This window comes from Rhodopseudomonas infernalis (assembly GCF_022271405.1).
Classification (GTDB): Bacteria; Pseudomonadota; Alphaproteobacteria; order Rhizobiales; family Xanthobacteraceae; genus Rhodopseudomonas; species Rhodopseudomonas infernalis.
In genome coordinates this window covers 55,988-171,330 of record NZ_JAJNAL010000005.1, presented here as the reverse complement: position 1 = coordinate 171,330, position 115,343 = coordinate 55,988, and the positions used below count along the sequence as shown (strand labels likewise).

General features: G+C 64.0%; 96 protein-coding genes, 1 tRNA gene and 2 riboswitches (2 of these 99 running past the window's edge). Of the genes, 41 read left to right on the top strand and 56 right to left on the bottom strand.

All coding sequences use genetic code 11. The annotated features are described in order from the left end of the window. From lon to LPW26_RS05900, 5 genes are all read right to left on the bottom strand, one after another. On the bottom strand, window positions 1-1,565 hold the 5' portion of the coding sequence (lon, locus tag LPW26_RS05920) for an endopeptidase La (protein ID WP_238733353.1). It extends 871 nt beyond the left edge of the window; 1,565 of the gene's 2,436 nt are visible here — the first part of the coding sequence; the start codon lies at window positions 1,563-1,565; the stop codon falls past the left edge of the window. 328 nt (window positions 1,566-1,893) lie between these two features. Further along, window positions 1,894-3,168, bottom strand: coding sequence for an ATP-dependent Clp protease ATP-binding subunit ClpX (gene clpX / locus LPW26_RS05915; protein ID WP_238733352.1), 1,275 nt, complete (start codon window positions 3,166-3,168; stop codon window positions 1,894-1,896). 382 nt (window positions 3,169-3,550) lie between these two features. Beyond that, window positions 3,551-4,189, bottom strand: a complete 639-nt coding sequence (locus LPW26_RS05910; protein ID WP_238733351.1) for an ATP-dependent Clp protease proteolytic subunit — start codon at window positions 4,187-4,189, stop codon at window positions 3,551-3,553. Between the two features lie 317 nt (window positions 4,190-4,506). Next, window positions 4,507-5,865, bottom strand: coding sequence for a trigger factor (gene tig / locus LPW26_RS05905; protein ID WP_238733350.1), 1,359 nt, complete (start codon window positions 5,863-5,865; stop codon window positions 4,507-4,509). A 152-nt stretch (window positions 5,866-6,017) separates the two neighbouring features. Further along, a tRNA-Leu gene (locus LPW26_RS05900) sits at window positions 6,018-6,102 on the bottom strand. Between the two features lie 148 nt (window positions 6,103-6,250). On the opposite strand from LPW26_RS05900, the gene LPW26_RS05895 reads away from it, so the two are divergent. Beyond that, the gene (locus tag LPW26_RS05895) at window positions 6,251-7,567 is read left to right on the top strand and encodes a multicopper oxidase family protein (protein WP_238733349.1); all 1,317 of its coding nucleotides are present in this window, start codon (window positions 6,251-6,253) and stop codon (window positions 7,565-7,567) included. A 217-nt stretch (window positions 7,568-7,784) separates the two neighbouring features. Here LPW26_RS05895 and LPW26_RS05890 read toward each other — a convergent pair whose 3' ends face one another. Continuing rightward, window positions 7,785-9,284 carry an NAD(P)H-hydrate dehydratase gene (locus LPW26_RS05890; RefSeq protein WP_238733348.1) on the bottom strand — a complete coding sequence of 500 codons (1,500 nt, stop codon included), beginning with the start codon at window positions 9,282-9,284 and terminating at the stop codon, window positions 7,785-7,787. Between the two features lie 462 nt (window positions 9,285-9,746). On the opposite strand from LPW26_RS05890, the gene LPW26_RS05885 reads away from it, so the two are divergent. The 3 genes from LPW26_RS05885 (at window position 9,747) to LPW26_RS05875 (ending at window position 12,630) form a co-directional block, all read left to right on the top strand. After that, complete coding sequence (locus LPW26_RS05885; protein WP_022723564.1) at window positions 9,747-10,085, top strand: P-II family nitrogen regulator; 339 nt, start codon at window positions 9,747-9,749, stop codon at window positions 10,083-10,085. A gap of 90 nt (window positions 10,086-10,175) precedes the next feature. Further along, window positions 10,176-11,585, top strand: coding sequence for a type I glutamate--ammonia ligase (gene glnA, locus LPW26_RS05880; RefSeq protein ID WP_238733347.1), 1,410 nt, complete (start codon window positions 10,176-10,178; stop codon window positions 11,583-11,585). Between the two features lie 247 nt (window positions 11,586-11,832). After that, on the top strand, window positions 11,833-12,630 hold the full coding sequence (locus LPW26_RS05875) for a CerR family C-terminal domain-containing protein (protein WP_238733346.1): 798 nt from the start codon (window positions 11,833-11,835) through the stop codon (window positions 12,628-12,630). Between the two features lie 238 nt (window positions 12,631-12,868). On the opposite strand, the gene LPW26_RS05870 is transcribed toward LPW26_RS05875, so the two are convergent. The 9 genes from LPW26_RS05870 to LPW26_RS05830 all read right to left on the bottom strand — a co-directional run bounded on the left by LPW26_RS05870 (window position 12,869) and on the right by LPW26_RS05830 (window position 23,786). Continuing rightward, window positions 12,869-13,525, bottom strand: coding sequence for a hypothetical protein (locus LPW26_RS05870; protein ID WP_238733345.1), 657 nt, complete (start codon window positions 13,523-13,525; stop codon window positions 12,869-12,871). A 237-nt stretch (window positions 13,526-13,762) separates the two neighbouring features. Next, window positions 13,763-15,187 carry an amidase gene (locus tag LPW26_RS05865; protein WP_238733344.1) on the bottom strand — a complete coding sequence of 475 codons (1,425 nt, stop codon included), beginning with the start codon at window positions 15,185-15,187 and terminating at the stop codon, window positions 13,763-13,765. 118 nt (window positions 15,188-15,305) lie between these two features. Then, the gene (locus LPW26_RS05860) at window positions 15,306-16,295 is read right to left on the bottom strand and encodes a hydroxyacid dehydrogenase (protein ID WP_238733343.1); all 990 of its coding nucleotides are present in this window, start codon (window positions 16,293-16,295) and stop codon (window positions 15,306-15,308) included. 72 nt (window positions 16,296-16,367) lie between these two features. After that, window positions 16,368-17,468: an ABC transporter ATP-binding protein gene (locus LPW26_RS05855; protein ID WP_238733342.1), complete on the bottom strand. Its 1,101-nt coding sequence runs from the start codon at window positions 17,466-17,468 to the stop codon at window positions 16,368-16,370. 4 nt (window positions 17,469-17,472) lie between these two features. After that, window positions 17,473-18,384, bottom strand: a complete 912-nt coding sequence (locus LPW26_RS05850) for a carbohydrate ABC transporter permease (protein WP_238733341.1) — start codon at window positions 18,382-18,384, stop codon at window positions 17,473-17,475. Further along, on the bottom strand, window positions 18,384-19,322 hold the full coding sequence (locus LPW26_RS05845; RefSeq protein WP_238733340.1) for a carbohydrate ABC transporter permease: 939 nt from the start codon (window positions 19,320-19,322) through the stop codon (window positions 18,384-18,386). The genes LPW26_RS05850 and LPW26_RS05845 overlap by 1 nt, the downstream gene beginning before the upstream one ends. A 170-nt stretch (window positions 19,323-19,492) precedes the next feature. Continuing rightward, window positions 19,493-20,863: an ABC transporter substrate-binding protein gene (locus LPW26_RS05840; protein WP_238733339.1), complete on the bottom strand. Its 1,371-nt coding sequence runs from the start codon at window positions 20,861-20,863 to the stop codon at window positions 19,493-19,495. Between the two features lie 384 nt (window positions 20,864-21,247). After that, window positions 21,248-22,441 (bottom strand): hypothetical protein, encoded by a 1,194-nt coding sequence (locus tag LPW26_RS05835; protein ID WP_238733338.1) that lies wholly within the window; start codon window positions 22,439-22,441, stop codon window positions 21,248-21,250. 445 nt (window positions 22,442-22,886) lie between these two features. Then, window positions 22,887-23,786, bottom strand: a complete 900-nt coding sequence (locus LPW26_RS05830; RefSeq protein ID WP_238733337.1) for a DMT family transporter — start codon at window positions 23,784-23,786, stop codon at window positions 22,887-22,889. A 649-nt stretch (window positions 23,787-24,435) separates the two neighbouring features. Here LPW26_RS05830 and LPW26_RS05825 point away from each other — a divergent pair. Next, the gene (locus LPW26_RS05825; RefSeq protein WP_238733336.1) at window positions 24,436-28,203 is read left to right on the top strand and encodes a vitamin B12-dependent ribonucleotide reductase; all 3,768 of its coding nucleotides are present in this window, start codon (window positions 24,436-24,438) and stop codon (window positions 28,201-28,203) included. Between the two features lie 11 nt (window positions 28,204-28,214). After that, window positions 28,215-28,958, top strand: coding sequence for an ImmA/IrrE family metallo-endopeptidase (locus tag LPW26_RS05820; protein WP_238733335.1), 744 nt, complete (start codon window positions 28,215-28,217; stop codon window positions 28,956-28,958). A 680-nt stretch (window positions 28,959-29,638) separates the two neighbouring features. Here the strand turns inward: LPW26_RS05820 and LPW26_RS05815 are convergent. The 5 genes from LPW26_RS05815 to LPW26_RS05795 all read right to left on the bottom strand — a co-directional run bounded on the left by LPW26_RS05815 (window position 29,639) and on the right by LPW26_RS05795 (window position 36,871). Further along, the gene (locus LPW26_RS05815) at window positions 29,639-29,851 is read right to left on the bottom strand and encodes a hypothetical protein (protein ID WP_238733334.1); all 213 of its coding nucleotides are present in this window, start codon (window positions 29,849-29,851) and stop codon (window positions 29,639-29,641) included. Window positions 29,852-30,019: 168 nt separating this feature from the next. After that, complete coding sequence (locus LPW26_RS05810; RefSeq protein ID WP_238733333.1) at window positions 30,020-30,355, bottom strand: DUF2149 domain-containing protein; 336 nt, start codon at window positions 30,353-30,355, stop codon at window positions 30,020-30,022. Then, window positions 30,355-30,831 carry a MotA/TolQ/ExbB proton channel family protein gene (locus tag LPW26_RS05805; RefSeq protein WP_238733332.1) on the bottom strand — a complete coding sequence of 159 codons (477 nt, stop codon included), beginning with the start codon at window positions 30,829-30,831 and terminating at the stop codon, window positions 30,355-30,357. The genes LPW26_RS05810 and LPW26_RS05805 overlap by 1 nt, the downstream gene beginning before the upstream one ends. After that, the gene (gene cobN / locus LPW26_RS05800) at window positions 30,828-34,730 is read right to left on the bottom strand and encodes a cobaltochelatase subunit CobN (RefSeq protein ID WP_238733331.1); all 3,903 of its coding nucleotides are present in this window, start codon (window positions 34,728-34,730) and stop codon (window positions 30,828-30,830) included. Before cobN ends, LPW26_RS05805 begins: the two co-directional genes overlap by 4 nt. Window positions 34,731-34,738: 8 nt before the next feature. After that, window positions 34,739-36,871, bottom strand: coding sequence for a TonB-dependent receptor family protein (locus LPW26_RS05795; protein ID WP_238733330.1), 2,133 nt, complete (start codon window positions 36,869-36,871; stop codon window positions 34,739-34,741). Window positions 36,872-37,756: 885 nt separating this feature from the next. Next, window positions 37,757-37,973: riboswitch (cobalamin riboswitch) on the top strand. 309 nt (window positions 37,974-38,282) lie between these two features. On the opposite strand from LPW26_RS05795, the gene LPW26_RS05790 reads away from it, so the two are divergent. From LPW26_RS05790 to LPW26_RS05775, 4 genes are all read left to right on the top strand, one after another. Next, window positions 38,283-39,047, top strand: coding sequence for a photosynthesis regulator (locus tag LPW26_RS05790; RefSeq protein ID WP_238733329.1), 765 nt, complete (start codon window positions 38,283-38,285; stop codon window positions 39,045-39,047). A gap of 174 nt (window positions 39,048-39,221) precedes the next feature. Continuing rightward, window positions 39,222-39,421, top strand: a riboswitch (cobalamin riboswitch). Window positions 39,422-39,651: 230 nt separating this feature from the next. Further along, on the top strand, window positions 39,652-41,985 hold the full coding sequence (locus LPW26_RS05785; protein ID WP_238733328.1) for a TonB-dependent siderophore receptor: 2,334 nt from the start codon (window positions 39,652-39,654) through the stop codon (window positions 41,983-41,985). Between the two features lie 23 nt (window positions 41,986-42,008). Next, window positions 42,009-42,770 carry a siderophore-iron reductase FhuF gene (gene fhuF, locus LPW26_RS05780; RefSeq protein WP_238733327.1) on the top strand — a complete coding sequence of 254 codons (762 nt, stop codon included), beginning with the start codon at window positions 42,009-42,011 and terminating at the stop codon, window positions 42,768-42,770. Between the two features lie 50 nt (window positions 42,771-42,820). Then, complete coding sequence (locus tag LPW26_RS05775) at window positions 42,821-44,458, top strand: ABC transporter ATP-binding protein/permease (RefSeq protein WP_238733326.1); 1,638 nt, start codon at window positions 42,821-42,823, stop codon at window positions 44,456-44,458. Between the two features lie 554 nt (window positions 44,459-45,012). On the opposite strand, the gene LPW26_RS05770 is transcribed toward LPW26_RS05775, so the two are convergent. Then, window positions 45,013-45,309 carry a type II toxin-antitoxin system HicB family antitoxin gene (locus LPW26_RS05770; RefSeq protein WP_238733325.1) on the bottom strand — a complete coding sequence of 99 codons (297 nt, stop codon included), beginning with the start codon at window positions 45,307-45,309 and terminating at the stop codon, window positions 45,013-45,015. A 277-nt stretch (window positions 45,310-45,586) separates the two neighbouring features. Between LPW26_RS05770 and LPW26_RS05765 the strand changes: the two genes are divergently transcribed. Both LPW26_RS05765 and LPW26_RS05760 read left to right on the top strand, forming a co-directional pair. Next, on the top strand, window positions 45,587-46,120 hold the full coding sequence (locus LPW26_RS05765) for a GNAT family N-acetyltransferase (protein ID WP_406677069.1): 534 nt from the start codon (window positions 45,587-45,589) through the stop codon (window positions 46,118-46,120). Between the two features lie 113 nt (window positions 46,121-46,233). Next, window positions 46,234-46,659 (top strand): DOPA 4,5-dioxygenase family protein, encoded by a 426-nt coding sequence (locus LPW26_RS05760; RefSeq protein ID WP_238733323.1) that lies wholly within the window; start codon window positions 46,234-46,236, stop codon window positions 46,657-46,659. Window positions 46,660-46,864: 205 nt separating this feature from the next. Here the strand turns inward: LPW26_RS05760 and LPW26_RS05755 are convergent, their stop codons facing one another. Continuing rightward, window positions 46,865-48,082, bottom strand: a complete 1,218-nt coding sequence (locus LPW26_RS05755; protein ID WP_238733322.1) for a GGDEF domain-containing protein — start codon at window positions 48,080-48,082, stop codon at window positions 46,865-46,867. Window positions 48,083-48,932: 850 nt separating this feature from the next. Between LPW26_RS05755 and LPW26_RS05750 the strand changes: the two genes are divergently transcribed. Further along, complete coding sequence (locus tag LPW26_RS05750) at window positions 48,933-50,012, top strand: hypothetical protein (RefSeq protein WP_238733321.1); 1,080 nt, start codon at window positions 48,933-48,935, stop codon at window positions 50,010-50,012. 56 nt (window positions 50,013-50,068) lie between these two features. Here the strand turns inward: LPW26_RS05750 and glyA are convergent, their stop codons facing one another. From glyA to LPW26_RS05725, 5 genes are read right to left on the bottom strand one after another with little or no spacing between them, the layout of a single operon-like run. Continuing rightward, the gene (gene glyA, locus LPW26_RS05745) at window positions 50,069-51,346 is read right to left on the bottom strand and encodes a serine hydroxymethyltransferase (RefSeq protein ID WP_319942162.1); all 1,278 of its coding nucleotides are present in this window, start codon (window positions 51,344-51,346) and stop codon (window positions 50,069-50,071) included. Between the two features lie 14 nt (window positions 51,347-51,360). After that, window positions 51,361-52,494: an alanine racemase gene (gene alr, locus LPW26_RS05740; protein ID WP_238733320.1), complete on the bottom strand. Its 1,134-nt coding sequence runs from the start codon at window positions 52,492-52,494 to the stop codon at window positions 51,361-51,363. A gap of 42 nt (window positions 52,495-52,536) precedes the next feature. Then, window positions 52,537-52,977 carry a Rid family detoxifying hydrolase gene (locus LPW26_RS05735; protein ID WP_238733319.1) on the bottom strand — a complete coding sequence of 147 codons (441 nt, stop codon included), beginning with the start codon at window positions 52,975-52,977 and terminating at the stop codon, window positions 52,537-52,539. Window positions 52,978-53,011: 34 nt separating this feature from the next. Continuing rightward, complete coding sequence (locus LPW26_RS05730) at window positions 53,012-54,184, bottom strand: NAD(P)/FAD-dependent oxidoreductase (protein WP_238733318.1); 1,173 nt, start codon at window positions 54,182-54,184, stop codon at window positions 53,012-53,014. 29 nt (window positions 54,185-54,213) lie between these two features. Next, window positions 54,214-55,407 carry a benzoate/H(+) symporter BenE family transporter gene (locus LPW26_RS05725; RefSeq protein WP_238733317.1) on the bottom strand — a complete coding sequence of 398 codons (1,194 nt, stop codon included), beginning with the start codon at window positions 55,405-55,407 and terminating at the stop codon, window positions 54,214-54,216. 126 nt (window positions 55,408-55,533) lie between these two features. Between LPW26_RS05725 and LPW26_RS05720 the strand changes: the two genes are divergently transcribed. The 3 genes from LPW26_RS05720 to LPW26_RS05710 all read left to right on the top strand — a co-directional run bounded on the left by LPW26_RS05720 (window position 55,534) and on the right by LPW26_RS05710 (window position 58,453). Beyond that, complete coding sequence (locus LPW26_RS05720) at window positions 55,534-57,021, top strand: aminotransferase-like domain-containing protein (protein WP_319942161.1); 1,488 nt, start codon at window positions 55,534-55,536, stop codon at window positions 57,019-57,021. Between the two features lie 219 nt (window positions 57,022-57,240). Continuing rightward, complete coding sequence (locus tag LPW26_RS05715) at window positions 57,241-57,900, top strand: NAD-dependent epimerase/dehydratase family protein (protein ID WP_238733315.1); 660 nt, start codon at window positions 57,241-57,243, stop codon at window positions 57,898-57,900. 46 nt (window positions 57,901-57,946) lie between these two features. After that, window positions 57,947-58,453 (top strand): 2'-5' RNA ligase family protein, encoded by a 507-nt coding sequence (locus LPW26_RS05710; RefSeq protein ID WP_238733314.1) that lies wholly within the window; start codon window positions 57,947-57,949, stop codon window positions 58,451-58,453. Window positions 58,454-58,565: 112 nt separating this feature from the next. Here the strand turns inward: LPW26_RS05710 and LPW26_RS05705 are convergent, their stop codons facing one another. Further along, window positions 58,566-58,910 (bottom strand): 5-carboxymethyl-2-hydroxymuconate Delta-isomerase, encoded by a 345-nt coding sequence (locus LPW26_RS05705; protein ID WP_238733313.1) that lies wholly within the window; start codon window positions 58,908-58,910, stop codon window positions 58,566-58,568. A 192-nt stretch (window positions 58,911-59,102) separates the two neighbouring features. Between LPW26_RS05705 and LPW26_RS05700 the strand changes: the two genes are divergently transcribed. Then, window positions 59,103-59,846: a class I SAM-dependent methyltransferase gene (locus LPW26_RS05700; protein WP_238733312.1), complete on the top strand. Its 744-nt coding sequence runs from the start codon at window positions 59,103-59,105 to the stop codon at window positions 59,844-59,846. 120 nt (window positions 59,847-59,966) lie between these two features. On the opposite strand, the gene LPW26_RS05695 is transcribed toward LPW26_RS05700, so the two are convergent. The 4 genes from LPW26_RS05695 to LPW26_RS05680 all read right to left on the bottom strand — a co-directional run bounded on the left by LPW26_RS05695 (window position 59,967) and on the right by LPW26_RS05680 (window position 63,314). Next, window positions 59,967-60,428: a metallophosphoesterase family protein gene (locus tag LPW26_RS05695; RefSeq protein WP_238733311.1), complete on the bottom strand. Its 462-nt coding sequence runs from the start codon at window positions 60,426-60,428 to the stop codon at window positions 59,967-59,969. A gap of 292 nt (window positions 60,429-60,720) precedes the next feature. Further along, the gene (locus tag LPW26_RS05690; protein WP_249785071.1) at window positions 60,721-61,254 is read right to left on the bottom strand and encodes a hypothetical protein; all 534 of its coding nucleotides are present in this window, start codon (window positions 61,252-61,254) and stop codon (window positions 60,721-60,723) included. A 93-nt stretch (window positions 61,255-61,347) separates the two neighbouring features. Continuing rightward, complete coding sequence (locus tag LPW26_RS05685) at window positions 61,348-61,800, bottom strand: DNA polymerase III subunit chi (protein ID WP_238733309.1); 453 nt, start codon at window positions 61,798-61,800, stop codon at window positions 61,348-61,350. 11 nt (window positions 61,801-61,811) lie between these two features. Continuing rightward, window positions 61,812-63,314, bottom strand: coding sequence for a leucyl aminopeptidase (locus tag LPW26_RS05680; protein ID WP_238733308.1), 1,503 nt, complete (start codon window positions 63,312-63,314; stop codon window positions 61,812-61,814). A 418-nt stretch (window positions 63,315-63,732) separates the two neighbouring features. Between LPW26_RS05680 and lptF the strand changes: the two genes are divergently transcribed. From lptF to LPW26_RS05640, 8 genes are all read left to right on the top strand, one after another. Beyond that, window positions 63,733-64,899, top strand: a complete 1,167-nt coding sequence (lptF, locus tag LPW26_RS05675) for an LPS export ABC transporter permease LptF (RefSeq protein ID WP_238733357.1) — start codon at window positions 63,733-63,735, stop codon at window positions 64,897-64,899. A 10-nt stretch (window positions 64,900-64,909) separates the two neighbouring features. Further along, window positions 64,910-65,995, top strand: coding sequence for an LPS export ABC transporter permease LptG (lptG, locus tag LPW26_RS05670; RefSeq protein ID WP_238733307.1), 1,086 nt, complete (start codon window positions 64,910-64,912; stop codon window positions 65,993-65,995). A 5-nt stretch (window positions 65,996-66,000) separates the two neighbouring features. Beyond that, window positions 66,001-68,499, top strand: a complete 2,499-nt coding sequence (locus LPW26_RS05665; RefSeq protein ID WP_406677083.1) for an LPS-assembly protein LptD — start codon at window positions 66,001-66,003, stop codon at window positions 68,497-68,499. A 62-nt stretch (window positions 68,500-68,561) separates the two neighbouring features. Continuing rightward, window positions 68,562-69,518, top strand: a complete 957-nt coding sequence (locus LPW26_RS05660) for a peptidylprolyl isomerase (RefSeq protein ID WP_238733305.1) — start codon at window positions 68,562-68,564, stop codon at window positions 69,516-69,518. A gap of 34 nt (window positions 69,519-69,552) precedes the next feature. Then, window positions 69,553-70,557 (top strand): 4-hydroxythreonine-4-phosphate dehydrogenase PdxA, encoded by a 1,005-nt coding sequence (pdxA, locus tag LPW26_RS05655; RefSeq protein WP_238733304.1) that lies wholly within the window; start codon window positions 69,553-69,555, stop codon window positions 70,555-70,557. Then, the gene (gene rsmA / locus LPW26_RS05650; RefSeq protein WP_238733303.1) at window positions 70,554-71,417 is read left to right on the top strand and encodes a 16S rRNA (adenine(1518)-N(6)/adenine(1519)-N(6))-dimethyltransferase RsmA; all 864 of its coding nucleotides are present in this window, start codon (window positions 70,554-70,556) and stop codon (window positions 71,415-71,417) included. Before pdxA ends, rsmA begins: the two co-directional genes overlap by 4 nt. 15 nt (window positions 71,418-71,432) lie before the next feature. Continuing rightward, window positions 71,433-72,491: an alcohol dehydrogenase gene (locus LPW26_RS05645; RefSeq protein WP_238733302.1), complete on the top strand. Its 1,059-nt coding sequence runs from the start codon at window positions 71,433-71,435 to the stop codon at window positions 72,489-72,491. A 156-nt stretch (window positions 72,492-72,647) separates the two neighbouring features. Beyond that, window positions 72,648-73,661 carry a hypothetical protein gene (locus LPW26_RS05640; protein WP_238733301.1) on the top strand — a complete coding sequence of 338 codons (1,014 nt, stop codon included), beginning with the start codon at window positions 72,648-72,650 and terminating at the stop codon, window positions 73,659-73,661. 59 nt (window positions 73,662-73,720) lie between these two features. Here the strand turns inward: LPW26_RS05640 and gmk are convergent, their stop codons facing one another. From gmk to fabD, 7 genes are all read right to left on the bottom strand, one after another. Beyond that, window positions 73,721-74,383, bottom strand: a complete 663-nt coding sequence (gmk, locus tag LPW26_RS05635) for a guanylate kinase (RefSeq protein ID WP_238733356.1) — start codon at window positions 74,381-74,383, stop codon at window positions 73,721-73,723. A gap of 2 nt (window positions 74,384-74,385) precedes the next feature. Beyond that, window positions 74,386-75,273, bottom strand: coding sequence for a YicC/YloC family endoribonuclease (locus LPW26_RS05630; RefSeq protein ID WP_238733300.1), 888 nt, complete (start codon window positions 75,271-75,273; stop codon window positions 74,386-74,388). 94 nt (window positions 75,274-75,367) lie between these two features. Continuing rightward, on the bottom strand, window positions 75,368-76,636 hold the full coding sequence (gene mltG, locus LPW26_RS05625; protein ID WP_238733299.1) for an endolytic transglycosylase MltG: 1,269 nt from the start codon (window positions 76,634-76,636) through the stop codon (window positions 75,368-75,370). Window positions 76,637-76,838: 202 nt separating this feature from the next. Next, entirely contained in the window at window positions 76,839-78,104 is a 1,266-nt protein-coding gene (fabF, locus tag LPW26_RS05620; RefSeq protein ID WP_238733298.1) for a beta-ketoacyl-ACP synthase II, read from the bottom strand. A 96-nt stretch (window positions 78,105-78,200) separates the two neighbouring features. Further along, window positions 78,201-78,440, bottom strand: a complete 240-nt coding sequence (locus LPW26_RS05615) for an acyl carrier protein (protein WP_002716125.1) — start codon at window positions 78,438-78,440, stop codon at window positions 78,201-78,203. A gap of 293 nt (window positions 78,441-78,733) precedes the next feature. Further along, entirely contained in the window at window positions 78,734-79,471 is a 738-nt protein-coding gene (gene fabG / locus LPW26_RS05610; RefSeq protein ID WP_238733297.1) for a 3-oxoacyl-[acyl-carrier-protein] reductase, read from the bottom strand. Window positions 79,472-79,490: 19 nt separating this feature from the next. Continuing rightward, on the bottom strand, window positions 79,491-80,450 hold the full coding sequence (gene fabD / locus LPW26_RS05605) for an ACP S-malonyltransferase (protein ID WP_238733296.1): 960 nt from the start codon (window positions 80,448-80,450) through the stop codon (window positions 79,491-79,493). A gap of 294 nt (window positions 80,451-80,744) precedes the next feature. Here fabD and LPW26_RS05600 point away from each other — a divergent pair, with 294 nt between their 5' ends. The 5 genes from LPW26_RS05600 to rplI all read left to right on the top strand — a co-directional run bounded on the left by LPW26_RS05600 (window position 80,745) and on the right by rplI (window position 84,678). Further along, window positions 80,745-82,007 (top strand): GGDEF domain-containing protein, encoded by a 1,263-nt coding sequence (locus tag LPW26_RS05600; RefSeq protein WP_238733295.1) that lies wholly within the window; start codon window positions 80,745-80,747, stop codon window positions 82,005-82,007. 263 nt (window positions 82,008-82,270) lie between these two features. Then, window positions 82,271-82,747 carry a 30S ribosomal protein S6 gene (rpsF, locus tag LPW26_RS05595; RefSeq protein WP_238733294.1) on the top strand — a complete coding sequence of 159 codons (477 nt, stop codon included), beginning with the start codon at window positions 82,271-82,273 and terminating at the stop codon, window positions 82,745-82,747. 5 nt (window positions 82,748-82,752) lie between these two features. Further along, window positions 82,753-82,992 carry a 30S ribosomal protein S18 gene (gene rpsR / locus LPW26_RS05590; protein ID WP_054163395.1) on the top strand — a complete coding sequence of 80 codons (240 nt, stop codon included), beginning with the start codon at window positions 82,753-82,755 and terminating at the stop codon, window positions 82,990-82,992. Between the two features lie 122 nt (window positions 82,993-83,114). After that, the gene (locus tag LPW26_RS05585; protein ID WP_238733293.1) at window positions 83,115-84,059 is read left to right on the top strand and encodes a hypothetical protein; all 945 of its coding nucleotides are present in this window, start codon (window positions 83,115-83,117) and stop codon (window positions 84,057-84,059) included. 34 nt (window positions 84,060-84,093) lie between these two features. Then, a complete protein-coding gene (rplI, locus tag LPW26_RS05580; RefSeq protein WP_238733292.1) occupies window positions 84,094-84,678 on the top strand; it encodes a 50S ribosomal protein L9 in 585 nt (194 codons plus the stop codon). A gap of 105 nt (window positions 84,679-84,783) precedes the next feature. Here rplI and LPW26_RS05575 read toward each other — a convergent pair whose 3' ends face one another. Next, on the bottom strand, window positions 84,784-85,467 hold the full coding sequence (locus LPW26_RS05575; RefSeq protein WP_238733291.1) for a hypothetical protein: 684 nt from the start codon (window positions 85,465-85,467) through the stop codon (window positions 84,784-84,786). Window positions 85,468-86,780: 1,313 nt separating this feature from the next. On the opposite strand from LPW26_RS05575, the gene LPW26_RS05570 reads away from it, so the two are divergent. Beyond that, window positions 86,781-88,274, top strand: a complete 1,494-nt coding sequence (locus LPW26_RS05570) for a replicative DNA helicase (RefSeq protein ID WP_238733290.1) — start codon at window positions 86,781-86,783, stop codon at window positions 88,272-88,274. Between the two features lie 142 nt (window positions 88,275-88,416). Continuing rightward, complete coding sequence (gene alr, locus LPW26_RS05565) at window positions 88,417-89,664, top strand: alanine racemase (protein WP_238733289.1); 1,248 nt, start codon at window positions 88,417-88,419, stop codon at window positions 89,662-89,664. Window positions 89,665-89,771: 107 nt separating this feature from the next. Here the strand turns inward: alr (LPW26_RS05565) and LPW26_RS05560 are convergent, their stop codons facing one another. Further along, on the bottom strand, window positions 89,772-90,026 hold the full coding sequence (locus LPW26_RS05560; protein WP_238733288.1) for a hypothetical protein: 255 nt from the start codon (window positions 90,024-90,026) through the stop codon (window positions 89,772-89,774). Window positions 90,027-90,169: 143 nt separating this feature from the next. On the opposite strand from LPW26_RS05560, the gene radA reads away from it, so the two are divergent. From radA to LPW26_RS05535, 5 genes are all read left to right on the top strand, one after another. Further along, window positions 90,170-91,624: a DNA repair protein RadA gene (radA, locus tag LPW26_RS05555; protein ID WP_238733287.1), complete on the top strand. Its 1,455-nt coding sequence runs from the start codon at window positions 90,170-90,172 to the stop codon at window positions 91,622-91,624. A gap of 208 nt (window positions 91,625-91,832) precedes the next feature. Beyond that, window positions 91,833-92,462, top strand: coding sequence for a CvpA family protein (locus LPW26_RS05550; RefSeq protein WP_238733286.1), 630 nt, complete (start codon window positions 91,833-91,835; stop codon window positions 92,460-92,462). Window positions 92,463-92,486: 24 nt separating this feature from the next. After that, entirely contained in the window at window positions 92,487-94,025 is a 1,539-nt protein-coding gene (gene purF / locus LPW26_RS05545) for an amidophosphoribosyltransferase (RefSeq protein ID WP_238733285.1), read from the top strand. Between the two features lie 126 nt (window positions 94,026-94,151). Then, window positions 94,152-94,895 carry an SDR family NAD(P)-dependent oxidoreductase gene (locus LPW26_RS05540; protein WP_238733284.1) on the top strand — a complete coding sequence of 248 codons (744 nt, stop codon included), beginning with the start codon at window positions 94,152-94,154 and terminating at the stop codon, window positions 94,893-94,895. Window positions 94,896-94,976: 81 nt separating this feature from the next. Next, window positions 94,977-96,203 (top strand): ABC transporter substrate-binding protein, encoded by a 1,227-nt coding sequence (locus tag LPW26_RS05535; RefSeq protein WP_238733283.1) that lies wholly within the window; start codon window positions 94,977-94,979, stop codon window positions 96,201-96,203. Window positions 96,204-96,256: 53 nt separating this feature from the next. Here LPW26_RS05535 and LPW26_RS05530 read toward each other — a convergent pair whose 3' ends face one another. After that, entirely contained in the window at window positions 96,257-96,862 is a 606-nt protein-coding gene (locus LPW26_RS05530; RefSeq protein WP_238733282.1) for a GNAT family N-acetyltransferase, read from the bottom strand. A gap of 170 nt (window positions 96,863-97,032) precedes the next feature. On the opposite strand from LPW26_RS05530, the gene LPW26_RS05525 reads away from it, so the two are divergent. Then, window positions 97,033-97,311: a DUF6916 family protein gene (locus LPW26_RS05525; RefSeq protein ID WP_238733281.1), complete on the top strand. Its 279-nt coding sequence runs from the start codon at window positions 97,033-97,035 to the stop codon at window positions 97,309-97,311. A 75-nt stretch (window positions 97,312-97,386) separates the two neighbouring features. Here the strand turns inward: LPW26_RS05525 and LPW26_RS05520 are convergent, their stop codons facing one another. After that, window positions 97,387-98,025, bottom strand: coding sequence for a phage tail protein (locus LPW26_RS05520; RefSeq protein ID WP_238733280.1), 639 nt, complete (start codon window positions 98,023-98,025; stop codon window positions 97,387-97,389). A gap of 422 nt (window positions 98,026-98,447) precedes the next feature. Between LPW26_RS05520 and LPW26_RS05515 the strand changes: the two genes are divergently transcribed. Then, the gene (locus LPW26_RS05515) at window positions 98,448-103,037 is read left to right on the top strand and encodes a putative Ig domain-containing protein (RefSeq protein ID WP_238733279.1); all 4,590 of its coding nucleotides are present in this window, start codon (window positions 98,448-98,450) and stop codon (window positions 103,035-103,037) included. A 38-nt stretch (window positions 103,038-103,075) separates the two neighbouring features. Here the strand turns inward: LPW26_RS05515 and LPW26_RS05510 are convergent, their stop codons facing one another. From LPW26_RS05510 to LPW26_RS05485, 6 genes are all read right to left on the bottom strand, one after another. After that, complete coding sequence (locus tag LPW26_RS05510; protein ID WP_238733278.1) at window positions 103,076-104,338, bottom strand: TCR/Tet family MFS transporter; 1,263 nt, start codon at window positions 104,336-104,338, stop codon at window positions 103,076-103,078. Beyond that, a complete protein-coding gene (der, locus tag LPW26_RS05505) occupies window positions 104,335-105,720 on the bottom strand; it encodes a ribosome biogenesis GTPase Der (RefSeq protein ID WP_238733277.1) in 1,386 nt (461 codons plus the stop codon). The genes LPW26_RS05510 and der overlap by 4 nt, the downstream gene beginning before the upstream one ends. Window positions 105,721-105,792: 72 nt before the next feature. Next, window positions 105,793-106,323, bottom strand: coding sequence for a hypothetical protein (locus LPW26_RS05500; RefSeq protein WP_238733276.1), 531 nt, complete (start codon window positions 106,321-106,323; stop codon window positions 105,793-105,795). Between the two features lie 54 nt (window positions 106,324-106,377). Further along, complete coding sequence (locus LPW26_RS05495) at window positions 106,378-107,031, bottom strand: tetratricopeptide repeat protein (protein WP_238733275.1); 654 nt, start codon at window positions 107,029-107,031, stop codon at window positions 106,378-106,380. Between the two features lie 238 nt (window positions 107,032-107,269). Next, a complete protein-coding gene (gene panB / locus LPW26_RS05490) occupies window positions 107,270-108,091 on the bottom strand; it encodes a 3-methyl-2-oxobutanoate hydroxymethyltransferase (protein ID WP_238733274.1) in 822 nt (273 codons plus the stop codon). 2 nt (window positions 108,092-108,093) lie between these two features. Next, the gene (locus tag LPW26_RS05485; protein WP_238733273.1) at window positions 108,094-108,678 is read right to left on the bottom strand and encodes an NnrU family protein; all 585 of its coding nucleotides are present in this window, start codon (window positions 108,676-108,678) and stop codon (window positions 108,094-108,096) included. 143 nt (window positions 108,679-108,821) lie between these two features. On the opposite strand from LPW26_RS05485, the gene LPW26_RS05480 reads away from it, so the two are divergent. Beyond that, window positions 108,822-109,820, top strand: coding sequence for a Bug family tripartite tricarboxylate transporter substrate binding protein (locus LPW26_RS05480; protein ID WP_238733272.1), 999 nt, complete (start codon window positions 108,822-108,824; stop codon window positions 109,818-109,820). A 214-nt stretch (window positions 109,821-110,034) separates the two neighbouring features. Here LPW26_RS05480 and LPW26_RS05475 read toward each other — a convergent pair whose 3' ends face one another. The 7 genes from LPW26_RS05475 to LPW26_RS05445 all read right to left on the bottom strand — a co-directional run bounded on the left by LPW26_RS05475 (window position 110,035) and on the right by LPW26_RS05445 (window position 115,142). Continuing rightward, the gene (locus LPW26_RS05475; RefSeq protein WP_238733271.1) at window positions 110,035-110,475 is read right to left on the bottom strand and encodes a cache domain-containing protein; all 441 of its coding nucleotides are present in this window, start codon (window positions 110,473-110,475) and stop codon (window positions 110,035-110,037) included. Between the two features lie 131 nt (window positions 110,476-110,606). Continuing rightward, window positions 110,607-110,873: a hypothetical protein gene (locus LPW26_RS05470; protein ID WP_238733270.1), complete on the bottom strand. Its 267-nt coding sequence runs from the start codon at window positions 110,871-110,873 to the stop codon at window positions 110,607-110,609. 660 nt (window positions 110,874-111,533) lie between these two features. After that, entirely contained in the window at window positions 111,534-111,677 is a 144-nt protein-coding gene (locus LPW26_RS05465) for a histone H1 (RefSeq protein ID WP_119854730.1), read from the bottom strand. A 508-nt stretch (window positions 111,678-112,185) separates the two neighbouring features. Beyond that, window positions 112,186-113,670 (bottom strand): Asp-tRNA(Asn)/Glu-tRNA(Gln) amidotransferase subunit GatB, encoded by a 1,485-nt coding sequence (gene gatB, locus LPW26_RS05460; protein ID WP_238733269.1) that lies wholly within the window; start codon window positions 113,668-113,670, stop codon window positions 112,186-112,188. Window positions 113,671-113,695: 25 nt separating this feature from the next. Further along, entirely contained in the window at window positions 113,696-114,109 is a 414-nt protein-coding gene (locus LPW26_RS05455) for a type II toxin-antitoxin system VapC family toxin (protein WP_238733268.1), read from the bottom strand. Between the two features lies 1 nt (window position 114,110). Next, window positions 114,111-114,521 (bottom strand): DUF7662 domain-containing protein, encoded by a 411-nt coding sequence (locus tag LPW26_RS05450; protein ID WP_238733267.1) that lies wholly within the window; start codon window positions 114,519-114,521, stop codon window positions 114,111-114,113. A 117-nt stretch (window positions 114,522-114,638) separates the two neighbouring features. Continuing rightward, window positions 114,639-115,142, bottom strand: coding sequence for a cysteine hydrolase family protein (locus LPW26_RS05445; RefSeq protein WP_238733266.1), 504 nt, complete (start codon window positions 115,140-115,142; stop codon window positions 114,639-114,641). A gap of 101 nt (window positions 115,143-115,243) precedes the next feature. On the opposite strand from LPW26_RS05445, the gene LPW26_RS05440 reads away from it, so the two are divergent. After that, window positions 115,244-115,343, top strand: partial view of a GlxA family transcriptional regulator gene (locus tag LPW26_RS05440; protein WP_238733265.1) — the start only. The gene runs 836 nt beyond the window's last position; only the first 100 of its 936 coding nucleotides appear in the window; its start codon is at window positions 115,244-115,246; the stop codon falls past the right edge of the window.

Below are 115,343 nucleotides of genomic sequence, written 5' to 3'. Positions count from 1 at the left end.
AGCCCGTGCTTGGTCAGCGCGAGCGGGATCAGATGCTTGCGCGCGATCTCGACCTTCTCGTTCTCGGTGTAGCCCGCGATCCGGATGATCTCCATACGATCCATCAGCGGCCCCGGGATGTTCAGGGTGTTCGCCGTGGTGATGAACATCACGTTGGACAGATCGTAGTCCACCTCGAGATAGTGGTCGCTGAAGGTCGCGTTCTGTTCGGGGTCGAGCACCTCGAGCAGAGCCGAGGACGGATCGCCGCGGAAGTCGGCGCCCATCTTGTCGATCTCGTCCAGCAGGAACAGCGGGTTCGAGGTCTTGGCCTTTCTCATCGACTGGATGATCTTGCCGGGCATCGAACCGATATAGGTCCTGCGATGACCGCGGATCTCGGCCTCGTCACGCACGCCGCCGAGCGACACGCGCACGAACTCGCGTCCGGTCGCCTTGGCGATCGACTTGCCGAGCGAGGTCTTGCCGACGCCGGGCGGGCCGACGAGGCACAGGATCGGCCCCGACAGCTTGTTGGCGCGCGACTGCACGGCGAGATACTCGACGATGCGCTCCTTGACCTTCTCCAGCCCGTAGTGATCGTTGTCGAGCACGGCCTGCGCCGCCTCGAGGTCCTTCTTCACCTTGGACTTCTTGTTCCACGGGATCGACAGCAGCCAATCGAGATAGTTGCGCACCACCGTCGCTTCGGCGGACATCGGCGACATCTGGCGCAGCTTCTTCAGCTCGTGCTGCGCCTTGTCACGCGCTTCCTTGGTCAGCTTGGTCTTGGCGATCTTCTCTTCGAGTTCGGCGAGTTCGTCCCGGCCCTCGTCGTCGCCGAGTTCCTTCTGAATCGCCTTCATCTGCTCGTTGAGATAGTACTCGCGCTGGGTCTTCTCCATCTGGCGCTTGACGCGCGAGCGGATGCGCTTCTCGACCTGCAGCACCGAGATCTCGCTCTCCATCAGGCCGAGCACCTTTTCCAGGCGCGCGGTGACCGACAGCGTCTCCAGGATGCCCTGGCGATCGGCGATCTTGACGGCGAGATGCGACGCGACGGTGTCGCCCAGCTTGGCGAAGTCGGTGATCGACTGCACCACGCCGACGACTTCGGCCGAGATCTTCTTGTTGAGCTTCACGTAGCTCTCGAAGTCGGACACGACCGAGCGCGCCAACGCTTCCGCCTCGACGCTGGTGGCGTCGGTGTCGGCGAGCGACGTCGCGGTGGCTTCGTAGTACTCGGTGCGATCGGTGTAGTTGTCGACCTTTGCGCGCGCGAGGCCCTCGACCAGCACCTTCACGGTGCCGTCGGGCAGCTTCAGCAACTGCAGCACGCTGGCCAGCGTCCCGATCTCGTAGATCGAGCCCGGCGCCGGATCATCATCGGACGCATTCTTCTGCGTCGCCAGCATGATCAGCGCGTCGTTCTTCATCACCTCTTCGAGCGCGCGGATCGACTTCTCGCGGCCGACGAACAGCGGCACGATCATATGCGGGAAGACGACGATGTCGCGCAGCGGAAGAACCGGATAGGAGTGGCTTTCGCCGAAAACGATGGTTGGCCTTGGTTTCGTGGCGGTCATGGCCCGTTCCTTTTCTTTGTGCCCCCTTGCCCGTGACCCGCCACCGGCGCGGTCACCACAAGGTGCCGAGTGTACCGGCGCGTTTCGGCCGGCTTAGGCCCCACTCGTCCGGATTTGAAGGCGAATCCTGATAACGCGTGTCATCGCCGTGAACATTAGGTGGCTATCACCCCGGGGGGTGTCAAGTCGCGGAGAGAGCGCCGTTTTGTCAGGCTTACGCGCAGGTTACGCGCGGCCTCACCTCGGACGAAAACGGGCTGCCGAGAGGTCCCGGCAGCCCGATTGTCTTGGCCGTGTCGCGCGGAAAATTCCGTGCGCAGGCCGGCCATTATGCGCTGGCGCTGCTCTCGGCCGCGCGATCGGCGCGGTCGGCGTAGATGTAGAGCGGCCGTGCCGTACCATCGACGACTTCGCGGGAGATCACGACCTCCTCGACGCCTTCGAGACCCGGCAGATCGAACATCGTCTCGAGCAGAATGCTCTCGAGGATCGACCGCAGGCCGCGGGCGCCGGTCTTGCGCTCGATCGCCTTGCGGGCCACCGCGCCCAGCGCCTCGTCGGCGAAGGTGAGCTCGATGTTCTCCATCTCGAACAGGCGCTGATACTGCTTCACCAGCGCGTTCTTCGGGTCGGTCAGGATCTTCTTCAGCGAGGCCTCGTCCAGATCCTCGAGCGTCGCCACGACGGGCAGACGACCGACGAATTCCGGGATCAGGCCGTACTTCAACAGATCCTCGGGCTCGACGTGACGGAAGATCTCACCGGTGCGGCGGTCTTCCGGCGCGAGCACCTGCGCGGCGAAGCCGATCGAGGTGGTCCGGCCGCGCGACGAGATGATCTTCTCAAGGCCCGCGAAGGCGCCACCGCAGATGAACAGGATGTTCGTGGTGTCGACCTGCAGAAATTCCTGCTGCGGATGCTTGCGGCCGCCCTGCGGCGGCACCGAAGCGACCGTGCCTTCCATGATCTTCAGCAGCGCCTGCTGGACGCCCTCGCCCGACACATCGCGGGTGATCGAGGGATTGTCCGACTTGCGGCTGATCTTGTCGATTTCGTCGATGTACACGATGCCGCGCTGCGCCCGCTCGACATTGTAGTCGGCAGCCTGCAGCAGCTTCAGGATGATGTTCTCGACGTCCTCGCCGACATAGCCGGCTTCGGTCAGCGTCGTCGCATCCGCCATCGTGAACGGCACGTCGAGAATCCGCGCCAGCGTTTGCGCCAGCAGCGTCTTGCCCGAGCCGGTCGGACCGATCAGCAGGATGTTCGACTTCGCCAGTTCGACGTCGTTGTGCTTGGTCTGGTGGTTCAGCCGCTTGTAGTGATTGTGGACCGCGACCGAGAGCACCTTCTTCGCATGATTCTGACCGATGACGTAGTCATCGAGAACCTTGCAGATTTCCTTCGGGGTCGGAATGCCGTCGCGCGACTTCACCAGCGAGGATTTGTTCTCTTCGCGGATGATGTCCATGCACAGTTCCACGCACTCATCACAGATGAATACCGTGGGGCCGGCGATCAGCTTGCGGACCTCGTGCTGGCTCTTTCCGCAGAACGAGCAGTACAGGGTGTTCTTGGAGTCGCTCGTACCGACCTTACTCATTTCGTTCTCCGTCCGCGGTTCGGTCTTCTCTGGCAGCTGCGTCTCCCGGTTGGACCCGACAGACCCAGTGTAAATGGAGCAAATTCCGTACCAGAAAAGCCCCCGCACCTTTGTGGCCGCACCAATCGCGGCCGCTTCGAATCCCCCAAACACTTTCGTCGATCAGGTTCAGCCAACCATGCTGTCACCCGTCTATCAAGATTTCACTAACCGCGCCCCGAGCCGGGACCCGTGACAATAGCGTGATTTGCTGCGGTTAAGCGACCCTGCATCGGCGAAAACAGGGCAGAGTTGCGGGATTGACACGAGCATAGGCACGAAAGCGGAACATCCGTACCCTGCCCCTGAGGCTTTCACCAGGTTCAACCCCGCGCAGCCCTGCTTAGGTCGCTTTCGCGACCGCAGCGGCTTCCTCGGCGCGCTTGTCGATCACCTTGTCGACAATGCCGAAGTCGCGAGCCATCTCGGCGGTGAGGAATTTGTCGCGCTCCAGCGCGTCCTCGATCGCCTTGTAGGTCTGGCCGGTGTGGTGGACGTAGATCTCGTTCAGCCGCTTCTTCAGGTTCAGGATCTCCTGGGCATGCAGCATAATGTCGGTGGCCTGGCCCTGGAACCCGCCGGAGGGCTGGTGGACCATGATCCGGGCGTTCGGCAGCGAGAACCGCATATCCTTGTGGCCGGCGGCCAGCAGCAGCGAGCCCATCGAAGCAGCCTGGCCGGTGCATAGCGTCGATACCGGCGGGCGGATGAACTGCATGGTGTCGTAGATCGCCAGGCCCGACGTCACCACGCCGCCCGGCGAGTTGATGTACATCGAGATTTCCTTCTTCGGGTTCTCGGCTTCGAGGAACAGCAGCTGGGCGACCACCAGCGTCGACATGCCGTCCTCGACCGGTCCGGTCAGGAAGATGATCCGCTCTTTCAGGAGGCGCGAGAAGATGTCGTAGGCTCGTTCGCCGCGGTTGGTCTGCTCGACCACCATCGGCACGAGGTTCATGTAGGTTTCGACCGGATCGCGCATAGATTCACCTGAGGGTTGTCGAAGACGATGGCGCGAGGGGTGCAAGACCGGTCTGGCGACCGGCTCCGCCGCGGCGATCGTCCCGTGATGCAGGACGTGAAATCGATTGCTCAGATATGGGCCGATTGCCCGGCCACAAGGGTGAGCCCCGTTTCTGAGCCGAGTTGATACCGATTCGGTGGCTCACCGCAAAACCAGCGGCCGGCTTTCCAGCCGAGCCGGGCGGCTTTCGAGCGGCATCGTTAACAGTGCCTATGACGCAGAACGGCCGCCGCGACGGATGCCGCGGCGGCCGTTTGGAATAGCTACAGATCGGCTCAGGCTGCGGTCTTGTCGTCGTCGTCCTTGTAGAGCTCCTCGCGGGAGACCGGCTTGTCGGTCACGTTGGCGAGCTCGAGGATGTAATCGACCACCTTGTCTTCGTAGATCGGGGCGCGAAGCTGGGCCAGCGCCTCGGGATTGCTGCGGTAGAAGTCCCAGACTTCCTTCTCGCGGCCGGGCATCTGCCGAGCGCGCTCGATCACCGCACGGCTGACCTCGTCGTCGGTAACCTGAATCTTGTTCTTCTCGCCGATCTCGGACAGCACCAGTCCGAGCCGGACGCGGCGGTCCGCGATCTTGCGGTATTCCTCGCGCGCCGCCTCTTCGGTGGTGTTCTCGTCGGCGAAGGTCTTGCCGTTCTGCTGCATCTCGGCGTTGATCGACTGCCACATCACGGCGAATTCCTGCTCCACCAGCGACGGCGGCGCATCGAACTTATGGGTCTCGTCGAGGCGGTCGAGCAGCTGGCGCTTGACGCGCAGCCGCGAGGCGCCGGCGTATTCGGCGGCGAGCCGGGCCTTGGCGGCCTCCTTCAGCTTGTCGAGCGATTCCATGCCGAGCGTCTTGGCGAACTCGTCGTCGATCGTGGTCTCCTGCGGAGCCTCGACCTTGGTGGCGGTGGTCTCGAATTCGGCCGGCTTGCCGGCCAGCGTGTCGCTGGCATAGTTCTCCGGGAACGACACCTTGATGGTCCGGGTCTCGCCCTGGGCGATACCGACCAGTTGGTCCTCGAAGCCCGGAATGAAGCTGGCCGAGCCGATCACCACCGGAATGTCCGAGCCGGTGCCGCCGTCGAAGGCGACGCCGTCGATCTTGCCGACGAACGACACGGTGACGCGATCGCCATTCTCGGCCTTGGCGCCCTCGCCCTTGTCGCTGTAGGCGCGGTTGCTGTCGGCGATCCGCTTGATTGCTTCATCGACGTCGGACTCGCCGACCTCGACCACCGGCTTCTCGACCGCGAAGCTCTTGAAATCGGCCAGTTCGATGGTCGGCACGACCTCAATGGCGACGGTGTAATTGAGGTCCGACTTGCCTTCGAGGATCTGCTCGATTTCCTTCTGATCCTGCGGCATCGTGATCTTCGGCTCGGTGGCGAGGCGGAAGCCGCGCTCGGCGAAGATGCCGTCATTGGTCTCGCGGACCAGCTTGTCGATGGTCTCCGCGGCGACCGAACGGCCATAGACGCGCTTGAGATGGGCCACCGGCACCTTGCCGGGGCGGAAGCCGTTGAGTTTGACCTTGTCTTTCAGATCGACCAGCCGCGCATCGATCTGCGCGTCGATATCCGCAGCCGGGACACTGACTTGGAATTCGCGCTTCAACCCGTCGGCGATGGTTTCCTTGACCTGCATGGCGTCGATCTTCTTCTTCCGTGTGATCCAGCCGCTCGGCTGGAGGTGTCGAGTATGGCGATGCGCGGCGGAAGCCTGCACCTGTGGTTTGGCGAACGCGTGCCCTGAAGGACCCGGCCCGCCGGAAATTCGTCATGAGCAAAGCACTTGCGTGGTGCGGGCGGAGGGACTCGAACCCCCACGACTTTCGTCACTGGAACCTAAATCCAGCGCGTCTACCAGTTCCGCCACGCCCGCGAGAGCATCATGTCCGACCGCGATGCCGCGGGCGGCGGGCTTATAACATGACAAATAGGTCGCGCATCAAGAAAAACCCGCAGTTGCATCGCACCGCGTCGGGCTGCCGCAGTGGACAGCGCCACCCGAACGTGGTCCGCATCGCATGATGACGCACCCACGCGCTGCGGTCACGCGCCGCACTCTGCTCGCCGGCCTCGGCGGCCTCACTTTCTCCGGCACCCTGCCCCTGCCATCGAACGCGGCCGGCAAGTCGCTGACGCTGCGCGCGGCGGCCGAGCCGGTCGTACTCAAGGCAGGCACCGAGCCCGTGTCGCGGCCGGCGCTGCTGTGGACAGATAAGGCTCCTCTCCAACGCGGCGATGAGCTCACGGTTCGCTTCGAGAACACCCTGCAACAGCCTGTATTGCTGACGTTTCGCGGCCTCGACGGTGCCGCAGCAGCGGAGCCGCTGGTGGCGCGCCGACCGGTGCCCCCCGGCGGCAAGGACGAGTTCAAAGTATCATTGCGCTCCGCCGGCACGCTGCTGGCCGACCTCCGGCTCGGCGCCGACGGCAGCGCGCCGATGCCGGTGCTGCCGTTAGTGGTCCAGGACGACAAACCGCTGCAGGTCGACGGCGACGAGGTGGTGCTGATCGAAGACGCCAGGCTCAGCCCGACCGGCCAACCGCTCGCTGCCGGCGTCGATGCCGGTGACGCGCCGTGGCTCTACACCATCAACGGCAAGCCGAGCGCCGACATTACGCTGCGTCCGAACGGCCGCTTCAGGCTGCGCTTCATCAATGGCTGCCAGCGCGGTGTGATCGCTGTGCGAATCGACAGTTACGACGTCCGGGTGATCGGCCTCGACGGTCAGCCGGCCGAGCCATTTCTGGCACGCGGCGGCACACTGGTGCTGACGCCCGGTGGCCGGGTCGATGTGCTGATCGATGCCACGCAGCCACCCGGCTCTTCCGCCGCGCTCACCTTGCTCGATGGCGGAAAGCCGACGCCGCTCGGCCGGCTGGTAACCTCATCCGAGCCGCCGCTGCGCGCCACACCGCTGCCGCCGCCATCGCCGCTGCCCGTCTACGGCCTGCCGGCGCAGCTACCGCTCGGCTCGGCGCTGCGCGTCGAACTGCCGCTCGGCGCGCTCGCGCCGGCCCAGTTCGACTGGTTCGCGCCCGATAAATTCGTCCCCGCCTCCGGCCCTGCATTTCAAGCCAAGCGCGGTCGCACCGTGGTGCTGACGCTGACCAACCGCGCGACCCAGCCGATGGTCTTCCATCTTCACGGACATCACTTCCGGCTGCTCGACCGGCTCGACGATGGCTGGAAGCCATTCTGGCTCGACACGCTGGCAATCGACGCCGGCCAAACCCACCGCATCGCCTTCGCGGCCGAGTATCCCGGCCTCTGGCTGATGGAAGCGTTTGCCGCCAAATGGTCTGCGCCGCGGCTGGTGAGGAGCTATCTCGTCAGTTGAAGGTCAGGTTTTAAACCCTCAACGCAGCAACGATTTCGGTCAAGCACATGTCTCTCAGCTCGTCATGGCCGGGCCCGTCCCGGCCATCCACGTCTTTCTTGCATTGCCGTCAGCAAGGCGTGGATGCCCGGCACAAGGCCGGGCATGACGCGTGGAGAGCTAAGCGCCTGAACTTTTTGGTCGATGCCCGTGGCCAATGCTGCGGATGCGGACCCGCTCAATACTCCACCCCAAGTTCGTCATAGACCCGCCGGGTCACCGCCGGCAGCGTCTCGGTGAGATCCTCGGCGATCAGGCCTGGTCCGGCCTCGCACGCCGCCTCGCCATGCATCCACACGCCGATGCAGGCGGCTTCGAAAGCCGGCACTCGCTGCGCCAGCAGGCCGGTGATGATGCCGGTCAGCACGTCGCCGGCGCCGGCGGTCGCAAGCCACGGCGGTGCATTGAAGGCGATTGCGGCCCGGCCATCCGGCGACGCGACCACCGTATCGGCTCCCTTGAGCAACACCACGGCCCCCGACCGCTGAGCGGCTACGCGGACTCGTTCGAGTTTCGATCGAAGTGGATTTTTGTTGCTCATGTCGCTGAACAGGCGTGGAAATTCGCCCTCGTGCGGGGTCAGGACCACCTGTGGATTGGACCCGGATTTGATCGCCTCGAACAGCGTCTCCGGGCTACCCGCAAACGCGGTGAGCGCGTCGGCATCGAGCACGGTGCCAGCGCCAGCGGCGAGCGAAGCCAGCACGTTTCCACGGGTTCGCTCGTCGACGCCCGCCCCCGGCCCGATTCCGACCGCGTTGAAGCGGCGATCGGTCAACATCCCGGCCAGCTCCTCAGGCGTGTCGATCGCCCGCAGCATCACGGCCGTGAGCGCAGCGGCATTGACCGCCAGCGCGTCCCGTGGCGACGCCAGCGTCACAAGCCCGGCCCCGGCGCGCAGCGCGCCGCGCGCCGCCAGCCGCGCCGCACCGGTCTGGGAAAGCTCGCCGGAAATCACCACGGCGTGGCCGCGGCCGTATTTGTGCCCATCGGCGCGCGGCACCGGGAAGTGCGCGAGCCAAAGATCCGAATCGTTCTCGAACGCCTGCGGCCGGATCTCGTCCAGCACCGCCGGATCGATCCCGATATCGACCACCCTTACCTTGCCGCAATACAGCCGGCCCGGCACCAGGAGGTGCCCCGGCTTGCGGCGGAAGAAAGTGACGGTCTCGCGCGCCTTGATGGCGGCGCCGAGTACAGCGCCGGTGGCGCCGTTGATGCCGCTCGGCAGATCGACCGCCAGCACCGGCACGCCGCTGGCGTTGACCGCATCGATCATCTCCAGCGCCTGATCCTTGACCGGCCGGTTGAGGCCGGCGCCGAACAGCGCATCGATGATCAGCGCCGGGGCGCCGATCGACTGCGGCAGGAACGGCAGCAGCGGCCCCTTCCACTCCCGCGCCGCCAGCGCGGCGTCACCCTTCAATGCGTCGCGATCACCAAGCAGCATGACGTGCACGGTGCGGCCGAGTGCCACAAGCTCGGTCGCGGCGATCAGACCGTCGCCGCCATTGTTGCCTGGACCCGCGATCACCAGAATCGGGCCACTCTCGGCCATCTCGATCGCCGCCTGAGCAACATGCCGACCGGCGTGCAGCATCAACGCAAAGCCAGACGACCCGCCGGATATGGTCAGCAGGTCCGCACGGTTCATTTCAACGGGAGTCAGTAACTCCATGCCCAATTCCCGATACTCTCGCCTTACACGAAGGCAGTCGAAGCTCATTACAAGGCAATAACAGCCCCTGATCTGCCAATAAATTAGGCTGACCGCCTTCATATTGATCAGACAGGGCTCATCCGCGCCTCGAAAGTCTACGCGGACGCGGGCTTAGTAATTTGATAATGCTCCATAATCAGCCATCCCGGCAACTTGGCATGGACCCTGCTTTTACGGAAGCCATGTTTCGATCCCTCGCGCTCGCCGATCCTGGCGGGGTCAGCGCGCGACCGTCTCCGGCTTCGGGCTCCACCCCGACCGCGAACGGAGCTGCTTGCCCGATCGGCCCGCGGTGTTATCGATCCACTGCGCAGCGCCGCGCAATCTGGCATACAGTAGCCGTCTCAAGACGTGCGGTCTCAAGACGTTTAGTCTCCAGACATGCAGTCTCGAGACTTGGGAAGTCCGGGGAGAGTCTAAGTGAAGAAGATCGAAGCCATCATCAAGCCGTTCAAGCTCGACGAGGTCAAGGAAGCGCTTCAGGAAGTCGGTCTACAGGGTATCACCGTCACCGAGGCCAAGGGCTTCGGCCGGCAGAAGGGCCATGCGGAACTCTATCGCGGCGCCGAATACATCGTCGATTTTCTGCCCAAGGTGAAGATCGAGATCGTGATCGCCGATGACCTGGTCGAAAAAGCCATCGACGCGATCCGCCGCGCCGCCCAGACTGGCCGCATCGGCGACGGCAAGATTTTCGTGTCCAACATCGAAGAAGCTGTTCGCATCCGAACGGGCGAATCCGGACTGGACGCCATCTAAGCACCCGGCCTATCACCTGCATCGACCGCATCACCTGGCGGCCCCGTCCGGGCCGCCGTTTCACGACGACCCGTAGCACAAGGGGTACTCATGACGACCGCCAAAGAAGTCCTGAAATCCATCAAGGACAACGACGTGAAATACGTCGACCTGCGTTTCACCGATCCGCGCGGCAAGTGGCAGCACGTCACGTTCGACGTCTCGATGATCGACGAGGAGATCTTCTCCGAAGGCACCATGTTCGACGGTTCCTCGATCGCCGGCTGGAAGGCGATCAACGAGTCGGACATGACGCTGATGCCCGATCCGGCCACGGCCACGATCGATCCGTTCTTCGCAGAGACCACCATGGTCATCACCTGCGACATTCTCGAGCCGTCGACCGGCGAGCCCTACAACCGTGACCCGCGCGGCATCGCCAAGAAGGCCGAGGCCCAGGTCAAGGCGATGGGCGTGGGTGACACCGTGTTCGTCGGCCCCGAAGCCGAGTTCTTCGTGTTCGACGACGTCCGCTATTCGGCGAACCCGTACAACACCGGCTTCAAGCTCGACTCCTCGGAACTGCCGACCAACTCCGACACCGAGTATGAAGGCGGCAACCTCGGCCACCGCATCCGCACCAAGGCCGGCTACTTCCCGGTTCCGCCGCAGGACTCGGTGCAGGACATGCGCTCGGAGATGCTCGGCGCGATGGCCCGCATGGGCGTCAAGGTCGAGAAGCACCACCATGAAGTCGCTTCGGCCCAGCATGAGCTCGGCATGAAGTTCGACACCCTGACCCACATGGCCGACCAGATGCAGATCTACAAGTACTGCATCCATCAGGTCGCCCACATCTACGGCAAGACCGCCACCTTCATGCCAAAGCCGGTGTTCGGCGACAACGGCTCGGGCATGCATGTGCATCAGTCGATCTGGAAGGACGGCAAGCCGACCTTCGCCGGCAACAAGTACGCCGACCTGTCGGAAACCTGCCTGCACTACATCGGCGGCATCATCACCCACGCCAAGGCGATCAACGCCTTCACCAACCCGTCGACCAACTCCTACAAGCGTCTGGTCCCGGGCTATGAAGCGCCGGTGCTGCTGGCCTACTCGGCCCGCAACCGCTCGGCCTCCTGCCGCATCCCCTACACCACCTCGCCGAAGGCCAAGCGCGTCGAAGTCCGCTTCCCGGACCCGATGGCCAACCCCTACCTCGCCTTCGCAGCGATGCTGATGGCCGGCCTCGACGGCATCAAGAACAAGATCGATCCGGGTCCGGCGATGGACAAGGACCTCTACGACCTGCCGAAGGAAGAGCTGAAGCAGATCCCGACCGTGTGCGGCTCGCTGCGCGAAGCGCTTGAGAGCCTCGACAAGGACCGCGCCTTCCTCAAGGCCGGCGGCGTGTTCGACGACGACTTCATCGACAGCTTCATCGAGCTGAAGATGACCGAGGTCGCACGCTTCGAAATGACCCCGCACCCGGTCGAATTCGAGATGTACTACTCGTACTGAGCGTCGCGCCGGCTGCAAGGCTGGCCCACGCCAACACAACGAAGGCGTCCCTCACGGGGCGCCTTTTTTGTTGGCTGGACGAGGACTTCACGCGTCAAGCCCCTCATCCAGCTTCCGCCAGATCCGCTGCCTGCAACGCCGCAATCGCACGCGGCCCCGTCACGAGGCTTCAACCCGGATCAATCCCAACTCAACGGATTATTCATACGAATGAATTAGCAGGGATGTTCAGGTTCAGGAGGACACGATGAAATCCAACGTCCAAGCAGTTCGAGTCCAGGATGCGCCACCCCTCGCAGGCCACGGCCATAGCCCCCGCGCAGGCACCGGTGCCGGCACCCGCGCCAAGATGATCCAAGCCGCGATCGAGGTGTTCGGATCGATCGGTTTCGACGGCGCCACCACTCGCCAATTGGCAGAGCGAGCCGGCGTGAACCAGGCTGCGATCCCCTATCATTTCGGTGGCAAACGGGAACTCTACCTCGCCGCAGCGCAGACAATCGCCGATTCCATGCGATGCCGGATCGAGCCGCTGATCGATGAACTCCGCACGCCCAGCGCCGATCCGGTCGGCCACATCGGCGCGGTAGTGATGCGCTTCTTTGAGTTGATCGCCGGCAACGATCAGCCGGAAGCCTGGACTGCGTTCTTCGCGCGCTGCGAGCGCGACACCGATGATGCCTTCCGCATCCTCCATGATCAATCGGTCGCGCGGTTTCAGGCCGCATTGATCACGCAAGTCGCCGCCGCGACCGGGCGTTCGCCCAATGATGAAGATCTGAAGATCCGGGTCGCAATCGTGCTCGGCGCGATCTCCAATTTCCGCACGCTGCGCGACGGCATGCTGAGGTCACTCGGCTGGGACACATTCGATGCCGGGCGTAAGCGGACCATGGAGACCATTGTCCGGCGGTTGGTGCTGGCCGAACTGCTGGGCATCCGATCCGGCGCCACCTCCGCGCCCCGCTCTGCCAACGACATCCAAACCATCACGTTCGGTCCCGCGACAACGCGCAGAGAAGATTGCCTTGAGCCGATGGGTTGAGATGATGGGGTCGTGAGCCGCTGACAGGATGATGACGTCGCGAGCCGCAACAGCGTTAGTTGCACGGCATCGCACTTCAACAGCCGTCAAACTCCGGGAAAGCGGAGGGGCCAGCTTCCCAGAGCATTCGCGGTCTTCGAGGCGCTCTGGGATACTGGGGCGCCCGGCCCAGCCCTGCGATGGCTCGTGCGTCACTGATCGCGCCTCAACTCGGTTGATGGACGCGACGCGGCGGGTCCTACAACGTCTCGTCGTCGTCTTCGACGCCGCGTTCGGACGGGCCGGAGATAATCTCGTTACGCAGGCGTTCGAAGCGGCGGCGGGCGCGACGGTCGCGGCCACCGATGAAGGCGATTGCCTCGGCGCGCGAGAACGGACCCGACGTGATCGGCTGCGAGCTGGTGCCGATGGTCTCGTCGACGTAGTAACCGTCCTGGCTGCGCCGAGCGCTCCATTTGAATCGTAATGCGTCGAGCGGACCGGGACCGTAGCGCGTCAGCGCATCGAGGTCTTCAGAGCCATCGTCGCGCAACGCAATCGGCGCGTCCGGCTCGGGCGTGGCGCTGAAGGTGATCTCGACAATCTCCGTAGTGGCGATCTGCACGGTGGCGACGTTGCCGGTGGCGAGCGGCGGCAGCATCTCGCCATGCTGCACGGCCACCTCCGGCGCAGCGTCATCCGACTCCGCTTCGCTCGACTCCGCTTCTTCGCCGGACATATCGTCCTGATCGAAATCGGCTTCCGCAGCCGGGTCGAGCTCGACCGCCGCGGTCACCTCGCGATCGGTGTCGTTGCTCTCGTGGGGCGCCGGCCCGTCCGCCGAGTCCGCCGGAGCGTTTCCACCTGAGCGCTTGGCCTCAGGCTTCGCCGGCGTCTCGAAGATGCTCGCAATCATTGCGAGCGCCTGATCAGTCGGATCGTTGCCAGTCACGTCGATAGTCCCCCTACGGTCGGCGAGTACGAAAAGGCGGCCAAGCCGGCTCGTCAACGCCGACATTGGTCTTTTGTTGCCGCTCTGGCCGATGAAAAATGATCTGCACGGAACGAATCGTCCGCAGCGTTAACGCCCCGCATCGGCAAACGGCGCGTGCTCAGGCCGAAGCACTCGCATTGCAGGCCCAGTCACAGCCGCTTACACACACAGTGGTGGGCGGCGAGGCTTCCACGGCCGCTCCTGCTCGAGCTGGGCCGCGAGCCGCAGCAGCGTCGCCTCATCGCCGAACCGGCCCGCGAACATCATGCCGAGCGGCAGTCCGCCGGCCGTCCACGCCAGCGGCACCGACATCGCCGGCTGGCCCGACATGTTGAACAGGCTGGTGCCGGGGATGTAGCGGCGCAGCAGCGGACTGATGCCGGAGAGATCGCGCGCCATGGTGTCGAGTTCGCCGATCTTCAGCGGCGGCAGACACAGCGTCGGTGACAGGAAGACATCGACGTCGGCGAAGAACTCCGCCAGCGCACGTGAGATCTGATAGGCTTGCAGCTGCGCCGCGCAGTAATCGACACCGCTGGCGCGGCTCGCATTGGCGGCGCTCGCCAGCGTCAGCACTTCGAAGTCGCGATCGGTCATCTTGCGGCCGAGCGCCTGCTCGGCGAGCCGCACGCTCAGCCCGGTGTTGCAGGCGACGATCGCGGCGATCACTTCGGCCGGATCGGCCGGCAGTTTTGGCGCGCGCTGCTCGACATGATGGCCGAGGCCTTCAAGCAGTTTCGCGGTGTCGCGCACCGCCGCCGCGATCTCCGGATCGATCGCGTCGCCATAGGTCGACGCATCGGTGAAGGCGATCCGCAGCCGCCCAGGATCGCGGCCGACCTCCTGCGCAAAAGGCCGCTCCGGCGCCGGCGCCACGTAGGGACTGGTCGGCTCCGGCCCGTGCAGCGCGTCGAGCATCACGGCGCTGTCGCGCACGCTGATACTTACCACGTGGCCGCAGGCGAAGCCGCCCCAGCCTTCACCGCGATCAGGCCCCAGAGGATTGCGCGCCCGCGTCGGCTTCAGCCCGAACACGCCGCAGGCCGAGGCCGGAATCCGGATCGAACCGCCGCCATCGCTGGCATGCGCCACCGGCAGAATCCGCGCCGCCACCGCAGCGGCTGCGCCGCCCGAGGAGCCGCCGGAGGAGTGATCGAGATTCCACGGATTGCGGGTCGGCCCGTGCAGCCGCGACTCCGTAGTCGGCATCAGGCCGAATTCCGGGCTGGCGCTCTTGCCGAAGATGGTCAGCCCGGCGGCGAGAAAGCGCGCCGCCAGCGTGCCGGTGTGCGGCGCGACGAAATCCTTGTACACGCTGGCGCCGAACGTGGTGCGCGTGCCGGCGAGCAGGTCGAGGTCCTTGAGCAGAAACGGCACGCCGGTGAACGGCCCGTCCGGCAGCCCCTTGTCGATCTGCTGCCGCGCATGGTCGTCGTGACGCACGACGACAGCGTTGAGTTTCGGATCGAGCTCATCGGTCCGCGCGATCGCCTCGTCCAGCAGCTCACTCGCGCTGACCTGCTTGCTACGCACCAACTCGGCGAGGCCGACGCCGTCGTAGTCGGAGTAATCGTTGATCGCCATGCGGTGTCCTCACTGCTGGAAACAGATGGTGGGATAGCGTGCCCCTGACGCTGCGCAATGCGCCGCAAAGCGGCGTAGTGCGCTGCGCCCCGTGCCTTGTCCGGGAACACGGGAGAGGTTACGACAGCACGTCCTGATTGACGACGTTCGCGGCGATCGGGGCGCCGTCGAGGGCGCTCAGCATGTTGCGGGCGGTTTGCTCGCCCATGCGGTCGAGCGCCTCGCGGGTGACGCCGGCGACGTGCGGCGCGATGATGACGTTGGGCAGGTCGAACAGCTTGTGGCCGAGCGGCGGCGGCTCGACCTCGAACACGTCGAGACCGGCGCCGGCGAGCCGGCCGGCGACCAGCGCGTCATACAGCGCCTGCTCGACCACGATGCCGCCGCGCGCGGTGTTGATCAGATACGCGGTCGGCTTCATGCGCGACAGCCGATCGGCATTGATCAGCCCCGCAGTCTCCGCCGTCTTCGGGCAATGCAGGCTGACGAAATCGGCTCGCGGCAGAGCGGCGTCGAGATCGCTCACCGCCTCGCAGCCGGCCGCTTCGATCGCGGCGGCGGGTACGTAGGGATCATAGACCAGCACGGTCATTTCCATCGCCAGGCAGCGCTTGGCGGTGCGGGTGCCGATGCGGCCGAAGCCGACGATCAGCACGGTCTTGCCGAACAGGTCGAACGGCAGCAGGCCGAGCCGTGTCGCCCAGGCGCCGGTCTTCACCAGCGCATGCAACTCGGCGCCGCGCTTGGCGAGCGTCAGCATCATGAATAGCGCCTGCTCGGCGACCGACGGCGAATTCGCGGTGCCCGCGGTCATCAGCGGCACCTTGCGCCCGCTCAGCGCCGGCACGTCGATGGCGTCGTAACCGACGCCGATGCGCGCCACCACCTGCATCTCCTGCGCGGCATCGAGCTCGCGCTCGCCGAACCGCGTCGGCCCCAGCGCCACGCCATGCACCGGCGCCTGCGCCCGCAGCAGCGCCTCGAAATCCGCCGCCGAAATCATGTTGGGGAATTCGACCATATCGATGTCGCCGCGTTCGGCAAACAGCGCCCTTCCCCGTTGCGACAGCGATTCCGTGATCAGAAGTTTCTTCTTGTTGGTCGACATTCCGGTCCCTGGAAATTCCGCCGCGCGCAATCGCCAGCATCGGCTTCACGCGGCGCGAGTTCTGGCCGGCCCTCAGATCACGAGGCCGCTGCCCTCGTCTATCAGGTGCATATTGTTGAGGTCCATCGCCAAACGCAACATCGCGCCGTCGCGCGCGCCGGCGTTCGGGCTGACGCGGCCGCACACTTCGCTGCCGTTGAGGTTGAAGTAGACCAACGTCTCCATGCCCATCGGCTCGGTGATGTCGAGCAACGCATCGAACGCCGCCACGCCCGGCGGAAGTTCGGCACGGGCGTCGGTGATGTGCTCGGGCCGGATGCCGAGTTGCAGCTTCTTGTCCTGCGCGAGGCCGCGATAATGCGCGGCCCGCTGCGCCGGCACCGGCATCGCCAGCGTATCCGACAGCCGGATCTGCAGCCGGCCGGCATCATCCTCGAGCGTGCACGGAATGAAGTTCATCGCCGGCGAGCCGATGAAGCCGGCAACGAAGCGGGTCGCCGGGCGGTGATACAGCTCGGTCGGCGTGCCGACCTGCTCGATGCGGCCCTTGTTCATCACCACCACACGGTCCGCCAGCGTCATCGCCTCGACCTGGTCGTGGGTGACGTAGACCGTGGTGGTGCGCACCTTCTGGTGCACGCGCTTGATCTCGAACCGCATCTGCACGCGCAGCTGCGCGTCGAGATTGGACAGCGGCTCATCGAATAGGAACACTTTGGGATTGCGGACGATCGCCCGGCCCATCGCGACGCGCTGGCGCTGGCCGCCGGACAGTTGCTTCGGCTTGCGGTTGATCAGGTCGGTGATATCCAGCATCCGCGCCGCCTCGTCGACGCGCTTCTTGATCTCGGCCTTGGGATATTTCTTCAGCCGCAGCCCGAACGACATGTTCTCCGCCACGGTCATGTGCGGATACAGCGCGTAGTTCTGGAACACCATGGCGATGTCGCGGTCCTTCGGCGGCACGTCGTTGACGACGTCGCCGCCGATCACGATGTCGCCGTCGGAGATGTCCTCGAGCCCTGCAATCATCCGCAGCGTCGTCGACTTGCCGCAGCCCGACGGGCCGACGAACACCACGAACTCCTTGTCGGGAATATCGAGATCGATGCCGCGGACGGCCTCGACATCGTCGTAACGCTTCACCACCTTGCGCAGATTGACTTCGGCCATCGTGTCACCCTTTCGTTGCGCCGGCGGTGAGCCCCGCGATGTAATAGTCCATCAGGAACGCGTAGATGATCAGCGGCGGGGCCGCGCCGAGCAGCGCGCCGGTCATGATCTGCCCCCAGTTGAACACGTCGCCCTTGATCAGCGTGGTGATGATGCCGACCGGCAGTACCAGTTGGTCGGTCGAGGTGGTGAACACCAGCGGATACAGGAACTGCGCCCACGACACCGTGAAGGCGAAGATCGTCGCCGCGATGATGCCGGGCAGCGCCACCGGGATGAAGATCCGCGTCAGCGTCTGGAACCACGACGCGCCGTCGATCAGCGCCGCCTCGTCGAGCTCCTTCGGAATCGAGGCGAAATAGCCGATCATGATCCAGGTGCAGAACGGCACCGTCAGGGTCGGATAGATGATCAACAGCACGTACCAGCGGTTGATCAGCGGAATGCCGGTCCAGTCGCCGAAGCTCGCGAACATCTTGAACAGCGGGATGAACAGCAAGGTGTCTGGCACCAGATAAGTCAGGAACACGCCGGTGGCGAGCGTCGCCGAGCCCCAGAACCGCATCCGCGCCAGCGCGAACGCCGCCGGCACGCTGATCAGCATGGTGATGATGACGACGAAGATCGACACCATCGCCGAGTTGAAGAAGAACCCCAGGAACTGGTTCGAGGTCAGGAGCCCGATATAGTTGTCCAGCGTCGGGTGAAACACCCACCACGGATTGGTCGCCGCCGAGATCTCCTGGCTGCTCTTGAGCGAGGTGATCAGCATGTAGAGCGGCGGCACCAGCGAGAAGACGGCGAAGATCGTCAGGAAGACGTACGACCATTTAAGCGCCCAGGCGCGGTCCCGGCTCATGCTGCCGTAGCCGGGATTGCGCCGCGGCGCGGCCTTGTCGATCGCGAGCGTGGTCATCAGGCTTCGTTCCCGCGCTTGTGGACGTCCCGGAGGATGAAGATCGCCGCCACGCCGAGGATCGGCAGCATGAACAGCGACACCGCGGCGCCGAGCGGAATGTCGCTGCCCTCGATGCCGATCCGGAACGCCCAGGTGGCGAAGATGTGGGTGTGGTCGAGCGGCCCGCCGGCGGTGAGGATGCGGACGATGTCGAAATTGGCGAAGGTGACGATCAGCGAGAACAGCGTGGTGATGGCGATGATGTTACGCATCATCGGCAGCGTCACGTACCACAGCTTCTGCCACCAATTGGCGCCGTCGATCGACGCGGCCTCGTAGAGCTGGTCCGGCACCGACTTCAGCGCAGCCAGATACATGATCATGAAGAACGGCGCGCCGTACCAGATGTTGACCAGGATGACCGAGAACCGCGCCCACATCGCATCGCCGGTCCACGGGATCGGGCCGAGCCCGAACAGCCCGAGCGTGTAGTTGAACGCGCTGTAGGACGGATCGAACAGCCACAGCCAGGCCAGCGTCGACATCGCCGGCGGGATCACCCACGGCACCAGCAACATGCCGCGCCATTTGCGCTGGCCCTTGGCCGGCACATTGTGGACGAAATGCGCCACGATGAAACCGAGCAGCGCCTTGAAGACGACCGCGGTGATGGCGAAGATACAGCTCTGCTGCACCACCAGCCAGAACGTGTCGCGCTTGAACAAAAACTGGAAATTGCCGAGCCCGACGAAGCGCTGCATCGACTTGTTCAGCGTGGCGAGATGCACCGCGTAGAACGCCGGATACACCACCAGCACCCCGATCAGTACGATGAGCGGCAGCGTCATCAGAAACGCAATGGTGGACTTGCGCTTCATCATCGTCCGCAACCCGCCGCGCTTGCGAGCCGAGGACGACGCAGCGACGCGGCCGGGCTGGTAGGGAATGTCGACCATTGATAACTCCTGGTCCTGCGTCGCCCGCGGCGAACGACAACCGCCCTCTCCCCGTCATTGCGAGGAGCGAAGCGACGAAGCAATCCAGCTCAGTGCACCGGGCTGGATTGCTTCGCTCCGCTCGCAATGACGAACTCGACGGTCAGTGCGAGTTCGGCGCGACGCCGCCCTCAGCTCCGCATAAACCCTTCGCACTCGCCTTCGGCCCAGGCGAGCGTGTCGTTCAGGCTGGCGCCTTGGGCGTATTTCAGGCACATCTTGGTCAGGGTGCCCTGCGCGTAGATCTGCTGCGCGATCTTCGGCGGCGCCGGCGACGCGGCGATCGACAGCGTCTGGTGGTTGTTCGGGTTGGGGTAGTGATACAGCGTGCCCTTCGGCGGCCCGGCGTCGGCCCAGACCTTGAAGGTCGTCAGCTTCTCGAACGCCGGCAGATCATAGCCGCCCGACGCATTGACCATCTTCTCCACTGAGTCCGGCTGCGACAGGAACACCAGCAGGCTCTTGGCCGCCTCCTTGTTCTTGGAGAACGCCCAGATGTTCCAGAAATACGGCAGGAACGGCGCGTAGCGGCCCTTTGGTCCCTTCGGGAAAACATGCGTCCAGAGCTGCTCGGCGATCTGCGGCGCGTCGCGCTTGGCGACCGCCCACGAGCTCGGCGGATTCATGATCATCGCGCCGCGCCCCGACACCAGCCATTTGTTGTTGGAGGCATCGTCCCAGGCGCCGACGTCGGGCGGCAGGAACGCGATCAGCTTCTTGTAGAATTCGAGCGCCTGCTTGACCTCGTCGGTCTTCACCTTGATGTCGCCCTTGGCGTCGACGAGCTGCGCGCCGAACGCGAGGAAGAACGCGCCCGCGGTATCGACGCTGTCGGTGGTCTCGCCGAGCCCGATGCCGAACGGTGCCCCGCCCTTGTGGCAGGCTTCGGCGGCCTTGAGGAACACGTCGGTGGTCCAGTCGTCGGCCTTGGCGGCCTCGCCCGGCGGATAGAATGCCTGCACGTCGATATTGGCGTGCTTCTTCAACAGGTCGATGCGCGAGCACGGGCCCTTGATCTGGCTGCCGACGCAGGACGGCACGCCGAGCCATTTGCCGCCGGCCTGGCCGAGATACTTCACGGTGCCGTTGACCTCGCCGTTCTGCTTGATCAGCGGCTCCATGATGTCGTTGACCGGCTCGAGCAAATCGGCATTGGCGTGCGGCCACCAGGTCGGCATCGCCAGAATGTCGTGGCCCGACTTCGCCTGCGCCTCAGCCGCAATGGTCAGGATGTTCTTGTTGCCCTGGCTCGGAATGTAGTCGATCGAGACCTCGACCTTTTCCTTGGCGGCCCACTCCTTGACGAGGTCTTCGGACGCCTTGTTGGCGCCGGGCACCCAGTGATCCCAGAACCCCATCGTCAATTTGCCGGCGGCGTAGGCGCCACGGACATAAGGCGCGGTGATCAGGACGGCAGAGGTGGCGGCTGTGGTGGCGATGAATTGGCGGCGGGTCAGCGTGCGGCGACGCGTCCCTGCGGGACGCTTGGCATCGAACGACATGGCGTTCCTCCCTGGATGGCCAATGCGATGATGGGTCTTTGCAGCGTTGTCGTTTTTGGTGGCGCGGCTCTTCGGCCGCTGGACGCCACGGGCGCTTTGCGCTTCGATTGCGATGATCTGATCAGAATTAGTTGCGGCTGTCGAGAATTCTCATGGCAACCGCCATCGGTTCAACGATTAGTTGCCATTTCGCAAAGCAGCATCGAAATCCGAGACTGAACAACCTCACGACACCGCGAGATTGCTCGCAACCGCACATGCTGCGGTGCCACCAACCGGAGCATCGCAATGCCGCATCGGCGGCGGCAGAAACTCGCCAGCCGACAACGAACGCTAGTATTTCGACGTCGTCACGCCTCAGGCGGCCGCCGTGCCAGACGCCGGCTACAACGATCCGAACAAGCTTCGCTCGACCATTTTCGAGCAGTCGTCGCCCTTCAACTGTAAGACCCACGGGGCGCTGGTGCCGTCGAAATGAACCGGCAGGCCGTAAATTTTTGAAGCCGCGCAGCTTCTGACTTGCTGCTCCCAATTGATGTGGGTGTGATATCTCGACAGGTGGGTCAGCCCGACTGCTATAGCGCATCCGACGATTGCGGCGGCTCCGATCCTCAAAGAGATCCACGTTGACGATGCGGCGACAGATATGAGCAGCCAGGACAGCAGAACGTAGGGGTAAAAGAAATACCGAGGCCCGGCTGAGTAAGGGTTCAGGATTGATGCGGGATTGCGTTGGATCGTCGTCGCAACGATGAGCAAAAGCGAGAGCAGCAACAGTTTATAGGTCAACGGCATCCGGATCGACGCGCCCACGATCAGCGTCAGCACCACGGCCCCCATGACGACGCGGGTCCGACCGCTCATCTCGCACGATCCGCAGATGAACGATCCGAAGAAGCGTTCAATAACTGCACGAAGTTCTTGCCAACTCACGACGTTGAGCGATGCGACGCGATCTGTTGTCGAAAGCATGACCGAGGCCTGAATAGCCACCACAGCCAGAACGACCGCAAGAGTGACGAGTTCTTCGCGCCGACCGCGCAAGCGCCAGGCACGCAAGACGAACAGTACTGATAGCGGGAGGATAATCGGAGAGCTCAATCCGCCGAATCCGATCGCAAACCATCGCGCCCAATTGGCGCCGCCGCCCGGCGTCCACACGAGAGCAAGAAGTATCAGCAGCCCGGCCCACCAGAAAATATACTCACCGACTGCGAACACCTCGGGATCGGTGGGAATGAGCAGGACAACGGCCGCACAGAGCGGCTTGAGCTTGAGGTCGGTCGGGGCCGCCGCGATGAATACGACGACTGCCGCAGTGGAGATTACGGTGATTGCAAGCGACACCGTCGCAAAATGCAGAAACGAGATGCTGAACGACGACAGCGTCAGAAGCTTCGTTGCGAGGATCAGATAGCCTTGGACCGGCATGAAGAAGCTCGACCAGCCGTAAGTGAGAAAGTCCGGCAGCAGCTTCGCTCCGTCCTCAACCCAGATGTACGGCGCCAGGAATTGATCAGGTCGGCGCACGAAGAGAACCAACACCGTCAGACCAGCGAGAAGCCCGTAGAGAAGCAAGGGCCGCACTCGCGGTCCCACGACTGAGCTTGATTGTTTCACGGGGGCCTCGAGCTGATTGTCTCTCGGCTTTCGTACGAGCGGAGTCAGGGGTGAGACAATCCCGACCTATTGGGGGTGTCGTCGGCCGAGGCTCTCGAGATCGCAAAATCGAAGAATGACCATGACTATTCCCGCGCTCGTGACCAGCGGTCCCTGCGTAGAGGCGCGAGCGGGCGTGACGCGAAAAGAATACCAGATCACCTTCAAATGAAACGATGGGCGATGGCGACAAGGCCGGGCATGACGGGTGGAAACGAAAGGGCCCGATTTCAAAGAGCGCGTTTCCGGTCAGGTGCTGAGGACGTTGAGGTTGAGTGAGTGGTGGCGGGCGGCCGGCGCGTGACTGTTTTAGGTACCCGGCGCCCCAGTCGTGCAGATCGAACGATCGGATCGCTTTTGTTACTTACGACCTTGTCGCCAGCGCGACGCCAGCGAGGACCATCACCAGCGCGGCGATCTGGCCGGGGCCGAGTGGTTCGTGCAGCGCGATCGCGGCGACGACGACGCCGATGACCGGCACCGCCATGGTGCCGATCGCCGCGACCGACGCCGGCAGCCGCTGCAGCGCTGCGAACCAGCACAGGTAAGCGAGGCAGAACTGGATCAGCGTCAGATAAGCGAGCCCGGCCCAGCCATAGACCGTCAGCGTCTCGATCTGCGGAGGCGTGAGCACGAAGCCGGCCAGCGCGACCGGGATGCAGCCGATGCCGATCTGCCAGGCCGCCGAGGTCGCGCCCGGCAGCGCGATCGGATAGCGCTTCAGGAAGATGGTGCCGAGCGCGAAGCCGACCGCGCCGGTCAGCGCCAGCGCGATGCCCGGCAGCTTGGCGGCGCTGGCCGCAAAGCCGTCCGCCCCCATCAGCGCCGCTATGCCGCCGAAGCCGAGCACCAGCGCCAGCGTGCGCTTGGCGGTCAGCCGTTCGCCGAGCAGCGGCCAGGCCAGCAGCGCCGTCCACACCGGCATCGAGTAGCCGATCACCGCGGTCTCGCCGGCCGGCATCCACAACAGCGCCAGCCCCATCACCACCATCCACAGCGTGACGTTGAAGAAGGTCGACACCAGCAGGCGGGGCCATATCGCCGCCGGCACCCGCAGATCGTCGCCGCGCGCCTTCGCATAGGCGAACAGCAGCAGCGAGCCGACCAGCCCCGGCACGCCCCGCGCCGGCAGCGGCGGCCATTCGGAGATGACGTATTTGGACACCGGCCAGCTCAGGCCCCAGGCCAGCGAGGTGACGGCGAGCAGGACGAGACCGCTGGTCGCGACGCGAGGGCGCGCGGCGGCGGGAGGAGCATTGGACATGGAACACCCGGCAGGAAGGACGGGCGCACCATGCCGGTATTGGCCTCCCGTCACCACCCGAAAAACACCGCCGGCCCCCGCCCCGCCTGAGTCGGTCTTGGCAACCCCCTCGGGCGAAAAAATACCTGCCCTGTGAACAGCGGGTGCAGCGCCGTTACGCACCGCAGCGCACGATTTTTCCGCTTCGGAATCCCTGAGGACTCACCGATACTTGGCGGCATCAGGACGCGGCTAGGCCCCCTGTTGTCCACCCCTTTCCACCATATTTAGTATTTGATTCAGGAACCCGCACTATTGCTTGACGGGTCGGACGGAGTCGCTCTACTTTTGGGCCAGTCGCGAGCGGGTAGTTTCGTGTCCCGCCGGACCTTCCCAGAAGGGTACCGAACCAGCCACCTCCGACCGCCTAGCGGCATCGGGGTGTGGGCTCATCTGTGCCCGAAACCGGCTGTACGGGCGCAGAAAAGACGGGCCGAGACACGGCTCGCATTGAAGCGTGGGGCGTTATTGGGACGGGCCCGGATCGGCTAGGATCCAGGCCGCGGCCCTTGAAAACAGAGTGAGCCGGACCACGGCTCGCATTGGCGGACGCATGTCCGCGACCAACAACTTCGGGCCCAGCGGGGTCCGGCATCGAACGGGGCATCAGATGAAGATCGAGCGGCGCTACACCACGGACGGCCAATCACCCTATGCGGCGATCCAGTTTCGGCTGACGACGAGCGAGATCCGCAATCCGGACGGCTCGGTGGTGTTCCGCCTCGAGAATGTCGAAGTGCCCGATGGCTGGTCGCAGGTCGCCTCCGACGTGCTGGCCCAGAAGTATTTCCGCAAGGCCGGCGTCGCCGCGCGCCTCAAGAAGGTCGAGGAAGAGACCGTGCCGTCCTGGCTGTGGCGCTCGGTGCCCGACACCGATGCGCTTACCGCCCTGCCCGAGGCCGAGCGCTTCACTTCCGAGCATTCCTCCAAGCAGGTGTTCGACCGCCTCGCCGGCTGCTGGACCTATTGGGGCTGGAAGGGCGATTACTTCTCGTCCGAGGACGACGCCCGCGCGTTCTATGACGAGCTGCGCTACATGCTGGCCTCGCAGATGGTCGCGCCGAATTCGCCGCAATGGTTCAACACCGGCCTGCACTGGGCCTACGGCGTCGACGGCCCCGGCCAGGGCCACTACTACGTCGACTACAAGACCGGCAAGCTGACCAAGTCGAAGTCGGCCTACGAGCACCCGCAGCCGCACGCCTGCTTCATCCAGGGCATCGAGGACGATCTCGTCAACGACGGCGGCATCATGGACCTGTGGGTGCGTGAAGCCCGCCTGTTCAAATACGGCTCCGGCACCGGCTCCAACTTCTCGCGGCTGCGCGGCGAAGGCGAGCGCCTGTCGGGCGGCGGTCGCTCGAGCGGCCTGATGAGCTTCCTGAAGATCGGCGACCGCGCCGCCGGCGCCATCAAGTCGGGCGGCACCACCCGCCGTGCCGCCAAGATGGTGGTGGTCGACGCCGACCATCCGGATATCGAGGCCTATATCGACTGGAAGGTGAAGGAGGAGCAGAAGGTTGCCGCCCTCGTCACCGGCTCCAAGCTCAACCAGAAGCACCTCAAGGCGATCCTGAAGGCCTGCGTCAACTGCCAGGGCTCGGGCGACGATTGCTTCGACCCGGAGAAGAACCCGGCCCTGCGCCGCGAGGTCAAGCTGGCGCGCCGCGCGCTGGTCGCCGACGCGATGATCAAGCGCGTCATCCAGTACGCCAAGCAGGGCTACAAGGAGATCGACTTCCCGATCTACGACACCGATTGGGATAGCGAGGCCTACCTCACCGTCTCCGGCCAGAACTCCAACAACTCGGTGTCGCTGAAGGACGACTTCCTTCGCGCAGTCGAGACCGACGGTGACTGGAATCTGACCTCGCGTACCACCAAGAAGGTGATGAAGACGCTGAAGGCCCGCGACCTGTGGGAGAAGATCGGCACCGCGGCCTGGGCCAGCGCCGATCCGGGCCTGCACTTCAACACCACGATGAACGACTGGCACACCTGCAAGGCGTCCGGCGACATCCGCGCCAGCAATCCGTGCTCGGAATACATGTTCCTCGACGACACCGCCTGCAATCTCGCCTCAGCCAATCTGCTGACCTTCTACGACACCACCACGGCGAAGTTCGATCTCGACGCCTATGAACATCTGTGCCGGCTGTGGACCGTCGTGCTGGAAATCTCGGTGCTGATGGCGCAGTTCCCGTCCAAGCAGATCGCCGAGCTCTCTTACGAATTCCGCACGCTGGGCCTCGGCTTCGCCAATATCGGCGGCCTGCTGATGACCATGGGCCTGTCCTACGACTCCAAGGAAGGCCGCGCGCTGTGCGGCGCGCTGACCGCGATCATGACCGGCGTGTCGTATGCGACCTCGGCCGAGATGGCCAAGAAGCTCGGCCCGTTCCCCGGCTACAAGAAGAACGCCGCGCATATGCTGCGCGTGATCCGCAACCATCGCCGCGCCGCGCATGGCGAGAGCCGCGGCTATGAGGCGCTGTCGGTGGCCCCGGTGCCGCTCGACCACGCCGGCTGCCCGATCCCCGACGCCGTGGCGCATGCCAAGCGCGCCTGGGACCAGGCGCTCGAACTCGGCGAGCTGCACGGCTATCGCAACGCCCAGACCACCGTGGTCGCCCCGACCGGCACCATCGGCCTCGTCATGGATTGCGACACCACGGGCATCGAGCCCGACTTCGCGCTGGTGAAGTTCAAGAAGCTCGCCGGCGGCGGCTACTGGAAGATCATCAACCGCGCCGTGCCGGCCGCGCTGCGCGTGCTCGGCTATCCGGAAAGCCAGATCGCCGAGATCGAGGCTTACGCCGTCGGCCACGGCTCGCTCAGCAACGCCCCGGCCATCAACGTCTCGACGCTGAAGGCCAAGGGCTTCACCGATGAAGCGCTGAAGAAGGTCGAGGCCGCGCTGCCGACCGCCTTCGACATCAAGTTCGCCTTCAACAAGTGGACGTTCGGCGAGGACTTCCTCAAGGACACGCTGAAGCTCGACGCCGACAAGATCGCCGAGCCGAACTTCGACCTCCTGGCCGCGATCGGCTTCACCAAGCGCGAAATCGAGGCCGCCAACATCCACATCTGCGGCGCCATGACGGTCGAAGGCGCGCCGCATCTGAAGCCCGAGCACTACAGCGTGTTCGATTGCGCCAATCCCTGCGGCAAGATCGGCAAGCGCTATCTGTCGGTCGAGAGCCACATCCGGATGATGGCCGCGGCGCAGCCGTTCATCTCGGGTGCGATCAGCAAGACCATCAACATGCCGAACGACGCCACGGTGGAGGACTGCAAGTCCGCCTACATGCTGTCGTGGAAGCTGGCGCTGAAAGCCAACGCCTTGTACCGCGATGGCTCAAAGCTGTCGCAGCCGCTGAACTCGCAGCTGATCGCCGACGATGACGACGACGACGACATCGACGCCTTCCTGGAGAAGCCGATGGCGGCCCGCACCGCCCAGATCTCCGAGAAGGTGGTGGAGCGCCTGGTCGAGCGCATCGTAGTGATGCGCGAACGCGAGAAGATGCCGGACCGCCGCAAGGGCTACACCCAGAAGGCGGTCGTCGGCGGCCACAAGGTCTATCTGCGCACCGGCGAATACGACGACGGCCGCATCGGCGAGATCTTCATCGACATGCACAAGGAGGGTGCCGCCCTCCGGTCGTTCATCAACAATTTTGCCATCGCCGTTTCACTGGGTCTCCAGTACGGCGTGCCGCTCGAGGAATATGTCGACGCCTTCACCTTCACCCGGTTCGAACCCGCCGGTCCGGTGCAGGGCAACGACTCGATCAAGTACGCGACCTCGATCCTCGACTACGTGTTCCGCGAGCTGGCGGTGAGCTACATGGGCCGCTTCGACCTCGCCCATGTCGACCCGACCGAGACCGCCTTCGACGCCATCGGCAAGGGCGTCGAAGAAGGCAAGGCCCCGGAAGGCATCGTCGCCCCCGCCTCGGCCACCAAGTATCTGTCGAAGGGCCTCACCCGCTCGCGCACCGACAACCTGGTGGTGATGCGCAGCACCGCCGCCGCGTCGGATGCCGGCTCATCGCCGGTGAAGATGGCCTACTCCCACCCAGAGGCACACGCTAAGTCCGCATCGCGCATCGGCGATGTTCTCGAAGGCGCGACCGCACTGAAGCAAGAAGCCGAACAGGACCTGTCGCCGACCGAGAAGCTCGAAGCATTGCAATGGAGCAAGGCCAACACCGCCCAAGCCCAACCCGTCGCCACCAAAGCCGAACGCCGCGCGGAGGCCAAAGCCCGCGGCTACGAAGGCGACAGCTGCAGCGAATGCGGGAATTTCACGCTGGTCCGTAACGGGACGTGCATGAAGTGCGATACGTGCGGAAGCACGACCGGTTGTTCCTAATGGAGAGATAGATGACAGCCGGGGCCGCGTTCACGGACTACAAAGTCGCCTTTCGAAGTGAAGCATTTATCGCCGAAGCAGCGAGTAAGTGCCGAGCAATCGGAACGCGGCCCGGGCTACGATACGTAGATTTGAAAGTCGTGTTGAGCGAGCTTGAAGCTCACGGCGTAGAGAGCATCTTCAGAATCAAGGGCACCAAGAGCAAAGGACGCCTAAAGATCGAGTTAATTGAGAACGATCAATCTCAGCCCGAAGCCTACGTTGTCTTCAGCCCTCGCCTGACACTTCGAGTCCAGGAGGACGTATGGACCCGCTTCCAAGCCGGGCACAGCAAAGAGCAGGAGATCATCGCGCACGAGATCGGACACATCATGCTACACGACGATAATGCCAAGCCGTACTCCCAAGACGGATCGCGGCAGATAGCATTTGCCGATCAGGAAGATTCTGCCGAATGGCAGGCGCATCGTTTCGCGGATCATGTTCTGGTTCCGACCGAGCTGGCTCAGCAGATTAACGACGTGGATCGGATAGCAGTCATCTGCAACGTGACCGATGCATTCGCTGCTGAACGATTGGAGGCAGTTAGAGCGATCAAGAAACCTCTAAACAAACTCTCGACAGACCCGTGTCCAGACTGCGGAAGCGATTTGATATTCATCGATGGACAAGCAAAGATCTGCAGTTGGTGCGGAAGTTCACAATTGATGGGGAAAAGAGCGGCGGCAGCCGGAAGTTGCAAGCCGAGAAGATAAAATATCTGCATTCCAACTGATTCGTTGGGCAGAAACACCAATGCCGCGGCGGAAACCTCGGCATTGGGACCCGTGAAGCTTGGTCGTTGTACTTACGGGGGCTTCGAGAAAAGCATCGCTCTCTCGGTCGCACGGGCAGTTAAGCGATTCTTTCAATCGGCGTCCAGCGGAGCTTTGACATTTTCCAGCACGTAATTGCGCTTAAGGAGTAAAGCGATGCCAAAATATACGAGGAACTCCGGAACTGAATGGACTCCCACCGAAGTGAAACAACTTCGTCAAGAAGCGCGACAGAATACACCAACACGCGTGATCGGCCTACACCTCGGAAGAACCGAAAACGCAATACGAAACCGCGCTTCACAGGAGGGCATCTCGTTGAAGCCCACCAATCAGTCTCCATACAATCGTCAGAAGTAACATTAAAGGGAGCGCTTCGGCGCTCCCTTTGCCCCACGCTCGCGCGGAAGGCGAGCGGAGCCTGTAGCCCGTAGGACGGATTAGAGAGCGTAGCCCGGATGAAGCGAAGCGAAATCCGGGTTCTTGAGCTGATCGAGACGCCGCACCCGGATTGCGCTGCGCTTCATCCGGGCTACTGATCATCACTCCGCCGCCGCCCTCTCCGTCTGCGGCCTGACGAACGCCACCACCGCGTCGGCGGCCTCAGCTCGTAGGGCGGATTAGCGCAGCGTAATCCGCCGATCTCGCCGGGCGGAAGCGGTTGCAACTTTGGAGACATCCATGCCGGTCGTTTTCCGCCGCGATGGGTTGAGATACGACTTCTTCTCCAATGAGCGGCTGCCGCCTGAGCGAGCGTAGCCCGGATGCAGCGAAGCGAAATCCGGGGTCTTGAGCTGATCGAGACGCCGCACCCGGATTGCGCTGCGCTTCATCCGGGCACCTGATCATCACTCCGCCGCCGCCCTCTCCGCCTGCGGCCTGACGAACGCCACCACCGCATCGGCGGCGTCCGCGATGAACTCCCGATCCGCCCGCAACTGCTCGATGCTGCGCTGCTTCGGGATCGGACGATTGGATCCGCCTCACCTCGCCCTGACGCATCAATCGTTTTGAGGCACCGGCTTATTTTCTTTTTCCGGCACATAGATCATACGGCCGTCATTGAGCCGATACGTGATCCCGGCGCGCGTGCCCTGTCCCGCGCCGATCTCACTGCTGGCCTGGTATTTCTTCAATTCCTGCCCGTCCTTGATCGTCATCTTCATATCCGGCTGCCCCGGGTTCTCGATCAGGACGGCGCTCTTAGCCGTCGTCAACCGAAGCGGGTTCTGGACGACGATGATCAGCAGGACCGCGATCACGACCAGGAAGACGTCGGTCAGATTGACCACCGACAGTAACGGATCGTCATTGTCATGCTCGTCGAGAAATCGCATCAGTGGGCCTCGTTCGCTCGCTCGAAGTCGCGCAATTCGACGAGGTACCAGCGTCGCCGCACGGTCAGAACGAAGAAGGTGATCGATGCGCTGACGAGTGCGAGGATCACAGCGGAAAACGCCACCACCAGATTCTCCCCAACGGCTTTCGCATCGCTTGTAGTCAAGGCCAGCAGTGCCGGCCCCATCGGGATCATGGTGGCCACCAGACCCAGCATCGGTGCGGTACGCGACACGATCCGCAACCACTCCAGCCTATGCAGAATCCAGAGTTCGAGATCGTCGTTGGTCGCCCCACTCGCCCTTTGATAGGCCGCAAGCTGCGAGCAATGTCTCCCGCGCGCGCGTTGCAACGCTTCCATAGCGAACATCCCGAGCGCCACGAATGCATAAGCGAGTGCGAGCAGGATCAATCCGAGCACCGGCATCAGAAACAGTTTCGTCAACTCGAATAGCGACGACTCGATCACGTTCACGTCGATGGCCTTTCTTCGCGCAGTCTCACATCCGACCGGCCCTGCATGAAGACGCCGATCACAAAGCACAGCAGGAGCGAGGCCAGGCCCGCCCATAGTTGCCATTTTGGCCGGTCACCTGCTGGAGACGCCTGGACCTGCTGCATCACAACTCCCTGGACGGATTCGCCGCCGGCCTCGCTTACGGGAGCCGGGGCGGACGCAGGCTCCGACGCCGTCTGCGCGACCGCAGACAGATCAAAACCGGCCCGGAGTTTGGCAATGAAGGCTTGCGTCGCCGCAGCGGTGATTTGACCGTTCGACCCGTCCTCGATCTCGCGGAGACGCTCGACGAGCTCGCGCTTGGTCTGTTCGGAGGCCTTCCAGTAGCCCTTGCGAACGGCCTCGACCATACGCTCGATCATCTGGGCTTCCGCCACCGGATTGCTCTGCTTGAACCACGCCGCCAGCCCGAGTTCGTGCTTATCAAGCACAAACGTGTCATGCACGGCCTGCCACTGATCCGCTCGGACGGACGTCGGATCGGTCACCTGCCATCCCCATAGATTGTTGACGGCGTTCAGGATCTCCAGCGTTCCGGCGTATCCCTCCTTCTGCATGCCGGCGATCCAATGGGGATTGAGATAGCGGGAGCGCATCTCGTCCGCGAGGAAGCGCGCGACCGATCCCGTTCGCGAGGTCTGCTCGCGCAGATCGGTGACGTAGAGCGACGGCGATGCGCCGCTTAGATGCCGGATCGCCAGAGACAGCCCGCCGAGATATTCGAATGGATGGTCGGTGGACAGCAGGCCGTGAAGCTTGGACGAGCGCGACAGCACGGCCGCCTGCACACCCTTCAGCTGCTCGGAAAACAGGTTGTTTCCGTCGATGCTGACGCCCCAATCACGGCTGCCATAGGCATATTGCAGACGATCAAGATAGGCGTCCGCCAGCGACGCCTCGTTGTCCCACGACGCCGACTTGAGCACGCTGCCGGGCAGGCTCGTACCATAGTCACCGACAGCGTTGCTGAACATGCGCAGCGAAGCGAAACGACGGGCCGTCGCCGCATCCTGATTGCGCGCGACCAACCTGGCTTCCAACGCCCGCGCATTGGACGCGACTGCATTGTCGGGCTCATCCAGCGCGGCCACGCGTTCGATGGCATCCGCCAGCATCCGCATGAAGCTATCGAACTGATCGCGGTAGACGCTCGTCACCTGGATGACGGTGTCGATCCGTGCACGTCCGAGTTCGGCGCGCGGGATGATGTCGAGGCGGATGAGGCGCCCCCCTCCGTCCCAGACAGGCCTCAAGCCGAGCGCGTGGAGGATCTGGCTCTCCTGAATCCCGAGATGCCGCATCGTTTCCGAGCCCCACAGGCTGAACGCGAGCTTCTGCGGCATCGCTCCGGCATGCTCGGTGCGATATGCGTCCAGCAACTGGCTCAGCGCTGCACCGCCGGCATCATAGGCCGCACGTGTCGGCACCTTGTCGGACTCGAAGGGATAGATGTTGCGGCCGCTTGGCACGTCGGAATTGCGGATTGGATCGCCGCCGGCGCCCGGCTGCACGAAACGGCCCGCCAGACCTGCCAACAGCGCTTCAACCTCTTGCGTATCGGTCAGATGCCGCTCCAGCACGATCGCACGATCGAGCATCGCCTTCAGCTCATGGGAGGCATCGCTCGGAACGATCCCGCCTTTCTCAAACAAGTCGCGGAGCGTCCGGTAGGGCGCGGTCGCCTGGAGTGACGTAAAATCCGTCGCGAACAACTCGTCGGGCTGACCGCCGACCTGACGATAGAACGGCTCTCCGAGTTGCTGCATGACCGTGGCAATGCGGTTATCACTGGTGGCCGGTTCGCCGAATGTGTGTAGGCCCAGCGGCATGGATTGCCGGCCCAGTTCGTGGATGTGATCGTGCAGCGCCGAGAGAAAGCCCGGAAAATCGCGGGCCATGCGTTGCTCGTCCCAGCTCATGTCGCGATTGATGTTGCTCTTGATCGCGATGGCTCGGATCTCGGCGGCGGTCTGATCGCGCACGCTGCCGTCGTCGAGCTGAATGTACTCGTGGATCTTCGCATGCAGATCCCGCAACTCGTCGTAGAGCCCCGCCGGCGCGAAGGGCGGCGTCTGGTGGCTGACGATGACGGCTCGTCCGCGCCGCTTCGCCTGGACGGCTTCGGCGATGTTGTCCTGGATGTAAGGATAGAGCACAGGCAGATCGCCGACCGCTAGAAATGGGTAGTCGGTGATCGCAAGACCGCGGTCCTTACCCGGCGTCCATTCCTGCGTACCGTGGGTCCCGAAATGGATCAACGCGTCCGCACCGCGATCTGCCAGCAACAGATAAGCAGCGAGGTAAGCATGCGACGGCGGCTCCTTGGTGTCGTGATAGCCCGCGCCGACACTTGCGCCGCGCTGCGGCTGCGGCATCAGAGCGAGATGACCGGCCTCATAGCGCGGAACGACGAACTGCTTCTGTCCGTCGATCTCGAACACCGTCGGCGCCACTTCCGGCTGTCCCCAGCGCGCAATGAGTTCGTCGCGGCGAGCGGCCGGCAGCCGATCCAGCCAAGCCCGATAGGTCCGCACCGGGAACGTCGCGGCGTAGCCCTGGTTGTGCAAATCTGGAAGCGTTTCCGGATGATAGATGCCGCCGAGCAAAGCCTGGCCAATCTCGATGAGATGGTCTTCTCCAAGCGGCGGCACAGCGTAGCCAGCCTCCGCAAGCGCGGAGGTCAACCGCTGCAGGCTACGCGGCACGTTCAGATTTGATGCGGAGAAATTCTTATCCCCCGGTGGATAGTTCCAGAACATCAGGGCGAGTTGTTTCTCGGTAGCCGGCTTGTGGCGCAGCATGGAAAGCCGTCGTGCTTTTGCGATCAAGGCCTCGACCTGCTCGGGCATCGGCGTCGGCCGGCCGTCCTCTAACGCATCGGTCACGATCGCATCGCTGACGCCCAAGCTCTCCGGCACAGCCAGGAATGGCGCAATCAGTTGCTGCGCGATGCCGCTCTGCGCAGCCGCCCATTGCTCCGGCGAGCCGGCGCGGGAACTGATCGCCTGCAGCACCGGCACATCGAGTTTGCGAAACTCGGCGCTGCGAGCGCTGCCATTCTGGAGATGTGTCGCGATCACGATCACATCGGCCTTGCCCGGCCCCAGCATTTGCTGGAGCGCTTCGGGGTCGCGCGCCTCGAACCAAAGCGCCACGGGCAACAGCCCGGCTGCTTCCGCTCGCGTGATCATCATGTCGATAGCGGCGGTCTCGAAGCCCGCCAACAGGCCAGGATGAATGATGAACGCGACCTTGGGAGCCTCCGGCTTCCAGCGCTGCGCGCCCCACGCCAGATAGGCATCGATGTGGTCGAACGGATGCGGAGCGGCCGGGTGATAGAACCCCTTGCTCGCAAGGGGCACAGGCGCAGCAATCGTCGACGTGTCGGTACCAGCCTTCAATGCGGCCATAAAGGCGAACATGGCCGTGAGATTTGCCTCCCCGCCACCCGCGTAATAGCCGGACAGCCGACGGGCTTGCAGCGGCGACATATTGGCAAATGCCGGCTGTCCGCCACCCACCCGCAACCATGGCCGCCCCGACGCGACCAGATCGGCACCGACGCGCTCCTGCACTTTTGCAGCGTCCCCGGGGCGCGGCGTATCGAGGATGACCAGATCGACGCCGGAGAGCCACGCTTTTGGATCGCCAGGCGCGTCGACATAGACATGATCGAGCGCGACGCCCTGACGCCGGGCAATATCGGTGATCCTGTCCAGCTTGCCTTTCAGGACGAAGTCGGTCGTGATGATCCGCACACGCGGCGGATCGTCGGCAGCCTGTGCATCATCGACCAATGCACACAGAACGAGCAGCAGCGCGATCAACGCGCTGCGTAGGTTAATCGGAATCTGCATCGTGGTTCTCAATCGAACCGCTTGGAGAATCCGGCGTAAAATGCGCGGCCCGTCCCCGGCATCACAGTCACGCCGCCAGAAGCGTCGGCCGCCGTGCGCAGCGCCGTGAAGTCGCCGGCATAAGCGACGTTCGTGATATTGCGGGCCTCGAACCAGAGTGACGCGGAATCATCGGGAGCACGCCAACCGAACTTCGCTCCAAGCAAGTTGTAGGACGGGATCTTGAAGTTCTCGCCGCCCGATCCGTCAAAGGTCGTCGCACGCTCGCCGATGTAACGGAGATTGGCAGATACGTAGAAACCGTTGGCGTGACGATAGCCGAGTTCACCGTAGAGATTGTGGCGCGGAATGACCGGCAAACGGCTGTCCCCGTAAAGGCGATCGCCGTCAAAAGAGAAGTCGTTGTAAGTCCAAGCGGCGTTGAGGAAAATGTTGTCTCCGCGGGAGAACACGTCAACCAACGGCTTGGTCCGAAACGCCGTCTCGATGCCGCGATGAACGGTGCGGTCGGCGTTGAACGGAACGAGGCTGCCGACCAGGTTGCAGGCGAACTGGCCACGAATGGCTGGCGTCTGCTGAGCTTTCGGAATGAGGCCAAGCGCGCACTGCGACAAAATCTCGTTGCGCAAATTCATATGATACAGCGTGAGGTCGTACTGAAAGCGATCCCATGATCCACGCACTCCGCCTTCGTAGGTCCATGCCTGCTGCATCTGCAGATTCTGTATCACCTTCAGATTGGTCGCTGTCTCCACGGACAGCAGCGCGAATATATCGCCGCTGTTCGGGACCTCGGTGCTACGCGAAATGTTACCGAAGAGAAAATGACGCGCCGCATATTCCCAGTTCATGCCGAACTTAGGATTGAGCGCCTCGAATGTGCGGTCGTAATTGCGTAGGCCCCTGGACGATCCAGGCCCCATGACGCCAGCCGACGGAATCACCGGACCGGCATATTCGTCCTTGTAAACACGGCTAGTCTGGAACGCCTGAAGCCCGACGAAGGCACGCATGTGCGGCCACACTTCGACTGCCGCCTCGCCGTAGGCTTCGTGCAGCCAGGATTTGAATTGATCGTTTTGTACCAGTCTGTTCTTGACCGTTCCCCCCGACCCCGCCGCCCACTGCCAGCTGCGATAATTCGCCGTCTCGTAAGTGGGCCGATAGCCGGCGACCAGTTCGGTCGGCAGTCCCCACAGGTCGGTGCGATGCTCCAGGCGGGTCGAAATGCCGACATCCTGCCATTTCACATCGACGATGCCGGCGCGCGGCGACGGCAGATGATCGAACGACGTGGCGAGGAAGTACGGCGCAATCTCGAACGACGTAGTATCGTTACGGAAAATGGTCTTGTTGACGACACGCTGATAATCGAAATTCGCACGCGTGTCGTAGGGGAACGACGCATTCGTAGGATCGTATCCGCTTCGTCGATAGGTCGCGATCTGATCGAGCGGCACCTGTGTGGCGAGTTCCTGCCGGGTCGATCCGACGGCAACCGACGTTCGGTTCTCGATATTGTCGGTCGGCCGCCAGCCGACATTGCCGCTGAACCTAAGACTGTCGTTGGCGGAGTGATACTCGTAGCCGTCGTTCCGGAAGCCATTGATCTGTGCGTAATAGTCGACGTCGCCCTTGGCGCCGCCATACTCCATCTGGCTCTGACGGACACCGTAGCTGCCGACATAGCCGGATAGCCGAGCCCCCGAAGCGGTCAGCCCCGTCTTCGACACGAGGTTCAGCGCACCACCGGTCGCGAGCGCTCCGTAACGCAGGCTCGCCGCACCGCGATAGATCTCGAGATAGTCTGCCGCACTGAGATCGAGGATCGGCAGCGAGATTCCGCTCTCGATGCGGCCCAGGGGAATGCCGTCGATATAGCCACGGACGCCACGCCCGCTGCGAGGGCCCGTTTGCGAGATGTCGCTGCCGCGGATCGAGATCGTGCCTTGGCTGTTCTCGCCACGATCGGACATGTAGACGCCGGGGGTGAGTTGCAGGACGTCCCTCAGATTCGATTTCTTGCCGGGATCCTGACGGACGACGGAAACCGCGCTCTCGGCTCCCGGTCTGCGCAAGAGGCGCTGCTCCTGAGCCTCGAAACTCGCGGGATTGGGGACACTCGCAATGCCGCTGCGCACGGCTGTCACCGGCTGCGCCGCGACTTCAGAACGCGCTCGTCGTCTGGATTGTTTGGCTCGGCCGCTTGGCGCCGTTCGGGCGACCGTCGCTGCCCGAGGCGGTGGTGATGTGACAGTCACGGCTTCCAGCAAGGCCGATTCCGACTGCGCCCAGCCTGGAGAGGCCGCCAATTCAGTCGCGAGGACGGTGGCCCCAAACAGCAATATTGACGAGTGGAGACTGTTAAAGTGCCGTCCCTCGCCTCTCCCCCAACCAGCCAACTTTCCCGATCTCCGAATGTTATGTTATAACATCCATATCGACCGAACGAGTCCGTTGTCAATTGCTTCTGGGTCGAACCGTCTCAGATGGCGAGAGGTCAGGGCTTTCAGCTTCGCGAAACGAGATCTCCGAATTCAGCCCAACCGGATATGACCGCTTGATGGGAGCCTCATCTGTTGGTGGAGGCCTTTCCGGATTGACCCACAACTGCCCGTCGGAGAGCCGCTGACGCGCGAGTTTCAGGAGCACCGTCATTTCATCGACCGACGGCACCGGCGCGCGTGAATGTCGTAGACACGAGGCCCGATCTCGTTCGGGTATTTTGTCTGAAGTGAACCGTGGCAGCCGCCGGACTACGCCATCGAAACAACCCGTGGGCACGTCGGTCGCATCGAACTCCAACACAGCACAATTGACCGCGCCCCGCTCATCCCGCTCGCTTCAAGCGAGCGAAGCGCGGCATGGCAGCGCCGACAACAAGCGGATTGATTTGCCTGTTCACGTACATCCATTCTCGATCTGCAATATCGCGCAATGTGCACGCGCAGCTTCCAGGCCGACCGTGGCCTGCCGACGATGCGGAACGGTGTTGACAAACATCTTGACGAGGCACTCCAAAAACGAGACGATTATACCGCTACGGTTCTTCGAGCTGATTAGCTCGAAGCTAAGAGGGAATTCGGTGAATCGGTCGTTGACCGCCTAAGCCGAGGCTGCCCCCGCAACTGTGAGCGGTGAGCTTGCTGTCGATTGACGCCACTGGCGCGGATGCGCGCTGGGAAGGATGGACAGCGGCGGTGACCCGCAAGCCAGGAGACCTGCCGTAGCACGGATTGTGGAGTCCTCGGGCGGGGTGTTTCTGAGGATGCGATCGCGGCGGAGCAACTGCGCGTGCTTCGTATGCGCCGCATCATCTTGCTCGACCAACAAACGTCGGGAGGCCGCGATGATGTCGAGTAGCTCCTTTTCTTTCCTGAATTCGGTCGCGCTTAGCACGCGACTGCAGACTGCGGATCCCTTCCGCCATCCGCAATTGATCCTGCTTCCGGAAGGAGCAACTGATCATTTTCAATCGAGATGAATTGCGACGGCTGCATGAACACCCTCCTGCCTCCCCAAATACTGCATTGAAATGAGCGGAGAACGGCTATGTCTGCGTCGATGCCGACAGCTGAATCCCTGATGATCGAATCGATTGCTTCGCCGCCGGACAGCTCGGAGGGAGTATCGACCGACGATGCACCGTCGAAATTAGCGACACTATTGATCGGATCCTTCGTCTTCGACGCAAAGCGTCTCATCGATGACGCCATTGCAGAAACGGATTCAGTAAGGCGCATTTTCGTGGAGCTGTTCGAGCCCACGGCACGAAGACTCGGCGAGTTCTTCGATGCAGACACCTGCACAGAATTCGACGTGGCGATCGGTCTGTGCGTTCTTCATACCGAAATGCGCCGGGTGTGCGCGATTTTCGACCGGAGGAAACCTGAACCTCCTGGACTTGGGCTAGTGATGATTGCGCCTCAGCCCGGAGAACCTCATATGCTGTGCTCGGCGATGAATTTCGAGATCTTGGATCGCGCGGGATGGAATACGCGGTGCGAGTTTCCATCGACCGATCGCGCTTTGCAGAATCTGCTCGCGAATGACTGGTTTGACGCGATCGACCTTGCTCTCAGCCCGTCCTTCAAAAGAGATCACTGGATGCCTCGCATCGCCGAGACGATTTCCGGCCTCCGACAGGCGTCGCGCAATCCATCACTTCTCGTTGTGACGAGCGGCCGACTATTCGCCGAGCGAGGCGAGGCGAGATTCGCCGTAGGTGCCGATGAGTGCATCGCGTCGTCCGCTAACGCCGACCGCGTATTGGCGCGAGGTCTTCGCCGCTTTCGCCGGCTTCGGTCGGCAGCCTAAGTCCATTCACGAGCAGCGAGTTAGCAATGCTTCGACGCGACCTCCGATCGCAAGATGCGCGTACTAGGCAATCGAATCTGGTCGACGCCACCGAGCGATGGCGGCACTTCCTGCGCCGGCTCTCTCCATTGATCACAGTTCGGCCATTATCCATTGACTTGGCCTGATCGACCTCTTAGTCAATTCCTTGACGGTTCTTCCTTCGGGAGGATCAAAAGGGAATGCGGTGCGGAGGCCTCCTCCAATGCCGCGGCTGCCCCCGCAACTGTAAGCGACGAGCCTCGAGTCAATCGGCCACTGGATCCTCGATCCGGGAAGGCGACCTGAGGCCACGACCCGCGAGCCAGGAGACCTGCCGTCAGCAGTGGTCATGTGCGAACGCGCCGGTCGGGGTGAACCGGAGCGAAGCTTCCCGAGCATGAATTGCAAGGGCCGAGCTTGTCGCGGTGACGTGTCACCTTGTCGCGAGGCGAAGCCTCGTCGTCAGTTCATCTGTCTCAACCTGAACGACTCGACGTCGACCAGCGACAATCGAGAGCCGATTTGCGTCAGCGGTCCACTCGCGAACGTCGCAGCAGACAGATGCTTGGAATTTGGAGGAACTATGTCTGTCGGTTCGGATCGTTCGGGCACGCGCACCGTGGCGCGGCGTCAATATCTCGCCGCTTGCGCGACCGGCGCGCTACTCATCGGCGGCGCCACGCTGGACACCTCGCATGCCCAACAGTCGCGATCCAGCAATCCCGATCTGCCGCCGGTTGTGGTGCAGCCGGAAGGCAGCGCCCGCCGCGCTCCCGCCCCCCAAGAGTCGCGTTCTGCTGCCACACGCCGCAGCCCGAGGGTGGCGCGCCGCGCTGCTGCGCCGGCTCCCGCTGCCCCAGCTCCGCAGACCGATCCTGGCGTCAGCGTGCCCGGCCTGAACGGCTACATCGCGACCGCAACCAGCGTCGGCTCGAAGACGAACACGCCGGTCCTGGCCCTGCCCCGCAGCACATCGACGGTCACCGCCCAGGAAATCTTCGACCGCGATGCCGCATCCGTGCAGGAAGCTCTGCAGTACACCGCCGGAGTCGGCGCCTTCTTCCGGCAGGGCAACCTGACGCGCGAATACAATCGCGTGCGCGGCTTCGAGGCGTTCCAGTATCTCGACGGCCTCAAACTGCACGACAGCAACTGGGGGTTCGAACGCTACGGACTGGAGCGGATCGACGTGCTCAAAGGTCCTGCATCAACCCTTTATGGTCAGGGCAGCCCGGGCGGCATCATCGATCTCACCAGCAAGCGTCCGACCGAAACTCCGTTTGGCGAAGCCCTGCTCCGCATGGGCCTGCGTGGCTATCTCGAAGGCGCGTTCGACGTCAGCGGTCCGGCCAACGAAAACAAAAGCGTGCTGTATCGCTTCGTCGGCGTCGGCAAGATGGGCAATGGCGAGATCGACTTCACCAAGAACGAGCGGATCTTCTTCGCACCCTCGGTGACGATCCGGCCGAATGAGAATACCAGCCTGACGCTGCTCGCCAGCTATCAATACGACCCGCATTTGACGGTGCTGCAGCCCCTACCCTATGTCGGCACGGTTGTGCCCGGAGCCAACGGCCAGTTCATTTCGCGCAAGACGTTTCTCGGCGAGCCGAATTATCACGACACCTCGAAAGAGAGCTACCGGATCGGCTACGAGTTCAAACATCAATTCAACGACGTCTTCTCGTTCCAGCAGAATTTCGCCTACCAGAACATCGACATCGCGCTGCGTGAAGTGCAGAGCCGCTCGACCGGCAACGTGACCACACAACGGCAGATGGCCCATCAAAAATACAACATCGACATCTTTCAGATCGACAATCGCGTGAAGGCCGACTTCGAGACCGGCCCCCTTCGTCATCACGTGATGTTCGGTGTCGACTATGCCTCGATCCCGAATTATCAGGGCACGGGCACCAATCGCGGCACCAGCAACTTCCTGCTGAATTATTACACGCCGCTCTACGGCGCGGCGCTGCCGAACAATCCGCTGACGACCAAACGCTATCAGGAGGTCGAGCAGATCGGCGTCTATCTGCAGGACCGCATCGAGCTCGGCCGCCTGTCCGTGCTGTTCGGCGTCCGCAACGATACCGCCCATTTCGCTCAGCAGAGCCAGACTCTCGTGGCGGCGACCGGCAGTTTCACGCAGCCGCCGTGGACGCGTCAGAACGACAACGCCACCACGTATCAGGCTGGGGCGATCTACGCGTTCGACAGCGGCGTTGCCCCGTACGTCAACTATTCCCAGTCGTTTGCGCCGACGATCGGCACCGACTTCTCCGGACGCCCGTTCATTCCGGTGACCGGCGATCAGATCGAAGGCGGTGTGAAGTACCTGCCGCCAGGCATGAACCTCGCGCTCTCGACCGCGGGCTTCAACATCAAGCAGAATAACGTGCTGACGGCCGACCTCGTCAATCCCGGCTACGCCGTGCAGACCAGTTCGGTGGAAGCCACCGGCGCCGAAATCGAAGTGAAGACCACTCGCCTCTACGGCTTCAATTCGTCAGCCGCCTACACCTATATCGTCCCCACGGTAACGGCGACCAATACGATCGGCGGCATTGGCAAGGATCCCGTCAGCATGGCCCGCCATGCCGCGTCGCTGTGGGCGACCTACAGCTTCGAAGACACCAGCGTCCTCGCCGGCCTGACCCTTGGCGGCGGCGTGCGCTACGTCGGGTCGTCCTTCGCCGATACGCTCAACACCACGGAGATCCCGTCTTTCACACTGCTGGATCTGTCGATGCGCTATCGGCTGGGGGCAATCTCCGCCAACCTGCAGAACTGGGACATCGCACTGAACGTCAAGAACCTCGCCGACAAGCGCTACGTCGGATCCTGCGATGCGGTCAGCCAATGCTATTACGGGCTCGGTCGTACCGTCGACGGCACGATCCGGGTTCGGTTCTGAGCGAAGGCGGGATGGCCACGTCCGTGACCGCGATCCCTCCCGCTGCCATCTGTCGCGCGATCGACGATCTCGCGACTGGCCATGAAGGCACCGCCTCGTTCGCCGGCGGCCTGGTCGGCCCGGACGACGCTCGCCTTACGGTGCCGGCAACCGCCTTGCTCGACGCTCGTCACCTGGCGCTCGTCAACGCGCGTTTCGCGAGACGCTTCGACCAATTCGACGCGCGCGCCACGCATTCGATCTGGATGAAGTGGTATCTCAACGTCATGCTGCCGCCGGTCCTTTTGGCCGACGTCTGTCTGCGACGCTCGGTGGCGGTCGGACTCGACGAGGTCCGCTTCATTGTTGCGGAAGACGGGCGTGTAGACGCAAATCAGATCCGGGGCGAAAGCCTCGACACGGAAGGGCTGGACCCGTTCGCGCGGTTTCAGTCCCTGGTCTTCGATCATCTTACTCCCTTGATCGATCTTCTGGCCGTCCGGACCGACGTGACTCGCCGCGTTTACTGGAGCAATGTCGGCAACACCTACGAGGCGATGCTTCGCCGGATCGAAGCGGTGGCGGGACCATCCCGGCGGCTCGCGGAAGCACAAGAGCTACTTGCGACGCCCCGTTGGCCGGACGGCCGGACCAATCCGCTGGCTGACGCTGTCGGATATCCAGGCGGCCTCCGACTTCGCCGAATCTGCTGCCTGCAATATCTGCTGCCCGACCGCCGTTTCTGCAGCGCCTGCCCGGTCCCCGAGGCGCGGGTCCATCCTCATCCGGCGGGGCGGTGCAATTGACCTCCCCTCCGTCTCTACGCTCAGGTCTGCGTCGTGCCTGGCATATCGCAGTGCCGTATTTCCGCTCGGACCAGCGCTGGGTCGGTCTGGGCCTGCTTGCCAGCCTGATCGGCGCACAGCTCGTCGTGGTCGGTGCCGCGGTCGCCGAGAACTACTGGCGCAACGCCTTCTTTCAGACGCTGCAGGATAAGAACTGGCCCGGCTTTGTCGCGCAGTTCTGGGTCTATGCAGTGATCGCCGTTTTCCAGATCGGCGGCGCAGTCTATCAACGCTATCTGACTCAGTGGCTCACCATCCGTTGGCGCGGCTGGATGACCGCGCGCTGTCTCGACGGCTGGCTGGAGGGGTCGACCCACTACCGGGCGATGATGTCGCCCGGCGCCGTCGACAATCCGGATCAGCGGATTGCTGAAGACGTTCGCTCCTATATCAGCCTGACCCTTGACCTCTTGGTCGGCTTGATCGGCGCCATCGCGCGCCTGACCTCATTCGTCGCCGTTTTGTGGACGCTGTCGAGCAGCATTCCGCTCGTCGTCTTCGGCTTCGCCGTTCCGGGCTATCTGGTCTGGGCAGCGTTGATCTACGCCATTGCGGGAAGTCTCGTCACCCACTGGATCGGAAACAGCCTGATCGGCCTTGATTTCGAACAGGAACGCCGCGAGGCCGACTTCCGCTTCGCGCTGGTGCGCCTTCGCGAGAACAGCGAGGCAATCGCCCTGCTATCCGGCGAAGACTTCGAGAAGCACAGCCTCGCCATGCGATTTCGGGCCATCGTCGACAACTGGTTTCGACTGATGAACCGCCAGCAATGGGTCGGCCTGTTCTCCGAATCCTACAAACGCTACTCGGTCTATTTTCCATACTTCGTCATGGCGCCGCTGTTCTTCGGCGGCAACATGCAGCTCGGAGCATTCATGCAGTCCGGATCCGCGTTCAACGAGGTTCGGAACGCCTTCTCTTACTTCATCAACGCTTATCTCAAGCTCGCGGAACTCGCAGCCGTCACGCACCGGCTGTCGCAATTCGCCGACATCGTGCAGCAATCCAAAGCCGCAAAGATGGAGCCGGCAAGCCCGCCTCACGGCGCCGCGCTGGAGGCTTCAGAGGTCGTCGTGAAGGCGGCATCCGGCTCGACCATCATCGCGGTCGGCGCGTTTCGGGTCGAATCGGGCACCTCGCTGCTGATCACCGGACCGTCCGGGGCCGGAAAAACCAGCCTTGTTCGCGCGCTCGCAGGCATTTGGCCCTTCGTCGACGGAAGAGTCCTGACTGCTGCGCGCCGAACGCTGGTGCTGCCTCAGCGCCCCTATCTGCCGCTCGGCACCCTGCGCGCCGCTGTGTCCTATCCGGAAGCCCCCGATCCTTCGAACGCCGCTCGACTCGTCGAGGCAATGAAGGATGTCGGCCTCGATGACTTGGTTGCACAGCTCGACCAGGTCGATCGCTGGGACGTCCGGCTATCCGAAGGCGAAAAGCAGCGTCTGTCGATTGCGCGCACCCTGCTCTATCGGCCGGATCTATTGCTCCTCGACGAAGCGACATCCGCTTTGGACAAAGCGTCGGAGATCTCTCTGCACCGACTTCTGAGGAGCCGCCTCTCTGCGGCAACCATCATCGCCGTGAGTCACCAGGAAGCACTCCGTCCAGAGTATGATCACATCACCGTTCTCGGGCGATCGACGAGCTGACGAATTGCGCATCAGGCGCTCTAAGCGAATCCCCTTCGACTCATCTTGGTAACTCGACCGGGACGCACTCGACATCCGCCGCCGCAATCATCCGCCAGGATCGCGCCAATCTCCATCACTTCGGCAATCAGGGACCGGTTTGATCAGGATGACCTGCTCTTTGCGGATCAGGCCAACCGCGAGGTTCTCGAACGGCTCATCGAACGCGGCACCAGCGCCCCCGAGGCATTGACGCGCATCCTTCACGGGATGCCCAAGGTCAGAGTGGATACGTTTCGCGGGCCGTACGGCCCCTACGTCAACGTCACGATCTTGGATTAGAGATCGAAGCCCATCGATGAAATACGCCTTCTTTCGTAGGGTGGCAAAGAGGGCGCAGCGCGCCGTGCCCACGCCGAACCTAACCGCCTCCGGAAGAGCTGCCCCCGGATGACGCTTCGCTTATCCGGGTTACAGCAAGCGTAGCCCGGATGCAGCGAAGCGAAATCCGGGTTCTTGAGCTGATCGAGACGCCGCACCCGGATTGCGCTGCGCTTCATCCGGGCTACTGATCATCACTCGGCCGCCACTCTCTCCGCCTGAGGCCTGACGAACGCCACCACGGCGTCGGCGGCATCCGCGATGAAGTCCGAATCGGCGCGGAGTTGCTCAATGCTGCGCAGTTGCGGGATCGGGTCACCGTCAGCGCGCAGCAGAGCGAGGTGGCCGCGGAGCGCTTCGGCGGCGTTGTCGATCGCTTGTTCAAACGTGTCGCCCGCCGAGATGCAGCCGGGCACGTCGGGGAAGGCAACGCCGTAGGAAGTGGCCTTGTCCTCGTAGACCAGCGCGAGATAGCCGGATGTGGCGCTCACCGGACCTCCTTCAGACCTGCCTGCCGAACCACTGATCGGACGATTTCCGGGTGCAGATCTTTCTTCGGATGCGGGAACGTCACCTTACCAGCCCTGGCCGGTGCCTAAAGTGGTGGTGACTGGCCTCGCTACCGATGTCGCTTCGCTCGTCCGCGCTAAACCGCCGCCCACTTTGTCGCACCCCGCGCGCCTTATCGGCGCCACCATCACCGCCGAAGGCAGCGCCCCCGGCTGCAATGCGCATTGAGCGGCGCCGGCATGGCATCGACAGGAGCGGATGGTGGACGACCAGAGCGTGACACTCGAATTGGCCGCTGAGCACGACTGGCCGGAGTTTGGACGGCAGTTGCAGGAGGCATTCGCTGTCGCGGTGATCGAGCAGTTCGGCGCGCTGTCGGACGGGCCGATCCCGTCGGACGACGACGTGCGGCGGTCGCTCGCAGCGCCGGGCGCGGTGGTGTATCACGTCGTGGCGGGCGGCACGCGGGTCGGCGGCGCGGTGGTGACGATCGATCCCGTCACCCAGTGCAATTCACTCGACTTCTTCTTCATCGCCGTCGGCGCGCACGGCCGCGGTCTTGGTCTCGCGGCATGGCGGGCGATCGAGCGGCAGTATCCGCAGACGCGCGTCTGGCAGACCCACACGCCGTATTTCGAGCGGCGCAACATCCACTTCTACGTCAACAAATGCGGCTTCAAGATCGTCGAATACTACAGCGACCGTCATCCGGACCCGCACCAGCCGGACGGTGACGGCGGTTCGCCGGATGGCGGCTTCTTCAAATTCGAGAAGCAGGCGATGCCCGTGTGAGCGGGGCAATAGTAGCGGTCTGTCGTGTTGCTGAAAAGCCGCCCCAGATCTCGCCGCACTCCTGCGCCACCCTGCCGCTCTCCCCGAACGCAACGCCGCCAAGGACGCCACCGATGACCGACTCCTCCGCTCCCGACGGCCCTCGCCCGCTCGCCGAGATCGCCAGCTATCATGCGCACATCTATTACGACCCGGTGGCGACGCGCCCGGCAGCTGAACGGCTCGTCCGATGGATCGGCGAGCGGTTTGCGGTGCAGGTCGGCCGTTGGCACGACGTCCGGGTCGGCCCGCATGACGGCGCGATGATCCAGATCGCGTTTGCGACGGACGTGTTCGCAAGCCTGGTGCCATGGCTGATGCTCAATCACGGCGGGCTGAGTATTCTGGTTCATCCCAATACGACCGACCCGCGGCGGGACCATACGGCCGATCCGTTCTGGATCGGACGCGCCCTGGCGATCCATGACGACAAGCTGCCGACCGCGGCGACGGCCGAGGCCTCGCCGGTGGTGAACACCACGCCGCATCTGGCGCCCTAGGGCGCAGCCGTAGGGTGGGTAAGGCGCGGAGCGCCGTGACCACGCGGTGTGACGGCCGGAAACGGCGCGCGTGGGCACGCTTCGCTTTGCCCATTCTACGAGACTATCACTCGCTCCGACGTGTAGGGCGGATGAGCTCGGCGTCATCTGAGGCTCACCATGTGGTGGCGCAATATGCTTCGCTTCGCTATTGCGCCCTACATCACTACACGCCGCGATCGACCGTGCGGTCTCGGCCCGCTGCCTTGGCCTGGTACAGCCGGCTGTCCGCCATTTTGTAGAGCGACGCCCAATCGCCGGCTTCGCGGATCGTCGCCACGCCGAAGCTCGCTGTCACAGACCTGGTGCCGAGACCCGGAAGTCGGCCCTTCGCGATCGTCTGCCGAAGGCGCTCGGCGCACTCGGTGGCGTCGGATGGCGATGCGTCCGGCAGGAACACGGCGAACTCCTCACCGCCCAGACGGCCCACGAGATCGCCCTTACGGGCAGTTCTGCGCAGGATCGCACCGATCTCTTTCAGCACGACGTCGCCGACATCATGACCGAAGGTGTCATTGATCGATTTGAAATGGTCGACGTCGCACAGGATCAGCGCCGCCCCTTCGGGAGCGTGACGCATCGGCGCCTCGATCTCGGCTTCAAAGCCGCGGCGGTTGAGGAGCCCCGTCAGATGGTCGAGATCGCGTTCGCGACGCAGATCGTCCATGATGTCGGACACCGCCGCGGCCAGAATGGCCATCGCCAAGGCTGCGCCCAGCACGGCGAGCGACAGCTGCAGGGTCTGCCAGAACACGGAGTCGGCGAAGGCGAGTGGCCCCCCCGCCAGCGGCGACACGCCGACCGTGAAGACGGTGCGGGGAAAGAAATGAAGTCCGAACAGAAACAGCGTCCAGAACAGGATCCGGTCCACCAGCCGGCCGCGTCGAAGCTGCGACAATCTCAGCGCGGCGACGCAGAGCAGAAGTCCGTATCCGAAATTCTGCACGTAGATGCGCGCGAGCAGACTGCGATCCACGTAGAAGAAATAATACAGTGCCAGAGAAAATGCGGCGAAGATCACAACGTCGGTCCACAGTCCGAACGCCCTGCCCGACCGGATCAACACGCCTTCGACGGCCGCGATGACGGCGCAGCTGTAGAGAGCCCCCGACACCATCGCGTTCAAGCCCGTATCACGCGGCCAGTAGAGGATCTGACTGGAGGCACCGAGCGCGAACAGCGCACACGCGACGGCCAGAAGGCCGAGATAGGGCCGCCGCCGGTCGTAGCTCCAGGCCGCCAGAAACGCCAAGCCGAACACGCCGATGATGCCTGGCCCGATCAGGGACAGCGTGACTCTGACAACCGAACCCTGCATCTCGAACGTCGCGACCCCACAGGTTGAAGCCCGCGTGTTTTGCCCCGATCGGCTGTCTAAATCCACCACACACTCGGTGCAATTTGATTCAAGTCGAGCGCGCGTCTGACGCCGCACGAACACAGCTTAGTCCTTGTAGGGTGGGCAAAGGCGCGAAGCGACGTGCCCACGCGTTGTCGCGGGCTTGGAAAAGCTGCACGTGGGCACGCTGCGCTTTGCCCACCCTACGGGACACTTGACAAAATTCCCATTGTGACTATAATCCGACCCATCCTGTCCGTGAGGGGCGCTTCGCGAGGCGTCGTTGAGTGGGACAGATCGGCGGGCCGGGCAACCGGTTCGGAACGGTGGTTCGGGTGGAGCTGGCGCTGGTCAGCAAAACCTGAACGGATGCGGCGTCCTGCGCGTTGCGGTTCGCACCCGCACGTCCGGGAGGCTTCGGGGACCCGTCCGGGCCTACTACGAGGCTCTGCGACTTGATAGTTCGCTGGACGCGGGACAGGTGAAGGCGGCGAAATCCGCCGGATCAGCGGGGTTTCATGACCCTGGCCTGTCCCCGGAAGCACGGGCCTGAAGTCGACAAAGCGCCGCGGTGGGCGCGCCGAGCCGGCGTTGCGCGATGGTCCGCAAAGCCATCGCGAAACTCACCACCTTTGCGCCTATCGGCGCGCCCCCGCCCCTCGCTGTGAAGCGACGGGTGCACAGCTCGGGCTCGATCGAGCCGCGAGATGAATCGGCCGTGGCTGTTTTGACACTTGGATCGGACAAGCGACACGCAACGACACGCACGGTGAATTCGTTCGAATTGTCACGTCGCCGCCGAGGATCTCGTAAAGCTCTGACTTGTAAGCTCGTCCTCCACCGCACAACTATCAAATGATAGTTGCGACCTTGCAGCGAGGGAGTGATTGATCTGATGGACGTCGCGAAAACCATCTCCAGATTCGGCATCGCCATCACGCTGGCATGCGTCACGCAGCCCGGCTTTGCCCAGCGCACCGAAGCCCGCGAGGGCGGAACTTATCTGCGCTACCTCAACGACAGCGAAACCGGCGAGCCGCGTCGCGCGCCGCCGACGCTGCTGATGAGTTTTGGCGGAGAGCCGGTGCGTGCGGTGATGGACACCGGTTCGACCGGCATCGTGGTCGCGGCCTCGAGCATTCCGAACATCGACAACTTGCGCCAGATCGGACCCGGCACGCTGACCTATTCGAGTTCCGGCCGGATCATGCGCGGCCGCTGGGTCGAAACCATCGTCACGATCGGCGGCAGCAACGATCAGAGCGTCACGACGAAGCCGATTGCCGTGCTGGCGGTCGAGCGGATCGACTGCGTGCCGAATGCGCGCAATTGCGAGCCGAGCGATGCGCCGCGCCACGTCGCCATGATGGGCATCGGCTTCGCGCGCGAGGGTGACCATCAGAGCCAGAGCACCCCGGACAAGAACCCGTTCCTCAATCTGCCCGGCATGGGCACCATGGCGGCGCCCGGCCCGCTGCGGCGCGGCTATGTGGTGACCCGCGCCGGCGTCCATGTCGGACTGACCGCCGCCAACACCCGCGGCAACTATCACGTCGTACAGCTGCAGCGCGCAGCGGATGGCCGCGACTGGGGCCCGCTGCCGGCCTGCATCTCGGTCGACGACGGCACGCCGGCCTGCGGCACGGCGCTGATCGATACGGGCGTCTCGGTCATGTATCTGACGCTGCCGGCTGACCGCGAGGCGGAGCGGACGGAGGGCGCGCGCGGCGGCGAGACGCTGGCACCGGGTGCGCGGCTGTCGATCCGCTTCGGCGACGCCGCAGCGGCCCGCCCGCCGGGTTACGGCTTCGCCGCCGGCGACACCGCCAATGCCGCCGCGCCCGAGCGGATCGTGATGGTCGGCGGCGCCAAGCGCCCGACCTTCGTCAACACCAGCGTCCATGCGCTGAACGCTTTCGACTATCTGTACGATGCCGATGCCGGCACGGTCGGCTTCCACATGATCGATCGCTGAAGCCCATGAACCCGCAGCTCGTCGCGCCGCCAGGACGCCGCGCCGAGCCCTCCGCGCTACGACGAGCAGCGCGCGATCAGTCCCCTCACCTCGTGTTTGATGCCGTCGTCCCAGCCGGCATCACCCCACGGGCGCCCGTCAGCCACGACGTCACTCGTTCGAGCGATGATCGAGGCCAACTGTCGGAACTCGTCCGCCCCGAAGCCGCGTGTCGTCATGGCGGGCGTGCCGAACCGGATTCCGGACGTGACCGTGGGACTACGCGGATCGTTGGGGATACTGTTCTTGTTGCTGATAATGCCCAGCCGCTCCAGCGCCGTGGCAAGGTCAGCGCCGGTGACGCCTCGCGAGCGCAGATCGACGAGCACCAGATGATTGTCGGTCCCGCCGGAGACGAGGTCGAGGCCTTCGGCCTGAAGCGCGTCGGCGAACGCGCTGGCATTTTCGACGACCGTTTGCCCGTAGCGCCGGAACTCATCGCTGAGCGCTTCGTCGAACGCCACCGCCTTGGCGGCGATGACATGCATCAACGGCCCTCCCTGCATGCCGGGGAAGATGGCGGCATCGAGCTTCTTCGCAACCAGCGCATCGTTCGATAGCAGCAACCCACCGCGCGGCCCGCGCAAGGTCTTGTGCGTCGTCGACGTCACCACATGGGCGTGCGGCAGCGGCGAGCCATGAACGCCGGCCGCCACGAGGCCGGCGATATGCGCCATGTCGACCATCAGGAAGGCGCCGACTTCATCGGCGATGCTACGGAAGCAACCGAAGTCGATCACGCGTGGATAGGCCGACCCGCCAACGATGATCAGCTTCGGGCGATGCTGCTTGGCCAGACGCCGCACCTCATCGAGGTCGATCCTTTGGCTAGTGTCGTCGACGCCATAATGCACGACGTTGAACCATTTCCCCGAAACGTTGACGGTGGCGCCATGTGTCAGGTGTCCGCCAGCGTCCAGCTTCATGGCCAGGATCGTATCACCGGGCGAGAGCAGCGCCAGAAACACCGCGGCGTTCGCCTGGCTTCCGGAATGCGGCTGCACGTTGGCATGACTGCATTGAAACAGCTGCCTGGCCAGATCGATAGCAAGCCGCTCGACTTCGTCGACGACATCGCAGCCGCCGTAATAGCGCCTTCCGGGATAGCCCTCCGCGTACTTGTTGGTGAGTACCGAGCCCTGTGCCCGCAACACATCGTCCGAGACGATGTTCTCGGACGCGATCAGTTCGATGCAGTTCGCCTGCCGCTTTTCTTCCTCGTCGATCAAGGCAAAAATCGCCTGCGAATGACGACGCCGGACGACCTTCTCCTGGCTCTTGGGTGAGAGTTGCATGCTGATCTTCCTCTTCAAGACGCTTGCGCGACCGGCACGGCCGGATTGTTGTCATGGATCGGACAGGACAGCGGATGCTCGTAAACGCGGCGAGCCCGCCGGCCCAACGAGGTCAGGACTTCGTTTGCGATCGTGCCGATCGAACCTGCGAAGTGATTGAGATCGCGGCTGGAGCCGAAGATCTCCACCTGCGTCCCGACACGCGGCTCCAGGTGGCGGACGCTGGTGAGGTCGACGAGGGTCATATCCATGGAGATCCGGCCCATGGCCCTGATCGGCAGTCCGCCGTAGTAAAGCGTCACCGGTGCCGACGAGGCCGACCGCGGCAGACCGTCCGCGTAGCCGAGCGAGACCGCTCCGATCAGCGTGTCCCGGTCGAGGCGACAATCACAGCCGTAACCCACGAAGTCACCGGCGGCGTGCCGCTTGACCTGCAGCAGCGGCGCGGACGCCCTGAGCACCGGTTGGAGCGGATTTCTGCGCGTCGCGAACGGATTGCCGCCGAACAGCCCGATGCCCGGCCGCACCAGATCGAAGTGAGCCTGGACTCCGAGATAACACCCGGCGGAAGCGGCGAGCGAGGCCCGCGGCACGCAAGACAGCAGTCGCCGCGCCCAGGTGAAGCGCGCCAGCTGCTCTGCGTTTCTCGGATTCTCCGGCTCGTCGCCGCACGCAAGATGGCTCAGGACCAGATCGAAACAGGCAAGGTCCGATACCGAGAGCTCGGCAATGCCGGCGACTTCCTCGAGACGGAAGCCGAGCCTGTTCATCCCGGTATCGATATGAAGCGCCGCTCCGCCCCTCCAGCCGTTCTTGCGACAGCAGCGGCTCCACGCATAAAGCTGATGTTGCGACGTGATGACGGGCCGAAGGTGATACGTGCTGTAGACGGCCTCGGTGCCGGGCAGCAACCCATTGAGAACGTAGATCGCGCCGTGACGGACATGCTGGCGAAGCGCGATCCCTTCATCGAGATGCGCGACGAAGAACGTGCGGCACCCCATGTTGGTGAGCGTCGGCACGGTGCCAGCCACACCGCACCCGTATGCATCCGCCTTGACGACCCCCGCAACCTCGGCCCCGCAGGCGACCGACTGGAAGGTGCGATAGTTCGCCGCCAGCGCATCCAGCCCGACCGTCAATGTCACGCCGTGTCCAACGGGCATGGCGACGCTCACCAGCCGGAGACGTCAGGACGGACGCGGTGTGCTGATCGCCAACGCCATGATCGCATCGATCGCGACCAGGGTGCCGCGCGCGAGGCCGTTCGCGCCCGCGGTCGTCCGGGCGGGATACGGCTTCTGGAAGTACTCCTCCATGATGCCGTTCATCTTCGCGAAATCGCCGATCTCGGCGATGAAGACCGTGACCTTGACGACATCCTGCAGCGTTCCGCCGCTGGCTTCCGCCATCGCCTTCAGATTGTCCATGGTCTGGCGCATCTGCCCGTCGAAATCCGCCGCTTCCACCTGCCCGGTGATCGGCGACACGGGTGTCTGCGCCGACAGATAGACGGTCTCTCCCACCCTGATCGCCTGGGAGTATGTGCCGAGCGGCAGCGGCGCCTTCTCAGTGAAGATAATCTCTTTGTCGAAGGACAGGCTGTTATCAGACGCGGTGATGGAATCCATGATAGTATCTCCTTTTTGAAATCGGCTCAGGGCATCAGGTCAGCTCGGCGACCGCGCCGAGACTGTGTTCGGCGCCTGCCATCGCTCGGCACCGCTGCGGTGAAAGATCGGACGGGCGGATGGCCGCGCCGCAGACGTCTTCAGGAAACGGCACGCCAAGCGCAGCGGCCGCAGCGAGCTTTGCGATCGCCGGCGCCGCCTGGATGCCGTAGCCTCCGACCGCCGCAGACCAGACAAAGCCGGCGTCCTGACCCTCGCGTCCGACGATCGGCGTGCGATCGGCGACGAAAGTTCGCAGCCCCGCCCATTTCCGGCGGATCGTGGATCGCCCGAATGTCGTCATGCTCTCGAACCGGTCCATGGCGATTGCGATGTCCAATTCGTCAGGCGCGGCGTCGCATGGCGCACTAAGCGTCTCGTCGCACGGCGACACCATCAGGCCGGTGGCCTCCGGCTTGATGAAAATCCTCTCGTCCACGGTCCCGATATAGGGCGTGTGCGGGTGACGCTCCGCCGTGTCCACGAGCACGACCGTCCGTCTCAGCGGCTTGATCCCGCACGGATCGATACCCGACCTTTGTGCGACTTCGTCGGCCCAGGCACCGGCGGCGTTGACGATCACACCGGCGCCGAGCCGACTGCCGTCGGACAGGCTGACCGTCCACCCCGCGCCCTGGCGCACGGCGCCGGTAAACGCGAGGTCGCGGAGAACGGTCCCTCCCCGCCGGCGCAAGCTCTTGAGATAGGCGAAGTGGATCGCATGCACGTCGAGATCGAATGCGTGCGGCTCGTACAGCGCTGTTGTCCAGCGTCCCGGCGCGAGATAGGGAGCGAGCTCCCTCACGGTGTGCTCATCGACCTGCTGAACGGTCGAAACCAATTGCCGGATAGAATCGATCCGGCGGATCAGATGATCCTGGTTGGCGGCGTCCGACAGGATCAACGCGCCGCGGCTGCTCCACGCCGGATGTTCGAAGAAGTCATGGTCGGCGTCCTTGTAGAAGGCCGTCGACCACGTCGTCAGCTTTCTGATGACGGCGTTGCCGTAGCTTTCCATCGAGATCGCGGCGGACCTGCCCGTTGTGTGGTAGGCGAGCTGCTGTTCGCGTTCGACCAGGACGACACGCCCGTACACGGCCAGTTCGCAGGCTGCCGCGACGCCGCAGATCCCGCCGCCGACCACAGCGAAGTCATAACTCTCGGACATCATTGGATCGTTTCCGGCTGTGCGAGGGATTAGTCCTTGGCCGGCGCGAGCTGCGCCCGAGTTGTCGAGATCAGCCAGACGCTCCAGACCAGGTAAGCGATCAGCCCGACGATCAGCCCCCAGAATGCAGACCCCAGCCCGAGGAACGAGGTGCCGGATGCGGTCACGAGGAACGTGATCAAGGCGCTTTCCCGCACCTTCTCCTCGGCCATCGCCGCGGTCAGCCCGCTTGCGATGGCTCCGAGCAAAGCGAGCCCGGCAAGTGTGGCGATCATCGTCTTCGGAAGCGCCGCGAAGATCGTGACCAGCGTCGCGCCGAAGATCCCTGCGATGATGTAGAATACGCCCAGTGCGACGCCCGCGACGTAGCGCTTGCGGGGGTCCGGATGCGCTTCGGGACCGGAACAGATCGCGGCGGTGATCGCAGCGAGGTTGATGCCGTGCGAGCCGAACGGCGCAATCACCAGCGAGATCGCGGACGTGATCCAGACCAGCGGATTGGCGGGCGTCTTATAGCCGAACGTCCGCAGCACCGCGATGCCGGGAACGAACTGCCCCGTCAAGGTCACCAGCGCGAGCGGCACGCCGAGACTGAGGATCGACTGCCAGGAAAATTCAGGGGCCGTGAAGACCGGCTTCGCAAACTCGAGGGACAGCTCGGCCGTGTGAATCTCACCTGCGGCGAACGCAATCGCCAGGCCTGTGCAGAGCACCGCCGTGATCGCGTACCGGGGGATTGTACGCTTGGCGATGAGATACACGGACACCATCAGCCCCACGCCGATGGGATCGGCGCTGAACGCTCCGAAGATATCCGCCCCGAAGCGAAACAGGATGCCGGCCAGCATCGCTGCGGCAATCCCCTTCGGGATGCGGGAGACCACCGTATCGAACAAGCCGGACAAGCCGAGGAAGGTGCAGACGGCCGCAGCAAAGACGAACGCCCCGATCGCTTGGGCGTAGGGTATCGACGGCAGCGCCAGCACCAGCAGCGCCGCGCCCGGCGTCGACCATGCCGTGATGCACGGCGCCCGATAGATCAGGCTCATGACGATCGCGGCGACGCCCGATCCGATTGAAATCGCACCGATCCACGACGACACAACTTCTGGTGGCAATTGCGCCGCATTGGCGGCCTGGAAAACAATGACCAACGGCCCGGCATAAGATATGATAACGGCGATTAGTCCGGCGACAACGGCCGAGACCGAAAAGTCACGCATACTATAATCCTTTGATAACAATACATATTCACGCCGTGCGCGTTGCCTCCAGTAAGACGTGAGTGACGCGTCGTTTGTAGACACAGATTCAATCTAAGATTCGAACACAGATGACATCGGTTTGTCGTGAAGCATCGATCCTACCGGTATGAGAAAATCCTCGAGCGCCTCATCGGGGCGGTCGAGATGGACATCTACCGACACGGAGATCGGCTCCCGTCGGTCCGCCAGTTGATGGCGACAGAGGGCGCGTCGCAATCGACGGCGGTCCGGGTGCTGGTCGAGCTTGAAGCGCGCGGGCTTGCGTATTCCCGCGAACGCTCGGGATTTTTTGTCAGACGGCCCGCAGGGTCCAAGAAGCGCAGCCTCGAGCCGGCCATGCTGGACATTCCCCGTCCGACCGAGTCGTCGCAGGGTCCGCACCCCGTCGACGTTCACCACCTCATCCAGGATCTGTTCAAAGCGTTCCGCACATCGGACCTGCTGGCCTTCGGCGCGGCGGAGGTTGCCAAGAACTTGCTGCCGACTGCCGAACTGACTGAGGCGATGAAGCGGGCTGTCAGGGTTCATGGCCCGTCGATCTACAAAACATCCGATCCTCACGGCGTGCCCGAACTGCGCCGAGCCGTGGCGGCCTTCCTGCAACGCCGCGGACTATTGGTCTCCGAGACGGACGTCCTGATTACCGCGGGAGAAACGGATGCAATGGCGATCGCGCTTCGGGCCCTGACGAGACCCGGCGATGCCGTCGCTGTCGAGTCTCCGACCTTCTTCGGCATTCTTCAGGAGATTCAGGAAGCGGGTCTACACGTGATCGAGATCGCCACTCACCCGACGACGGGCATCGATGTCGATGAACTGATCAGGGCCGCGGACGACAACAAGGTTCAGGCCGTCGTCCTGAACCCGACGTTCGAAAATCCATTCGGCTGCTGCATGGAGCCCTACGCGCTGCGGGCGATCACGGATGCCATGAACCAGCGCTCAATCCCCGTCATCGAAGACGACGTCTACAGCGACCTCAATTTCCGCAACAAGCCGGTGAAGGCGCTGGCGAGCTTCGACTTCTACGGAAATACGGTCTACTGCGGCTCCTTCTCCAAGATCCTGTCACCAGGCCTGCGGGTCGGATGGTGCGTTCCCGGCAAACACGCCGACGTCGTCAAGGACATTCAGTTGCGCCGTCCGACTGCCGTCTCGACCCTGTCGCAGTACACACTGGTCGAGTATTTGAATGGACGTCGATACGCGAAACATTGCAGTCGGCTGTCGGATTTGTTTCTGAGGCAGCGTGATCAGGTCCGAAAATTGATCAAGGACACGTTCCCGATCGGAAGCACGGCCACGAACCCGGAGGGCGGGTTTTTGTTTTGGATCGAAATTCCCCCTCCGTTCGATGCGATGGAATTCTATCGACGCGCTCTCAAGCTGGGGATCTCGATCGCGCCGGGGCCGATCTTTTCTGTCAGCAACCGCTTCGACCACTGCTTTCGCTTATCGGTTGGCGCAAAGCTGACGCCGGAAATCAGGAATGCGATCAGGAAGCTCGGCAAGCTCGCCGAGGAGATCGTCAGGGAAATGGCCACCTCTCCCTGCCGAGACGCAAAAGGATAGCGTCGGCACCGACTACTCGTCTCCCGTCACGAAAACGATCGCAGCTCGAGCGACAATCCATCTCGTGCGTCGCCAGATGCTGCCGATCGGCGATGGTTGGAAAGAGCAGATAGAGCCTGCGGCTCGGCCGGTGACGCCGTTTAACTCACCGACAGCGTTGCGCTCTCCTGTGCCGCATGCGATCCTACCCGGCATGACCGCATGCCGCGACGCCTTGCCATGACAATCGCGCTCGTCTTCGGCGCCACCGGGTTCATCGGCTCGCAGCTGCTGCGCGGCTTGCTCAGCAGCCCCGACTACACGCGGGTGATCGCAGTAACACGGCGGCCGCTGGCGCTGAGCGATCCCAAGCTGACGGTACTGATCGGCGATCTCGGCACTCTGCCGGCATTGGCCACGCAGCTCGAGGCAGACGAGGTGTTTGTCGCACTCGGCACCACCCGCAAGCAGACGCCAGACGAGGCGGCGTACTACCGGATTGATCACGACTATCCGGTCGAGGCGACGCGCATCGCTCGGCGCAACGGCGCGCATGCGGCGTTCCTGGTCACTGCGGTGGGCGCCGACGCATCGTCGCGGTCGTTCTATCTCCGCACCAAGGGCGAGACCGAACGCGACGTCATCGCGCTGGGCTTTCCGCAGACCCACATCTTCCGCCCATCAATGCTGATGGGCGAGCGCGGTGAGCATCGCCCGCTGGAGCAGCTGTATATCGGCTTGGCGCGCCTGCTCAACCCGTTGCTGGCCGGCCCCGCCGATCGCTTTCGCGGCATCGACGGCGGCGACGTCGCGCGGGCAATGGTCGCGGCGGCGCGGACCGACGCGCCGAGCCCGCAGATCTATCACTGGCGGGAGATGATGGCGCTGCTGCCGAACTGAGCCGGCACCACGCGGGCCGACCGGCACTCATCGCCTTCAAATTCCCATGCACCCAACGACGTTCATCCTCACCGCCGAACTCGACGCCGACAGCTTCGGCTGGCTCGACGCCTTGCGGCGCCGGCATTTCCCGGCGGAACGAAACTGGCTGCCGGCGCATCTGACGCTGTTTCACACGCTGACCGCCGCGCAGGTCGATCGGCTGCGGACAATCGCGTTGCCGCAGCAGCCGCTCGCGCTGACATTCGACCGGGTCCGCTTCCTCGGCAGCGGCGTCGCCGTCGCCGCCGAGGCGCCCGAACTCGCCCAGCTCCGCACGCGCATCGTCGCCGCGCTGGACGGCACGCTGACGCGCCAGGACGCGCAGAGCTGGCAGCCGCACGTCACCATCCAGAACAAGGTGCCGCCGGAGTTGGCGCGCGCGCTGTACGACACGCTCGGCGCCGGCTTCGTCGCGCGCCGGGGCGAAGCCTCCGGACTGCTGGTGTGGGAATATCTCGGCGGCCCATGGCGACCGCACGCACGGCTGCCGTTCGCGACAGCCCCCGCGTGACCCAAACGTAGGATGAGTTGAGCGCAGCGAAACCCATCGCTCCACGCGGGCACCCACTGCGCCCGACCCACGCGACCTTTCTGCGTCGGCCCGCTCCGTCGCCCCAGCTCGCCTACTCTTTCAGCCGCTTCTTGTAGGCAATCGGGTCCATGTCGCGGATGTCGACGCTGATGCTGGTGATGTCGGCGCAGTGTTCGACCAGAGTTCTGCGCAGCGCGATGCTGAGCTCCTCCTTCTGCTCCGGCGTGCGGCCAGCCAGCAGGTAGACGGCGAGATGGACGAAGCTGTCGCGCCGCCCGGCGACCAGATAGTCGTCGAAGCTGCGGGCGCGCACCTTGATGTCGGCCACGTTCATCACCCCGGTCGCCGCGGCGGTCGCGGCGAGTTCGTCCATCACAACCGCGATACGGTCCCGGCCGAGATGATCGGCCGAATAGTCAATCACAAGATGCGGCATCGTCCCTCTGCATTCTTCACAACAGCCAAGTCTTCTTTGGCGCTCACGCGGACGCGGTCAAGGCCGGGAAGCCTCGCCGCGAATATTGCGGCGGTGGACTGGTCGAAAGAACTTACTATAGTCACAGCGGCTTATGTTCGCCTGCCGAGATCTGAACGGCCAACATCTTCGATCGGCGCGAAAGGGAGATTCATGCAGCCGCAGACACCGGGGTTCTGCCCAATCTGCGAAAGGCAAGTGACCTTTCAGATGAAGACGCCCGACGTTTACCGATCCTTACACTGTAGCGATTGCCAATCAGGGCCTCGGCAAAGGGCGCTGTGGTTTGCATTGAATCGCTTCCGTCCGGGCTGGCGTGACCTGCGTGTTCATGAGAGTTCACCCGGCTGGGACATTGTCAGCCGACGACTGGTGTCGGAATGCAAAAATTATACGGCTTCACAGTACGACCCCAACCTCCCGCTTGGCGAGATCGTTGATACCAGGTTGCCATGTAAGAACTACATCGTTCAAAATCTGGAACGACAAACATTCGATGACAAATCCTTCGATCTGGTGGTCACACAGGATGTCTTCGAACACATCATGGATCCTTTCAAAGCGATCGCCGAAATTGCGAGAACCCTGCGAGACGGCGGAGCGACAATCATGTCGGTTCCTGTCGTGAGAAGGTTCAACCTCAGCCGGAGGAGAGCTCGTCGGTCGGAGGACGGTTCGATCGAGCATATCCTGCCGCCGGAGTATCACGGCAACCCGATAGACGGACAAGGAGCTCTGGTCACCATCGACTGGGGATATGACATCGCCGCGTTGCTTTCGCGCGCGTCCGGATTGTGGTTCGTTATGCAGACATTCGAAAACATGGACTACGGAATCCGCGACGAATGCAATCAGATCCTCATCGGAACAAAGGGCCCGTTGCCGATCCTTGAATAAAACAGCCCGCGCACCAGAGGGATCGTGCCTTCGAGCCTATCGCCGATCAGCCGACCATTCTCTTCGGCCGACCGCAACCCACGCGAAGCTTTCGTTCATCAGGCACAGGGTTCGGTCGCTTCACCTCAACAACTCATGAATCTCCGCGTGCATCTGCCCATCCGCGAGTTCCAGCATCGCAAGGGTGACCGGGAGCTTGAAACGGCGCGGGCCCGCGCTGCCGGGGTTGAGGATCAGCACGCTGCCTTGGGTCTCGATCCTTGGCGCATGCGAATGACCGCACACGACGACGTCGACGCCGTCCGACTCCGGATCGATGGCGAGGGTCTTGAAATCGTGCAGCACGAAGAGCGTCCGGCCGGCGATCTCCACCCGTTCGGTCTCCCGATAGGCGCGCGCCCAGTCGCCGCGGTCGATATTGCCGCGGATCGCCGTCACGGGGGCAAGCGTGCGCAGGGTCTCGATAATCGCGGGGTCGCCGATGTCGCCGGCGTGGATGATGGCGTCGACCCCCGTCAGTCGTCGCACCGCCTCGGGGCGCAGCAGACCGTGCGTATCCGAGATGATGCCGACCACCGTCATCCGGATGTCAGGCCTGGCGGGCCCGTGCGCGTGCTGCGGTGGCGCCGGGGCGCGCCTTGCGCCGGCTGGGCGGCCGAACCTGCGGCGTCTTGCCTGACGCGCCAGAGCGCAGCCAGCTCAAGGCCTGGGCCATTCCAAGTAATCGGGTCGATCGCTTGCTGGCGAGCATGCTCTACCTCTCAAACGATCAATTAATCGCACGCGGTTTGGTTCACCACCTCGGAAGTCTACGCGGCGCCCCCACAGCGCGAAGCTCCGGCATGTGCTCGGTCCAAGGGTGCTCGCGCCCGCGTTAATGCCGGCGCCTCGTCGGCTTGGGCTGCGCGGCGGGCTGCGGCGCACGCTCGATGTCGGTCAGGCGGCCGGCGGTGAAGGTGTAGATGCCGGCGCGCGGGCCCTTCGAATAGGTCAGCACCGCGACACGGTCGCCGCGTGGATTGGTCGACAGACCGACATTGTCCGGCACGCCCAGGCCGCGAGCGACGTCGCATTCGGTGTGACCGAGCGCCACCGTACCGCTGCGCGGCGCTGCATCGCCCGCCGCGGCCGGATCGGTTCCGGGTGGCACCATGCCGGGACATGTGCCGTCCCCGCTGATCATATCCTCAGGCGTCACCGGCTTGTCCGGCGTCAGCGGCGGAGTTTCGATCGAGATATTCTTGATGAACACGCGGCCCGGTCGCGAGAACCATTCGGCGTCACGCGAGAAGTAGTCCGACGCGTTCGAACAACCGGAGAGCAGCGGCGCAGCCAGCATCAGCGTCAGCAGCACTGGTCGGCAGGAAAGCTTGTCTAGCACGATCGATTGTGTCCCATCCCGCAGCATAAGCATCTGTCCAAGCATCGATTTACGGCACGACCGTGACCGCCGCGGCGCTCGGTCACGAACCGCCAGACTATCGTTAATGGCGACCGCCGGCTATTGCCGCCGCTGCCAGCGGCCCTCGGCGTCGGCCTGCCAGTAAGTCGCATCGAAGCCCCTCGCCTTGCATTGCTTCCACGCCTCGCGCGCCATCGCCACCGCGTCATCGTCACCGCCGTCGAACAGCAACACCATGCGCTCGTAGTTCTCAGCGTCGACCGGCAGCGCGGCATTGTCGAGCAGGAACCGCACCGTCGCGGCGTTCGGATTGCTGTCTTCTGCGGTCAGAACGACCGGCTGCTCCGCCGCGTCGGCGACGCGCCAGGTGGCGTGCGGCAGAAACGAATCGTCGCGATAGGTCCACAGGTGGCCGTCGAGCGCGTCGGCGCGCTCTTCGGACCCGGCCTGCACGACGACGCGCCAGCCGCGCGCCAACGACTTCTCGAGCAGAGGCGGCAGCACCTGCTCGATGGTCCGCCCCTGCAAATGATAGAAGAGCACTTCGGTCATCGCATACCGAACTACTTCTTGGCTTCGTAGTACTCCGCCACGAGCGCGTTGAGCAGCCGCACGCCGTAGCCCGAACCCCAGCTGCGGTTGATGTCGGTCTTCGGCGCGCCCATCGCGGTGCCGGCGATGTCGAGATGCGCCCACGGCGTGCCGTCGACGAAGCGCTGGAGGAACTGCGCCGCGGTGATCGAGCCGCCGTTCCGCGAACCGGTGTTCTTCATGTCGGCGAACTGGGAATCGATCTGCTTGTCGTATTCCGGCCCGAGCGGCATGCGCCAGACCTTCTCGCCGGTCGACAGGCCGACATCGGTCAGCCGCTGCGCCAGTTCGTCGTTGTTGGAGAACAGCCCGGCGTGATCGGTGCCGAGCGCCACCATGATGGCGCCGGTCAGCGTGGCGAGGTCGACCATGAATTTCGGCTTATGCTTCTGCGCGACGTACCAAAGCACGTCGGCAAGCACGAGGCGGCCTTCGGCGTCGGTGTTGATGATCTCGATGGTCTGCCCCGACATCGAGGTGACGATATCGCCCGGCCGCTGCGCGTTGCCGTCCGGCATGTTTTCGACCAGGCCGATCGCGCCGACGACATTGACCTTGGCCTTGCGCGCCGCCAGCGCGTGCATCAGGCCGACGACGCAAGCCGCGCCGCCCATGTCGCCCTTCATGTCTTCCATGCTGGCCGACGGCTTGATCGAAATGCCGCCGGTGTCGAAGCAGACGCCCTTGCCCACGAAGGCGATCGGCTGCTCGCCCTTCTTGCCGCCGTTCCAGCGCATGATCACGGTACGACCGTCATGCGCCGACCCCTGCGACACGCCGAGCAGCGCGCCCATCTTCAACCGGGTCATCGCCGGCACGTCGAGGATCTGCACTTCGACGCCGAGTTTCTTGAGCTGCGCCGCGCGCTTGGCGAACTCATCCGGATACAGCACGTTCGGCGGCTCGTTGACGAGCTCGCGGGCGAGCACGACGCCGTCGACGACGGCGCCGGCGGATGCGTACGCCTTCTTGGTCGCGGCGACGTCCGCCACAGCAAGCGACAGGCCGATATTCACCGGCCCCTGATCGTCGTCCTTCTTCTTGGTCTTGTAGCGGTCGAATTTATAGGCGCGCAACAGGATGCCCGAGGCGATCGAAGCCGCCTGGTCGGCGTTCATCGCGCCGCCCGGCAGTTCGGCGATCACCGTCACGGCGGTGTCGGCCGCGCCGATCTTGCCGGCGACGGCGCCGCCCAGCTTGAGCACGTCGAACTCCTTGAGATCCGTCGCCTTGCCTGCGCCGACCACGATCAGCCGTCCGACCTTGAGGCCTTCGGGCGCCAGCAGATCCAGAGCCGAGCCCGACTTGCCCTTGAACCGGGTTGCGGCAGCGGCTCGCTTGATCGTGCCGGCGGCATCGCCGAGTGCCTTGCTGGCAACCGATCCGAACTTCAACGCCTCGTCACAGAACACGACGAGCGTGCCGCGGGCGGCAGCCGAAAACGGGACGAAGCCGACCTTGACGGCGTCGGACATGGGCATTCCTCCAAGTGGGCGGGCGGGTTGCCGGGAGCCGGCAGAAACAGACGCTAGCCCGCTGTTTTGGAGCCCAGCGCCGTCAAGTCAAGCCGACATCTGCATCACGCCGTCGTATCCGCACCAGTTTGATGATCCGATTCGGGGTCCAGGTGGCGCGTTCACGCAGGCCGCTGGACAAGACGCTTCGAGCCGCCCCAGCCATAAAATACCGCTTCGGTACGCCAAAACGTGGCCGCCGGGGTACAGTTGCGCAAGATTAACCATGTCCAGAAGCCGCCGCTCGCCAGCCATTTTGTTGACAGATCAGATAGATGGTAATGCGACGGTGGGACGGCCCGACAGGTCGGCTGCCATGGGGAGGATCCGTTCGGGTCCTTGGCGCCGAACCAAGGGCACACGGGGATTTCGCCGGCCGATGGGCTCCATCGATAGCTATATTTTCCGCACGACTCTCACGTCGTTTGCGGTGGTGATGGCCAGCCTCACCGGCGTGATCTGGATTACCCAGGCATTGCGCGGCATCGACCTGATGACCAGCCAGGGCCAGACCATCCTGACGTTTCTGGGCCTGACCGGCCTCGCTGTCCCGGTGCTGATTCTGGTGATTGCCCCGGTGGCGTTGATGATCGCGGTCGCGCACACGCTGAACCGCCTCGCCACCGATTCCGAGATCATCGTGATGAACGCCGCCGGGCTGTCGCCGCTGCGGCTGTTCCGCCCGTTCGTCTACGCAACCATGGTGGTGTCGGCGATCGTCATCCTGATCGGAGCCTACATCGCCCCCGATGGGTTGCGCCGTATTGCCCGCTGGGACAGCGAGATCACCGCCGACGTGCTCGCCAACGTGCTGCAGCCCGGGAGGTTCGCGCAGCTCGAGCAGAATCTGACGATCCGGGTGCGGGAGCGGCAGCCCGGCGGGCTGCTGGTCGGCGTGTTCATCGACGACCGCCGCGATCCGAACGATCGGATCAGCATCATTGCCGACCACGGAACGGTGGTGAAGAATAAGGACGGTTCGTTCCTGGTGCTCGACGATGGCCATCTCGAACGTTTCCAGGGCACCCAGCAGGAGCCTGCGCTGGTTGCGTTCAGCCGCTACGCGTTCGACATGTCGAAGTTCTCGCGCACGCGCGATGTGGCCTACGGGATTCGCGAGCACTATCTGTGGGAGCTGATATGGCCAGACCCGAATGATCCGCTGCTCAAGCAGTTGCCGACGCAATTCCGCTCGGAGATGCACGACCGCTTGCTGGCACCGATCTATCCATTCTTTTTTGCAGCCGTGACTTTCGCATTTCTCGGTCTGGCCCGGACCACGAGGCAAAGCCGCAATTTCTCGATGGTCGGCGCAGTCCTTTGCGCGTTCATGGTCCGGCTTGCCGGATTCGCGCTGTCTGTAATCGCCAACCAGACGCCGTACGTGGCAGGGCTTCAGTATCTGCTGCTCGCCGTAGCGATCGCGATCAGCGTCTGGCTGATCCGCCTCAACATCGTGATCGAGCCGCCGTCACAACTCGTCGACGCGCTCAATGCCCTCAATGCGTCGCTGCGCCGGCTGTTCCGGCGTCCGATGCCGGCTTGAGGTGCGCGCGATGGTGTTGAACACGCTTGGACGCTACCTCGCTGCCCGCTTCGTCATGTCGGCGCTGGGCGTGTTCTTCGGATTGTTCGTGCTGCTGGTGTTCGTCGACTACATCGACCTTCTGCGCCGTGCCGGCGGCCTCGCGGTGTCGGCATTGACGGTTGCGCAGGCCTCGTTCTACCGCGTGCCGCAACTGCTCGAACGGCTGATGCCGTTTTGCATCCTGATCGGCGCCATGACCTGTTATCTGGCGCTATCGCGGCGACTCGAGTTGGTCATTGCCAGGGCCGCCGGGCTGTCAGCCTGGCAGTTTGTTTCGCCGGCGCTGTGGAGCGCCGTCGCGCTCGGCGTGTTCGCCAGCGCGGTGTTCAACCCGATGTCCGCCTACATGCAGGAGCGCTCCAAACAGATGGAGGCCGAGATGTTCGGCCAGGGGTCCGGCAGCTTGCAGGACGCCAGTGGCTTCTGGATGAATCAGATCAGCCCGGAAGGCCAGTCGATCATCAACGCCGCACGCAGCCAGCAGCAGGGTGCGGTGCTGACCGGAATCAGCGTGTTCAGGTTCGAGCCCGACTTCCAGTTCAAGGAGCGAATCGAGGCCCGCGAAGCCGTTCTCGAACCAGGCTTCTGGCTGCTGAAAGACGTTCGGCGTTACACGATGGACGCCGCTCCCGTCATCCAGGACACCTTCCGGCTTCCGACGGCCCTCACCCTCGCGCAGGTCCGCAATAGTTTTGCCACCCCCGAAAGTGTGTCATTTTGGCAACTTCCGGCGTACATCAAAGCCTCGGAGAGCTCCGGATTTGCCACAGCCGGGTACCGGCTGCAGTACCATAAGCTTCTGGCAAAGCCGTTTTTGTTGGCCGCGATGGTCATGCTAGCTGCTTCTGTGAGCTTGCGATTCTTCCGTTTCGGCGGCGTGCAAAAGATGGTTTTGAGTGGCGTGGGGGCAGGCTTTCTGCTCTATATCCTGTCGAAAGTGACCGAAGATTTGAGCAAGGCTGAATTGATGCATCCCCTCGCTGCGGCGTGGTTGCCCGTGTGTGTGGGCGGTCTCGCTGGATTCCTAGCCTTGCTCTACCAGGAGGACGGGTAGTGGCTGTGTTTGCCGCCCTCCACGACAAGCCATCCAAGCTGCGGAGAGCCCTGCTGCGCCGCAAACGCTCGCTGTTGGCAAGCTGTGCGATTCCCCTCGCCGTTCTGGCACTCGCCGGAGCAGTCGAGCTGTCGTCGATGTCGGCCGCCGAAGCGCAAAGCTACACCTACAATCCGCGTCCGCCCCGTGCCCGCCCGCCGCAGTCTGCGAACAACGGGCAGATGCTCGTGCAGGCGACCGAGGTCAATTACGACTACAACAACAAGCGCGTCGCAGCCGTCGGCAACGTTCAGATGTTCTACAACGGCACCACCGTTGAGGCCGACCGGCTGGTCTACGATCAGAACACCAAGCGTCTGCGCGCCGAAGGCAACGTCCGCATGACGGACGCAACCGGCAAGATCACCTACGCCAACCTGCTCGACCTGAGCGACGACTACCGCGATGGGTTCGTCGATTCGCTGCGCGTCGACACCGCCGAGGATACCCGGATCGCCGCGTCGCGCGCCGATCGGACCGGCGGCGACTACAACGTCTTCCAGAACGGCGTGTATACCGCCTGCGCGCCCTGTAAGGACGATCCGAAGAAGCCCCCGCTATGGCAGGTCAAGGGCGCTCGGATCATCCACGATCAGACCGACAAGATGCTGTACTTCGAGAACGCCCAGCTCGAATTCTTCGGCGTTCCGATGGCCTATCTGCCGTTCTTCTCGACGCCCGACCCGACGGTGAAGCGCAAGACCGGCTTCCTGATGCCGTTCTACTCGACCAACACCACCTTCGGCATGGGCTTCGAAGTCCCGTTCTACTGGGCGCTCGCGCCCGACTACGACGTGACACTGACGCCGCGCGTGACCACCAAGCAAGGCGTGTTGATGCAGGGCGAATTCCGTCAGCAGTTGCTGAACGGCGCCTATCAGATCCGCGCTTACGGCATCAATCAGTTGGACCCCGATGCATTCGGCTCGGCGCCAGGCAACCGTTCGCTGCGCGGCGGCGTCGATACCAAGGGCGAATTCGCGCTCAACGACAAATGGGTGTTCGGCTGGGAAGGCGTGCTGCTGTCCGATCGCGCATTCTTTCTGGACTATCGGCTGTCGCAGTATCGCGACAGCTGGGGCACCTTCCTGAATCAGACGACTGAAGCGACGTCGCAGATCTATCTGACGGGAGTCGGCAACCGCTCCTATTTCGACCTGCGCGCGATCCACTATCTCGGCTGGGCGGCTGCGGACATTCAGGGCCAGATCCCGGTCATCCACCCGGTGCTGGACTACAACAAGACGCTCGACCACAACATCTTCGGCGGCGAGTTCAGCTACAAGACCAACCTGACCAGCCTGAGCCGGCAGACCGCACAGTTCGATCCGATCACCACGATCGCCAACACCACCGGTCTGTGCCTGACCACCTCGGCCGATCCGGCTGCGCGCATGCCGTCGAGCTGCCTGCTGCGCGGCATTCCCGGCACCTACACCCGCGCCACGGTCGAAGGACAATGGCGCCGCTCGTTCACCGATCGTTGGGGCCAGATTTGGACCCCATTCGCCTCGCTGCGCGCCGACGCGATCGATTCCTCGATCTCGAACCAGCCGGGCGTGTCCAACTATCTACCGACCGGCGACACCCAGGCGTTCCGGGTGATGCCGACGATCGGCATGGAATATCGCTACCCGTTCATCAACGTTCAGCCGTGGGGTACCACGACGATCGAGCCGATCGCGCAGGTCATCATCCGCCCGAACGAAACCTATGCGGGCCGGCTGCCGAACGAAGACGCGCAGAGCATGGTGTTCGACACCAGCAATCTGTTCAGCGTCGACAAATTTTCGGGCTACGACCGCGTCGAAGGCGGCGGCCGGGCCAATGTCGGCATCCAGGCGACCACGCAATTCGACCGCGGCGGCTCGATCAACGTGCTGTTCGGCCAGTCCTACCAGCTGTTCGGCATGAACTCGTTTGCGGTGAAGGACATCACCAACACGGGCCTCGATTCCGGGCTCGCCAACGCCCGCTCCGACTACGTCGCGCGGGTGTCGTATTCGCCGAACTCGACCTACAAGTTCACCAGCCGCGCGCGGATCGACGAGGCCACCGGGGCGGTCAATCGGTTCGAAGCCGAGGCGTCTGCGTCGTTTAATCGCTGGTCGGTCAGCACAATCTACGGCAGCTACGCGGCTCAGCCGGAACTCGGCTTCCTGACGCGTCGTCAGGGTATTCTGACCACCGGCTCGATTAAATTGGCGCAGAACTGGGTCGTTTCGGGCGGTGCCCGTTGGGATCTTGAGGCCAACCGCATCAACCAGTATATCGTCGGAGCCGGCTACGTGGACGACTGCTTCGTCCTCGCGCTGAACTATGTGACCGGTTACGCCTACGCCAACTACGGAACCACACCGACGCTCAATCACTCGGTGATGCTGCAGATCGGTCTTCGGACCCTCGGTATGAGCGCGATGCAGCAGAGCGTATCCGGGGCGTCGAACGGCCTGATCGGCCAATAGCACCGGGCACCCTGATCGCCCGTCCCCGAACCAACGCATCGGCTGGGAGGCCCGCGCACCCCATGACGAAGAACATTCTTTTTCGAATCGTCGGCGCCACGCTTTTCTGTGCAGCGCTAGCGTGCGGTGGATCTGAAGCGGCGCGTGCGCAGAGCGTTGCCGTCATGGTCAACGGCGAGCCGATCACCACCTTCGATATCGAACAACGCATGAGACTGGACAAGCTGTCGCATCAGACGCGCTCCCGGCAGCAGGTGCTGGACGAGCTGATCGATGAAAAGGTGAAAGTCCGCGAGGGCAAAAAATACGGCGTGTCGCCGAGCGATTCCGACATTGATTCATCGTTTGCGTCGATGGGCTCGCGGATGCGGATGTCGTCGGACCAACTCACGAAAATGCTTGCGGCTCAAGGTATTCGGCCCGAAACGCTGAAGTCGAAAATCAAGGCCGATATGGTCTGGACCAGCCTGATCCGCGGCCGATTCAAGGACAGCCTGCTGGTCGGCGAGCGAGACATCCAGGCCAAGCTTGCCGCCGGCGGCAGCGACGACAAAGGCACCGCGGAGAGCTTCGAATATCAGATGCGTCCGATCGTGCTGATCGTGTCGCGCAGTTCGGACAGCGGCGCAATGGAGGCCCGGCGCAAGGAGGCCGAGTCGCTGCGCGGCCGCGTCCAGAGCTGCGCCGATGCCGACCGGATCTTCAAGGCACTGCCCAACACGGCAATCCGCAGCACGGTGGTGAAGACCTCGGCCGACCTCCCGCCCGCGCTTCGCGAGATTCTGGACAAGACGCCGGTCGGTCAGTTGACCGCGCCCGAGGCGACCCGTCAGGGCATCGAGATGGTGGCGCTGTGCGGACGCAAGCCGACTACCGCCGACACGCCGAAGAAGCGCGAGATCCGCGAGAAGATGTTCGCGGAGAAATTCCAGGCCAAGTCGAAGGATTATTTGCGCGAAGTGCGCAATGCCGCGATGATCGAGTATCGCGGAACCGAGGCCGGGCGATCCGGCCGTTGACGATACCGCGGCCGCCGGGCCGCGGACGGACACCATGAGCCAACCTCTCGCGCTGTCGCTCGGCGAACCCGCCGGCATCGGCCCCGACATCACCATCGCAGCATGGCTGCGCCGCGACGCGGCGCAGCTTCCGCCGTTTTATGTGCGGGGCGACGCCGACTGCATCGCGCACCGCGCGCGCGCGCTCGGCTTCGAGATTCCGATCGCCGAGGTCGCGATTGAGCAAGCGGTTGCCACCTTCGCGCACGCCCTGCCCGTCGTTCCGACCGGCCATCCCGCGACCGCTGCACCCGGCAAGCCGGACGCCACCAGCGCCCCGGCCGCAATCGCGGCGATCCGATGCGCGGTCGATGACGTCCGCAGCGGCCGCGCCGCCGCAGTCGTGACCAATCCGATCGCCAAGAGCGTGCTGTACCAGGCCGGCTTCGCGCATCCCGGCCATACCGAATTTCTCGCCGAGCTCGCCCGCGGCGATGGCGCAGCGCCGCAGCCGGTGATGATGCTGTGGTGCCCGAGCCTCGCGGTCGTGCCGGTCACCATCCACGTCTCGCTGCGCGATGCGATTGCGCAGCTCACCACCGAGATGATCGTTTCCACCACACGCATCGTGGTGCGCGATCTGCGGAGCCGGCTCGGCATCGCGGCGCCGCGGCTGGCGATCGCCGGCCTCAATCCGCATGCCGGCGAGGACGGATCACTCGGCACGGAGGATCGCACCATTGTCGCGCCAGCCGTCGAGATCCTGCGCCGCGACGGCATCGACGCGCGCGGGCCGCTGCCCGCAGATACGATGTTCCATGCCGCCGCACGCACGCGCTACGACTGCGCGATCTGCATGTATCACGATCAGGCGCTGATCCCGATCAAGACCATCGCGTTCGACGAAGGCGTCAACGTCACGCTCGGCCTGCCCTTCGTCCGCACTTCGCCCGATCACGGCACGGCGTTCGATATCGCCGGCAGCGGCCGCGCCAATCCGTCGAGCCTGATCGCCGCATTGAAGCTCGCGGCCCGCATGGCGGACGCACCACGCAGATGAGCGCGATCGACGATCTGCCGCCACTGCGCGATGTCATCAAGCGGCACGATCTCGCCGCCAAGAAATCGCTCGGCCAGAACTTCCTGCTCGACCTCAACCTGACGTCCCGCATCGCGCGCGCCGCTGGCCCGCTCGACGGCGCCACGGTGATCGAGATCGGTCCAGGCCCGGGCGGACTGACGCGAGCGCTGCTTGCGTGCGGCGCCGGGCGCGTGATCGCGATCGAACGCGACGCGCGCGCGCTCGGGGCGCTCGAGGAGATCGCCGCGCACTATCCCGGCCGGCTCGAGATTATCTGCGCCGATGCGATGCAGTTCGACCCGCGTCCGCTGCTCGGCGACACGCGGGCCCGGATCGTCGCCAACCTGCCCTACAACATCGCGACGCCGCTGCTGATCGGTTGGCTGTGCGCCGAGCCGTGGCCGCCCTGGTACGAGATGATGGTGCTGATGTTTCAGCGCGAGGTCGCGCAACGCATCGTCGCGCCCGATAACGACGATGCGTACGGACGCCTCGCGGTGCTGTCGAACTGGCGCTGCGAGACCAACATGCTGTTCGACATCCCGCCATCGGCTTTCGTGCCGCAGCCGAAAGTGACATCCACGGTGGTGCGTTTGAAACCGCGCGAAGCGCCCGCGCCGTGCGATCGCGCGATGCTCGAACAGGTCGCCGCGGCCGCCTTCGGCCAGCGACGCAAGATGCTGCGTCAGAGCCTGAAGTCGCTCGGCGTCGACCCGGCAAGGCTCGCTGCCGCGGCCGGTGTCGATCCGACGCGGCGCGCCGAAACTGTCCCGGTGTCGGGCTTTGTTGCCATGGCCAATGAATTGGCCAATATACGGAACCACAAAAACACATCCTGAAGGGAGAGAGCCGCCATGACGCAGATGCGTCGCCAGTCTTTGGTGAAATTCGCAGCCCCGCTGTGCGAGACCATCGTCGACACGCCGAAGCCGCAAGGCCGCGAGGTGCTGGTCAAGATCGAACGCTGCGGCCTCTGTCACTCCGATCTGCACATTCAGGACGGCTACGCCGATCTCGGCGGCGGCAAGAAGCTCGACACCACGCGCGGCATGACGCTGCCGTTCACGCTCGGTCACGAGATCGCCGGCGTCGTCGCCGAAGTCGGGCCCGATGCTCCGAAGGATTTGATCGGCACCAAGAAGGCGGTGTTTCCCTGGATCGGCTGCGGCAAGTGCCGCGACTGCCTCGCCGGCGACGAAAATCTTTGCGCCAGAAACCGCTTCCTCGGCGTGTCCATCGACGGCGGCTTCGCAACCCATGTGCTGGTACCGGACGCCAAGTACCTGCTCGACTACGATCCGCTGCCGACCAATGTCGCCGCCACGCTGATGTGCTCCGGCATCACCGCTTACGGCGCGCTGAAGCGCCTGGTCGACCGCCCGCGCCAGCGCAATCTTCTGCTGGTCGGCCTCGGCGGCGTCGGCATGATGGGCCTGTCGTTGGCCCAGGCGATGTTCAAGCAGCCGATCGCGGTTGCCGACCTCAGCCCGGCAGCGCGTGAAGCCGCGCTGAAGAACGGCGCGGCTGTGGCCTACGATCCGTCCGAGCCCGACGTCGCCAAGCGCATCTTCAAGGAGACCGATGGCGGCTTCGACGGCGTGATCGATTTCGCCGGCAACGACAAGTCGATGAACTTCGCCGTCAACACCGTCGCGCGCGGCGGCAAGATCGTGGTCTCGGGCCTGATGGGCGGCGAGTTCTCCCTGCCGATGGTGCAGTGGATCTACAAGCGCATGACCGTCGAAGGCTTCATGGTCGGCACGCTCGAAGAGACCAAGGAACTGCTGGAGTTGGCGCGCGCCGGCAAGATCAAGCCGACGCCGATGAAGGAAGAGCCGATGACCGATGCGCAGACCTGGATCGATCAGCTCCGTGCCGGCAGGGTCGTCGGCCGCATCATGCTGACGAACTAATCGAAAACAGCGCCCTGCATCGCGGTTCCATGGGCCGCGTTGCAGGGCCCGATTCTTGTCTCAAGCCGACCGGATTTGCGGCTTATTGCGACCCCATTTCTTGCGGACAACACGGAAAGATAAGTTTCCGTTACCGCATCACAATTGGGGGATGCCATGCGTCAGCAGACCGCCAAGATCCTATGCGCCGCCAGCGTGGGATTGGCCGCAAGTCTCGCTTCCACCGCCTTGACCACCACGACCGCCGAAGCGCGCGAGTGTCTGACCGCGCCACAGGGGGCCGCTCCTGCAGGCAGTCACTGGTTTTACCGAACCGACCACGCCAACAAGCGCAAGTGCTGGTACGTCCGCGCCAAGACTGACGCCGCTGGCCCGGCGACCGCTGCCACAGACTCCGCGCCGGACGAGGATCAGGCCGCCAATGCGGGGCCTACAGCGGCACGCAGTGAAGCCGCTTCGGCCGCTACCAGCGCGGCACCGACCGCCACGCCGAAGCCTGCCCCCGCTGCTGCGGCACCGCTGCGCCCATCGATCGCCAATGCCCGTGCGGAAGTGCATGGCGCGCCGGAGCCCGCGCCGATGCGCGAAGCGGCGCCCCAACCGTCAGCCTCGCAGTTTCCGGCTCCCCTGCCGACGGTGACGACAGCCTCCGATGCATCGGCCGCCTCGCCGCAAGCGACGCCGCAAGGCTCACCGGTCGATCAACGCTGGGCCGACGCGCACGCCAGCGACGCTTCGGCCGCTGCGACGGCGGATGCTTCCAGCAAGCTGCGCACGGCGGCACAGAACGCCGTCGCCAAGGGCGGCACGCCCGCCAACGTCGCGATTGCGACGGCCGGATCCGCCGCCACGCTGATCGCCGCCTTGCTGGCCGCTCTGGCGCTCGCGGGATTGATCGTCGGCGGCATCTTCAAATTCGGTCGGCGCGAACCGGCGGTCCGTCGTGACGTCAATGGTCGTCCGGACATCTGGAGCGCGGCTGCCAAGCCGGCACTGGCGTCCGATCTGGCGTTGGATCAGCCGACCCAGGACATCGAGCCGTCGCCACCGGTGCAGCCCGTCGAACCGCCATCGTGGATCAAGGCGGCACGCCAACATCAGGCTCCGGTCGATGACGGCGACGAGATCGAGGAACTGCTGGCGCGCGCGCAAAAGCGCCCGGCTGCCTGAAGACAGGCTGAGCGACAACACAGCGGCCGCGCCATCAGCGCGGCCGTTTTGCGTGGTGCTTACTTCTCCAGCTCGCGCCGCATGTCGCGGACGAAAGCGTCGATCCCGATCTGTCGCTCGCGCTTGAGCTGCTCGGCGCGCAGGATCGCCTTCACCGACTCAAAGGCGACGCCGATATTGTCGTTGACGACGATGTAGTCGTACGCGTCGTAGTGGCTCATCTCGTCGCCGGCCTTCTTCATCCGGCTGTGGATGACCGCATCGGAATCCTGCGCCCGCGTGTGTAGCCGATGCTCGAGCGCCTGCACCGAGGGCGGCAGTACGAACACGCTGACGACGTCGTTGGGCGCATGACTGCGCAGCTGCTGCGTGCCCTGCCAGTCGATGTCGAACAGCACGTCCCGCCCCGCAGCGAGCGCCGCGTCGACCGGCGCGCGCGGCGTGCCGTAGCAATTATCGAACACATTGGCCCATTCGAGGAATTCGCCGGCGGCGACCATCGCGTCGAATTTCGCGCGGTCGACGAAGTAGTAGTCACGGCCGTCGACTTCGCCCGGCCGCATCGGTCGCGTCGTCGCCGAGACCGACATCTGCAGTCCCACGGTTTCCTTGACGAGTTGGCGCGACAACGTGGTCTTGCCGGCGCCTGACGGCGACGACAGCACGAACATCAATCCGCGCCGTTCGACGCCGTTCAAACTCGCTGTGGCGGCATCCTGCATGCTCATTCCAGATTTTGCACCTGCTCTCGGAACTGCTCGACGACGTTCTTCATCGCAAGCCCCGTGTTGGTGAGTTCCAGATCGCTCGACTTGGAGCAGCAGGTGTTCACCTCGCGGTTGAACTCCTGCGACAGGAAGTCGAGCCTGCGGCCGACCGCGCCGCCCTTGCTCAGCATCTCGCGTGCCTGAGCGACGTGCCAGGCGATGCGATCGAGTTCTTCGCGAATGTCGGCCTTGGTGGCCAACATGATGGCTTCCTGATGCAGCCGGTCGGCATCGAAGCGATCGGAGCTTTCGAGCAGCGCCGCGACCTGCTCGGCAAGCCGAGCCTTGATCGCCTCGGGTTTGCGGCCGGGCGCGGCCTCGGCCTTTCTTGCGAGTGCTTCAATCTCGTCGAGCCGTTGCGTCAGCACAGCGCCGAGCGCAATGCCTTCGCGCTTGCGCATCTCCAGCAGGCTGCCGAGCGCCTGCGCGAAGGACTCCACGACCGCGGAGCGTGCGGTCTTTTCCTCGGCCTCGTCGACCTCGGGTTCGGATACTTCGATCACGCCTTTGATCGCCATCAGCCCGTCGATACTCGGTGCCACTGCGTCGACGCGGCCAGCGAGGTCGCTCGCCACTTTCAGCACCGAGGTCAACACGTCCTCATTGATCCGTATGGTCGATCCAGAGTCGGTACGCTTCAGAGTGAGATTGGCGTAGACGGTGCCGCGCGACAGCGCCTCGGCGGCGCGCTTGCGCAGGTCGGCTTCGATATCGTCCCACCCTTGCGGAATCCGCAGCCGAAAATCGAATCCCTTGGCGTTGACGGATTTCAATTCCCACTCGAACGAATACAGACCGCTGCTGCCGTGGCTGCGCGCAAAACCCGTCATGCTCGACAACGACATCGGTCACCGACTCCGTAGATAATGGTTTGAGACTCGCGCGAGGCGCGCGGCGGACCTTAGCCGATCATACCGGGCGATGGGAACAGCCGCGCCGCTACTCCGGATCGGTCGCCGTGGGAGCCGCAGCGCCATTTTGCGGAGCATTACGCGTCCGCTTCTTCTGCCCGCCGTTCTTTCCAGCCTTCGGTGCGGCAGCGGGCGGCGGAGCGGCCGAAGCGTTCGCGTCCGGTGCGGCTGTCGCCGCCGGCGCCGTCTCTTCCGGTGGCTCGACGGAATCGTTCTGGGTCTGCCGCTCCAGCGCGCGCAGCTTGGCGACATTCTTGAGATGCGCGTCGTAACTGTCACTGAAGGCGTGGCCACCCGTGCCGTCGGCGACGAAGTACAGATCGCGCGTCCGCGCGGGGTTAGCGGCGGCTTCCAGCGATGCGCGACCAGGATTGGCGATCGGCCCGGGCGGCAATCCTTCGATCACATAGGTGTTGTACGGGGACGGTTGAGTGATCTCGCTACGTTTGATCGGACGACCCAGCGTTCCCTTGCCGCCGACGAGGCCGTAGATGATCGTCGGGTCGGACTGCAGCTTCATCTTCTTCTGCAGCCGGTTGACGAACACCGACGACACGCGGCTGCGCTCGTCGGGCTTGCTGGTTTCTTTTTCCACGATCGACGCCAGCGTCACCAGTTGCTCGGGGGTCTTGACCGGGATCTCGGGACTGCGACGCTCCCAGACTTCGTTCAGCACGCGCTTCTGCGCTTGCTGCATCCGGTTGATCACCTGCTCGCGCGGCGTCCCGCGAGGAAACTTGTAGGTCTCCGGAAGCAACGTCCCTTCACGTGGAATCTCGCGCAGCGAGCCCGTGAAGATATTGTTCTCCGACAACCGCGCGACGATCTGCTCGGAGGTCAATCCTTCCGGGATCGTCACCGCATGTTGAACCACCTTGCCCTCGACGATCGTGCCGATCACGTTGCGCAGACTGGCGTTCTTCTGGAACGAGTATTCGCCGGGCTTGAGATCGGCCCGCGCCTTCAGCGCCAGCACGCTGCCGATGAACACCCAGCGATTGTTCTCGATCACGCCCTCGCGCTGCAGCGTCTCGGCGATGTCGCCAAGGCCGGCTCGCTGCGGGATGTTGACGATCTTGTCCTCCTGCAACGGCCCAGGCGCTTCGATCTTCTGCTTGCCGTAGACGTAGATGCCGCCAGCGCCCAGCATCACCACCAGCACCAGGGTGATGATCGCGTTGCCGATGATCACCAGCGGATTGCGGGCGCGATCCGAGCGTTTCGGCGGGGGCGGCAGTTGCTCCGGTTCGAGCGCCGCGCGCGGGCTTCTCGGCGAGATCGGCGGCCTTTCACTCATCGGTGCAACCTGATTCCTGTGGTCTCAAGGGTGGTCCCGCGCAAGATCGCACCGTCGGCGTTCGAGATCACGGGATTCGTGCAGAGGTCCGAACTTGAATCAGTCCAGCCCTTCAGGGACCGAGCGATCATACTCCCAATTCGCAGAATGTCTTAGGGTTTAGCGGGGATTACGGCGAAACGTTGAAGTCGGCTGCAATGCGTCAGCTGGCGACGCGTTGCAGGATCAACGATGCGTTAGTGCCGCCGAAGCCGAAAGAGTTCGACAGCGCGACGTTGATCTCGCGCTGGCGGGGCTTCCACGGCACCAAGTCAATCGCGGTTTCGACCGATGGGTTGTCGAGATTGATGGTCGGTGGCGCGACGTTGTCGCGAATCGCCAGCACGCAGAAAATCGCCTCGACCGCGCCGGCGGCGCCGAGCAGATGGCCGATCGACGACTTGGTCGACGACATCGACACCCGGGAAGCCGCATTGCCGAGCAGGCGCTGCGCCGCACCGAGTTCGATCTCGTCGCCGAGCGGCGTCGAAGTGCCATGCGCGTTGATGTAGTCGATATCGGCCACTGAAATGCCGGCGCGCTTCAGCGCCATGCTCATGCAGCGGAACGCACCGTCGCCGTCAGAGCTCGGCGCCGTGATGTGGTAAGCGTCGCCGGACAAACCATAGCCGATCACTTCGGCATAGATCCGCGCTCCCCGGGCTTTTGCGTGCTCGTACTCTTCGAGCACGACGACGCCGGCGCCCTCGCCCATCACGAACCCATCACGATCCTTGTCGTAGGGCCGTGAAGCTTTCTGCGGCGCGTCGTTGAAACCGGTGGATAGTGCACGCGCTGCGGCGAAGCCGGCCATCGCCAGACGGCTGATCGGCGATTCCGTGCCGCCGGCCACCATCACGTCGGCATCGCCGAACGCGACCAGCCGCGCGGCGTCTCCGATCGCATGGGCTCCGGTCGAGCAGGCGGTGACGACCGAATGGTTCGGCCCCTTGAGGCCGAACTCGATCGACACGTAGCCTGACGCGAGATTGATCAGTCGGCCCGGGATGAAGAACGGCGAGATTCGTCGCGGTCCTTTTTCTTTCAACAGCAGCGCGGTCTCAGCGATGCCCTGCAGCCCGCCGATGCCGGAGCCGATCAGAACGCCGGAGACGCAACGCTCCTCTTCGGTCGACGGATGCCAGTTCGCATCGTCGAGCGCCTGACGCGCCGCGCACATCGCGTACACGATGAAGTCGTCGACCTTGCGCTGGTCTTTCGGCTCCATCCACTGATCGGGATTGAAGGTGTTGTTGCTACCGTCGCCGCGCGGAATGATGCAGGCGATCTGGCTGGCCAAATCGGAGACTTCGAAAGCCTCGATCTTGCGAGCGCCGCTTTCGCCATTGAGGATCCGGCTCCAGGTCGCGTCGACCCCACAGCCGAGCGGCGAAACTATGCCAAGGCCAGTGACGACGACACGTCTCATATCCTGAACTCCGGGCCAGAATGCGCGGTCCAAAGCAAGAAGCCGGTGGCCCGCTGGTGCGCGAACCCGCCGGCTTCATCGTCACCGCGCAGAAGATCAGCTCTTCGCGTTCTTCTCGAGGAACTTGGTTGCATCGCCGACAGTCAGGATCGTCTCGGCCGCATCGTCGGGGATCTCGCAGCCGAACTCTTCTTCGAACGCCATCACGAGCTCGACGGTATCGAGGCTGTCGGCGCCGAGATCGTCGATGAAGCTGGCGCTATCGACAACTTTCTCGGGCTCGACACCAAGGTGCTCCACCACGATCTTCTTAACGCGTTCGCCAATCTCACTCATTCTCTAAACCCCGTTGTTCCGACCCGACCGACAGACGATACGAGCCATCGTGGTGCGTCAACTCGCTAAAGTTCCGCAATCGCGAAGTGTACTGATTTGCCCCGTCCCCGAGGTCGCAACCCAGCCGCCCGAGCGGCAGGTCCCCATCGGCAATATACAGGGTTTGGACTTCCTGCAATGGCCTTCTTTGCCTATCCGCTGGGGCTCCGGTTAGCATATTCCCGCTGCGTTGGCCACACGATGGCCCCACCGGCGCCACCGTGTTTCCACTGCCTCGGAGTTCGTCGCAGTCATTAGATCATGGCCATCCCGCCGTTGACGTGGATGGTCTGGCCGGTGACGTAACCGGCCTCGTTCGAACTGAGATAAACCGCCGCAGCGGCGATGTCATCGGGCGTGCCGAGCCGCCCGGCCGGGACCTTGCCAAGAATCAATTCGCGCTGCTTGTCGTTGAGCACGTCGGTCATCGGCGTCGCGATGAAGCCCGGTGCGATGCAGTTCGCCGTCACATTGCGCTTGGCGTACTCGGCGCCCAATGTCTTGATCATCCCGATCAGTCCAGCTTTCGATGCCGTGTAGTTACCCTGCCCCGGATTGCCGGTGACGCCGACCACCGAGGTAATCGCGATGATGCGGCCGAACTTCTTGCGCATCATCAGTTTGGTGGCAGCGCGCGTCAGGCGGAAGGTCGCCGTCAGATTGACCCGGATCACATCATCCCAGTCCTCGTCACGCAATTGGACGAAAAGGTTGTCGCGCGTGATACCGGCGTTGCACACCAGGATATCGAGCTGGCCCATTGCCTCCGCAGCCGCGGGCACCAGCGCTTCCACCTCGGCTGCGTCCGACAGATTGCATGGCAACACGTGAACGCGCTCACCCAGTTCGGTCGCCAGGGTGTCGAGCGCCTCGCGCCGGGTGCCAGAAATCGCCACCGTCGCACCCTGGCCGTGTAGCGCCCGCGCGATCGCGCCGCCAATGCCACCCGTGGCGCCGGTGACCAGCGCGGTTCGTCCCGTCAAATCGAACATTTACTATCTCCTCCGCCGGTTACGCCTGGCGTCCGGCCATAATGGCGTCCTTGGCGGCCGCGATGTCGTTCGGCCCGCCGATGGCGATGCCCGTCGCTCCGTCGGCGATCCGCTTGACCAGGCCGCTCAGCACCTTGCCGGCGCCGATCTCAAGGAACCGCGTCACGCCCTGGCCGGCCATGTAGCCGACCGACTCGCGCCAGCGAACCGTTCCCGTGACCTGTTCGACCAGGCGGCGGCGAATCTCGTCGGGGTCGGTGATCGGCGCGGCCAGAACATTAGCCACCAGCGGCGCCGCCGGCGCCTTGATGGCAACGCCTGCCAGCGCTTCGGCCATCGCCTCGGCGGCCGGCTGCATCAGCGCGCAGTGGAACGGCGCCGAGACCGGCAGCAGCATGGCGCGTTTGGCGCCCTTCCCTTTGGCAATCTCGACCGCCCGCTCGACTGCCTCTTTGTGCCCCGACACCACGACCTGCCCGCCGCCATTATCATTGGCGGCCTGACAGACCTGGCCTTGAGCGGCCTCACTGGCGACCGCCACGGCGGCGTCGTAATCGAGCCCGAGCAGTGCGGCCATCGCGCCGACGCCGACCGGCACGGCCTTTTGCATCGCCCGCCCACGGGTTCGCAGCAGCCGGGCCGTGTCGCTGAGACTCAACGAGCCGGCGGCGGCCAAAGCCGAGTATTCGCCCAGCGAATGACCGGCCACGAAGGTCGCATCCCGCCCGATGGAAATCCCTGCCTCGCTTTCCAGCACTCGAAGGGTGGCCAGCGACACGGCCATCAAAGCAGGCTGGGCATTCTCCGTGAGTTGCAGCGTCTCGGCCGGACCGTCCCAAACGATCGCCGTCAACTTTTCGCCAAGCGCGGCATCGACCTCGTCGAAAACGGCCTTGGCGGACGGAAAGGCATCCGCCAGCGCCTTGCCCATGCCGACCGCCTGGGAACCCTGCCCGGGGAATGTAAATGCTGCCGTCATCTGCGTTCCTGAACCTGTCTGAAGTCGCGCCGAAAGACACCCCCCAGGCCCGCCATGTCAAGCAGATGGCCACAAACTGTGCCGTCGGATCCTCCCCCTTTCGCAGGGGCTGGAGCGCCGATGCGGGCAATGTTCCCCCCCCCTGCGAGACCATCCGGAGGGACCTCGGGCGCGGAACTGCGGCCCGGGCACTAACGCTTTATTCAGCCTAACGACATGCGATCGAGCGGCTAATCACCGTATCAACAATTGGTTGGTAGACTGCTGGTGACAACGAGGAGCGCCTTGCCTCTTATGCAGCGCATGAACCACGCCAATCGTCAACTCGACATGCGCACGCAAGATTCGATCGTGGCGCCGTGGATTATCAGTTGGCTTATCACCGGTCCGAAACCGCAGCCGAGCGCGATTTTCCGGCGCCTGCTTCTGCATAGCCAGACCAAAAACCGCACGCTGGTGCTGGCGGTCGCGGCAACCACGATCATGACCATCATCGCGGCCGTGCAAACCGGTGCGGCGTGGGCTTATGCCTGGGTGGCCGTCGAAATTGCGTTCGGCATCGCGCGCTATCTTGCGCTGTTGAACATGCTGAAGGAGCAGAGTTCCGGGCGGCTGACGAACGGCCTAACGATGTATTTCGGTCTGGCATGGGCCGTCAGTTTTTCGATCGGATGCATGCTGTGCGTGATGACCGGCAAATGGTCGTTGATTCTGCTGTCTGGAATGGTGATTGCAGGTCTGGCCGGAGGGATTTCCTCGCGGAACGCCGGGACGCCGCGGTTCGGCTTCACCGTGATCTGCATCCTGGCGATCCCCTACACGGTAGCGATGATCGTCTCACCCATTGCGAACATGTACCTGATCGGATTGCTGCTGCCGGCCTGGATGCTCGGCATGAAGGTGCTGTTGTTCGAAAATTACTACGTCCTCCTCAACCTGTTTCAGTCGGAGCAGGAGAATAAATGGCTGGCGAACTATGACCAACTCACCGGCCTTCCCAACCGGACCATGCAGCAGCAGTGTTTCTCGGAGCTGCTGCTGGCGGCGACACACGACACCGGCCGAGGCGCCGAACCGTTGACGGTGCTTTGCCTCGACCTTGACGGCTTCAAAGCCGCAAACGACCGGTTCGGCCACGCCATCGGGGATTCCGTGCTGATGGTGGTCGCCGAACGGCTGCGCAGTTGCGTGCGGGATCGCGACCTGATCTTCCGGGCCGGCGGCGACGAATTCGTCATTCTGCTGCCCGACACCAGCGCGTCCGAGGCGGCCAGTATCTGCGAACGCATCACCCAGCGAATCGCCGAGCCGATGGAATTCGGCGGCCCGATCTCGTTGCAGATCGGGGTCAGCGTCGGCAGCGCGACGTTCCCGGTCGACGGGATGTCCGCGGATGCGCTGCTGCGCGCGGCGGACCATGCGATGTACGACGCCAAGCGGCGGGGCAATGGCCGGGCAGCCTATTCCCCCTATTCAGGTGAAACGTCCCCGCTCGCTACGAATCCCGATTCGCTGCCGCGTCAGGCGTGGCGGAACCGGACCGGATCGGCGGCCTGAGCGAATAAAACGCCCGCCCGCAGGCTTTGCGACGCCGGGCGACCCTTGCCAATACGCCCAAAATCCGTATAACCCGCGCATCCGCAGATCCCGGCCGGGAGCTGAACGGACGGTCTCAGCATTTTCACCTTTCTGGCGAATTTGATGCGGCAGGGCCAGTCGGCCCGTCGTCCCGTGCTTCCGCCTTCTGAGCGCAGTCGAGTCCTTTCCGAAGGGTTCGAAGGGCTTGCCGCCGGTTCTGGGCCAACATGGAAAGGACCATCATGCCTCTTTATGAGCATGTTTTCCTCGCGCGTCAGGACGCGAGTGCACAGCAGGTAGAAGAGCTGACCACCCAGTTCACCGGTGTGATCGAAGGGCTCGGCGGCAAGGTCACCAAGACCGAAGCCTGGGGCCTTCGCTCCCTCACCTACCGCATGAACAAGAATCGCAAGGCTCACTTCGTGATGCTGAACATCGACGGCCCTGCCGCGGTGGTCGCCGAGCTCGAGCGCCAGCAGCGGATCAACGAAGACATCATCCGCTACCTGACCATCCGCGTCGAAGAGCACGAGGAAGGCCCGTCGGCGATGATGCGCAAGGCCGATCGCGACCGTGAGCGCGACGACCGTGGCCCCCGCGAGGGTGGCTTCCGCGGCGACCGTGAAGGTCGTGGCGATCGTGAGGGTGGCTTCCGCGGCGATCGCGGTCCGCGCCGTCCGCGCGAAGACGCTGAACCCGCTGCCGCGACCGAGGAGTAAGAAACATGGCTGACGCAGGCGCCCGCCGTCCGTTCTTCCGCCGTCGCAAGACCTGCCCGTTCACGGGCCCGAATGCGCCGAAGATCGACTACAAGGATTCCAAGCTGTTGATGCGTTACGTCTCGGAGCGCGGCAAGATCGTGCCGAGCCGCATCACCGCGGTCTCCGCCAAGAAGCAGCGCGAGCTCGCGCGCGCCATCAAGCGCGCCCGCTTCCTCGGTCTGCTGCCCTACGTGATTCGCTAAGTACCAAAGCTCCGCGGCGTCCGCGCCGCGGAGCTTCGATTTTCTCATGAGGCTTCCGCTCGTGCGGTTGCCGATGGTTGGGGCGAAACGCCTCTAACCGCTCGAAAGGAGCGGGACAGCTGATGATGATCAACATTCTGATCGCGCTTGCCGCCGGCTGTGCTTCGGCGCTGATGTTCGTCTCGATCGTCTCGGGCGCGCTGATCTCCCTGCTGCTGTTCTATCTTGCGCCGCTGCCGCTGATGGTGGCCGCACTCGGCTGGGGTCCGGTGGGCGCCGCGCTTGGCGGCCTGCTCGGCGCGGTGGGCCTCGCGGCGATTGTGAGCTTTCCCTACGCCGTCGCCTTCATCGTCACCATCGTGGTTCCGGCGTGTTGGCTCGGCCACCTCGCGTTGCTGGCACGTCCCGCGGAGGCCGATGCCGAATCGCAGGTGCTGGAGTGGTTTCCGGTCGGCCGCTTGACGGCGTGGATGGCCGGCTTCGCTGCGCTGACGACGATGGCGGCCCTGCTGACGCTCGGAACCGATAGCGCCACCATTAATGACGGTCTTCGCACCGGCCTGCAGCGCGCGCTCAGCCCGCGCAACTCCGCCGACGCCGACCGCTTGATCGATGCGCTGGTGAGCGTTGCGCCGCCAGCCGCCGCCACCGTGGCGATGCTGACGCTCACCCTCAACCTGTGGCTCGCCGGCAAGATCACTGCGACCTCGGGCCGGCTGACGCGTCCGTGGCCGGACCTGCGGTCCACGACGCTGCCGGCGATGACGCTGGCGGTGCTGTCGCTCGCCCTCGGCCTCAGCTTCGTCGGCGGAGTGGTTTCGCTGATCGGAAAGATTGTCAGCGCAGCGCTGTTCGTCGCCTACGGTCTCTGCGGCGCCGCGACACTGCACACGCTGACGATGGCCGTCCGCCACCGCGGGTTCTTGCTGAGCTCGACCTACGCGCTGGTCCTGATCTTTCTGTGGCCAGCCGTCGCACTGATCGCGCTCGGCATCGCCGACGCCTTTTTCGGCCTCCGGCAGCGCTATTTCCAGCGCCGCTCGATGCCGCCGCCGACAACCACCTAACCTTCAACTGATCATTCAATCGAGGAGAACAAACATGGAAGTCATTCTGCTGGAACGTGTCGCAAAGCTCGGACAAATGGGCGAGCTGGTACGCGTCAAGGACGGTTACGCCCGTAACTTCCTGCTGCCGCGCGGCAAGGCGCTACGCGCCACCAATGCGAACCGTGACAAGTACGAGCACATGAAGGCCGACCTCGAGGCTCGCAACATCGAAGCGAAGGCCGAAGCCGCCAAAGTCGCCGAGAAGATCGACGGTCACAACGTGGTGGTGATCCGTCAGGCGTCCGAAAGCGGCCAGCTGTTCGGCTCGGTGTCGGTGCGCGACATCGTCACCAGCTTCGAAGCAGAAGGCGTCAAGATCACCCGCAGCCAGATCCTGCTCGATGCTCCGATCAAGACGATCGGCAAGCACGAGATCCAGGTCGCGGTGCATCCGGAAGTCGAAATCGGCGTGTCGGTGACGGTGGCTCGCAGCGCCGAGGAAGCCGAGCGCATCAACCGCGGCGAAGACATCTCGACTCGCCGGGAAGATCAGGACGCGGCTGCCGAGGCGATCGCTGCTGCCGGCGAATTCTTCGATCCGGACGCCGATCAGGAAGAAGAACCGGCTGAGCAGTAAGCTGCAGTTGGCCGCCTTCGGGCGGCCAAACGGCCAAACGAAAAGCCCGGCGTTTCGCGCCGGGCTTTTTTGTATCTGTAGTGAACTTCAGAGCGAGCAGATCTTCTATCGAGACACCGGCACATCCGCAGTTCCGGACGGGGGTGGCGGCGCGCTCGGCGTCACCACAATTGACGGCTCGACCGACGATGAGGACGACGGCGGCGCTTCGGTCGGCTTTGCCGGCTGCGGACCAGCCTCCGGCGGACGCGAGGTCTCGACCGGCGCAGGCGCGGGCGTCACCGCCGGGACCGGATCGGCTCGGACAGGCGCCTGGGCCGGCGGCGCGACCCGTTCAGGCTGCGCAGCCGGCGTCTCGGCGTTGGGAGCCTCAGTCTTCGGCACGTCAGGCTTGGCAGCGTCACTGGGAGCTGGGGATTTGGCCGGTTCGACGTTGGCCGGAGCCGCCTGCACAGGCTTCTCCTTGCGTCCACGCTTGCGACGCTCCTTCGGCGAGGGGCTTGCGTCAGGCGCGGCGGGCTCGACAACGGCCGCGCCGTCAGCCGGCGGCTGCTGCTGCTGGGCTACGGGCCGACGCTGGCGCTTGCTGCGGCGGGGCGGCGCTTCCTCGGCTGGCGCGACAACATCCGAGCGGGCCGCCTCCGGCTTCATCGGCTCTTCGACGCGCTGTCGCTGCCTGCGGCCTCTCCTGCCCTCCGATTGGCCCGGCTCAGCGCGCGGATCGCCCTGCTTGTAGCGGGTATCGGTCGCGCCATTGGAGATCAGATAGGACGAGAGCATTGCGGCCATGTCGCTGCTCGTCGTGTAGTGCTGCCTGAGAAAGGACGGCAGGGCACTCGGGGGCACCGTCTTGAGCAGTCCGCGTGCGCCCTTGTGACAGGCGGCGCAGCCCCCGGCGAAAATCTGTGCGGGACTCTTGCCCGCCTCGAGATTCTGCGCCCGAGCGCTACTCATCCCCGCCGCAACGGAGCCGACCAGGAGCATCACCGCCGCTGAAGTGAGCGCTCGGCTGAACATTCGATCCTCCATTGTCGTGAAAACCGCCCGCGCGGCGCGAACCTTTTAGCCGATTGTTTCATGAATGGAAGCGCTGAGATGTAGCATCTGCCCCGTTCAATCAGGATGATGCCCCGGAGCTCGGGCTGAGATGGACGAGTTGAGCGGCTTCGCGACGATGACCGGCGGTCGCGAGCTGAACTGTGGACTTGCTGGTACAGCGCCAGCATGTTCGGCGCCATTTTGCGATGCTGAGGGAATTAGGGAAACGTCTGAACCCTCGAGCAGCCCCCGCCGTGGAGCGGGACCAACTCAGTGTCCTGCCGGAAGGCCGAAGTTCTCTTCCATAACGTAGGTAATCGCCGCCCCTTAAGTGCCGAATGGAAAAAGCGCAAATCGTCGGCGATTTAAGTCGCGACCGAGACGTCGAACGGGATGCCCTCTCCCCGATTTATCAGCGATCGGAGCAACGCAAGGCTGCGGACGCCAGCTGATCCAGCGGATCGACAATGAGCCCGCGCATCGGAGGTGATACTCTTACCCCCCTGCCGCAGGCAGATGCGGCCAGGAGGCGCATCCACTCGCTTCGGTCAATTCTCGCGACCGCAGTCGCCGTTTGGATTTCGCGCGGCCCGCGAGATGTTCGTGAACAGCCCGCAGCAGCGCTCGGCTGGTTGGAGCAGAATGGGCACCTGCCCTGGACGTCCTCTCGAACGTCTCGATCAATTTGGCCAGCCATAGCTGGTCGGATCCGTCGCGCTGCATGTTCTGAGCCATCGCCGTTCCCGTGTCTCGTTCTTTTCCGGGACCAACCCCAGGCAGCCATAACCGTTCCAGTCGACCTCAGAGGACTGGAGGTATGGCACGGGCGGTTGTTCCCGAATCGCTTCAAGATGGGTATGTCGCCGCGACCCTGAGGTTCAATCGGGCTGCCGGCGGCAGAACCGGCAAACATCCCGTCAAGCCCAAGATCCGGCCGCTCCGGCGGTCATCCACATATCTCGGCTCGGCTGGTGCATAACGCGGATTGCTGCTTTCGCTACGGCTGGAATTGGCGCTTTAGTCCCGCCCCGCATCCGACAAATTCGAAAGAACAATCGAGAGCTATGGCCACTGATTCGAACGTTCTGAAGCTCGCGCCGGACGTTGCGGCGCCTGCCTATCGGACCGCGCCTCACAATATCGAGGCGGAACAAGCACTGCTTGGCGCTATCCTGGTGAATAACGACGCCTTCTACCGGGTGTCGGACTTCCTCGAAGCTAAGCACTTCTTCGAACCGATCCATCAGACGATTTTCGACACCGCCGCGAGCATCATCCGCGCCGGCAAGGTGGCGACGCCGATCACGCTCAAGACGTTCCTGTCCGCCGATCTCGATCTCGGCGGGCTCACGGTGGCGCAATATCTGGCGCGGCTGGCGGCCGAAGCCACCACCATCATCAACGCCCAGGATTATGGCCGAACGGTCTACGAACTATCGCTACGCCGCGACCTGATCGGCATCGGCACCGATATGGTCAACGTCGCCTTCGACGCGCCGGTCGACTTTGCGCCGCGCAACCAGATCGAGGACGCCGAGCGCCGGCTCTACGAGCTCGCCGAGTCCGGCCGCTACGACGGCGGCTTTCAGAAATTCTCCCAGGCGCTGACGACCGCCGTCGACATGGCCGCCAAGGCGTTCCAGCGCGACGGCAAACTGTCGGGAATCTCGACCGGCCTGCGTGATCTCGACACCCGGATGGGCGGCCTGCAGCACTCCGATTTGATCGTGCTTGCCGGCCGTCCCGGCATGGGCAAGACCGCACTCGCCACCAACATCGCCTACAATGTCGCCAAAGCCTATCGCGGCGAAGTGCAGCCGGACGGCAGCACCAAGACCGTCAATGGCGGCATCGTCGGCTTCTTCTCGTGCGAAATGAGCGCCGAGCAGCTCGCCACTCGTATTCTCGCCGAACAGACCGAGATCGCCTCGAGCAAGATCCGCCGCGGCGGCATCAGCGATGCCGACTTCGACAAGATCCGCGACTATTCGATCGAACTGCAATCGCTGCCGTTGTTCGTCGACGAAACCGGCGGCCTGGCGATCGCGCAGTTGACCGCCCGCGCCCGGCGACTGAAGCGGCAGAAAGGCCTCGACCTGATCGTGGTCGACTACATCCAGCTGCTGCAGGGCAGCAGCAAGAAGGGTGACAGCCGCGTTCAGGAAGTCACCGAGATCACCACAAGCCTGAAGGCGCTGGCCAAGGAATTAAACGTCCCGGTCATCGCGCTGTCGCAGCTATCGCGTCAGGTCGAATCACGCGACGACAAGCGCCCGCAGCTCTCCGACCTGCGTGAATCCGGCTCGATCGAGCAGGACGCCGACGTCGTGATCTTTGTGTTCCGCGAAGAATACTACCTGCAGAACAAGGAGCCCCGCCCCGGCACGCCGGAGCACGAAAAGTGGGCGACCGAGATGGACCTCGTGCACGGCAAGGCCGAAGTCATCATCGCAAAGCAGCGCCACGGCCCGACCGGCACCGTGGACCTGCAGTTCGAAGGCCAGTTCACGCGCTTCAGCGACTTGGCCGAGGACAGCCATTTGCCAGATCGCGTCTGACGCAACACCCCCGTTCGCAATTCGGGCACAAAACAGAGCTCCTGTTCTGATAGGATCAGAACAGGAGCTCAACAATTTTCGATGGGTACGTTTCCGCCACGCGGACGCGTCCACGTCGTGCCAGACCGCTTGAGTGCAAGACATGAACATTCTGCCCGACCCGAACGCGACCGTTGCCAGCCTGCTCACGCCCGAGGCCGCCAAGGCCGCAGCACTGGCGGCGTCCACTGCGACCGCGCCCGGCGTTCTCAGCATCGACCTCGACGCCCTTATCGCGAACTGGCGCAAGCTGGAGAAGACCGCAGTGCCCGCCGAGGCCGCGGCGGTCGTCAAAGGCGACGCCTATGGCTGCGGCACTGGCCCGGTCACCCGTGCGCTCGCGGCGGCGGGCTGCAAGACATTCTTCGTCGCCACGCTCGGCGAAGCCGCCGCGGTGCGCGCGGTCGCGCCCGACGCCACCATCTACGTCCTCGACGGTTTCTTTCAGACCACTGGTGATGAATTCGCCAAGCTCAATTGCCGCCCGGTGATAGGTGACCTCTACGAACTCGCCGAATGGGACGTCTACTGCCGGCGCACCGGCTGGAATGGCGGCGCCGCCATTCACATCGACACAGGGATGAACCGGCTCGGCCTCACCGTCACCGAAGCGCAGGGCATCGTGCCGCGGATCGCCGCCGGTGACCACGGCATCACGCTGGTGATGAGCCATCTGGTCGCGGCGGAGTCGCCCAACCATTCGATCAATGCCAAGCAGGTTTCGGCGTTTCGCGAGATCGCCAGCCAATTCGCCGGCGTGCCGGCCTCGCTCTCTGCCTCCTCCGGCATCTTTCTCGGGTCGCAATTCCAGTTCGACTTGATCCGGCCCGGAGCCGCGATGTACGGCGTCAATCCGACGCCGGAGGCGGACAATCCGATGCAGCCGGTCGTCGATCTGAAGGCGCGGGTCGTGCAGGTCCGCAACGTCGAGCGCGGCGACACGGTCGGTTACGGCGCGACCTGGAGCGCGCGGCGGCCGACCAAGATCGCCGTGCTGTCGGCCGGCTATGCCGACGGTTACTTCCGTGCTGCCGGCTCCAACGACGGCACCCGGGGAGCCGACGTGATCATCGCCGGCCAGCGCTGCCCGATCGCCGGCCGCATCTCCATGGACCTGATGGCCGTCGACGTCACCGACCTTCCGCCCAACGTGGCGCGCCGCGGCCAGATGGCGACGCTGATCGGCGATGGCATCACCGTCGACGAACTCGCCCACCACTTCGGCACGATCGGCTACGAAGTGCTGACCAGCCTCGGCCCGCGCTACGCACGCATCTACAAGGGCGGCGACGCCAAGCCAGCCGCGGTGCCGACGACCGCACCTGCGGCGCCGGTGGCACCGGCGAGCTAAGGCCGTGGCTTCGGCTCCCAGCGTCATTGCGAGCGTAGCGAAGCAATCCAGACCAGTGCACTGCGGCTGGATTGTTTCGTCGCTGCGCTCCTCGCAATGACGGATCGTTAGTCTTCGTGGACCAAGAACAAAAACCCGGTGATCGCCGCGCAGAACGCGAACGAGCCGGCGATGCCGACGACAAGGACGATGCGAATCACCATCGGTGCCTCGCTGGTGTCGATCACCTTCGCGAGGCCGAAGTAATTGCCGATCAGCAGGATCACCGCAAAGCCGGCGCCGAACAGCGCGCCCATGACGAAGTGCCCGGCCACCTGCCGCCACTTCCGCCGCTCATAGGCCCTACGCTCGTCGTCTCGCATCAGACATCTATATCAGGCTGGACGACACGGCGTGTCGTACTGGAATTTCGTTCAGCCGCGTCGACGCCGGCATTGACGAAAAGAACAAACTATGAACACTTCAACCAGGACCTGACGTTCGCAACTCCGGGCAAATCCGAAACATGGCCAAAGCCTCCCCCTCGTTCGTGTGCCAAAACTGCGGCGCAGCGTTCAATCGCTGGCAAGGCAAGTGCGAGGCCTGCGGCGAGTGGAACACGCTGGTCGAGGAAGCCGGCGACAACGCCGTGCCGGTCAGCATCCGCGCCAAGCGGCGCGGACGGACGTTCAAACTGGAGTCGCTCGCCGGCAAGAGCAACGACGCCCCTCGTCTGCCCTCCGGCATGGCCGAGCTCGATCGAGTCACCGGCGGTGGCTTCGTCCGCGGCTCGGTGCTGCTGGTCGGCGGCGATCCCGGCATCGGCAAGTCGACGCTGCTGACGCAGGCGACCAGCCTGATGGCCAAGGCCGGGCATCGCACGGTTTACATCTCGGGCGAAGAGGCGATCGCGCAGGTGCGGCTGCGCGCCGAGCGGCTCGGCCTCGCCTCCGCGCCGGTCGAGCTCGCCGCAGAAACCTCAGTCGAAGACATCATCGCGACGCTGTCCGAAGGCGCGACGCCGCGGCTGATTGTGATCGATTCAATTCAAACGATGTGGACCGACACGGTGGAGTCCGCGCCCGGCACGGTGACCCAGGTCCGCGCCTCGGCGCAGGCGTTGATCCGCTTCGCCAAGAAGACCGGCGCCGCGATCATTCTGGTCGGCCACGTCACCAAGGACGGCCAGATCGCCGGTCCCCGTGTCGTCGAGCACATGGTCGACGCCGTGCTATCGTTCGAGGGCGAAGGTTCGCAGCAGTTCCGCATCCTGCGAGCGGTGAAGAACCGCTTTGGCCCGACCGACGAGATCGGCGTGTTCGAAATGACCGGGCTGGGGCTGCGCGAGGTCACCAACCCGTCCGAGCTGTTCCTGTCCGAGCGCGATCTCGGCTCGCCTGGCACAGCGGTGTTTGCCGGCATCGAAGGCACAAGGCCGGTGCTGGTCGAATTGCAGGCGCTGGTCGCGCCGACCACGCTCGGCACACCGCGGCGCGCCGTGGTCGGCTGGGATTCGGCGCGGCTTTCGATGGTGCTGGCGGTGCTCGAGGCGCATTGCGGCGTCAAGCTGTCGGGCTACGACGTCTATTTCAACGTCGCCGGCGGCCTGCGCATCAACGAACCGGCGGCTGACGTCGCCGCCGCCGCTGCGTTGGTGTCGTCGCTGGCCAATTCGCCGCTGCCGACCGACGCAGTGTATTTCGGTGAGATCTCGCTGTCCGGCGCGGTCCGGCCGGTGGCACAAACGACGGCGCGGTTGAAGGAAGCCGCCAAGCTCGGCTTCGGCCGCGCAATCCTCCCCGAGCAGACACGGGGCGATCCGCCATCCGATGCCGGGCTCTCCCTGCAGACCGTCGGCGGCCTGACCAGCCTCGTGGCCGACATCGCCGCACGCGGAACGCCGCGCGCTGCAACGCGCGAGCGTGAGCCGGCGGCGGAGAAAAATGCCACACCAGCTCGATTCCGGCAGCACGAGGGCTGAACCGGGGTGACCTTTGCGCAACGCGCCGTTATACAACGCGCGCGCAGGACGCGTTGATGCAGCCCCTCCCGCGACATGGCAACACTATGCTGTGTCGAAACGTCGTTGACCGTTTTCTCGCCTTGCGCGGCGTGCCATACCACCGTCACGTGCCGTGACAGCACGCACCGATTCGCCGTTTTGTACACCCAGCGGACCCGACTGGCCGATGCCGATCACGATTCTCGACTTCGTTGTCCTCGCGGTGATGTTGGTGTCCGGCCTGCTGGCGATGGTCCGCGGGTTCATGCGCGAAGTGCTCTCGATCGCCGCCTGGGGCGCTGCGGCGCTGGTCACGCTCTACGCCTTCCAAAAGCTGCTGCCGACCGCCAAAACGTACTTCACCAACGACACCGTCGCCGCGGTGGTGGTGATCGCCGGCGTGTTTCTCGGCACGCTGATCATCGTGTCGATCATCACCGTGCGGATCTCGGACATGATCCTGGATTCGCGGATCGGCGCGCTCGACCGCACTCTCGGGTTCCTGTTCGGACTCGCCCGCGGCCTTTTGATTGTGGTGGTGGCCTATCTTTTCTTCAACTGGCTGGTGCCGGAGAAGCAGCGGCCTGATTGGGTGGTTAACGCCAAGTCGCGCACAGTTCTGCAAGGAACTGGTGACTGGTTGATGACACTCTTGCCGGATGACCCAGAAAACACCATCTTGAAGAGGTTCAAGAAAAACAAGCCGGAAGAAGAGCAGACCGATGATTCGGCCGCTCCCGGCAGTGGTGATGGCTACAGCAAACCTGCCCGCGACAGTTTGAAAAAGCTGATAGAGGGCAAACCGGCCGCGCGTTGAGCGTTGGCCCAACTGAGAGGCCCGATGGACGCGCAGAGCCCTTCCGACGACGCCGCAACGCCCGCTTCGGACGCCCGCGACCCGCAAACCCTCGATAGTCAGATGTACGACGACGTATTCGACACCGACGGCGATACGCTGCGGGAAGAATGCGGCGTGTTCGGCATTTTTGGCCATCCGGATGCGGCCGCGATCACCGCCTTGGGGCTGCACGCGCTGCAGCATCGCGGCCAGGAAGCCGCCGGCATTGTCTCCTACGACCACGGCCGGTTTCATTCAGAACGCCGCCTCGGTCTAGTCGGCGACACCTTCTCTCGCGCGGATGTGATCGCGCGTTTGCCGGGCAATCTCGCGGTGGGTCACGTTCGTTACTCGACCACGGGCGCGACCATCCTGCGCAACGTTCAGCCGCTGTTTGCCGAACTCAACGCCGGCGGCTTCGCGGTTGGTCACAACGGCAACCTCACCAACGGCCTGACGCTGCGCCGCGACCTCGTGCAGAGCGGCGCGATCATGCAGTCGACCACAGACACCGAGGTCATCCTGCATCTCGTCGCGCAATCCAAACGCGGCCGCTTCATCGATCGGTTCATCGAAGCACTGCGTGCGATCGAAGGTGCCTACTCCCTGGTCGCGCTGACCAACAAAAAGCTGATCGGCGCGCGCGATCCGCTCGGCATCCGTCCGCTGGTGCTTGGCGAACTCGACGGCTGCCCAATCCTGGCGTCGGAGACCTGCGCGCTCGACATCATCGGCGCGAAGTACGTGCGCGACGTCGAGCCTGGTGAGATCATCGTGTTCGACGAGCAAGGCGTGCAGACCCACAAGCCCTTCCCGCCGCAACCGCCGCGACCGTGCATCTTCGAGTACATCTATTTCGCCCGGCCGGATTCGATCGTCGGCGGCCGTTCGGTGTACGACGTGCGCAAGGGCTTTGGCGCCCAGCTGGCGCGAGAAAGCCATGTCGACGCCGACGTCGTGGTACCGGTGCCGGATTCCGGCGTGCCGGCCGCGATCGGCTACAGCCGCGAGAGCGGCGTGCCGTTCGAGCTCGGCATCATCCGCAACCACTATGTCGGCCGCACCTTCATCCAGCCGACCCAGAGCGTCCGTGAACTCGGCGTGCGGATGAAGCACTCCGCCAATCGGGCGGCGATCGAAGGCAAGCGCATCGTGCTGATCGATGACAGCCTGGTGCGCGGCACGACCTCCAAGAAGATCGTCAAGATGATGCGTGACGCCGGTGCCCGCGAGGTGCACTTCCGCATCGCCTCGCCGCCGATCACCCATCCCGACTACTACGGCATCGACACCCCGGACCGCGCCGGCCTGCTTGCAGCGACGCATTCGCTGGAGCAGATGCGCGACCTGATCGGCGCCGACTCGCTGGCGTTCCTGTCGGTCGACGGCATCTACCGCGCGATGGGCGAGCCGGGCCGCGACCCGGCCCTGCCAAAGTTTACCGACCATTGCTTCACCGGCGAATATCCGACGCCGCTGACCGACCTGAACCAGACCGAGAACTCGCCGCGACAATTGTCGCTGCTGGCGGAGGCGAGCTAACCGCTCGCTCGGCTGCATCTTACTAAAGTTCGTGAAGCCCGGCCTTGTGCCGGGCTTCAACGTCTTTAGAACAACGGTATCGGTTGGGGCGGTCCCGACCGAAAGCTCAACATTCAAGTGCCGGCCATGACTCAACCTCTCGCATCCCGCATCGCTCTCGTCACCGGCGCCTCGCGCGGCATCGGCTATGCGACCGCACGCGTTCTCGCGCGGGCCGGCGCGCACGTCATCGCCGTCGCCAAGACGCAGGGCGGCCTGGAAGAGCTCGACGACGCGATCCGCGCCGAGGGCGGCCATCCGGTCACTTTGGTACCGCTCGACCTCAAGGATCTCGAAGCCATCGCCCGGCTCGGCGCCTCGATCTATGAGCGCCACGGCAAGCTCGACGTATTGGTCGGCAACGCCGGCGTCGCGGGCCCGTCGTCGCCGCTCGGCCATATCGAGGTCAAGCCGTGGTCGGACGTGATCAGCCTCAACCTGACCGCCAACTTCCAATTGATCCGCTGCATGGAGCCGCTGCTGCGCGCGTCCGATGCCGGCCGGGCCGTCTTCCTGACCTCGCACGGCGACGGCCGAGCGCCTGCCTATCGCGGCCCCTACGCGGCCTCGAAGGCGGCGCTTGATACTTTAGTTCAAGTCTGGGCGAAGGAAGTGGTCAATACGACACCTATCCGGGTCAATTTGTTCGATCCCGGGCCGACGCGTACTAAGCTGCGCGGCACTATCATGCCCGGAGAAGACCCGGAAACACTGCCTTCTCCGGACCAAATAGCAGAGAAGTTGCTAGCGCTCTGCCTGCCGAGCTGGTCGGAAACCGGCATGCTGTTCGACCGCGTTTCCGACACGCTGAAAGACCCTACCGCCGATTGACTTCGGCAGGACGGCGCGATTGACTAACAGTAAGTGGGGATCACACCCGCTCACAATCGGCCATCCTCAAAGGGGGAAATCATGAGAGTCGTGTTCTCACGTCGTCGCGCCATCGCGCTTGCGCTGGCGGGTGCCGCGTTCGCCTCACCTGCGCTTGCGCAGGACAAGACCGCCAAGATCGGCGTCCTCAACGATATGTCGAGCCTGTACGCCGACATCGGCGGACCGAATTCGGTCGTGGCCGCCAAGCTGGCAATCGCCGACTCCGGCCTCGAAGCCAAAGGCTGGAAGATCGACCTGGTCTCAGGTGATCACCAGAACAAGCCCGACATCGGCGTCAACCTCGCGCGGCAGTGGATCGACGTCGACAAGGTCGACATGATCACCGACACGCCCAATTCCGGCGTCGCGCTCGCGGTCAGCAATCTCGTCAAAGAAAAGAACATCATCCTGATGAATTCGGGCGGCGGCAGCGTCGATCTGACGGGCAAGGCGTGCACGCCGAACACCATCTCGATCGCCTACGACACCTACATGCTGGCGCACGGCACCGGTCAGGCGCTGACCAAAGCCGGCGGCAACACCTGGTTCTTCCTCACCGCCGACTACGCATTCGGTGCGGCGCTCGAGCGCGACACCAGCGCGGTGGTGAAGGCCAATGGCGGTCAGGTGCTCGGCGGCGTCAAGCATCCGATCAACAACGCCGACTTCTCGTCCTTCCTGCTGCAGGCGCAGGCCTCGAAGGCCAAGGTCATCGGCCTCGCCAATGCCGGCGGCGACACGACCAATGCGATCAAGCAGGCCGCCGAATTCGGCATCACCTCGGGCGGACAGAAGCTCGCCGCGCTGCTGCTGTTCATCAACGACGTGCACGCGCTCGGCCTCAAGGTCGCGCAGGGACTGACCTTCACCGAGTCCTATTACTGGGATCTCAACGACAACACCCGCGCCTTCGCCAAACGCTTCTCCGAGAAGGCCAAGAACAACGCCAAGCCGTCGATGACCCAGGCCGGCGTCTATGCCGCTGTGCTGCACTATCTGAAGACGCTCGATGCGATGGGCGGCAATCCGCATGACGGCGCCAAGGTCGTCGCCAAGATGAAGGAGATCCCGGCGGACGACGTGCCGTTCGGCAAGTCGATCATCCGAGCGGACGGTCGCCGCATGGTCCCCGCCTATCTGTTCGAAGTGAAGACCCCCGCGGAGTCGAAGGGCCCGTGGGACTATTACAAGAAGATCGCCGACATCTCCGCCGAAGATGCGGCCCGACCGCTCTCCGAGAGCGAGTGCCCACTGGTGAAGAAGTAACAGCTACTCTCTGCGGCTGACGCGCTGAATGGCCGGGCTCGTCCCGGCCATTTTCATGCGCATGCGCTGCCCCGCAGCCTGGCCGCGTGCTGCGGCAGCGGCTTCATCATCTGCAGAAAGGCCTCGCCTCCGAGAGCGACGAAGCCGAGCCGGACATAGAACTCTCGCGCGCGATCGTTCGATGCCGCGACCGACAATGTCAGCCCCTGCAAGCTCAGCGAACGCGCCGCGATCACGAGACCGGTCATCACCTCACGACCGATGCCGCGGCACTGCGCTTCCGGCAGCAGCGCGATATCGACCACACGCAGTGCTTCGCGTGACTGGCTGCCGGAGGGACAGCCACTGGGCTCGGCTTCCTCCCCTGAATTCGCTTCCAGCCGCTCGATCGCGACGATCACCCGACCGACTGCTTGGCCCGCCTCGGCAATCACGAAGGACTCGCCCTGGGGAAAGCACTGGCGATAACCAGTCTGCTGAGCCTGGAACTGCAGCGCGAGCAGTGCGTCGAGCTGCGGCTCCGGCAGCATGAGATTCACGAATGCCGCGCGCAGCAACGTCGCCGACAGACGTCGGCTGAAGTCGTCGTCAGCCGCCACCATCGGCCGCACCGTCAATCCCGGTGCCGCCAGACTCAACTGCGATGCGATACGGCTCATGGCGGCGCCCACCCCGATTGCCGCGCGGCCTCTTTGCGGCCCCTCAATGACGTCTGGCAGGAACTGTCGCAACGAATACTGATTGCACATCGCAGACGGCAGCGGCTCCGAGATTTCGCCGTCTCCGCTTTTTCACTTGGACGCATTGATCGAGGTGACCGATGTATCTCATGAAGCCTGAAGACTTCGAGCCGTGGATCGGACGAGCCGTCCGCGTCGCGACCGTGCCCGAGCCGGTCGAATTGACCCTCGTCAGACTGCAGCGCAAGCCAGTGTTCGTCGGCGCTGAACGCGAGCCGTTCAGCCTGTTCTTTGAGTCGACGGAAGATGTCTATCTGCTCGACGCCGCCTATGAGTTCGACTGCGGCCGAGGCGGCCCCTACACCATCCTGATTTCGCAGTTGCAGCCGACGAATGGCCGACGGCGCTATCAGGCCGTCTTCAACTGAGCTTGCCTTAAACACACGTGGCAACAGCAGCGGGTTCACGGCGTGTCCGTCGTGAACCCGTTGCAACCTCTTGGATCAATCCTGCATCGGGTAGAGTCCAGTCAGACAGATGTTGGTCCGAAGCGCGAGGTAAGGCGGTAGCGTCTCGACCGGGACGTTGTTACCCGTATTGCCAATCTGAACGGTCCCTCCGGTAATTCCTCCACTCCCACCACTCACGCCGCCAAGATTCACGGGCGTCCCAGACGACCCTGCCGGCGCGTAGATCTTCGGCTGCGATCCTCCGATCGGCGCGGTGTTGGCCAAGATCGACCCCGCGGCCGGTGCCGTCGTCAGTGAAGCGACGGGGACGCCGCTCAATGCCTGGACCACCGTCGCTCCCCCTCCACCTCCTCCACCAGTCGGCGTGAAGGCCGCCGTATGTGAATGCGCCGGCAGGTTGGACTGGTTGAGCGCCACGCGCTCGACGCCAGCGTGAGCGCCCCAAGCGTAGTTGCTGAGACCTGGCCCTTGCCCCGCGCCGATGATCACCCGCGACTGCAGATTTGGAAGCTGGAACGTGGCTCGTCCGTCGCCACCGAAGGTGCCGCCGATCAGCGAAAACAACGCTTGGTTTTGTGAGACATTGAACATCTGCCCAGCCGCCACCGCCCAATCGATGGGCGCGAAATTGAAAGCGACCTGCATGATCTGACCAATATATGCATCTGCCATCTGATCCATCCTGGCTTGAAATATGCGGGCGATCGCAAGCGGGCACCCGCCCCTGGTTAAATCCGAAATCGACGTCCAGTCGTCGCATCACCGCGGTCGAGAAATACGGACAGCACAGGCGGGACAACACCCCGCTACCGAATACCCCTCCTAATACCTTTCTCGAGCACCTACTCGAATTGGTAGTTTGGAAAGAATGACCACCTGTCACCCCGATGCAACTTATCGTATTATTAAGTGAGTCAATTAGTGATTCCCATTGAAATTCATCTCGGACGAATGCGAGTTTTCGACTCGATAGTGATCAATGCAAACTGACCTACACTGCTTTTGTGATCGTCTTTTTGACGCGAGCTGCGCACCGAGCAATAGCGGACGATATGCATTTGGAAAAACCCCCATCAGTCGGCCGCTCGCGTTGCATGCAAGCACCACTGTCGACGCCGAGCAATTTGAAACATGCGGGATTCGGCGATCGCCATGGCGATCGAAGGCGGATCCGACGTGAACGACTGCCCACAAGGCTCTCTGCAACCGCCGACAGATCGACGTCGCACTTCGCGCGCCGAGCCCGCGCGATTGTCTTGGCCACTGCGGCATGCGTCGTTACATCACTGTTACCAACGCTGAGCTGGGCAGCATCGGTGGGCTGTGACGCCGTAAACGGTGGAAATCTGAACTTCACGGTCAACTATGTGGACGGCATGGCAGACGGCGACGGCTCCGGATACAACCCTGCCGGCGCTTCTAATTTCGCAGTTGGAGACACCATCCACTACAGCATCAGCATGAGCGGAAGCGGTGTCGAGGCTGGCTTTACGACATTCACGACCGGAGGCAGCGGGTTTGGCATACCGAGCACCTTCAAGGACGGGCAGGGAGGCGGTTTTCCATCAACCACAAGTGGGTCAAAACAGCTCAGCCAGTCGGACGTCGACGAGATCAATAACAATGGCTCGCTGTACGCCTCCACAGTCCTGATAACTGCCCACTCCAATACGACGATTCAATTCTCAACCACCTGCACTGCGGCAAGCCCGCTGACGACGACGCAAGCCGTTGCCGCGACGACCCTTACGGCGAATGTCGCCGCCACCCCGTTTACACCCGTCACGGCGTCCGGCGGGTTCGGAACGCTGGCTTTCGCGCTGTCCGGCGGCACACTCCCGACCGGTCTGACGTTCTCGACCAGCACCGGACAAATCAGCGGCACTCCGTCAACCCTGCTGGCCACGACCACGTTCACCGTCACGGTGACTGACCAGACGACCCCGACCCCGCAAAGTTCTTTCAAGACCTTCAGCCTGACCGTCGACGCAGCGACGCTGACAACAACCCAAGCCGTCGCCTCCACGACCCTCACGGCGAATGTCGCCGCCACCCCGTTTACACCCGTCACGGCGTCCGGCGGGTTCGGAACGCTGGCTTTCGCGCTATCCGGCGGCACACTCCCGACCGGCCTGACGTTCTCGACCAGCACCGGACAAATCAGCGGCACTCCGTCAAGCCTGCTGGCCACGACCACGTTCACCGTCACGGTGACCGACCAGACGACCCCGACCCCGCAAAGTTCTTTCAAGACCTTCAGCCTGACAGTCGACGCAGCGACGCTGACGACAACCCAAGCCGTCGCCTCCACGACCCTCACGGCGAATGTCGCCGCCACCCCGTTTACGCCCGTCACGGCGTCCGGCGGGTTCGGCACGCTGGCTTTCGCGCTATCCGGCGGCACACTCCCGACCGGTCTGACGTTCTCGACCAGCACCGGACAAATCAGCGGCACTCCGTCAAGCCTGCTGGCCGCGACGACATTCACCGTCACCGTGACCGACCAGACGACTCCGACCGCACAGACGTCATTCAAGACATTCAGCCTGACAGTGAACGCAGCGCCGCTCACGACGACGCAAGCTGTTGCCTCCGTGACGCTTCCGGCAAATTCGGCAGCGACGCCGTTCACCCCCGTTACCGCAGCCGGCGGCTTCGGGACGTTGAGCTTCGCACTCACCGGCGGCACGCTGCCGACGGGCCTGACGTTCTCGACCAGCACCGGACAAATCAGCGGCACCCCGACGACGCTGCTGGCCGCGACGACCTTCACCGTCACCGTGACCGACCAGACGACTCCGACCGCACAGACCTCATCCAAGACCTTCAGCCTAACGGTCGACACGGCGCCACTCACCACGACGCAAGCCGTCGCCTCCACGACGGTCCAGGTGAATTCGGCAGTGACGCCCTTCACGCCCGTCACCGCAGCCGGCGGCTTCGGCACGCTGACCTTCGCGCTGTCGGGTGGCAGCTTGCCGACCGGCCTGACATTTTCGACAAGCACCGGTCAGATTTCCGGCACCCCGACGACGCTGCTGGCCGCGACGACCTTCACCGTGACGGTGACCGACCAGACAACTCCCACCGCACAGACGTCGTCGAAGACCTTCAGTCTTGCCGTCAATGCCGCGACACTCGTCACCACACAAGCCGTTGCCACGACGACGCTGACGGTGAACTCCGCAGCTACGCCATTCATCCCCGTCACCGCGTCCGGAGGCCTTGGCACGCTGGGCTACGTGCTGTCCGGTGGCACCTTGCCAAGCGGCCTGACATTCTCGACCAGCACCGGCCAGATCTCCGGCACTCCGACAACGCTGCTGGCCGCGACGACCTTCACCGTGACGGTGACCGACCAGACAACTCCGACGGCGCAGACGTCGTCGAAGACCTTCAGTCTCACCGTCAATGCCGCGACACTCGTCACCACACAAGCCGTTGCCACGACGACGCTGACGGTGAACTCCGCAGCTACGCCATTCATCCCCGTCACCGCATCCGGAGGTTTCGGCACGTTCAGCTTCGCGCTCTCGGGGGGCACGCTGCCGACCGGCCTGACGTTCTCGAGCAGCACGGGGCAGATTTCCGGCACCCCGACCACGCCGTTGTCTGCGACGACCTTCACCGTCACCGTGACCGACCAGACCACTCCGACGGCGCAGACGTCATCGAAAACGTTCGCCCTCACGGTGCTCCAGGAGCCTCCAACGGTGACGGCCGTCAGTCCTACCTCCGGCCCTCACTCCGGCGGCACGACGGTTACCCTCACCGGCACCCACCTCACCGGCGCGACCGCGGTGACTTTCGGCGGCTCCGCGGCCACCAGCATCACCGTGGTCAACGCCACCACGATCACCGCGATCACGCCCGCTCATGCCGCCGGCAGCGTCGATGTCGTGGTCACTACACCGGCTGGCAGCGCCACAGCGACCGGGCTCTACAGTTACGTCAGCAACCCCACGATCACATCGGTCACTCCTGGCAGCGGTCCTGGCCTGGGCGGCACCCGCGTCACGATCACCGGCAACAATTTCAACGGCGCCACCGCGGTGACCTTCGGCGGCGCTGCGGCAACGTCGGTGACCGTGGTCAGCGCGACGTCGATCTTGGCGATGACGCCAGCACATGCGGCAGGCGCGGTCGACGTCACGGTGACGACGCCCGGCGGCAGCATCACCGGGGCCGGCCTGTTCAGCTATACGATCGCTGCGACCACCACCACGCTGACCTCCTCGCGCAATCCGAGCGACGCCGGTCAGGCGGTTAGTTTCGCCGCGACGGTGACAGCGAGCGGCACAGCTGCGACCGGGACCGTCACTTTCACCGATGGCGGCGTCACGCTCGGTTCGGTCGCACTGTCAGCCGGCGTCGCGACACTGACGACCAGCGGCTTGACTGTCGGCAGCCACACCATCGTCGCGTCCTTCGCTGGAAACACCAGCTTCGGCGCCAGCACCTCACAACCATTGCTGCAAGCGGTGCGTACGCCGCAAGATAGCCTGAAGCTCCGCGCGCTGCAGGTGGTGGCCACCAAGGTGGTGGCGCAGACGTCGGGCGCGGCGATTTCGGGCGCGATCGACACTGCGATCTCCGAAGGCTTCGCCGATGGCGGCGAGCTGATCGCACCGTCAGGGACGGGTCTGCGCTTCAATTTCACCGACGATCCCTCGCAAGGCAGAACTGGAGCCTCGGATCCTGTCGTGGATAGCCGTTGGGGTCCGGTCGGATCGCGTGAGACAGGCGGCAATCAGGCCGTGACCGCCTTCGGAATCGGTGACCCACGTTGGTCGACGCATAGCCGTTCGCGCTTCGACGACACTTTCGCGGCGGTCGATCGAAGAGCCGGCATCACCAAAGCGCCGCCGAAATCGGCCGCCGAGCCGAAAGACTGGCTGATGTGGGCTGAGGTGAAGGGCGCCGGCATCGGCCAGTGGAATGCCAGCAACTCGGCGTCCGTGCTGTCGGGCAACCAGGTCAACGCCCTGATCGGGCTGACGCGCAAGCCTTTGCCGGACCTGCTGTTCGGCATCGTCGGGGGCTACGAAACCTTCGACTACAAGTCCGGCACGCTCAATGGCCGGCTCAAGGGCGACGGTTGGACGATCGGTTCCTACGCTGCCTGGCGGTCTGCCGCCGGTCTGCGCTTCGATCTGGCCGGAGCCTATTCGGGGATCGGCTATGACGGCTCGGCAGGCACCGCATTCGGCAGCTTCGATGGACGACGCTGGCTGATCTCCGGCGGCATCACCGGCACCACCGAGGCGTGGGGCTTTGCCATCGAGCCGTCGGCCAAGCTCTATGCCCTGTGGGAACGCCAGAACGCCTATGTCGACTCGCTCGGTTCGCCACAGGATCAGCGCGACTTCTTCACCGGCCGGGCGTCGGCTGGTCTCAAGGTGAGCTATCCCTGGCTGTACAGCGCCAAGCTGACGCTCGCGCCCTATGCGGGGGCGTTCGCCGACTACTACTTCCTGGGCGACAATGCCGAGACGATCACCCTAGCAGGCGGCGCACCGCTGGCGTCGGTGCCGCTGATGGATGGCTGGTCGGCGCGCCTGACCGGCGGCGTCGCGGCGCGGTTCGGCAATGGCGCGGCGGTCGCGGTCGGCGGCGAACTCGGCGGCCTGGGCGGCACCGTTCAGATCTGGACGCTCCGCGGCCGGGCGTCGGTGCCGTTCTGAGCGAGTCGGCGGCGCCGCTGTAAGCGGCCTCGAATGAACTAACCGGCGGGCGTTTGCTTGGTGGTGTCACCGGTGGTCGCCGCAACTACCACCGAGACGATCAGCAACACGCCGGCGAGCAGGAACGGCGCGCCTGGCAAGGCAAAGGGGGCGTCGCCGCCGATGAAATAGGCGAAGATCAGCGTGAACAGGAACGGTCCGATCAGTTCGGCGACGCTCTTGACGCTGGTCATCGCGCCCTGCAGCTGACCCTGCTGATCGACCGACACCAGACGCGTCATCATCCCGGAGGTCGCCGGTCCCGCGATGCCCCACAGCGTCATCACCGGAATGCCGATCCAGAACAGCGTCCCGGTCGGCGCCAGCGCGTAGATCAGAAAGCCAGCCGCGCCGCCGCCATAGCCGATGATCTGGGCATTGCGCTCGCCGAGTCGTTTCACTGCGGGGCCGACCAGCCCGCCCTGCACGATCGCGGTGCAGACTCCGACGAAGGCCAGCGCCAGACCGACCTTGGTTTCGCTCCAGCCGTAGCGATAGCTCGCATACAAAACGAAGATTGCCGGCAGCGCGACATGCGCAACCTCGGCGCAAAATTCCACCACCGCCATCGCCGCAAGCCGGCTGTTGGAGGTGAGCAGCCGCACCGCGCCGACTGGATTGGCGGACTTCCAGCGAAACGGCGAGCGCCGCTCCGGCGGCAGCGACTCCGGCAGCACGAATAGACCATACAGCGCGTTGCACAAGCTAAGCCCGGCGGCGACCCAGAACGGCAGCCGCGGATCGACGCCGCCGAGCAGCCCACCCATCGCCGGCCCGATGATGAAGCCGAGTCCGAACGCGGCGCCGACCTTGCCGAACACCGCGGCGCGCTTCTCCGCCGGCGTCACGTCGGCGATATAAGCGAAGGCCGTCGAGATACTCGCCGCCGTAATTCCGGATATCAAACGGCCGAGAAACAGCCAGCCTAACGACGGGGCCAGCGCCATCAGAACGTAGTCCAGTCCGAGGCCGAGATTGGACAGCAGGATCACCGGCCGGCGGCCGAAATGATCGGACACCCCTCCGAGCACCGGCGAGGCGACGAACTGCATCAGTGCCCAGGCGGTGCCGAACAGGCCGTAGATCCGCGCTGCATCGGCCACGTTGTTGTCGGCAAAACTCTCGATCAACTTCGGCAGGATCGGCAGGATCATGCCGATGCTCAGCATGTCGAGCAGGATGGTGACGAAGATGAATCCCACCGCGGCGGGCCGCGCGCCTCCCGCCGCGATCGTGTCGGGCGGATGGTCGCCGCTGGTCATGACTTCCGTTTACGCTTGTGGGCGAACGGATTGGCTTTTTCGCGCAACGTGATCCGCACCGGCGTGCCGGGCAGCTTGAAAACGCCGCGCATGCTGTTGACCAAATAGCGCAGATAGGATTCCGGCACAGCGTCGGCACGCGAACAAAACACCACGAAGCTCGGCGGCCGTGCCTTGGCCTGGGTCGCGTAGTTGAGCTTCAGCCGGCGGCCGGCGACAGCGGGCGGCGGGTTCTGAGCAACCGCCTGCTCGAACCAGCGGTTCAGCGCCGCGGTCGGCACGCGCGTATTCCACACAGCATAAGCGTCCTGGATCGCCTGCATCAGCCGGTCGACGCCCTCACCCAGCATTCCCGAGGTGGCGACGATCGGCACGCCGCGGATCTGCGGGAGCCAGTGATCGGCATCGGCGCGGAGTTGCGAAATCTGCCCGCCCTGCTGCTCGACCAGGTCCCATTTGTTGACCGCGATCACCAGCGCCCGGCCTTCGCGTTCGATCAGGTCGGCGATGCGCAGGTCTTGCTCCTCGAAGCGGTTCTGCGAGTCCATCATCAGCACGACGACTTCGGCGAAGCGCACCGCGCGCAGCGCGTCGGCGACCGACAACTTCTCGAGCTTCTCCTCGATCCGCGAACGCCGCCGCAGGCCAGCAGTGTCGAATATCCGGAAGTCCCGGCCTTTCCACGTCACCTCGACCGCGATGGAATCGCGCGTGGTGCCGGCCTCAGGGCTCGTCAGCAGCCGCTCTTCGCCGAGCAGACGGTTGATGAAGGTCGACTTGCCGGCATTGGGGCGGCCGACGATCGCGACCCGGATCGGCCGCCGGGCGATTTCCTCGTCGGTCAGCTCGGCGAGGTTTTCGTCGTCGTCCTCGTCGTCTTCCACCGGCTCAGGCATCAGGTCGCGCAGCGCGTCGTAGAGCTCGCTAAGCCCTTCGCCGTGCTCGGCGGAGATCTGCACCGGATCGCCGAGGCCAAGCGCGTAGGATTCCATCGCGCCGATCTCGCCGTGCTTGCCCTCGCTCTTGTTGGCGACCAACACCACCGGCTTGTTGGCGCGGCGGGCGAAGTCGGCAAAGGCGCGATCGTTCGGCGTCAGGCCCATCCGCGCGTCGAACACGAACATCAGCGCGTCCGCGAGTTCGATCGCGGTTTCGGTCTGCTGCTGCATCCGCGCAGTCAGAGAGCCCTTGGCGCCCTCGTCGAGCCCGGCGGTGTCGATAATGGTGAATTCCAGATCACCGAGGCGCCCCTGGCCTTCGCGGCGGTCGCGCGTGACTCCGGGCGTGTCGTCGACCAGCGCGAGCTTTTGCCCGACCAGACGATTGAACAGCGTCGATTTGCCGACATTAGGTCGGCCGATAATGGCAATGGTGAACGACATGGCTGATCCGTGCGCCGAGAAGCAGTGACCTGTCAATGTCGCGACTTGCCGGAAGCAGGCCGGAAATCAGGATCAGCGCTGAAAAGTGCCGCTCGGCAGCGGTGCGGGGAAGGCTGAGGGCGCGGTGGATTCCTGGGCGGGCGCTGGCGCGGCGGCCGGCTGATCGGCCGGCGGAGCGGTGGTGCTGCGACGGCGGGCCTGCTTGGCCGGCTTCGGTGCCGGCGGCGCAGCGGCCGTGCTGCCTTCCTCTTCCGGCGCGCGCTCAGCGGCGGGCGCCGGCCGCGCCGGACGGGACGCGACCGAATTGCGCTGCGACTTGCTGCGCTTCGGCTTGGCTTCCGGCGGCGGCGCGGCCGGCGGCTCCGGCTCCATCACCGCCTGATCCTGCTGCGCGCCTTTATACAAACCCTTCGGCACGCCCTGCTCGAGCCCCGGAACGCCCTCGGGGAAGACCGGCTTGCGATCGCCCGCCAGCTTCTTCTTGTTGTCGAGGAAGTCGAACATGTCGGACGGATCCCAGCCGCCAAGACTGCCACATCCGCCCAGCCCGCTCGACAGCGCAAGCAGAACGGCAAGAGAGATCAGGCGGTGCGAACGGCGCATGGGCGATGTCTCACGTAAACTCGAACGTTGGCGATGGTGCCGGTCGGTCTCGAACTAGCTCTTGGCGGCGGGCGGCAGCAGCGCCTGCATGACTTCGGCGCGGTTGCGCAGGCTCGCAGGCGTCTCGGGGTCGAGATTGATCTGCTCGATCCACTGCCGCGTCGCCGCAACATTGTTGGCGCGCCAAGCAGATAGCGCCAGCATCTCACGCGCGGTGTGACGATAGATGGCGCCCGGGCCTGAGATCGGTTCGAGGCGCTGCACGATGTCGTTGTAAGCTGCGGTGTCGACCAGCAACTGGCCGGCACGCAGGGTGGCGAGATCGCGGTCCTGCGCCGGCACGCTGCGATCGGCCGAGATCGCATCGTACAGCTTGATCGCCTGCTGCGGATCGCGCGCGGCAGCCTCGGCGGCAGCGCGAAGCCGCGCCAAATTGCGATAACCGGCGGGCGCCGTAGCGGCGACCTTGTTGAAGGCTTCTTCGGCTTCGGCGTGCTTGTTCTGGTCGGCAAGTTCGGCTGCTGCGGTGAAGGCAGCACCGGCTTCGGCGGCCTTTTTGGCTTCGAGATATTGGTAGCCGCGCCAACCGCCGACGCCGGCGATGATCAGAATCACGCCGATGATGATGAACAGCGAGTATTTGTCCCACAGCTGCTTGAGCCGCTCGCGACGCACTTCCTCATCGACTTCATTAAATAATTCAGACACTTATGGATTTCCTGTCGCGATCGGGCGGCGCTGCCGCAAAGCGCGCCGCGCGTCTGTCCCAGAGACGCTGCGGCGGCGATACTCTAGCGTTATGGCGGCGGCAAGGCAAAGCGAGGCGGATCAAGGGGATGTCCTGAAAACATCAACCGTTGCTCTGCCACCCCAAGTCGGTGCCGAAGCTTGCGGCAAACTTCAGGCAGCGGCTCGGTGCCGGGGGGCCCCTCGTGTCCCCTCGCCGTCAGGTCTTCTTCATCCCATAGACATGCTCCGGACCCGGGAACGCGCGGGAGCGGACCTCCTCGGCGTAGCCCTTGATCGCCGCTTCGATGCCGGGGCCGAGCTCGCCATAGCGCTTGACGAATTTCGGCGGCTTCGGCGATAGCCCGAGCATGTCCTCGAGCACCAGCACCTGACCATCGCAGGCGGCGCTCGCGCCGATGCCGATCGTCGGGATCGCAATCGTCTCGGTGATCTTGCGGCCGAGCGGTTCGGCGACCGCTTCGACCACGACCGAGAACGCGCCGGCCTCGGCGACTGCCTTGGCGTCGGCTTCGATCGGCTCCCAGCTCCCCTCCTCGCGGCCCTGCGCGCGGAACGAGCCCAGCGTGTTGATCGACTGCGGCGTCAGACCGATGTGGCCCATCACCGGAATGCCGCGCTGGGTGAGGAACGCGATGGTGTCGGCCATGCGCACGCCGCCCTCGAGCTTCACCGCGCCGCAATGCGTCTCTTTGAGAATGCGGGCGGCCGAATGGAAGGCCTGCTCCTTCGAAGCTTCGTACGAGCCGAACGGCATGTCGACCACGACCAGCGCATGCTGCGAACCGCGCATCACCGCGTGGCCCTGCAGGATCATCATGTCGAGCGTCACCGGCACGGTGGTCTCGAAGCCGTGCATGACGTTGCCGAGCGAGTCACCGACCAGGATGGCATCGCAATAACGGTCGACCAGCGACGCGGTGTGGGCATGATACGAGGTCAGCATCACGATCGGATCGCCGCCCTTGCGCGCGCGGATGTCCGGAGCGGTCTTGCGCCGGATGGTCGATTGAACAGACATGCTTAGGCTCCGAACACGGATACGCCGATGACGTAGGGATGGAAGACGAAGGCGAGAACCAGATACAGCACGACGCCGGCGACGATGGCGATGACGTCGTTCCGGGCGCCGCCGACCGGGATCGGCGGACCGCCGGCGTCGTTGCGCCGCTTCAGCGAGATGCGGTCATACACCGCCCAGGCGAGCAACGAGCCGAACAGGATGATCGAGCCGAGATCGCCGTTGGCGATCAGATGGCCGAGCGCCCACAGCTTCACCGCAGTGATCATCGGATGCTTGACCGCCGCGTAGATCCGCCCGCGCGAATAGGCCGCAGCCAGCAGGATCGCCATCGGCAGCATCAGCAGTGCGGTGAGATGTCTGGTCCAGCGCGGCGGATACCAGACGTCGATCCAGCCGTGGGCACGATAGGCGCCGAAGCCATAGGCGATCAGCGCGAGGCCGCCGATCGCCAGCACCGCATAGCCGATCTTGTAGACCGCCTCGCCGCCGATGCCGATCAGCTTGCCGCGCAGATCGCGCCGCGTCGTCACGACGTGAGTGCCGATGAACAGCACCAGGCCGAGGATCATCACCGCAAGTCCCATCACGACACTCCTGTCTCGGCCGGCGGATGCGGCGGTTGCGCGCCGGCCATTTCGCCCTATGGTCCGCGCCATCGGGCGACCTGCCGCAGCACGGCACCGTGCGGGGCGAAATCCGGGTATCACTCTTTACAGGACCGATGCAAATGCTGGGAGACCTCGTTCGCCGCGTGCTGCCGCCGCTGCTGGCCCTGCTTGGCATCGCCGCAGGCACGATCAGCAGTGCGGCCGCTGCCGAACCGGCCGCGTGGCCGCCGAAGCTGGTGCGGATCGTCGTGCCGTTCGGCGCCGGCTCGACGCCGGATATCGTCGGCCGCGTGCTCGCCGACAGTCTGCAGGCGCGGCATCCGGGCTCGAGCTTCGTGGTCGAGAACAAGCCGGGCGCCGCCGGCAATATCGGCACCGATACGGTCGCCAAGGCCGCCCCTGACGGCGCGACGCTCGGCATCTCGATCCCCGGCCCGCTGGTGATCAACCGGATGCTGTTCGCCAAGCTGCCTTACGATCCGGACCACGACATCACGCCGGTGACGATGCTGACGCGTCTGCCGAACGTGCTCGTCGTGCCGTCGAGCCTTGGTGTCGGCAGCGTTGCGGAGTTCGTCGCGCGGCTGAAGGCGCCGGGCAGCAGCCTCGCTTACGCCTCGATCGGCGCCGGTTCGCTGTCGCAGCTGTGCATGGAGGCGATCGCGCAGCAGGCTGGCGCCAAGCTCGTGCATATTCCTTACGCCGGATCGCCCAACGCGGTGACGGCACTGATCCGCGGCGATGTGCAGGCGGCGTGCCTGCCGGCGATCTCGGTCGCGCCGCAGCTCGCGTCCGGCACGATGAAGATCCTCGCGGTGTCGACGCCGGAGCGCTCGCCGTTTCTTCCCGACGTGCCGACGCTGAAAGAGAGCGGCATCGCCGTTCAGTCCGACGCCTGGAACGCGCTGATCGCGCCGCGCGGCACGCCGCCGGCGCTGGTCGCGGCGATCAACGCCGAGGTGCGGCAGTCACTCGCCGAGCCGGGCGTGGTCGCGAAGTTGAAAGTCCAGATGATCACGCCCGCGCTCTCCTCGCCAGATGAGTTGCGCAAGACGCTAGCCGAGGAGAAGCAGGTGTGGACCGACGTGATCCGCGCCGCCGGCATCCGCATCGAGTGAGTCCGCGACTTCGATCGTCGGAGAGGCAATGACTTTGCCCCACCACCACCGTCATTCCGGGGCGCGAGCGTAGCTCGCGAACCCGGAATCTCGATCGGTGGAGCAGCCGACCAACGTTTCCACAAGTTCGGGACTCCGGGTTCGCTCACTGCGTGAGCGCCCCGGAATGACGAAGTTGGGGGATGCAACGCGCTCAGGCACTGCTCGCGGTGGGTTACTTGTAGTAGCCGACCGCGCAGGTCTGGTCGCCGACCTTGGTGACGTAGCTCACCTTCTGGACCGGATCGGTCTGGCCGGGGCGCGGCCACATGTAGCTGACTTCCTTGACCTCGCCTTCCTTCGCGGTGGCGTAGATCTCTTCGCCCAGCGGCTTGCCGGTCTTGTCCTTGAGATCCTTCAGGCTCTTGCCGGTCAGCGTCGGGTGCGCGGTGAACAGGCCGTCCGGCCCGCCGCAGAACGGGTAGAGGTCGCGGTCCTTGAAGCCACTCTCGCCCTTGGCGAACTGCGCGAGCGCCGTCGTCTTATCGGCCTTCACCGCGGCCTTGGTGAGCATCGTCTTGGCTTCGTCGGCCGTGCCGAACTCACCGGCGAGCGCGACGGAGCTCACGAGCACGCCCGCGCTGGCGACGACACAGAACAATGACTTGAGATGCATGGTTTCCTCCGGTTCGGCTCCCTTGGTGGAGCATGCCGGAAGGATAGCCGGGTGCTGTGGCGGCGGTCAGAGCGACTTAGGACTAACCATAAGTCGATACCGGGCGCCGCTACACGCAAGAGGTCGACGTGTTAGTGCGAGGTGATCCAGGCGCGGGCTTCACGCTGCGCTGCGGCAATCTGCTCGGCCGACATCTGCGCGGCGACTTCGCGGCGGAACTCAATCGCGTCAGCCCGGCCCTTCAGCGCGGCGAGGTTGAACCATTTGTGTGCCGCGACGAGGTCGATCGAAGCGCCGCGTCCCGACGCGAACAGAAGGCCGAGGTCGAACAATACATCCGGGTTCTCGCCGGCTTCGATCGGCAGCGCAGTCTCGGTGTTCAGAAATCCCTGCAGCATCTGTCTCTCCATCTGGCCGCCCCGGAGGCGGCTCCTGTCGTCTGTCCTGTCGTCTCCACCGCCGTGACCCGGCGTGTTTGTGTAGGGAGATCTGACCATTCAAATTTGAAGAGCAGTTTAAGCATCGCGATGAACGGATTCTGAACGGCGCAAGCCGGCGCGCTACGCGCAATCGCAAAAATGCCTGTGTGACAACGGTTTTCTGAATCGCTTGACGGTCGGTTTACCCTGCAGTTTGGCGAACCGATAACCATTGCGCCAAGCCGCAACGCTCCCCCCGGCAGCGACCGGGGCGCGGAACGAGCAATCGAGATGCGGAGGGAGTTGGGTCAAGCCGGTTGCGGAAACACCGGGGATGGCGCGCCAGCAGGCTGCGCAAAAAAGAACGAGGGCGTCGGCGAACACGCCAGGACCAAATCCCACAAGCGAAGACCGCCGTGAAACTGCGGATCCAGTATCCGCACCGTACGAAGAAGAACCGCTTCTTCTGCCGGATCCGCGTTCGGAATTTCCGCCGCACTAATCCGGCCGTTTGGCCTGATGTCTCGCCGACACCCTCTCGTCGAGCGGACTGTCGTCGAAGCCGCTGAGCGCGGAAATTCGTCGATGTCCTTTGACGCTGCCGACGGTCGTGCCGCCGGCACTCGCTCGTAAGCGAGCTTACTTCTTCTTGGCGGCCTTCTTGGCAACCTTCTTGGTGGTCTTCTTCGCCGTCTTCTTCACGGCGCTCTTCGCGGTCTTCGCGGTCTTGGCTTTCTTCGGCGCCGCTTTCTTCGTCGCCGCCTTCTTCGCTTTCTTGGCCATGTTGCCCTCCGATAAAGTGAGATGGCTGATTGCTGCTGCGTGCACTCGGGAATCGAGATGCACTACTTCCCGAATACACCAACACATCGAAAAAAACAGTGTCCCGCTTAAGGAAGTGTTGATGGCTGTTTGCCGCGCCGCGTCGTCGTCTTTCAAATCGGCCGGCCGCGGAGTTTGCCGCGCGATCGCATTTAGCCCCGAAAAATCTACGTCCGCATTTGTCAAGATCGAGAGAAACCCGCGCGTGCCAGTCGTTTTGCAAATCCGATTAGTAAGCTAACTACGCGTTTCGGCGACACCGGCGCCCGTCCGAGTCGGCGCGTAAAAGCCGTCGGCGGAGTCTGAGTCGGAATTTTTGGCAACGAAAATATTTTCATCCACACCCCCGCCTGGGCGGCGGAAAGGCGCGCCAGAGAGGCGTTTCGGGACGAATCGCGAGCGATGATTCGAGCGGGCGCGTCGCGGCGCATCGTCGTCGCGCGGCGCGACGACGATGCGCGCAGCGCGGTCAGAGACCGAGTTTGCGCTTCAGGAGATCGTTGACGACCTGTGGATTGGCCTTGCCGCCGGAGGACTTCATCACCTGTCCGACGAACCAACCGAGCATCGCCGGCTTGGCGACGACTTGTGCGACCTTGTCCGGATTGCCCGCCACGATCTCGTCGACGACCTTCTCGATCGCCGAGAGATCTGTGACCTGCTTCAAGCCGCGCTGTTCGACGAGAACGCGCGGGTCGCCGCCTTCAACCCAGACGATGTCGAACAGTTCCTTGGCGATCTTGCCTGAGATGGTGCCCTCGCCGATCAGATCGACGATGGCTGCGAGCTGAGCGGTGGAGACCGGCGAAGCGTCGATGCTCTGACCCTCCTTGTTGAGCCGGCCGAACAACTCGTTGATCACCCAGTTGGCGGCGAGCTTGCCGTCGCGCGTTTTGTCGGCGAGACCAGCGAGCACCGCCTCGTAGAATTCAGCGCTCTCGCGCTCGCTCACCAGCACGCCAGCATCGTCGGCCGACAGCCCAAAAATGCCCATGAAACGGGCCTTTTTGGCATCGGGCAGCTCGGGCAGCTTCGACTTCAGCTCGTCCACATAGGCTTGCGAGAACTCCAGCGGCAGCAGATCCGGATCGGGGAAGTAGCGATAGTCGTGCGCCTCTTCCTTCGAGCGCATCGAGCGCGTTTCGCCTTTGGTCGCATCGAACAAGCGGGTCTCCTGGTCGATCTTGCCGCCGTCTTCGAGGATGCCGATCTGCCGACGCGCTTCGTATTCGATCGCCTGACCGATGAAGCGGATCGAGTTGACGTTCTTGATCTCGCATCGTGTGCCGAACGGCTCGCCGGGACGGCGCACCGAGACGTTGACGTCGGCGCGCAGGCTACCCTTCTCCATGTCGCCATCGCAGGTCCCGAGATAGCGCAGGATGGTGCGCAGCTTGGAGACGTAGGCCTTGGCCTGTTCGGATGAACGCAGGTCCGGCTTGGAAACGATCTCCATCAGCGCGACGCCGGAGCGGTTGAGGTCGACGAACGTCATCGTTGGGTGCTGGTCGTGCAGCAACTTGCCGGCGTCCTGCTCGAGGTGCAGCCGCTCGATGCCGACGCTGACGCTTTCGCCGGTCGGCAGATCGACCACGACGATGCCCTCGCCGACGATCGGCGATTTGTACTGGCTGATCTGGTAGCCCTGCGGCAGATCGGGATAGAAATAGTTCTTGCGGTCGAACACCGAGCGCAGATTGATCTGCGCGTTCAGTCCCAATCCTGAACGGATCGCCTGACGAACGCACTCCTCGTTGATCACCGGCAGCATGCCGGGCATCGCTGCGTCGACCAGCGAGACGTGACTGTTCGGCACGCCGCCAAATTCGGTCGCCGCACCGGAGAACAGCTTGGCGTTGGACGAGACCTGGGCGTGGATCTCCAGCCCGATCACAATCTCCCAATCGCCGGTGGCGCCCTTGATGAGCTGGGACGGTTTGACGGGTGCGTTCATGGCAAGTCCTTCGAGCGGCGCGTGGTCAGCAAGCAATCGCCTGAATATGCCCTTCCCGCGCGTATGCCAACAACGACCGGTCGCGCGTGATCAGCCGATAGCCGTATTCCCGGGCGGTCGCGGCGATGATCCGATCGGCCGGGTCACGATGGGGAAAACCCGGCAGGAATGACGAGGCGACCAGCACGTCCGGAGTCAGCGCTGCCAGCGATAGGCCGGAGCGTTCCATCACCTGCTCGAACCAACGCAACGGCGGCATCAACAAATTAAGCCGGCCGCGCGCAACCAGCACGCCGATTTCCCAGGCTGAGATTGGCGAGACTACAACCGCTTGGCCAGTCTCGTGGGTCTGTTGCACGGCGGCGCGCGCCTCACCCGTCTCGTCCTCGCTCGTCGCGAAAAATATCAGCGCGCAGGTATCCAGCAAAAGCGGCGACAAGTTATAGCACCCGCTCGGGCAGATCGTTTCCATAGGCAAGCTCGCCCCACTCCGGATCAGCCGGTGCCGTCAGCTCGACACCTGCCGGAATGTGAACGGTACCCTTCATGCATCCGAACAACGGATGCGGGCCGGGCTTTGCGCCGGCTGCTGCACGAAGTCGTCCAGCCTGCTCGTCGCGGCGAAACACTAACCGGCCACTTGCCATATCGACCTGCTCGCTGCGGAAGCCTGCCTCAAGCCAAGCTTTGGTCATTACATTGTTGGTCGGCGAATTGCTCCACCACGCGCGATAGCGCGAGACCGGCGGCAGCTTGCTTCCGATCACACGCTCGATCTGCGCAAAGCTCATCCGCACTTCGCCAACAGCCTGCTTCTTAAGAAACTCCGTGAGGGGGGTGTACTTTCCCATGTGCAATCTCCACTGCAATAATAGTTACACACTAACTATTGTTGCAGGGGATGTCAAATCTGACGTGCGCGCGATGCCTTGCCGCGTCCCGATCGCTGCAGCCGTCTCCCCAGGTTGCTACCCCCAGACTTCCGCAGCCGTCGCGACGTCGATCTTCGAGCCTAGGGCATTCAGCGCAACTTGATGCACGATCTCGGTGGGCGCGGTGCACAGATCGCTGACGACCTGCACGCGGAACTGGTCCGCCGCCCGCGACAGCGCGGTGAAGACGACGCAGTTCTGGGTCATCATCCCGCCGACCAGCAGCTCATCGACACCCCGCAGGTGAGATGCGAGGTCGGTGTCCTGAAACGCGTCGGGAACTTGCTTGGTGACGACCGGGGCATCTCCTGCTGCGTCAAGAATGCCCGGACGGATCTCGACGCCGGCGCTGCCCGCCGCAAACGGGCCAGCCGCTGCAGTCGATACGTGGCGCACGAGAATGATCCGATCCCCAGCCGCCCGGGCACGGCCAATCGCTGCGATGAGACGGGCCTCGGTTTCCTCCGCCTGCCACAGCAGTAACGCGCCGCCCGCGAAGTAGTCGTTCTGGATATCGATTACGAGAAAAGCGCGCGCCATCGGGTTCTCCTTTGCTGCCCGTCGAAAAGTCCTTTCCCTGTAGGCCGACGCGCTGCTCCGGATCAGTGGCCTGATAGACATTATTAGGGCATATTGGGCCAATGCAGATCGCCATCCTCGCCTACGATCAGATCAGCCCGTTCATGCTGTCGACACCGCTGGCGGTGTTCGGCGAACCGTTTCTCGCCAGCGGTCATCGGG

Bases quoted from the DNA above. Each gene is read 5' to 3' on its own strand.
- clpX (WP_238733352.1), bottom strand. From the start codon at position 3,168: ATGAGTAAGGTCGGTACGAGCGACTCCAAGAACACCCTGTACTGCTCG.
- LPW26_RS05910 (WP_238733351.1), bottom strand. From the start codon at position 4,189: ATGCGCGATCCGGTCGAAACCTACATGAACCTCGTGCCGATGGTGGTC.
- tig (WP_238733350.1), bottom strand. From the start codon at position 5,865: ATGCAGGTCAAGGAAACCATCGCCGACGGGTTGAAGCGCGAATTCCAA.
- LPW26_RS05895 (WP_238733349.1), top strand. From the start codon at position 6,251: ATGACGCACCCACGCGCTGCGGTCACGCGCCGCACTCTGCTCGCCGGC.
- LPW26_RS05890 (WP_238733348.1), bottom strand. From the start codon at position 9,284: ATGGAGTTACTGACTCCCGTTGAAATGAACCGTGCGGACCTGCTGACC.
- glnA (WP_238733347.1), top strand. From the start codon at position 10,176: ATGACGACCGCCAAAGAAGTCCTGAAATCCATCAAGGACAACGACGTG.
- LPW26_RS05875 (WP_238733346.1), top strand. From the start codon at position 11,833: ATGAAATCCAACGTCCAAGCAGTTCGAGTCCAGGATGCGCCACCCCTC.
- LPW26_RS05870 (WP_238733345.1), bottom strand. From the start codon at position 13,525: ATGATTGCGAGCATCTTCGAGACGCCGGCGAAGCCTGAGGCCAAGCGC.
- LPW26_RS05865 (WP_238733344.1), bottom strand. From the start codon at position 15,187: ATGGCGATCAACGATTACTCCGACTACGACGGCGTCGGCCTCGCCGAG.
- LPW26_RS05860 (WP_238733343.1), bottom strand. From the start codon at position 16,295: ATGTCGACCAACAAGAAGAAACTTCTGATCACGGAATCGCTGTCGCAA.
- LPW26_RS05855 (WP_238733342.1), bottom strand. From the start codon at position 17,468: ATGGCCGAAGTCAATCTGCGCAAGGTGGTGAAGCGTTACGACGATGTC.
- LPW26_RS05850 (WP_238733341.1), bottom strand. From the start codon at position 18,384: ATGACCACGCTCGCGATCGACAAGGCCGCGCCGCGGCGCAATCCCGGC.
- LPW26_RS05845 (WP_238733340.1), bottom strand. From the start codon at position 19,322: ATGGTCGACATTCCCTACCAGCCCGGCCGCGTCGCTGCGTCGTCCTCG.
- LPW26_RS05840 (WP_238733339.1), bottom strand. From the start codon at position 20,863: ATGTCGTTCGATGCCAAGCGTCCCGCAGGGACGCGTCGCCGCACGCTG.
- LPW26_RS05830 (WP_238733337.1), bottom strand. From the start codon at position 23,786: ATGTCCAATGCTCCTCCCGCCGCCGCGCGCCCTCGCGTCGCGACCAGC.
- LPW26_RS05825 (WP_238733336.1), top strand. From the start codon at position 24,436: ATGAAGATCGAGCGGCGCTACACCACGGACGGCCAATCACCCTATGCG.
- LPW26_RS05820 (WP_238733335.1), top strand. From the start codon at position 28,215: ATGACAGCCGGGGCCGCGTTCACGGACTACAAAGTCGCCTTTCGAAGT.
- LPW26_RS05815 (WP_238733334.1), bottom strand. From the start codon at position 29,851: ATGAAGCGCAGCGCAATCCGGGTGCGGCGTCTCGATCAGCTCAAGACC.
- LPW26_RS05810 (WP_238733333.1), bottom strand. From the start codon at position 30,355: ATGCGATTTCTCGACGAGCATGACAATGACGATCCGTTACTGTCGGTG.
- cobN (WP_238733331.1), bottom strand. From the start codon at position 34,730: ATGCAGATTCCGATTAACCTACGCAGCGCGTTGATCGCGCTGCTGCTC.
- LPW26_RS05790 (WP_238733329.1), top strand. From the start codon at position 38,283: ATGTCTGCGTCGATGCCGACAGCTGAATCCCTGATGATCGAATCGATT.
- LPW26_RS05785 (WP_238733328.1), top strand. From the start codon at position 39,652: ATGTCTGTCGGTTCGGATCGTTCGGGCACGCGCACCGTGGCGCGGCGT.
- LPW26_RS05765 (WP_406677069.1), top strand. From the start codon at position 45,587: ATGGTGGACGACCAGAGCGTGACACTCGAATTGGCCGCTGAGCACGAC.
- LPW26_RS05760 (WP_238733323.1), top strand. From the start codon at position 46,234: ATGACCGACTCCTCCGCTCCCGACGGCCCTCGCCCGCTCGCCGAGATC.
- LPW26_RS05750 (WP_238733321.1), top strand. From the start codon at position 48,933: ATGGACGTCGCGAAAACCATCTCCAGATTCGGCATCGCCATCACGCTG.
- glyA (WP_319942162.1), bottom strand. From the start codon at position 51,346: ATGCAACTCTCACCCAAGAGCCAGGAGAAGGTCGTCCGGCGTCGTCAT.
- LPW26_RS05735 (WP_238733319.1), bottom strand. From the start codon at position 52,977: ATGGATTCCATCACCGCGTCTGATAACAGCCTGTCCTTCGACAAAGAG.
- LPW26_RS05730 (WP_238733318.1), bottom strand. From the start codon at position 54,184: ATGTCCGAGAGTTATGACTTCGCTGTGGTCGGCGGCGGGATCTGCGGC.
- LPW26_RS05725 (WP_238733317.1), bottom strand. From the start codon at position 55,407: ATGCGTGACTTTTCGGTCTCGGCCGTTGTCGCCGGACTAATCGCCGTT.
- LPW26_RS05715 (WP_238733315.1), top strand. From the start codon at position 57,241: ATGACAATCGCGCTCGTCTTCGGCGCCACCGGGTTCATCGGCTCGCAG.
- LPW26_RS05710 (WP_238733314.1), top strand. From the start codon at position 57,947: ATGCACCCAACGACGTTCATCCTCACCGCCGAACTCGACGCCGACAGC.
- LPW26_RS05705 (WP_238733313.1), bottom strand. From the start codon at position 58,910: ATGCCGCATCTTGTGATTGACTATTCGGCCGATCATCTCGGCCGGGAC.
- LPW26_RS05700 (WP_238733312.1), top strand. From the start codon at position 59,103: ATGCAGCCGCAGACACCGGGGTTCTGCCCAATCTGCGAAAGGCAAGTG.
- LPW26_RS05695 (WP_238733311.1), bottom strand. From the start codon at position 60,428: ATGACGGTGGTCGGCATCATCTCGGATACGCACGGTCTGCTGCGCCCC.
- LPW26_RS05690 (WP_249785071.1), bottom strand. From the start codon at position 61,254: ATGCTGCGGGATGGGACACAATCGATCGTGCTAGACAAGCTTTCCTGC.
- LPW26_RS05685 (WP_238733309.1), bottom strand. From the start codon at position 61,800: ATGACCGAAGTGCTCTTCTATCATTTGCAGGGGCGGACCATCGAGCAG.
- LPW26_RS05680 (WP_238733308.1), bottom strand. From the start codon at position 63,314: ATGTCCGACGCCGTCAAGGTCGGCTTCGTCCCGTTTTCGGCTGCCGCC.
- lptF (WP_238733357.1), top strand. From the start codon at position 63,733: ATGGGCTCCATCGATAGCTATATTTTCCGCACGACTCTCACGTCGTTT.
- lptG (WP_238733307.1), top strand. From the start codon at position 64,910: ATGGTGTTGAACACGCTTGGACGCTACCTCGCTGCCCGCTTCGTCATG.
- LPW26_RS05660 (WP_238733305.1), top strand. From the start codon at position 68,562: ATGACGAAGAACATTCTTTTTCGAATCGTCGGCGCCACGCTTTTCTGT.
- pdxA (WP_238733304.1), top strand. From the start codon at position 69,553: ATGAGCCAACCTCTCGCGCTGTCGCTCGGCGAACCCGCCGGCATCGGC.
- rsmA (WP_238733303.1), top strand. From the start codon at position 70,554: ATGAGCGCGATCGACGATCTGCCGCCACTGCGCGATGTCATCAAGCGG.
- LPW26_RS05645 (WP_238733302.1), top strand. From the start codon at position 71,433: ATGACGCAGATGCGTCGCCAGTCTTTGGTGAAATTCGCAGCCCCGCTG.
- LPW26_RS05640 (WP_238733301.1), top strand. From the start codon at position 72,648: ATGCGTCAGCAGACCGCCAAGATCCTATGCGCCGCCAGCGTGGGATTG.
- gmk (WP_238733356.1), bottom strand. From the start codon at position 74,383: ATGCAGGATGCCGCCACAGCGAGTTTGAACGGCGTCGAACGGCGCGGA.
- LPW26_RS05630 (WP_238733300.1), bottom strand. From the start codon at position 75,273: ATGTCGTTGTCGAGCATGACGGGTTTTGCGCGCAGCCACGGCAGCAGC.
- mltG (WP_238733299.1), bottom strand. From the start codon at position 76,636: ATGAGTGAAAGGCCGCCGATCTCGCCGAGAAGCCCGCGCGCGGCGCTC.
- fabF (WP_238733298.1), bottom strand. From the start codon at position 78,104: ATGAGACGTGTCGTCGTCACTGGCCTTGGCATAGTTTCGCCGCTCGGC.
- LPW26_RS05615 (WP_002716125.1), bottom strand. From the start codon at position 78,440: ATGAGTGAGATTGGCGAACGCGTTAAGAAGATCGTGGTGGAGCACCTT.
- fabG (WP_238733297.1), bottom strand. From the start codon at position 79,471: ATGTTCGATTTGACGGGACGAACCGCGCTGGTCACCGGCGCCACGGGT.
- fabD (WP_238733296.1), bottom strand. From the start codon at position 80,450: ATGACGGCAGCATTTACATTCCCCGGGCAGGGTTCCCAGGCGGTCGGC.
- LPW26_RS05600 (WP_238733295.1), top strand. From the start codon at position 80,745: ATGCAGCGCATGAACCACGCCAATCGTCAACTCGACATGCGCACGCAA.
- rpsF (WP_238733294.1), top strand. From the start codon at position 82,271: ATGCCTCTTTATGAGCATGTTTTCCTCGCGCGTCAGGACGCGAGTGCA.
- rpsR (WP_054163395.1), top strand. From the start codon at position 82,753: ATGGCTGACGCAGGCGCCCGCCGTCCGTTCTTCCGCCGTCGCAAGACC.
- LPW26_RS05585 (WP_238733293.1), top strand. From the start codon at position 83,115: ATGATGATCAACATTCTGATCGCGCTTGCCGCCGGCTGTGCTTCGGCG.
- rplI (WP_238733292.1), top strand. From the start codon at position 84,094: ATGGAAGTCATTCTGCTGGAACGTGTCGCAAAGCTCGGACAAATGGGC.
- LPW26_RS05575 (WP_238733291.1), bottom strand. From the start codon at position 85,467: ATGGCCGCAATGCTCTCGTCCTATCTGATCTCCAATGGCGCGACCGAT.
- LPW26_RS05570 (WP_238733290.1), top strand. From the start codon at position 86,781: ATGGCCACTGATTCGAACGTTCTGAAGCTCGCGCCGGACGTTGCGGCG.
- alr (WP_238733289.1), top strand. From the start codon at position 88,417: ATGAACATTCTGCCCGACCCGAACGCGACCGTTGCCAGCCTGCTCACG.
- LPW26_RS05560 (WP_238733288.1), bottom strand. From the start codon at position 90,026: ATGCGAGACGACGAGCGTAGGGCCTATGAGCGGCGGAAGTGGCGGCAG.
- radA (WP_238733287.1), top strand. From the start codon at position 90,170: ATGGCCAAAGCCTCCCCCTCGTTCGTGTGCCAAAACTGCGGCGCAGCG.
- LPW26_RS05550 (WP_238733286.1), top strand. From the start codon at position 91,833: ATGCCGATCACGATTCTCGACTTCGTTGTCCTCGCGGTGATGTTGGTG.
- purF (WP_238733285.1), top strand. From the start codon at position 92,487: ATGGACGCGCAGAGCCCTTCCGACGACGCCGCAACGCCCGCTTCGGAC.
- LPW26_RS05540 (WP_238733284.1), top strand. From the start codon at position 94,152: ATGACTCAACCTCTCGCATCCCGCATCGCTCTCGTCACCGGCGCCTCG.
- LPW26_RS05535 (WP_238733283.1), top strand. From the start codon at position 94,977: ATGAGAGTCGTGTTCTCACGTCGTCGCGCCATCGCGCTTGCGCTGGCG.
- LPW26_RS05530 (WP_238733282.1), bottom strand. From the start codon at position 96,862: ATGAGCCGTATCGCATCGCAGTTGAGTCTGGCGGCACCGGGATTGACG.
- LPW26_RS05525 (WP_238733281.1), top strand. From the start codon at position 97,033: ATGAAGCCTGAAGACTTCGAGCCGTGGATCGGACGAGCCGTCCGCGTC.
- LPW26_RS05520 (WP_238733280.1), bottom strand. From the start codon at position 98,025: ATGGCAGATGCATATATTGGTCAGATCATGCAGGTCGCTTTCAATTTC.
- LPW26_RS05515 (WP_238733279.1), top strand. From the start codon at position 98,448: ATGCAAGCACCACTGTCGACGCCGAGCAATTTGAAACATGCGGGATTC.
- LPW26_RS05510 (WP_238733278.1), bottom strand. From the start codon at position 104,338: ATGACCAGCGGCGACCATCCGCCCGACACGATCGCGGCGGGAGGCGCG.
- der (WP_238733277.1), bottom strand. From the start codon at position 105,720: ATGTCGTTCACCATTGCCATTATCGGCCGACCTAATGTCGGCAAATCG.
- LPW26_RS05500 (WP_238733276.1), bottom strand. From the start codon at position 106,323: ATGCGCCGTTCGCACCGCCTGATCTCTCTTGCCGTTCTGCTTGCGCTG.
- panB (WP_238733274.1), bottom strand. From the start codon at position 108,091: ATGTCTGTTCAATCGACCATCCGGCGCAAGACCGCTCCGGACATCCGC.
- LPW26_RS05485 (WP_238733273.1), bottom strand. From the start codon at position 108,678: ATGGGACTTGCGGTGATGATCCTCGGCCTGGTGCTGTTCATCGGCACT.
- LPW26_RS05480 (WP_238733272.1), top strand. From the start codon at position 108,822: ATGCTGGGAGACCTCGTTCGCCGCGTGCTGCCGCCGCTGCTGGCCCTG.
- LPW26_RS05475 (WP_238733271.1), bottom strand. From the start codon at position 110,475: ATGCATCTCAAGTCATTGTTCTGTGTCGTCGCCAGCGCGGGCGTGCTC.
- LPW26_RS05470 (WP_238733270.1), bottom strand. From the start codon at position 110,873: ATGCTGCAGGGATTTCTGAACACCGAGACTGCGCTGCCGATCGAAGCC.
- LPW26_RS05465 (WP_119854730.1), bottom strand. From the start codon at position 111,677: ATGGCCAAGAAAGCGAAGAAGGCGGCGACGAAGAAAGCGGCGCCGAAG.
- gatB (WP_238733269.1), bottom strand. From the start codon at position 113,670: ATGAACGCACCCGTCAAACCGTCCCAGCTCATCAAGGGCGCCACCGGC.
- LPW26_RS05450 (WP_238733267.1), bottom strand. From the start codon at position 114,521: ATGGGAAAGTACACCCCCCTCACGGAGTTTCTTAAGAAGCAGGCTGTT.
- LPW26_RS05445 (WP_238733266.1), bottom strand. From the start codon at position 115,142: ATGGCGCGCGCTTTTCTCGTAATCGATATCCAGAACGACTACTTCGCG.